A 112,965-nucleotide genomic window follows, 5' to 3' on the forward strand; every position below is an offset into this window, starting at 1 on the left:
GGACGTTCTTCGTTACTGTGCCTCCTTGGGTGCGGCACACCGGGCGCGGAGCCGCGCGGATCCAGAGCGTTGTGACTGAACGGAGTCGGGGCAGTGGCTACTCCTCCCGGAGGCGGCGGCGAGGTACCGCAGGCGGGGTACTACCCGGACCCGTCGATTCCCGGATACATCCGGTACTGGAACGGCGGCTCCTGGGTGCCCGGCACGAGCCGGCCCGCCCCGCAGGACGGCGAGGCCGCACCGGCCCCGCCCGCCTCGGCGATGCCGGCCGGGCCGGTCCTCGCCCCCAGCCCCGCGCCGGCCCCCGGGCCGGCGCCCGTCCCCGAACCCGCCCCGGTCGCGGCCCCCGTGCCCGCCGCCGTGGAGGAGACCGGGCCCGTCTTCTTCGACGAGGAACCCCTCGTCCGCGAACCGGCCACCGCCTGGCGGGCCGACGCCTCCCGGCAGCACGGCCCCGCCGTGGAGCAGGACCGCCCGGCCGCCTGGGGCACGCCCCAGCCCGCCGCGCCCGCGCCCGCTCCGGCCGCCGAGCCGTCGCCCGCGCCCGCCGTGCCCGACCCGAGGTCTCCGGTCGAGTGGCCGGCCGCCCCCGCGCAGGCCGAGGCGCCCGCCGCCGACCCCCGGATCGCGAGCGCCCCCGCCCGCCTCGGCGGCCTGCCCGTCACCCCGGCCCCGACCCCCGCGCCGGCCCCGGCGCCCGCCCCGGCTCCGGCGCCCGTCCGCGAGACCCCGGCCCCGGCGCCCGCGCCCGTACAACCGCAGCCCCACCCTCAGCCTCAGCCCCATCCCCACCCTCAGCCCCACTCCCAGCCCACCCCGGCCCCGGCAGCCCCGGCTCCGGCCCCCGCGCCCGCCGCCCCCTCCTGGGCCCACCAGCCGCCCCAGCAGGCCCAGCCGCAGCCGCAGCTCCAGCCCCAGGCCCAACCCCAGCCCCAGCCGCACGCACAGGCGCAGGCACAGGCGCAGCCGCAGCAGCCGGTCGTGCCGTGGAAGCCGCCGGTCGAGGACCCCTTCCTCCAGGCCGTCCGCGAGCAGTCCTCCGCGCCCCCGGCCGGGCTCGGGCGCCGGCTCCTGGCCCGGGTGGTCGACACCCTCCTCCTCGGCGCGATGGCGGCCGGCGCGGCCTTCCCCTTCGTCACCGCCGCCCTGGAGCACATCGAGGCCAAGATCGAGGCGGCCAAGCGCTCCGGCGTCACCGTGCAGGTGTGGCTCGTGGACGGCACCACCTCGGTCCAGTTCGGCATCGCGCTCGGCCTGCTGCTCGTCCTCGGCGTGCTGTACGAGGCGCTGCCCACGGCCAAGTGGGGCCGGACGCTCGGCAAGAAGCTGTGCGGCATCCAGGTCAGGGACCTCGAGGCGCACGAGCCGCCGACCTTCGGCAGGTCGCTGCGCCGCTGGTTCCTGTACACCTTCCTGGGCCTGCTGGTGATCGGCGTCCTCAACGTGCTCTGGTGCGTCTTCGACCGCCCGTGGCGCCAGTGCTGGCACGACAAGGCGGCCGGCACCTTCGTCGCCAAGGTCTGACCCGGGGGCCTGCCGGGGGGTCAGGTCCCCCGAACGGACGTCCATCCGTTGCGGGCCTCCGGGAGCCGGGATGCGATGCCCCCATGAGCACCGACCAGCCGCCGCCCGGCCCGCCCCCCGACGACGACCCCTTCCGCAAGCGGCCCGAGGGCCCGCGGGAGGGCCCGCCGCCGGGCTCGCCGCCACCCACCGGGCCCCCGCCGCCGGGGAGCCCGTACGACTCCCCGTACCCTCCGCCGCCCCCGCAGGGCGGCTACGGCGGCGGTTACGGCGGCACCGACCCGCTCTCCGGGATGCCGCCGCTCGCCGAGTCCGGGCGCCGCATCCTGGCGCGGCTCGTCGACTGGCTGATCGTCGCCGTGCCGCTCGCCGTCATCGGCATCCCGTTCGACGTCTACGACCGGGTGACCGAGGACGACGCCGACTTCCAGGACGCGTTCACCGGGGGCACGTCGATCGTCTTCCAGCTGCTCACGATCGTCGCCTTCGTCGCGTACGACACCGTGCTCACGGCGAAGAACGGGCAGACCCTCGGCAAGCGGCTGATGAAGCTGCGCGTCGCCATGCTCAACGACGGCTCCACGCCCCCGATGAGCCAGTCGCTGCTGCGGGCCGTCGTGCTCTGGCTGCCCGCGCTGATCTGCTGCGCCTGCCTCTGGCCGCTGCTGCTGCTCATCCTCATCCTGGTCGACAAGCCCTACAAGCAGGGCCTGCACGACAAGGCGGCGAAGACGGTGGTCGTCACCGTGCCGCAGTAGCCCCCGGCGGAACGGACGGCCTCACGGACCGGTCCGGGTATCGGCTCCCGCGCCCACCTGCGCGGCCGGTACCCGGACCGCGTCGTTCCCGGACCTGACGGGGGTGGCGCCGGGGGTCTTGACGGGCCGCGCCCCCGAGGGCATCGTCACCGCCACGAGAACGCCGAGCAGCAGTCCGGCGAGACAGGCCGCCGCGACGCCGGGCGGCCCGGTGGCGCCGGTCAGGAGCAGGAGCGCGGCGGTCGCGAGGACCACGACGGCCGAACCGTAGGCGTACTGCGCTGCGTTCGGACGCTGCATGACGGATACCGCCCCTCCGGACTACCGGTCGACTCTACGACGCTCGATGCCCGGCGGGAACGACGGGTAAGCGTGACCTGACCCACGGTGCCGGAGCACGGGGGGCGCACGGACGGCACGCGGGTGGCACGGGGGCCAACTTTCCCTTTCTTTAACCTCCTTGACCGTCCGCATACCGGATTTCGACTCCCGCATAGTGCACTTGGTGTGTGCAAGTCAAGATCTGTCTTTTCTTCCCTCTCTCCGGTCGAATGTCGTCACTTGTGACGCGCGACCCCCGCCGGACGGACTCCCCACCTCCTGGTCCGAGGGCGCGGGCGCCGGGGAGGAACGACATCAAGTGACCAACAGACGACGGGCGATTCGGGCGTCCGCGGTCGTTGTGGCGCTCGCGGCCACCGCCGCCACCGCTTCGACCTTCAGCACCGCCTGGGCCGACGACAACGGACGGATCACGGCGGCGGACGTCCGCCAGGACCCCGCGCCGGACGGCCAGGTCGACAAGACCACGGTCGACCACGACCTCGAGGGCCCCTTCAGCAAGCAGCAGGAGCAGCAGCGCAAGGCCGCCCTGGAGCAGGTGCTGAAGGGCGAGGCCAAGGTCGAGAACCGCGGCGGCTCCAAGGTCGTCAAGCTCGACGCGAAGAAGTACGTCGAGCTCGGCCGCGAGAAGACCGACAAGATCTTCACGATCCTCGTCGAGTTCGGCGACCAGGTCGACAACACCACCCTCGTCGACCGCAAGGACGACGACACGGACGAGCTGAAGCCGAAGTTCGGCGGCCAGCCCGGCCCGCTGCACAACGCGATAGCCGAGCCCGACCGGTCGAAGGACAACTCGACCGAGTGGCAGGCCGACTACAACCAGCAGCACTTCCAGGACCTGTACTTCGGCACCGGCAAGGACAAGAAGACCGGTCAGCAGAAGCACTCCCTGAAGACCTACTACGAGCGCACCTCGTCCGGCCGCTACTCGGTCGACGGCACGGTCTCCGACTGGGTCAAGGTCCCCTACAACGAGGCCCGCTACGGCTCCAACTACTGCGGCCAGACCAACTGCGCCAACGTGTGGGACACCGTCCGCGACGGCGTGAACGCCTGGGTCGCCGACCAGAAGGCCAAGGGCCAGACGGACGCCCAGATCAAGGCCGCGCTGGCGACCTACGACCAGTGGGACCGCTACGACTTCGACGCCGACGGCAACTTCAACGAGTCCGACGGCTACATCGACCACTTCCAGATCGTCCACGCGGGCGAGGACGAGTCGGCCGGCGGCGGCGCCCAGGCGACCGACGCCCTGTGGGCGCACCGCTGGTACGCCTACGGCACCAGCGCGGGCAAGACCGGCCCGGCGAACAACAAGGCCGGCGGCACCCCGATCGGCGACACCGGCATCTGGGTCGGCGACTACACGATGCAGCCCGAGAACGGCGGCCTCGGCGTCTTCGCCCACGAGTACGGCCACGACCTCGGCCTGCCGGACCTGTACGACACCGCGGGCGGCGAGAACTCGACCGGCTACTGGTCGCTGATGTCCTCCGGCTCCTGGCTGGGCCTGGGCAAGGACGCCATCGGCGACATGCCCGGCGACATGAACGCCTGGGACAAGCTCCAGCTCGGCTGGCTCAACTACACCAAGGTGAGCGACGAGCAGCGCGCGTCGAAGTCCACCCACAAGCTGGGCGTGGCGGAGTACAACACCAAGAACCCGCAGGCGCTCCTCGTCGAGCTGCCGAAGAAGGCCGTCACCACCGACATCGTCGCCCCCGCCGAGGGTGCGGCCCAGTGGTGGAGCGGCATGGGTGACGACCTCAAGAACACCCTCACCCGCCCGGTCGACCTGACCGGCAAGTCGTCCGCCACCCTGTCCCTCAAGGGCTGGTACGACATCGAGGCCGAGTACGACTACCTCTACACCGAGGTGTCGACGGACGGCGGCGCCAACTGGACCGCCCTGGACGGCACGGCCGACGGCAAGCCGATCGACCGCGACGCGGCCGGCACCCCGGCCCTGTCCAGCGTCTCCGGCGGCTACAAGTCGCTCGCCTTCGACCTCGGGGCCTACGCGGGCAAGAAGTTCGACCTCCGCTTCCGCTACCAGACGGACGGCGGCCTGGCGCTCAAGGGCTTCGCGGCCGACGCCATCACCCTGACCGCCGACGGCGCCACCGTCTTCTCCGACAACGCGGAGAGCGGCGACAACGGCTGGACGGCCAAGGGCTTCACGCGGATGGGCAAGGGCTTCACGAAGGAGTACGAGCAGTACTACATCGCGGAGAACCGCCAGTACGTCTCGTACGACGCCACCCTCAAGGTCGGCCCGTACAACTTCGGCTTCACCGGTGACAAGGCGAGCTGGGTCGAGCACTACCCGTACCAGAACGGCCTGCTCATCTGGAAGTGGGACCTGTCCCAGAAGGACAACAACACCTCCGCCCACCCGGGCCAGGGCCTGATCCTCCCGATCGACGCCCACCCGACCCCGCTGAAGTTCAACGACGGCACGCTGATGCGCAACCGCGTCCAGGCGTACGACTCGACCTTCGGAACGTACCGGACGGACGCTTTCCGGCTGCACAAGGCGGACGCCCCGACCTGGGTCCGCTCGCTTCCGGGCAACCCGGTCTTCGACGACCGCAAGGGCACGTACTGGTTCCAGGAGACCGAGCGCGCCGGCGTCAAGGTCACTGACACCAACACCAAGATCGAGGTCGTCAAGGAGCCGCGCAACGGCCAGACGATCACGGTCCGGGTGGGTCCCTCGACCCGTTGATCCACTAGCGTTTCGGTAAACCAGCAGGTCAGAGCGTGATCGGCCGTCGCCCCCTAGCGGGCGACGGCCGATCGTGTTTAGGTGCAGCTGACCGAGTTCTCATGGACTCCTTATTGACAGTCGGCTCACGGGGGAGTGGTTCCGCATGCCTGGTGGAGGGTTCTGCAAGTTGCCGGGAGGCAGCGTGGTGGTCGCGATAGGGCTGCCCAGCCCGGCCGGGGACGGCGCGCACGTCCGCTTCCTCGTCCACGCCGCGAACCGCGCCCGGGCCCTGACCAGGCTCCGAAACCTGGGCCTGCGGTCGGTTTATCTGCGGGGGAACGCGGAGCCGCCCACTCCGGACGAGATCACGGCCGTCCTCCACCACCCGGACGGGCTGCTGTGGAGATCGGCGCCGGGTGCCGCCCAGGAGCTGTGGCACCCGGCCGGCACCCTGCCGAAGGCCCCGGCGGCCTGAGTCCCGGGTCCCTGAGACTTACGCGACGACCGGTACGCCGGAGAGGACCACTCCGGCCTCGTGGAGCTCCACGAGGGCCCGCTCGGTCGTCTCGCGGGCGACACCGGCCGTCAGGTCGAGCAGGACGTGGGTGCGGAAGCCCTCGCGGACCGCGTCCAGGGCGGTGGCCCGGACGCAGTGGTCGGTGGCGATGCCGACCACGTCGACCTCGGTCACCTCCCGCTCGCGCAGCCACCCCGCCAGCGTCCCGCCGTTCTCGTCGCGCCCCTCGAAGCCGCTGTACGCGGCCTCGTAGGCGCCCTTGTCGAAGACGGCCTGCACCGCGCCGCCGGCGACGGCGGGGGCGAAGTTCGGGTGGAAGCCGACGCCCTCGGTGCCGGCGACGCAGTGCCGCGGCCAGGAGCTGACGTAGTCCGGGGCCTCGCCGTCCGGGGCGAAGTGGGCCCCCGGGTCGATGTGGTGGTCCCGGGTCGCGACGACGTGCCGGTACGCGGCGCCCGCCGCCTCGCCCACGAGCTCGGTGATGGCGGCGGCGACGTCGGCGCCGCCCGTCACCGCGAGGCTGCCGCCCTCGCAGAAGTCGTTCTGTACGTCCACGACGATCAGTGCGCGGTGCATGGCGGGTGTCCTCGGGTGGTCGGATGGGATGGGACGAGCCTAGAGACTTCCCCTCCGGATGGGGAGGGGGCCGCCGCCACGCTCTGCCGGGTCTCTCCCGGGCTCTCTCTAGATGTACTCCGTCGGCAGCACCGGCTCGCCGCGGGAGAGCTGGATGGCCGACATCGGCAGTCCGGCGCGGGCCTGGATGTGCCGGGCGCGGGCCGCCTCCAGCGGCTCCCTGGCCACCACCTCGCCGCCCTTGACCAGCTCGACGAGGAGCTGGTCGGCGGCGAGCGCGTCGGGGACCGGTCCGGTGCCGATGACCTCGGCCGCGGCGGTGCCGTCGGCGTCCTTGCGGCGCGCGGCCCACTTGCGGCCGCCGACGGACGCCTTGCCGCCCAGCGACTTCTTCGCCACCGGGACGAGGGGTGCCTTGGGGTCGGCGGAGGCGGCGCGGGCGACCAGCTTGTAGACCATCGAGCAGGTGGGGTGGCCGCTGCCGGTGACCAGCTGGGTGCCGACGCCGTACGCGTCGACCGGCGCGGCGGCCAGCGAGGCGATGGCGTACTCGTCCAGGTCGGAGGTGACCACGATCTTGGTGTCGCGGGCGCCGAGCTCGTCGAGCTGGGCCCGGACCCGGTGGGCGACGAGCAGCAGGTCGCCGGAGTCGATGCGTACGGCTCCGAGCTCGGGCCCGGCGATCTCGACGGCGGTGCGGACGGCCTCGGTCACGTCGTAGGTGTCGACGAGGAGGGTGGTGCCCCGGCCGAGGCTGTCGACCTGGGCGCGGAAGGCGTCCCGCTCGCTGTCGTGGAGCAGGGTGAAGGCGTGGGCGGAGGTGCCGACGGTGGGGATGCCGTAGCGGAAGCCGGCGGCGAGGTCCGAGGTGGAGTCGAAGCCGCCGACGTAGGCGGCGCGGGAGGAGGCGACGGCGGCCAGCTCGTGGGTGCGGCGGGCGCCCATCTCGATCAGCCGGCGCCCGCCGGCCGCGGCCGACATGCGGGAGGCGGCCGCGGCGATGGCCGAGTCGTGGTTGAGGATCGAGAGGATCACCGTCTCCAGGAGCACGCACTCGGCGAAGGAGCCCTCGACGCGCAGCACGGGGGAGCCGGGGAAGTACACCTCCCCCTCGGGGTAGCCCCAGATGTCGCCGGAGAAGCGGTATCCGGCCAGCCACTGGAGGGTCGGCTCGTCGACGATGCCCCGCTCGCGCAGGAAGCCGAGGACGGCCGGGTCGAAGCGGAAGTTCTCGACGGCGTCCAGGACCCGGCCGACGCCCGCGAGGACGCCGTACCGCCGCCCCTCGGGCAGCCGCCGGGTGAAGACCTCGAAGACGGACCGCCGGTCGGCGGTGCCGGCCCGGAGGGCCGCCTGGAGCATGGTGAGCTCGTACTGGTCGGTGAAGAGCGCGGTCGACGGCACGCCCACCCGTCGCCCACCACCGCCCTTCTGGGGATGCGCTTCGCGCGCTTCTTCCTTCGGGAGCCCAAGGTCCGCAGCGTTCATGCCGACGATGCTAGCGCACTATTCGTCAATCTGACGAATACTCCGCGGTGGCGTCGGCGGGGCGGGCCCGTTTGTGCGACGGGGGGGTCCGGGTGGCAGCATTAGGTAAGTGAGCATCGCGCCTATCGAGATCGAACGGACCGAGTCGGCCGAGGAGGTCTCCGCGGCCGTCGAGCCCGACGTCCCCTGGGTCACCCTCGTGCACAACGACCCGGTGAACCTGATGAGCTATGTCACCTACGTCTTCCAGGCGTACTTCGGCTACTCCAAGGACAAGGCGCACAAGCTGATGCTCGACGTGCACAACAAGGGCCGCGCGGTGGTCTCCAGCGGCACCCGCGAGGAGATGGAACGGGACGTGCAGGCGATGCACGGCTACGGACTGTGGGCGACCCTCACCCAGGACCGCGGCTGATGGCCGGCCACTTCGAGGCGGTGCCCGGCGGCGGAGCGGCCGTCGCGCTCGACGAGGTCGAGATCTCCATCCTGCGCTCCCTCGCCGTCCAGCTCCTGGAGCTGATCGGCCCGGGCGACGAGCCCGGGGCGGACGCCGACCCGCTCGCCGCCCTCTTCGCCGAGGGCCCCAGCGAGCCCCCCTCCGACCCCGCCCTGCGCCGGCTCTTCCCCGACGCGTACGGGGACGACACCGAGGAGCTGCGCGCCGCCGCGGCCGACTTCCGCCGCTACACCGAGAACGACCTGCGCGCCCGCAAGCGCGAGGACGCCCTCGCGGTGGTGCGCGCCCTGGACGGGCTGGCCTCCGTGGAGCCCGAGGAGTCCGTGGTCCTGAAGCTGACCCCGGACGAGTCCCGGGCCTGGCTCGGCACCCTGAACGACCTGCGGCTGACCATCGCCACCCGCCTGGACATCACCGAGGACGAGGAGAGCGAGCGGCTCTACCGGCTCCCCGACAGCGATCCGCGCAAGCCGATGGTGATGGCGTACCTCTGGCTCGGAGCGCTCCAGGAGTCACTGGTGGAGACGCTGCTGTCCTGACGGACGGGCGGGGCGGGGAGTTCGCTCAGCGGACGCTCAAATCCGGATAACGAACTCGTTATCAGAGCGAACACCTTGCCGTCTTGAATCCCTTTTGTCCTGATTTTTTTGTGGTGCGCGCCACACCCAACTCCGTCGATCACCCCCTGCCCCGTGATAAATCTTCACGACCGCTCGGGGACGCCACCCCTGTTCCCGAGGGCGCTTTGGCCGGCTGACCGCCGGTGGCACTCCATCCACATCCGGGGGGATCAGGACCTGATCCGCGGCAGACGCACTCGCAGTCGCGCGGATCAGCATGGAGAAAGGCGCACCACCATGACCTCAGTGCAGGTCGACAAGCAGCACGACGGCACCGACGGGGCCGTGGACGGCGGCGAGGGCTACCAGCGTGGCCTCGGCGCCCGCCAGATCCAGATGATCGCCATCGGCGGCGCCATCGGCACCGGCCTCTTCCTCGGCGCCGGCAAGGCCATCCACAAGGCCGGACCCAGCCTCATCCTGGCGTACGCGATCGCCGGTCTGGTCATCTTCTTCATCATGCGGGCCCTGGGCGAGCTGCTCATGTACCGCCCGGTGTCGGGCTCCTTCGCGGAGTACGCCCGCGAGTTCATCGGCCCCTTCGCGGGCTTCGTGACCGGATGGACGTACTGGCTCTTCTGGGTCGTCACCGGCATCACCGAGGTCACCGCCGCGGCCACCTATATGACGTACTGGTGGGACATCCCGCAGTGGATCTCCGCCCTCGTCTTCACCGTGATCCTCTACGGCGCCAACCTGATCTCCGTGAAGCTCTTCGGCGAGCTGGAGTTCTGGTTCTCCATGGTCAAGGTCACCGCCATCATCGGCATGATCCTGATCTGCGCCGGCATCCTCACCGTCGGCTTCTCCGACGCCGGCGACACCGCCACCGTGGCCCACCTCTGGAACCAGGGCGGCTTCTTCCCCAACGGCGTCGGCTCCACGCTGATGACCCTCCAGATCGTGATGTTCGCCTTCCTCGCCGTCGAGCTCGTCGGCGTCACCGCGGGCGAGTCCAAGGACCCGAAGACCGTCCTGCCCAAGGCCATCAACACCGTGCCGTGGCGCATCGCCGTCTTCTACGTCGGCGCCCTGATCATGATCCTCTCGGTCGTCCCGTGGACCGAGTTCCAGCCCGGCGTCTCCCCGTTCGTCGCCGCCTTCGAGAAGATGGGCCTCGGCGTCGGCGCCGCCATCGTCAACTTCGTCGTGCTGACCGCCGCGCTCTCCTCCTGCAACTCCGGCATGTACTCCACCGGCCGCATGCTGCGCGACCTCGCGCTCAACGGCCAGGGCCCGAAGGTCTTCACCAAGCTCACCAAGGGCGGCACCCCGCTCATCGGCCTGACCTTCTCCGCCGCCCTCATGCTCGTCGGCGTCTGGATCAACTACGTCGCCCCGGGCAAGGCGTTCGAGTACGTCGTCTCCTTCGCCACCATCTCCGGAATGTGGGCCTGGATCATGATCCTGGTCAGCCAGATCCGCTACCGCCGCAAGTGCGACCGCGGCGAGCTGCCCGAGTCCACCTTCAAGGCCCCCGGCGCCCCCTGGACGAGCTGGTTCGCGCTCCTCTTCATCGGCATGGTCATCGTCATGATGGGCGTCGACGAGGGCGCCCGCGTCTCGCTCTACTGCGCCCCGGTGTGGGGACTCATCCTCACCGTCGCCTACCTGGTGCTCAAGGCCCGCAACCCCGAGGGCGCCGCCTTCGCCAAGCGCTCCTGACCCACCCCGTCCCAGCATCCGGGCCGCCCCGTACCACTCCTCGGTACGCGGCGGCCCGTCGGCTTATCCTGTCGCCATGCTGACCCTCACCCGAGACCTGTACGACCGCATCGTGGACCACGCGCGGGCGGACCACCCCGACGAGGCATGCGGCGTCGTCGCGGGACCGGTCGGCTCGGGCCGCCCCGAGCGCTTCATCCCGATGCTCAACGCCGCCCGCTCGCCCACCTTCTACGAGTTCGACTCCGCCGACCTCCTCAAGCTCTACCGCGACATGGACGACCGGGACGAGGAGCCCGTGATCATCTACCACTCGCACACGGCGACCGAGGCGTACCCCTCCCGCACCGACATCACCTACGCCAACGAGCCCGGCGCCCACTACGTCCTCGTCTCCACCGCGGACACCGACGCCGCCGGACCCTTCCAGTTCCGCTCGTACACGATCGTCGACGGAATCGTGACCGAGGAGGACGTCAAGGTCGTCGAGGCGTACGAGTAGTCTGACCCCGACCTTCAGGGCGGCAGGAGCCAGGAAGCCGGTGCGAGTCCGGCGCGGTCCCGCCACTGTGACCACACCCCCCGTGTGGGAGCCAGGAACTGACCTGCCGCCTTCTCACCACCGATCGGGGACGTGGAAATCCCCGGAGGAGGCCCTCCGCCATGACCCGGCGCCCCCGGCTGCTCGCCGCCACCGCCCTGCTGCCCCTGCTCGCCGCCTGCGCCGGCCCCGCGAGCGACCAGGACGCCGCGAAGCCCGCCCCCGGCTTCCCGTACACCGTCACCAACTGCGGCGAGACCACCACGTTCAAGGCCCCGCCGAAGCGCGCGGTCACCATGAACCAGCACGTCACCGAGATCCTCCTCGCCCTCGGCCTGGAGAAGTCCCTCGCCGGCACCGCCTACCTCGACGACGCGATCCTGCCCGCCTACCAGAAGGCGTACGACTCGGTCCCCGTCCTCTCCAAGGAGTACCCCTCCAAGGAGGCGCTGCTCGCCGCGAACCCCGACTTCGTCTATGGCGGCTACGCCTCCGCCTTCGACGCCAAGGACGGCCGCGCCCGCGACGACCTGGGCAAGGCCGGCATCACCACCCGCCTCAACAGCGAGTCCTGCCCCGCCGGCACCCCCACGGTCGACGACCTCTACCGCGAGGTCACCGAGGTCGGCCGCACCTTCGGCGTCCCCGACCGGGCCGAGAAGTGGAACAAGGAGGCCCGCGCCACCGTCGCCGCCACCGAGAAGCGCCTCGGCGGCCTCGACCCCGTCTCCGTCTTCGTCTACGACAGCGGCGACAAGACCGCCTTCACCGCCGGCGGCAAGGGCATCGGCAACGAGCTCATCAGCCGGGCCGGCGGCCGCAACGTCTTCGCCGACCTCCCCAAGGCGTTCGGCGACGCCACCTGGGAGCAGGTCGTCGCCCGCAAGCCCGAGGTCATCGTCATCTACGACTACGGCTCCACCACCGTCGAGCAGAAGAAGAAGCGCCTCCTCGACGACCCCGCCCTCAAGGACGTCCCCGCGGTCAAGAACCGCCGCTTCGCCGTCCTCCCGCTCTCCGACACCGTCCTCGGCGTCCGCGTCCCCGCCGCCGTCGACAAGCTCGCCGCCCAGCTCCACCCGGCCACCGGCCGATGACCGCCGTCGCCGCCGCCCCCACCCGTCCGGCGGCGGCGACGCCCGGCCGGGGCCGGTTCGCCCTCGTCGTCGCCGGGCTGCTCGCCGCCCTCGCCCTCGCCGTGGTCGGCTCCCTCGCGCTCGGCTCCGTACGGATCCCGCCCGGCCAGGTGCTCGACGCCCTCACCGGGCGGGCCGCCCCCTCCCCGTACCGCACGATCGTGCTCGACGTCCGGCTGCCCCGGGTGCTCCTCGGGGTCGTCGTCGGCGCCGGGCTCGCCGTCGTCGGGACCGTCCTCCAGGCCCTCGTACGCAACCGGCTCGCCGACCCCTTCCTGCTCGGGATCTCCTCCGGAGCCTCCACCGGCGCCGTCCTCGTCCTGGTCCTCGGCATCGGCGGCGGGCTCACCACCACCCTCGCCCTGCCCGCCGGCGCCTTCGCCGGCTCCCTCGTCGCCCTCGTCCTCGTCTACGCGCTGGCCCGCCGCGGCTCCACCATGACCGGCCCCCGGCTCGTCCTCGCCGGCGTCGCCGTCTCGTACATCCTCACCGCCCTCACCACCCTCATCCTGGTCGCCGCCGCCCGCCCCGAGCACTTCCAGGAAGCCCTCTACTGGTCCTTCGGCGGCCTCGGCTCCGCCCGCTGGGACACCCTCGTGCTGCCCGCCGCCGTCCTGGTCCTCGGCACCGGCGTCCTGCTCGCCCTCGCCCGCCCGCTCGACCTGCTCCTCACCGGCGACGAGGGCGCCACCGTCCTCGGCCTCGACACCGCCCGCTTCCGCGCCGCCGTCTTCCTCCTCGCCTCCCTCGTCACCGCCGTGATGGTCGCCGCCAGCGGCGCCGTCGGCTTCATCGGCCTGATGGTCCCGCACGCCGCCCGCCTCCTCGTCGGAGCCCCGCACCGCCGGCTGCTGCCCGTCGCCGCGCTCGGCGGCGCCGTCGCCCTCGTCGTCGCCGACCTCGCCGCCCGCACCGTCGCCGCCCCCCAGGACATCCCCGTCGGCGTCCTCACCGCCCTCACCGGCGGCCCCCTCTTCCTCTGGCTGATGCGCCGCCGCCCCGAAGGAGTCGCCCTGTGACCGGACCGCGCGTCGAGGGGCTGCGCATCGAGGGACTGTCGTACGAGCACCGGCTCCGCGACGCCCACCTCACCGCCCGCCCCGGCGAGACCGTCGGCCTCATCGGCCCCAACGGCAGCGGCAAGACCACCCTCCTGCGCTGCGTCTACGGCACCCTCGCCCCCACCGCGGGCCGCGCCCTGCTCGACGGCGCCGACCTGCGCGCCCTCGGCCCCAAGGCCCGCGCCCGCCGGGTGGCCACCGTCCCGCAGGACTCCGCCCTCGAGTTCGAGGTCACCGTCCGCGAGCTCGTCACCCTCGGCCGCTCCCCGCACAAGCGGTTCTGGGAGGGCGACACCGCCGACGACGCCGCCCGCACCGACGCCGCCCTCGCCCGCGTCGGCCTCACCGCCCTCGCCGACCGCGCCTACCCGACGCTCTCCGGCGGCGAGCGCCAGCGCGCCCTGGTCGCCCGCGCCCTCGTCCAGGAACCCGAGCTCCTCGTCCTCGACGAACCGACGAACCACCTGGACATCCGCCACCAGATGGACGTGCTCGCCCTGGTCCGCACCCTGGGCACCACCAACCTCCTGGCCCTCCACGACCTCAACCTCGCCGCCGCCCACTGCGACCGGCTCTACGTCCTCGAAGCGGGCCGCGTGGTCACCGGCGGCACCCCCGAAGAGGTCCTCACCCCCGAACTGCTCGCGGCCGTCTACGGCGTGGAAGCCGAGGTCGTCCCGCACCCCAGGACCGGCACTCCGACCGTTCTCTACATGCCGAGCCAGGTGGCCGGTCCGTCCCTCGGTCGGAAAACATCCAGTATCTGAGATCACATTCCGGAACCCGGACCGGGAATCGATACGATGAGCCCATGGTTTCCCACGACGTGAGCGAAGAGACTCCGGGCACTGTGCTGCTCGTGGCACGCCTGCACGTCGACCTGTGCCGCCTCGCCAGCGCGATCTGTTCGTCCCGCGCTGCGCTCTGAGCGACCGGCCGAGCGCACGTACGTACGACCCCCTCCGCGCGGGGCCCCAGCAGCGCGCCCACCACGTCACTTCCGACAGGAGCCCACCCCATGGCCATCGAGGTCCGCATCCCGACCATCCTCCGCACCTACACCGACGGCGAGAAGGCCGTCGCGGGCAGCGGCGCGACCCTCGCCGAGCTCTTCGCCGACCTGGAGACCCGCCACACGGGCATCGAGGCCCGCATCGTGGACGACGGCAAGCTCCGCCGCTTCGTCAACGTCTACCTGAACGACGAGGACGTCCGCTTCCTGGACGGCATCGAGACCAAGCTGGCCGACGGCGACAGCGTCACGATCCTGCCGGCCGTCGCCGGCGGCATGGTCTGATCCACATGCGCTACGACTCCTCGCTGGCGGCGGTCGGCAACACGCCGCTCGTCCGCCTCCCCCGGCTCTCGCCCTCGGACGACGTCCGCATCTGGGCGAAGCTGGAGGACCGCAACCCGACCGGCTCGGTCAAGGACCGCCCCGCGCTCCACATGATCGAGCAGGCGGAGAAGGACGGCCGCCTCACCCCCGGCTGCACCATCCTGGAGCCGACCAGCGGCAACACCGGCATCTCGCTGGCCATGGCCGCCAAGCTCAAGGGCTACCGCATCGTCTGCGTCATGCCCGAGAACACCAGCGAGGAGCGGCGGCAGCTGCTCGCCATGTGGGGCGCGGAGATCATCTCGTCCCCCGCGGCGGGCGGCTCCAACACGGCGGTACGCGTCGCCAAGGAGCTCGCCGCGGAGAACCCGAGCTGGGTGATGCTCTACCAGTACGGCAACCCGCACAACGCGGGCGCCCACTACGCCACCACGGGCCCGGAGATCCTGGCGGACCTCCCCTCGATCACCCACTTCGTGGCGGGCCTCGGCACGACCGGCACCCTCATGGGCGTCGGCCGCTACCTCCGCGAGCACAAGCCCGACGTCAAGATCGTCGCCGCCGAGCCCCGCTACGACGACCTCGTCTACGGGCTCCGCAACCTCGACGAGGGCTTCGTCCCCGAGCTCTACGACGCCTCCGTCCTCACCACCCGCTTCTCCGTGGGCTCCGCCGACGCCGTCACCCGCACCCGCGAACTCCTCCAGCAGGAGGGCATCTTCGCGGGCGTCTCCACCGGCGCGGCCCTCCACGCCGCCATAGGCGTAGGCAACAAGGCCCTCAAAGCAGGCGAAACCGCCGACATCGCCTTCGTAGTAGCCGACGGCGGCTGGAAATACCTCTCAACGGGCCTCTACACGGCCGCCACCACAGAAGAGGCCATCGCAGCGGTACAGGGCCAGCTCTGGGCGTAGGGGTCGGTGTGGGCAATCGTTCCGCAGGGCGGAACGGGTGGGCACACCGGAACGGCGCGCTAAGCCGCGCCCAGGCGTAAAGCCCGCACCCGCACCCGGGCTAGCGCGCGAGATGGCGGACCTGGTCCCACACGACCGGGTCCGCCGCCCCGACCCGCCGCCGAAAGTCCCCCACCCCCACCTCCCGCAACTCATCCGTCTCCAGAAAACTCGCCCGCCCCCGCGCATCCCCCACCGCCCCCGGCGGCAGCGCGATCACCCCGGGCCGCTCGTCGTGGTACTTGCTGGTGATCTTTGCGACCAGCACGCTGTCCCCCCGCACCGACAGCACCAGACAGGGCCGGTCCTTCGCGCCGGGCCCGTCCTCGAAGGGCACCTCGGCCCACCAGATCTCCCCGGCCCGCGGCACCCGCGCACCCGGCACCCGCGCACCCGGCTTCCGTACCGCCGGCCGCCCCGGAGGACGTACCGACGGCCGTCCCGGCGGACGGGTCCGTCCCGACGGCCGCGTCCGCCCCGACGCCCGGGTCCACCGACCCGCGACCGCCGCCACCAGCGCGATCACCACGACCGCGACCAGCGCGGGCCACCACGACGTGTCCATACCCCATGACGTTACCGGCGCCGACCTCACCGCGCCGCCGCGCCCCGCCGTCCATCCGAACCGGTGACAGAGCCCGTGAGTTCGCCCACAACGGGACGCCACGAAGGAGCGACGGGCCCCCGTGCGCCTTACGCTCGTCTGACCGCACGGCCTCCCCCCTCCCCTCTGCGTGCCTGACGGCACCCGTCCACGGAGGTTCACGCTCCTATGAAGCTCACCGTCGTCGGCTGCTCGGGGTCGTTCCCTTCCGCGGAATCGGCCTGTTCGAGCTACCTCGTCGAGGCCGACGGCTTCCGGCTGCTCCTCGACATGGGCAACGGCGCCCTGGGCGAGTTGCAGCGCCACATCGGCCTGTACGACCTGGACGCGATCTTCCTCAGCCATCTCCACGCGGACCACTGCATCGACATGTGCGGCTACTTCGTCGCCCGCTACTACCGGCACGAGGGCGGCCGCTGCGGCGCGATCCCCGTGTACGCCCCCGAGGGCGCCGAGCAGCGCCTGACCACGGCCTACGCGGACACGCCCTCGCCGTCCTCGATGAGCGAGGTCTTCGACTTCCGCACCCTGTCCTCCGGCACCTTCGAGCTCGGCCCCTTCACGATCCGCACCGAGAAGGTGTGCCACCCGGTGGAGGCGTACGGCATCCGCGTCGAGCACGGCGGCCGGTCCCTCGCGTACTCCGGCGACACCGGCGTCTGCGACGCCCTGCACACGCTCGCGGACGGCGTGGACCTCTTCCTCTGCGAAGCCTCCTTCACCCACGGCAAGGAGGACATCCCCGAGCTCCACCTCAACGGCCGCGAGGCCGGAGCCCAGGCGTCCCGCGCCGACGTCGGCCGCCTCGTCCTCACCCACATCCCCCCGTGGACCGACGGCGAGCGCAACCTAGCCGACGCCCGCGCGGTCTACGGCGGCCCGGCGGAACTGGCGAAGGCGGGCGCGGTCTACGAGGTGTGAACGCACCGGAGATATGAACGCACCGGAAGGGCCCCGGAACCAGTCGGTTCCGGGGCCCTTCGGTCGTACGGGGGAGGAGGACTCACGCCTTGGTGAGGTCCTCGACCTCCTCCTCGGGCTCGCGGCCCGGGGTGGTGAGGTTGAACTTGGTGATCGCGAAGCGGAAGACCACGTAGTAGATCGCCGCGAAGACCAGACCGATCGGGATGATCAGCCAGGGCTTGGTCGCCAGGTTCCAGTTCAGCAGGTAGTCGATGCCGCCCGCGGAGAAGGTGAAGCCGGCGTGGACCCCGAAGGCCCAGGTGACGGCCATCGAGACGGCGGTCAGGACCGCGTGCACCGCGTACAGGACCGGCGCGATGAACATGAAGGTGAACTCGATCGGCTCGGTGATACCCGTGACGAAGGAGGTCAGCGCGAGGGAGACCATCATGCCCATCACGGCCTTGCGGCGCTCGGGGCGGGCGGCGTGGGCGATCGCGATCGCGGCGGCCGGGAGGCCGAACATCATGATCGGGAAGAAGCCCGACATGAAGATTCCGGCGCTCGGGTCACCGGCGAAGAAGCGGTTGAGGTCACCGTGGACGACCTCGCCGGCGGCGTTGGTGAAGTCACCGATCTGGAACCAGGAGACGGTGTTCACGAACTGGTGCATGCCGACCGGGATCAGCGCGCGGTTGATGAGGCCGAAGAGGCCGGCGCCACCGGCACCGAGGCCGGTCATCCACTCGCCGAAGTTGGAGATGCCGTTGCCGATGGGCTCCCACACCAGGCCGAAGATGACGCCGAAGAGGGTGCCGACGAAGGCCATGATGATCGGGACGAGACGGCGGCCGTTGAAGAAGCCGAGCCAGTCGACCAGCTTGGTGCGGTGGTACTTCTGCCAGATCACCGCGGAGACCAGACCCATGAGGATGCCGCCGAGGACACCCGGGTTGTTGTACTTCGCCGCGATGTCGGCGCCGTCCTGGATGACGGCCTCGGAGACCGGGAAAGCCTGCAGCACCGTGCTGTAGACCAGGAAGCCGACCAGGGCGGCCAGCGCGGTGGAGCCGTCGGCCTTCTTGGCGAAGCCGATGGCGACGCCGATGCAGAAGAGCAGGGGCAGGTTGTCGAAGACCGCGCTGCCGGCCGCGTCGAAGACCGAGGCGACCTTGCCCCAGTCGAGGCCGTCCTTGCCGAAGACATCGTCCTGGCCGAGACGGAGCAAGATACCCGCGGCCGGCAGGACGGCGATCGGCAGCTGCAGGCTGCGACCGACCTTCTGCAGGCCCTGGAACAGGCCGGATCCGCGCTTCTTCGCGGGAGCGGCGGCCTGGGCGGTGGCCGTACTCATCAACTTCCTCCAGTAGGCAAGGCGCCGCCAGAGGACAGTGAAAGGGGGTGACGGCGGCGTCTCGTGGAACGCGGTGGTCTGGACCGCGTGGTCTACACCAATGAGTGGTGTAGACCAGTTGTAGCACGTGAGACTTAGATAAGGAACCTTCGAATTTTTGGCGCGGGGGCATAGTGATGAAGGCGTGACAAAAGGCCCCCGGACCATCAGGTCCAGGGGCCTTTCCGCGTTCCCGCCGGGGGTTCGAAAGCCCCGAAACGGACAGGGCCTACTTGGTGTTGTCCCGCTCCAGCTGCTCCTGGAGCTCCTCGGGCTCGCGGCCCGGGGTGGGGAGGTTGAACTTGGTGATCGCGAACCGGAAGATCACGTAGTACACGACCGCGAAGCAGAGGCCGATCGGGATGATCATCCACGGCTTGGTCGCCAGGTTCCAGTTGATGACGTAGTCGATCAGGCCCGCCGAGAAGCTGAAACCGTCCTTCACGCCCAGCGCCCACGTGATCGCCATCGACGCGCCCGTCAGCAGCGCGTGGATGCCGTACAGCACCGGGGCGATGAAGAGGAACGAGTACTCCAGCGGCTCCGTGATGCCCGTGACGAACGACGTCAGCGCCACCGACAGCATCAGACCGCCGACCTCCTTGCGGCGGTTCGGACGCGCGCAGTGGGTGATCGCGAGGGCCGCCGCCGGCAGGGCGAACATCATGATCGGGAAGAAGCCCGACTGGAACTGTCCGGCGGTCGGGTCGCCCGCCAGGAACATGCTGATGTCACCGTGGACGGTGGTGCCGTCCGGCTTCGTGTACGTGCCGAACTGGAACCAGATGGGCACGTTCAGGAACTGGTGCAGACCGATCACCAGCAGCGCGCGGTTCGCGACACCGAAGATGCCCGAACCCCAGGCGCCCAGTCCGACCAGCCAGTCGCTGAAGCTCTCCAGGGCGTCACCGATCGGCGGCCAGATCCACAGGCAGAGCGCGGCGAACGCGATGCCGACGAAGGCCATGATGATCGGGACGAGCCGGCGCCCGTTGAAGAAGCCCAGCCAGTCGACCAGCTTCGTGCGGTGGAACCGCTGCCACAGGTACGCGGCCAGCAGACCCATCACGATGCCGCCGAAGACCCCCGGATTCTGGTACGTGTACCCCGCGAAGGAGTCGTCCGTGCCGAGGCAGCCGCCGCCCACGTCCGTCGTCCCCGTCGGGCAGTCCTTCGGGAACTGCCGGAGCACCGTGTAATAGACGAGGAAGCCGACCACCGCGGCCAGCGCGGTCGAACCGTCCGACTTCTTCGCCATGCCGATCGCGACACCGATGCAGAACAGCAGCGGCAGGCCCAGGCTGCCGTCGAGCAGCGCGCCTCCCGCGCCGGACATCACCTTGGCGACGTTGTCCCACCCGAGGCCGTCGGCCCCGAACACGTCCGGCTGGCCGAGCCGGTTGATGATGCCCGCGGCGGGAAGAACGGCAATGGGAAGCTGCAGGCTGCGGCCCATCTTCTGTAGACCCTGGAAGAAGCCTCCCCACGAGACCTTCTTCGAGCCGGCTGCTGCGCTGTCAGTACTCATCGGCGACCTCCCTGTCCCGGAATGACCCGGGGCCGCGTCTCGTTGCAGACTGGTGTAGACCACTTGCGGTAGGCTCCGGGAGCCCGCTGAGGGCAGGCCGCCGGTGATCGTCATCATTCGGCAGAACGGCGGCAGTCGCTCGCATAGTTGGGCCAACCGTGGGTTACCGTGACAAAGCGGACCGTCGGTGCGCCGAGATTCGCGTGTTCCGCGAACAGAACGGACAGGGAGAAAGACATGGCCAGCAAGGCTGAGAAGATCGTCGCCGGGCTCGGCGGCATCGACAACATCGAAGAGGTCGAGGGCTGCATCACCCGCCTGCGCACCGAGGTCGCCGACGCCAGCCTCGTCGACGACGCCGCGCTCAAGGCCGCCGGCGCCCACGGCGTCGTGAAGATGGGCACCGCCATCCAGGTCGTCATCGGCACCGACGCGGACCCGATCGCCGCCGAGATCGAAGACATGATGTGAGCAGCTGACACCAGCTGACGAGGGCCCGTTCCGGCAGGGGAACGGGCCCTCGTGCGTACCCGGCGACGGGGCCTCGCGCGTACCGGCCACGAGCCCTCGCGCGTACCCGGCGGCCGGACCGGGATCCCGTACGGATGGGGCTAGGCTCGTCCCATGTCTCGCATCGACGGCCGTACCCCCGAACAGCTCCGCCCCGTCACCATCGAACGCGGCTGGAGCAAGCACGCCGAGGGCTCCGTCCTCATCTCCTTCGGCGACACCAAGGTCTTCTGCACCGCCTCCGTCACCGAGGGCGTCCCCCGCTGGCGCAAGGGCAGCGGCGAGGGCTGGGTCACCGGCGAGTACTCCATGCTCCCCCGCTCGACCAACACCCGCGGCGACCGCGAGTCCGTCCGCGGCAAGATCGGCGGCCGCACCCACGAGATCTCCCGCCTCATCGGCCGCTCGCTGCGCGCGGTCATCGACTACAAGGCGCTCGGGGAGAACACGATCGTCCTCGACTGCGACGTCCTTCAGGCCGACGGCGGCACCCGGACCGCCGCCATCACCGGCGCGTACGTCGCCCTCGCCGACGCGGTCGCCTGGGCGCAGGGCAAGAAGCTGATCAAGGCCGGCCGGCAGCCGCTCACGAGCACGGTCTCCGCCGTCTCCGTCGGCATCGTCGGCGGCGTCCCGCTCCTCGACCTCTGTTACGAGGAGGACGTCCGCGCCGACACCGACATGAACGTCGTCTGCACCGGCGACGGCCGCTTCGTCGAGGTCCAGGGCACCGCCGAGGCCGAGCCCTTCGACCGCGCCGAGCTCAACGCCCTCCTCGACCTGGCCGCCGCGGGCTGCGCCGACCTGACGGACCTCCAGCGCAAGGCGCTCGACGCCACGCTCTGAGTCCCCGGGCCCCGAGGAACTCTTCCGCCCCTGGCTGCGTCCTTTACGGCAAGGGGCGCGCGGTCGTACCGTGCGCCCCGTCCATATGTACGCAGTCAGGGGAGGACCCGAAAAGTGAAGCGCCGCCGCACCCTATCCCTCGCCGTCGCCACGGCGGCCGCACTGACCACCTTCGCCCTGACCGGCTGCGGAGCCCTCGACAAGGCGATGGACTGCGTCAAGACGGCCGACGCCATCGCGACCTCGGTGGGCAAGCTCCAGCAGGCGGTCTCCAACGCGTCCAACGACGTGACGCAGATCGAGGAGTCCCTGAACTCCATCTCCACGGAGCTCGGCAACCTCAAGAACACCACGGACAACGCGGACCTCGCGAAGGCGGTCGACGACCTGACGAAGGGCGTCGAGTCGGTCCGTACGGCCGTGAACGACGGGGACACCACCCCCGACATCACGCCGGTCACCGACGCGGCCACCGAGATCGGGAAGGTCTGCACCCCGGGATAATCGGGGCATGACCCGACAGCGCCTGATCCTCGCCACCCGCAACGCGGGCAAGATCACCGAACTCCACGCGATCCTCGCCGACGCGGGCCTCGACCTCGAACTCGTCGGCGCGGACGCGTATCCCGAGATCCCCGATGTGAAGGAGACGGGCGTCACCTTCGCGGAGAACGCCCTTCTCAAGGCCCACGCCCTGGCCCAGGCGACGGGCCTGCCGGCCGTGGCCGACGACTCGGGCCTCTGCGTCGACGTCCTGAACGGCGCGCCCGGCATCTTCTCCGCCCGCTGGGCCGGCACCCACGGCGACGACAAGGCGAACCTGGACCTGCTCCTGGCCCAACTGTCGGACATCGCCGAGGAACACCGCGCCGCCCACTTCGCCTGCGCCGCCGCCCTGGCCCTCCCCGACGGCACGGAACGCGTAGTGGAAGGCCGCATGGAAGGCACCCTCCGCCCCACCCCCCAGGGCACCAACGGCTTCGGCTATGACCCCATCCTCCAGCCCACCGGCTACGACGTCACCTGCGCCGAACTCACCCCACCGCAGAAAAACGCCATCAGCCACCGAGGCAAGGCATTCCGAGCCCTGGCCCCGGTGGTCCAGGAACTGCTGGGCTGAGCGACACGACGAAGGCCCACTCGGAGAAACTTGAGTGGGGCCTTCGATGTGAAGGTTTGTGCGGCCTGAGGGATTCGAACCCTCATAGGATTGCTCCCGTCGCGACCTAAACGCGAAGCGTATGCCAGTTCCGCCAAGGCCGCTGGTCAGTTGCCATGGTAGCGGGCCGACAGCGGCCCAGGGCGGTCGTATTCAGACTGGCTGAGGGCGTTTGCCTCCTCGGCACCATGTTTCGGTCATCGAGTGGCAGTTGGGGCAGAGGTAGCGCAGATTCTCCTGGCGATTGTCGAGCCAGTTCCCGTTGATGTGGTCGATTTGCAGGACGATGGTTCCGCCCTGCCACTCGCCCTCGTTCCCGCACCTGGCGCAGCGGTACGGGACCCCCACCTCGATGAGCGCGCGGTGGAGCCGGTCGCGGTTCTCGCGCGACGAGCCCTCCGGGCGTACCCGGAAGACCGTGTCCGCGATGGCCTTGGGGGCTGTGACGCGCACGGTGCCCCACGTGCGTCGCTTGAAGTGCGCCGTGTCGAGGTCCAACTCCGCCACCCGTCGCCGCACTCGGCGGTGGTTCTGGTCGCTCACGGGAAGGCCGAGTGCGCGCATCACGTCGGCGAAACTGGTGGCATCGGCCACCGCCGCCCGTAGGTGTTCCTCCGAGATGTCGATCCGACGGTGAGTGAAGTGGGCGAGGCTGATTCCCCACCCCTGGAGCATGTGCCGGAGCGCAGCTCGCGACCTGCTGTCCTCGCCCACGCCCAGCAGGCGGGCCATCTCCCTGACGCTGTGCGTGGCTGCCGCAGCGGCTCGCAACTCGTCCTCGGTGAACGGCAGGTCCGTGGTCGAACGGTTCAGGCCGGGAATGTGGCTCACGTCGATCCCGGCTGCCATGATGCGACGCCGGATGTGCGAGAGCGTCCCCGTTGCCGGTGGTGCTCCGAGCTTCAGCACGACTTCGCGCAGTGTCGTCGACGAGGCGACGGCCTCGGCGATTGCGCCGTCCGTGTACTTGCGCCATGGGCTCCGTTGCTTGAAGTGGCTGGTGTCGATTCCGTATGCGGCGACCTTCGCTTGCAGAGTGCGACGTCGGCCCCCGCTCTCCCCGACCTCGAGCCGGCGCATCAGATCGGCCCACCCTTTCGACTCGGCCACGACGGCGCTGAGCCTGTCCTTCGTGTATGGGCTCGTGCTCATCGGATCCCCTCCCCAGTGCGGATCTCGTACGGGTTAACGAGCCGAATATCGGACGGTCACGTCGTATCGCGTACGAAAAGCGGACGGGCCCGCGCCCTCGGGGTGAGGGGGCGGGCCCGTTGCAGGGGCCAGGGGTGGGTCAGACACCCAGGTCTCGGATGATTTTGGCTACGTGGCCGGTGGCCTTGACGTTGTAGAAGGCGTGTTCGATCTTGCCGTTCTCGTCCACGACGACCGTCGAGCGGATGACGCCCGTGACGACCTTGCCGTAGAGCTTCTTCTCGCCGAAGGCGCCGTACGCCTCCAGGGTCTCCTTGGACGGGTCGCCGACCAGGGTGACCTTCAGGTTCTCCTTCTCGCGGAACTTCGCGAGCTTCTCCGGCTTGTCGGGGGAGACCCCGATCACGTCGTAGCCGGCCGCGGCCAGCACGTCGAGGTTGTCGGTGAAGTCGCACGCCTGCTTGGTGCAACCCGGGGTGAGCGCCGCCGGGTAGAAGTAGACGATGACCTTGCGGCCCTTGTGGTCCGCGAGGGAGACCTCGTTGCCGTCCGCGTCGGGCAGGGTGAAGGCGGGGGCGGTGTCGCCGGGCTGCAGTCGCTCGCTCATGGCTTGCTCTCCTCGGGAATGTTCGCGTACGCGATGAGAGCCTAATGGGGGTCGGGGACAGCCTCCCGGCGGCGGAACTGACAGACTGTCCATCAACGACCGGATCACGACTACGGAGGCAGCGCGGTGTCGGACGCCAGGACCCCTGCGCAGATCGAGGCGGACATCGTCCGCCGGCGCGACCAGCTCGCCGTCACGCTCGACGAGATCGGCATTCGGATGCATCCGAAGACGATCATCGGGGACGCGAAGGCGAGGGTCGCCTCGACCGTCGACGAGACCGCGGGGCGGGCGTTCGTCGCCGTCAACCGGGTCGTCTCCGACGTGAAGGCACGTTTCACCGACGAGGACGGCGCCCCGCGCCTGGAGCGCGTCGTCCCCGTCGCCCTGGTGGCCGTCGCCGTCGTCGGGCTGCTGTTCTCCTCCTCCCGGAGGAACAAGGGCTGAGTCCGGCCGGTAGGTTCGTTCCCGTGAGCGAGAACACCCACGACAAGCTGCCCATCCGGATGCTCCACGACCGGGTCCTGGTCCGCACCGACTCCCCGGAGGGGGAGCGGCGCTCCGGGGGCGGGATCCTGATCCCGGCGACCGCCGCGGTCGGCCGCCGCCTGGCCTGGGCCGAGGTGGTCGCGGTCGGGCAGAACGTCCGGACCGTCGAGATCGGCGACCGGGTGCTGTACGACCCCGAGGACCGCGCCGAGGTGGAGGTGCGGGGCGTCGCCTACGTACTGATGCGCGAGCGGGACCTGCACGCCGTGGCGGCGGACCGGTTCCAGAGCGCGGACTCGACCGGCCTGTATCTGTAGCGGTATCCGTAGCGGTCCGCGTACCCGAAGGCCCTGGTGACCGGTGTCACCAGGGCCTTTGCCCGTTCTTTGCTAGGCTGGGGGGACCCCGACGAGACGCGCCGTACCGGGTAGAGCAAAGACGACGCACTCCTGTTGTTCCGTCTCGCGGAGGTGTCGTCGTCATGGCCTGGGTTCTTCTGATCGTCGCTGGTCTGCTCGAAGTCGGCTGGTCGATCGGTATGAAGTACACCGAGGGCTTCACCCGTCTCTGGCCCAGCGTCTTCACCGGCGCCGGGATCGTCGCCTCGATGCTGCTGCTGTCGCACGCGGCCAAGACCCTCCCCATCGGTACCGCCTACGGCGTCTGGGTCGGCATCGGCGCGGCCGGTGCGGCGGTGCTCGGCATGGTGGTGCTGGGTGAGCCGGCGACCGCCGCCCGGATCTTCTTCGTCGTCCTGCTGCTGGTGGCCGTGGTCGGCCTGAAGGCGACCTCCGGGCACTGACCAGGCGACCTCCGGGCACTGACTAACGGCCGGCCCGGCCCCCGCCCGGGCGCCTCGCGGGCCCCGGGCCGGGCCCCGGGCCCGCCTCGCCCGTCTCGTCCCTCTCGTACCAGTCCTCCCCGTCATCGTGTTCGATGTCCTCGCCGTCCTCCGGGCCGTCCGGGACCGGGGGGAACTCGGGGAGGTCCGCGCCCGGCATCAGGCGGAGGTCGAAGTCGCGTACGGGGGCGTCCGCGAGGGCCTCGCGGGTGAAGCGGGCCCAGATCTCGGCCGGCGGGCCGCCGCCGTTGACCCGGGGGAGGCCCAGGGCGCCGTACAGGGGTTCCTGGCCGCCGGACTCGGGGTCCTGGCCCATCAGCGCGACGACGGTCGCGAGCTCGGGGGTGTAGCCGGCGAACCAGGCCGCCTTGTCGTCCTCCGCCGTGCCGGTCTTGCCGGCCGCCGGGCGTCCCGCGGCCTGCGCCGCCCTGCCCGTACCGGACTCGACGACGCTCCGCAGCACCGCCGTGGTGGTGTCGGCGGCCTCGCGGCCGACGGCCTGCCGCGCCTCGCCCGAGGGCAGCGGCAGCGGCTCCCCGTCGCGGGAGAGGGCCGCGACCAGCGTGTGGTCGCCGCGCCTGCCGTGCGCGGCCAGCGTCGCGTACGCCTGCGCCATGTCCAGGACGCTCGCGGTGGCCGGGCCGAGCGCGATGGAGGGGGAGGCGGTGAGGTCGGGGGTGCCGGGCGGGAGGCCGAGCGCGACGGCGGTGCGGCGCACGTGCGCGGGGCCGACGTCGACGGCCATCTGGGCGTAGACGGCGTTCACGGAGAGGTCGGTGGCGGTGCCGACCGGGATCTCGCCGTAACTCTCGCCGTCCTCGTTGGCGGGGTCGTACGGGGTCCCGGGCCAGCCCTCGACGGGGCGCCGGTCGGTGCCGTCGTAGAGGGTGTACGGGGTGATCGGCTCGCCGTACTGGGTCCGCGCGCCGCCCTGCACGGCGGCGGTGAAGACGAAGGGCTTGAAGGTGGAGCCGACCTGGTAGTCGCGGCGGGTGGCGTTGTTGACGTACTGCTCGGTGTAGTCGACGCCGCCGTAGAGGGCGACGACGCGGCCGGTCGCCGGTTCGACGGCGGCGGCCCCGGCCCGTACGTACCGGTCGGCGGGGTTCGCGGCCGGGTCGAGGCGGTGGGTGACGCGGTCCTCGACGGCGCGGACGAGCGCGGCCTGCCGGTCGGGGTCGATCGTGGTGACGATCCGGAAGCCGCCGCCCGCGAGGGTCTTCTCGTCGACGATCCCGCGGCCGGTGAGGTACTCCTCGACGGCCTGCACGAGGTAGCCGCGCTGGCCGGAGAGGCCGGTGGCGGGGCGGGCGGTCTGCGGGTCGGGGAAGCTGAGGGCGGCGCGCTCGCCGGGGGTGAGCCAGCCCTCGCCGACCATGCCGTCGAGGACGTAGCCCCAGCGGGCGAGGACGGCGGCGCGGTTCTCGGGGTGGGTGGTGACGTCGTAGGCGCTGGGGGCCTTGAGGAGGGCGGCGAGGTACGCGCCCTCGGCCGGGCCGAGGCGCTCGACGTCCTTGCCGTAGTAGGCGTGGGCGGCGGCCTGGATGCCGTACGCGTTGCGCCCGAAGTAGCTGGTGTTGAGGTAGCCCTGGAGGATCTCGTCCTTGGTCTTCTCGCGCTCCAGCTTGATCGCGATGAAGAACTCCTTGCCCTTGCGGGTGAGGGTCTGCTCCTGCCCCAGGTAGTAGTTCTTCACGTACTGCTGGGTGATCGTCGAGCCGGACTGGCGGCCCTTGCCGGTGACGGTGTTCCAGGCGGCGCGGACCATCGCCTTGGGGTCGACCGCGCGGGAGGTGTGGAAGTCGCGGTCCTCGGCGGCGAGGACGGCCTGCCGGACGGTGAGCGGGATCCGGTCGAGGCGCACGTTCTCCCGGTTGACCTCGCCGTCGCGGGCGAGGACGGTGCCGTCGCGGTAGAGGTACAGGTTGGACTGGGCGACGGCGGCGGCGTTGGCGGCCGGGATGTCCACCAGGAGGTACCCGGCCACGAAGGCCCCCGCGAGGAGGACACCGCCGAGCAGGAACAGCCCGACGGCGGCGCGCAGCAGGCGGCGAGGGAGGGACGCCCGCGGCCGGCCCGTGGGGCGGCGGCCCGTGGGGAGGGCCGTGGGGAGGGTGGGGTCCCTCGGTTCCCAGCCGGGATCCGCGCCGGGATCCGCGCCGTGGTCCGCGCCGTGGCCCGGGCCTCGGTCCGGGGGTGGCGCGGCGGGGGAGGGGGAGCGCAACGAAGGGGACATGGCACCACATAGTGCACATAAAGCGCGCGAAACTCCCGAAGGCGGCGGTTACCTGACGGGAAATCCGCCGGGACGTACGTGGGGAGGTGGGCGGGGAAGGGTGGCGGGCGTGCGCCGGGAGGGGCGGCAGGCGTGCGCCGGGGGCGCGGTGGGCGCGCCCGGACGTGCGCCGCGAAAACCTGTCGCGGTGGTGTGGCGCGGGCCACTAGGGTCGTGCGCTTCGTCCTCTTCCTCCCCCCCACCCCCACACGCACGCTCCGAAAGGGGAGCTCCATGCTGCGGCTGTACGCGACCGTGGCCGCGGGCGGCTTCCGGCGGTACGCCACCTACCGGGTGGCCACGCTGGCGGGCCTCTTCACCAACACGGTCTTCGGTTTCGTCTTCTCGTACACCTACATCGCCCTGTGGGCCGAACGCCCCCAGCTCGGCGGCTACTCCATGGCCGACGCCCTCGCCTACGTCTGGATCGGCCAGGGCCTCATCACCGTCTGCGGCCTCATGGGCGGCGGCTTCGAGGACGAGCTGATCGAACGGATCAGGACCGGCGACATCGCCGTCGACCTCTACCGCCCCGCCGACCTCCAGGCATGGTGGTGCGCGGCCAACGCGGGCCGCTCCGCCTACCAGTTGCTCGGGCGCGGCGCCGTCCCCCTCGCGATCGGCGCGCTCGCCTTCCGCTTCACCCTTCCGGACGGTCCCGCCGGCTGGGCCGCCTTCCTGCTCGCGGTGGTCTTCGGCTCCCTCGTCGCCTTCGCGATCTGGTACCTCGTCGCCATGAGCGCCTTCTGGCTGCTCGACGGGCAGGGCGTGGTGCAGGTCGCCTGGCTGACCGGCCTCTTCTTCTCCGGGATGCTGCTCCCGCTGAACGTCTTCCCCGGCGCGCTCGGCGAGCTCGCCCGCGCGCTGCCGTGGGCCGCCCTGCTCCAGGTCCCGGCGGACGTCTACCTCGGCCGGTACGGGGACGGCTGGGGCCTCGTCCGCGCGTACGGCTTCCAGCTCGGCTGGCTCGCCGTGCTGCTCGCGGCGGGGCGCGCCGTACAGGCGGCGGCGACCCGGAAGGTGGTGGTGCAGGGTGGCTGAACAGCTTCGCGTACAGGAGGCGTACTCCAAGAAGCCCTACTCCGAGGAGCCGTACCGCCCCGGCGCGGACGCCCTGCGTACGTACCGGCTGGTCGCCGCCATGTGGATCCGCTCCACGATGGCGTACCGCGCCTCCTTCGCCCTGACCCTCGTGACGTCCTTCTGCGTCACCTTCTTCGACTTCGTCGTGATCCTGCTGATGTTCGGGCAGGTCCAGGGCCTCGGCGGCTTCTCCTTCGCCGAGGTCGCCTTCCTGTACGGCACCACCGGCACCGCCTTCGGGATCGCCGACCTGACGCTGGGCTCGCTCCAGCGGATGGGGCGCCGGATCAGGGACGGCTCGCTCGACGTGTTCCTGCTGCGCCCCGCGCCGCTGCTCGCGCAGGTCGCGGCGGACAAGTTCGCGCTGCGCCGGCTCGGCCGGGTCCTCCAGGGGCTGATGGTGCTGGTGTGGAGCCTGGTGCTGCTGCGCGGGGAGGTGGCGTGGAGCTGGGAGAAGGTCCTGCTGGTGCCCGGGATGGTGGTCTGCGGGGCGGTGATCTTCATGGCGGTGATGGTGCTCGGCGGCGCGGCGATCTTCTGGCTCCAGGACGCGGCCGAGGTCACCAACTCCTTCACGTACGGCGGGAACACCCTGCTCCAGTACCCGCCGACGGTCTTCGCGCAGGACCTGGTGAAGGGTGTGGTGTACGTCGTCCCGCTCGCCTTCGTGAACTGGCTCCCGGCCCTGTACGTCCTCGGGCGCCCCGCCCCCGCCGGCGTTCCGTCCTGGGCGGCCTTCGCCTCCCCGCTCGTCGCCCTGGTCTGCTGCGCGGTGGCGGGCCTGGCGTGGCGCGCGGGCATCCGCTCGTACCGATCGACAGGAAGCTGAGAGCACGTGTCTTTCCCTCAACCCTCCACCGAATCAGTCTCCGAGCCCTTCATCGAACTGGACGGGATCGAGAAGACCTTCACGGTCCGCCGCCGCGCGGGCCTGCTGCGCCGCGAGAAGCGGGAGGTCAGGGCCGTCGACGGCCTCTCCTTCACCGTCGGCCGCGGCGAGATGGTCGGCTACATCGGCCCGAACGGCGCCGGGAAGTCCACCACCATCAAGATGCTCACCGGCATCCTCACCCCCAGCGGCGGCCGCCTCCGGGTCGCCGGCATCGACCCGGCGCGCGAGCGCACCCGGCTCGCGCGCCGGATCGGCGTGGTCTTCGGCCAGCGCACCACCCTCTGGTGGGACCTGCCGCTGAAGGACTCGTACCGCCTGATGCACCGCATGTACCGGATCCCCGACGCGCGCTACCGCGAGAACCTCGCCCGCTGCGTCGACCTCCTCGACCTCGGTGCCCTCCTCGACGTGCCCGTACGCCAGCTCTCCCTCGGGCAGCGGATGCGCGGCGACATCGCGGCGGCCCTCCTCCACGACCCGGAGGTGCTGTACCTGGACGAGCCGACGATCGGCCTCGACGTCGTCTCGAAGGCCCGGGTCCGCACCTTCCTCCGCGAGCTGAACGCCGAGCGCGGCACGACTGTCCTCCTCACCACCCACGACCTCACCGACATCGAACAGCTCTGCTCACGGGTGATGGTCATCGACCACGGACGGCTCATGTACGACGGTGATCTCGCCGGCCTGCACGAGGCCGGCGACGGCGAGCGGATGCTCGTCGTGGACCTGGCGCGCGAGCTGCCGCCGATCGACTCCGTGCCCGGCGCCCGCTTCGTACGGGCCGACGGGCCGCGCCAGTACCTCGCCTTCCCGGCGTCCGCGTCGGCCGCCCCCCTGGTCGCCGCGGTGGCGGCGGCGTACCCCCTCGTGGACCTCTCGGTGCGGGAACCGGACATCGAGTCAGTGATCGCGAAGATGTACGGGGGAACTCATGAGGAGCGCCGGGAGTCCCTGATGTGAGGAGGTCTGGCGGATGGTGAGCTTCACGTACACGGCGGCGGACGAGGAACGGAACAGGGGCGTCCGCCGGATGAAGGCCCTGGCGACGGCGCTGCTGGCGTTCGTGGCGGTGATCTACGCCCTGGCGACCTGGGCGGAGAAGTCCGGCGCGGGCGCCTGGGCGGGTTACGTGGCCGCGGCGGCCGAGGCCGGCATGGTCGGCGCGCTCGCGGACTGGTTCGCGGTGACGGCGCTCTTCCGGCACCCGCTGGGCCTGCCGATCCCGCACACGGCGATCATCCCGACGAAGAAGGACCAGCTGGGCGCCTCGCTGGGCTCCTTCGTCGGCGAGAACTTCCTCTCCGCCGACGTCGTACGCGGCCGGCTGCGCGCCCTGGGCGTGGCGCGGCGCCTGGGGGCCTGGCTGGCGGACCCGGCGCACGCGGACCGGGTCACGGAGGAGGCGGCGACCGCCCTGCGGGGCGCGCTCACCGTGCTGCGGGACGCGGACGTGCAGGCGGTGGTCGGCGAGGCGATCACCCGCCGGGCCGAGCAGGCGGAGATCGCACCGGGCGTCGGCAAGACCCTGGAGCGCATGGTGTCGGACGGCGCGCACCGCCGGGCCGTCGACCTGATCTGCACCCGGGCCCACGACTGGCTGGTGACCCACGGCGACTCGGTGATGGACGCGGTGCAGGGCGGCGCCCCCGGCTGGACGCCCCGCTTCGTGGACCGCAAGGTCGGCGAGCGCGTCTACAAGGAGCTGCTCCGCTTCATCACGGAGATGCGCGACATGCCGACGCACCCCGCGCGGGGCGCCATCGACCGTTTCCTGGCCGACTTCGCCGCCGACCTCCAGGCGGACACGGACACCCGCGCCCGCGTCGAGCGACTCAAGTCCGACCTGCTGGCCCGCCCCGAGGTCCAGGACGTCATCGCCTCCGCCTGGGCCTCCGTCCGCGCCCTCATCATCGCCGCGGCCGAGGACGACCAGAGCCAGCTCCGCCTCCGCGCCCGCGCCTCCCTGATCTCCCTGGGCAAGCGCCTGGCCTCGGACCCCCGCCTCCAGGAGAAGGTCGACGGCTGGCTCGAATCGGCCACCACCTACGTAGTCACCACCTACCGCACCGAGATCACCTCCCTGATCACCGACACGGTCGCCGGCTGGGACGCCGACCAGACCTCCAGAAAGATCGAGGCCAACATCGGCCGCGACCTCCAGTTCATCCGCATCAACGGCACGGTGGTAGGAGCCCTGGCGGGCCTCCTGATCTACACCCTCAGCCACGCGGCAGGCGGCTGACCCCGCTCGCGGGTCACGGCCCAGGAGACAGCGGCCATCCCCCCGGCCACACCGAACACCGCAGGCCACGCCCCCACCTTCTTGGCCAGCGGATGCGACCCGGCGAACGCGGCCACGTACGCGCCGGTCAGCCCCACGCAAGCCTTGACCCCACCGATCCGCTGCCACTCCCGAGCCGCCACCCCACCGGCCACAGCCAGCACGACCCCACCGAGCGGCCGCTTCTTCGTCCACCGGGCAACGGCGTATCCGCCTACGAGCCCGGCGGCGGCTATGGCGGAGGCGGGGGTGTGGGGCATGGCGGGGGCCTTCCTAGTGGGTGCGTCCTTCGAGCGTACGGGGTGCGGGCGCGGTGCCACCGGGAGGGTTGACGGTCAGGGGCGATCAGGTGCGCGACGAGGCCACCGGCAGGAAGGCCATCGTGACCGACGTCCGAGGCGGTTCCGTGGATGTCCTGCGCCATCCTCCTCCTGCGCTTCAACGACACCGGCAAGTGAACGCTACCGGGTGGCGCGCAGGACATCGGGGAGATGGCGGCCGAGTGAGCGGTACTCGAATGCGTGGAGGCGGCGGGGACTGTCGCCGAGATCCGGCGACAGTGGGAGCTCACCTACAACGACCGTCCCACTGGCGGCGAGCGCGGGCCAAGTATGCCTCTTGGCTGACTGGAACCAGGTGTCAGCCGCGTAGGAAGGAGTAGATGGCAGACGCTATCGCTCTGCCAAGGGGAATCGGAACTGCGTTTCCGATCTGCATGGCGATTTCCGTCTTGGAGCCGCACCACCGAAATGTGGGAGGGAAGCCCTGAATTCTGGCAGCTTCGTAATGAGTGATGGGGCGATCTTCTTCGGGGTGCAGATACCGACCCTTCTCAGGCTTGAAGAACTCGGTCCTGATCGTGACAGAGGGCTCTCCCAGGCGGAGGCGCCCCATGACATCCCCCGTGCCCGTGTTGTGGTTATCCCAGCTTTCGGTGGACAGGCGTGCCACGGGAGTTCTCACGCCCTGAGGGTGCGGTTCCTCGAAGTACTCGATGGTTCCGGATTCGTTGACGGTGAACCACCAGCCGCGAAGGTCCTTTCGGTTCCCGCCGGCTGGAATCTTGCCGTAGCGGGCGAGTGAAAGAATCTCCGGGTTGCGGCGGATGTGAAGATCCTTTGTTTTGAAGGCCCCTGGTACGACGGTGTCCACCTCGGCAATATGATCCTTGGTGTCGGGAAGTTCCGTTCCCTTGAGCGGGATCTCTTTTGATTCCCTGAAAACACTGTCAACGGTATTCCAGGACTGGATGTCTCCGTCGACTCCGTCGAGAGGCTGGGCGGCCGTTCTGGTCGCCTTCTTGGGAGGTCGGAAATGCGTCTGAGGAGGATAGGTCATCGAACGCTCGCCCTCGATGTCGCGGCGCACGCCGATGACGATCGCGCGACGCCGCGCCTGAACCGCGCCATAGTTTGCGGAGTTGAGAAGGTAGCGTCGGGTCTTATCCTCCGCCGTGTCGGACGGCTGATGTCCTGGAGGATCAACGAGTCGATAGTCGGCCAGTGCCCCCCCTGGTCGCACTTCGTTCAGCAGGTTCTGAAATTCATCCGACTTGAGGAAGCGGTCGACGTTCTCGATGACGAAGACTTTCGGGCGGACTTCCGCGACGATGCGAACGTACTCTTCCCAGAGGCGGTTACGCTCGCTCCCCTTCTTCTTCCGATTCAAAGCAGAGAAACCCTGGCACGGGGGTCCTCCGACGATGACATCAGCGTGAAGGGTCTCCTGCGTAGGCTTCCACTCCTCGATGTCGCCGAAGTAGACCCGAGCCTCAGGAAGGCTCTTGTCGGGTCGACCGCTGCCGAAGTTCATCGCATACGTGGCCGCCGCTGCCTTGTTGTGCTCGACCGCGGCGAGGCTGTGGAAAACGGGCCCATCGCCCCCCATCCCGTCCGGCCTGAACTCGTGGAACCCCTGGGTGAAGCCGCCGCAACCGGCGAAGAGGTCTAGGACGGTGATGGGCTCGGTGGAAGTGGGACGGGGCGCGCGCATGGTGCGATCTTAGCTTCGCAGAGCCGCTGCGATGGCAAGCCCGACCGCCGTCGCCAGAGGAGGAGGCATGGCGTGACCGATCTGCCGGTACGTGGATGTCTTGCCGCCTGCGAAGCTCCAGTCAGAGGGAAACGACTGGATCATCGCGGCCTGCTCGACCGTCAGCTTGGGATGGTCGCCGGCCGGGAAGTCGAGGCCAGGCGGCTCGTCGCCGAGGCTGTTTCCGTTCACTCCCAGGGCGGCCCATGCCTTCTTGCTGCCTGTGGGCCCGAGGTCGGCACCGCCTCGCCGGTCAGATCCGCCTACCAACGCGGGCGCGGTGCGGTCGGCATTCTTGATCCACTGCTCCGCCCCCGGCCACCCGCGTGAGGCCATCGAGGGGCCGAGCGCGGCACCGACCGTCGGTGGAGCAGACTCATGCACCTTTGGCCACTGGAAACGGGAGAAGTATGGCTCTCGCAGCGCGATCAAGAAGCCGCTGCTCCGATTCTGGGGGACACCGAAGTCCGAAGCGTTGAGGATTCGCCAGCTCGAACGGTAGCCCGCGCCGGCCAGCTCCTCCTCGATCCAGGCCCGGTCCGCCTCGAAGGCGGGGCCTTCCACCAGGTCCGGCACGTTCTCCAGAAGCACGGCCTTCGGCTTGATCGAGCATGCCAGCTCGACCGCAGCTCGAAGGACCCGCCGCTCTTCTGTGTCTTCAGCGCGTCCTACAGTGGCCGACGACTTCACACGAGGCAAGCCGCCGCTCAGTAGATCGACGCCGACGACGTCTGGACGCATGTCTGCATGGAACTGCACGACATCCATGCAGACGACGTCCCAGTCGGGGCGGTTGAGGTCGATGGTGAAACAGGCATCGGCCTTGCTGTCGATGAGGAGCGACGGATCGAAGCCCGCCAACTCGAGCCCCAGTGCCTGGGCCCCCGCTCCGGCGCATATCTCCACCGACCGGAACCGTGCCACCGTTGCGGGGGCGGATGCAGGTCGTTGAGCGTCGATGGACTCCTGCGCCACGGCACGAAGCTCGTCGTCCAAGGCGTCGTCTTCGATACCGTCGAAGAGCACGAAGGGGGCAAGCCGAAGCAGACGCTTGAGGAAGTCGCGGAATGTTTCGCGCTCGTTCAGTCCCTGCAGGTCGAGGTCGTTCCAGACCCGGAGAATCGCACGAACCATGTGAGGACTTCCGCCCAGAGCGGCGCGGCGTGCATAGATCTGATCGAACGCCGCCTCGCCGAGGATCTTGAGAGCGCCGTACGGATCCGACGTGTCAGGCGAGCGAACTAGTTGCCCACGCCACCAGAGCCGGCCGAACACGTGCCGGGTGAGGTCCGTCCCCAAAATGCGGTCTCGCGGAGGATGCGGATAACGCCAGTACGCGACATCGGGGAGTACGGCGATTGCAAGGAAGGCCCAGACGTCTCGGGAAGCGGCTTCCGCTGGGACCGCTCCCATCTCCGCGTGCAGGAGCGCGGCCAATCCGAGATCGAATGCGGCGTTTCGAGCGCGGTCGGACGAGTAAGGAAAGCCGGCGCGTTCGGCGAGCTCGACGACGGCCCGGCGCAGCTCTTTGAGCTGCTCTGTCGAGACCCGATCGCCGCCGGTGGCGACGTACACGGCCGACGGATGCGCGTAGGCCACCCGCTCGGCGAGTTCGGGGATCGAGAGATCCCGGTACTCCTCGTAGAGCTGTCTGGCCTGCTGGGGCAGCAGACGCGGATAGAGAAGGCTCATCACGACACCTCGAAGATCTTGACGGCAGCCTGAAGGTCCGAGGCGAAGATCGCCGGTGACTGCAGACGGCGCAGCCGGACGTCGGCGATGGACTGGCCTGGGAAGAGCCGGTCGAACAGGCGCAGAAGGGTGGCGCCGAGGGAGTCCTCGGCGTAGTCGGACTCCTCCGAGAAATCCTCGTAGGAGAGGGCGTATTCGATCATGCTGCGAGCCGCGTCCGCGTATACCGCGGAGAGTACGACCTGGTCGACGGGACGCGGCTTGTGGGCGTTCTCGAAGGCCGCGGTGGTGACCTTGTTCTTTTCGTTGACCAGGAGTAGGAGCGAGCCCATGGTTGCGTTCTCGAGGCTGCCGCTGATCTGCAGATGCCAGGCTGCGCCGTCCGGAAATGAGGTATTGGCGAAGTCGATCACGGCCATGGGGAACTGCGGTGCGTCACCCTGAAGACGAACTGACTCTCGTTCGCTCCACAGGACGGAGCCGGCGCGACGGGGGGATGACGGTCGGCCGTCACTTCGACGCTCTGCCAGAACCAGAGCCGTGTCGAGGACGAGCAGTCCACCGAGATCAGCTCCAGACAGTCGAACCTCCAGATCGACAACGCAGACGCCGTGGCCTGTGAGTCGTTTCCGGTGTCCAGGGCCGCTCAGGTTCGAGCCGCTGGCCGTCCACACGGTGGTCAGCATCAAGGCGGCCTCTTCAGGAAGGCCGCATTGAGCACGGACGCGCTCGAGGTCGACGCGCATCGTTCTCCGCAGAACCAGGTCCATGCGGTAGTCCCAGTGCGGTAGAGCCTCGGGGAGGGGCATCTCTCCGTCGTCGACGACGAGTCGCCACGGTTCAGCAGCGATGACATCTTCAGACGGGCTGCGGTACGGAAGAACACGCCGGCTCATGGTGTGCTCACCGCCTCCACTCTGATGCCGATCTCGGTCATCGTGTCCGGCGCGGGTTGTACGACGGCACGCCAGATGGATTCACCGCCGTCGATCACGCAGGTCTCCGAGGTGTGCAGGCGCCCGTCACTGTCCTCCCAGCCCACGAGTGTGGGCATCTCCGCCCCGATCGGCGGATCCGTCTCACGGCCACCCACTCCGGGCAGCGCCACAGCCAGATCGGCATGGACCCGCTGCGACATGGGCACAGGCAGGCGGAACTCCTGAACGAGCACCGTCGAGTCGCCGCGATCGTCGAAGTAGGGATCGCCGACGTATTGGACCCGCGGTCGCCGGCCGCGTCCAGAGACGCCCCTCGCGGTCGTGTCGGCGAAGTCGATGCCTTCGCCGCTCGCATGCCAGGTGTCGCGTGCGGTTTCGTCGTCGCTGCCTGATGCGGAGCTGTGGAGGCCTCCGCCGGTCGAGGCCGTGGCGACCTTTCTCTTCCTCGCCTCTTCCTGCGCCTTGGCGCGTGTGGCCGTGCTTCCAGGCTTGGCGTAGGCGGTCGCGCCGCCGATGCCCCAGGAGCCACCGACCAGTCCTGAGAAGAATGTGCTTGCCGCCCCCAGCGCCACGCTGCGTGCACCGGAGCGGGCGACTCCGCCGAGCGAGAGCAATTGATCGAGTGCCTCGTCGATACGGCGGAACGTCGTGTGGACGAACGTGCTCTCCGGGCGCTCCAGCGATTGCGGATTCCAGGCGTCATGCGTCGGAGGCTCAGCCTTGGCGTAGACCTCGTCCATGGACTCGTCGGCCCGGAATACTCCGGCGTATGCGATGTTCTCGCTCGGAGGCTTCTGGCCTGGTCGGTACGTGACGACCAGTTCGGCCGGCCGCATCAGACAGACGTGATGAACGAGGCTCTCGATGTTCAGCATGCGCCCCGCACGGCTTGGCTCAAGCGGAGGTCGAATACGCTTCACCACCCCGAAGCGACCGAGATGACGCTTGGGTTTGAGGCACTGCAGGTTGCGTCCGTCGGATCCGTTCAAAGCCTCGTAGGCGGAGACGAACATGTCGAGGGGCGCGGTCTCCCGCGGATCCGGGACCGGGTGATCGACTCCGTCACAACTGACGGAGAACCGCATGGCGGGGGTGTCGGCTTCGGCGGAGATCATCTTTGGCCAGAGGTGCCAGGCAATCGTCTCGGCCAGGTAGTCCGCGGCTTCGGAGGGCTCCAGCTCGTCCAGGTTCGGGTCGATGACGACGACGGTCGTGCCGGTCTCATCGGGGGCGAACGGTCTCAGTCCGAGGCGCCGCGCCGCTGTGTCCGCCTCTGCCCCCATCAGCGGCTCGATCACGTCGCCGGAGGCGTCGCCCCACCAGTGTCGACCTGTGAAACGACGGCTCGCTCCGTTCTGGACGGCCACATGGCTCTTCCAGAGGGTGCACCCGATCAGTCGTGTCTCGAACCCGCCGTGTGGCGTGTGGCAGCGAGTGTGGACGAGAATCGTCCCCGGCTTCGAGAGCAGGTAGAAGATGCCCTTGCCAAAGCCGTAGGTGCCGCCGCCCAGCGCCGTGTCACGGGGCTCCCCGATATTGCGGATGAAGGAGACGAAGTCTCGATCGCTCCCTACGGCGTCGTTGGCCCGGGTCGGGCCTCCCAACCCGCGAGTTCCACGGTCCGACACGGAAAGTAGCCGGACGGGGCCGTGCCTGATCGTGTCGCGCAGCGGGAACTCGTCCGCGTTCGCCGGTGCGCCCGCAAGGAGGAGTTCGCGCCAGGTAACGATGTGGGCGGGGCCGACGGTGGACAGGTCGATGCGGAAGTCGACAGGATCCGCGGAAGTCGCAGAACGGGCGTCCCAGCTGTTCTGAGCCGACTCACGCACAAGGATGGTGAGCAGGTCGAGCTCAGGGCGACCGAGTTGATTGCGGATGCCCTCGGCGGCACTCGCCCCCTCGGGCGGATACGGCTGGGAGAACCAGCGGGGCTCGATCACCGTGCCTCCTGGATGATGTCGTCGATCACTCGCGACTTCTCGTCGTCCGCCAGTGGAACGAGGAGGTCGCCGGAGAGATCTATTGTGTACTCGACGTTCTGGACGGACACCGACAACCCCGCCTTTATCAGGTCTCTGGTTGTGAGGCTGGGGAACCCGGGACCTACCTCGTACCACCTCTCCTCTTCCACAAGGAAACGGACATCGCGGTAGCGGTCGGCGTCCGCGGAGAGGTAACCACAGGTCGCGAGCAGTTCGAGGAGTGAGCCCTCGTCGTCACAGAGCCTGCGGGCCCTATCGACCAGCTCGACCAGGGATGTACCTAGAGAGCCATCGGGTACAGGCTGCAGACGGAACCACACGAGGGTCAGCGACCCGTCGTCGGGTCGATCGAGCTGGTCGAGTCCGTGGATGCGAGGCCTTCGGCCTGTGCCGGTGCCGGCTTTCACCTCGATCGCCGTGGATCCGGACGAGAAGTCGTGCCGATGGCCCTCAGGGCCAAGCCACAGGCGGTGGGCACTCGGGTTCTCCTCCAGCAGGCAGCAGAGAACGGCGAGTTCACCGAAGAGGCCGGCGAGCTGCTCGCCGGTCAGGGGGCTGCCCTGAGTGCGGAAGAGCTCCTTCCAGCGGTCGAGGACATGATGGAGGGCCTTGAGCGGGTTCTCCGGATGTCCCTCGGCCGTGCCCAACACGTCGACACACAGCTCGGTGAAGAGGTCATTGAGGTCGCTGCGCAGGCACGCAAGATCCGCGTACGTCTGGTAGGTCTCGTCATCCTCCAACGGACGCTTGCGCAGCTGAAGTACAGGCCCGTCCAGGCCGAGCCGCACTCGGCGATGTGCCGGTATCGGTACGAGGACGTGGCGATGTCCGTTGTGGTCGACGGCCACCGCCAGCGGGTTGTCGTGCTCGACAACGATCGGGAGGTGAGAGACACGGAGGCGGCGCTCACCTGTGGTCTGTTCGGCCTCTAGCGCGGTCCAGCGCTCTTCGACGAGGCTCCGCAGTATCTCGTCGCTCATGCGTCATCGCTGTCGAGGATGCTGTAGTCCTCGTCCTCGAGACGGATCTTCGACAGATCGGCCGAGATGTACTTCTCGACGGTGCTGTCGTACAGCGGAGCCGGGAAGACCATGCCCACTCCGACGACGTGCTCTTCGGCGTTCAACGCTTCACGCCTCAGCTTCGAGGGGCTAGGCGCCGAGACCTTGTCGATCGGGTACAGGACCAGCAGACCGGTGTCGGGGAGCTCGTGACGGCGCCGATCCATGATGCCCTTCTCGGTGAGACTCGAGACGTCCCCGTCGAGGTCCACCGCAGCGTCTCGGCGGCTCATCAGGGTCTTGATGTCGGCGAGACCCGGGGTCGGATTCGGCGTGGAAAGCCGCGCTCGCAGGTTGCGTCCGACGGAGACACCAGGAGCGAATTCGAAGTCATCGCCGCGAGGGTTGCCGACGATCGCGACATTCCACCGGCGAAGCGATCCCGCAGCGACCCGCTTCCGAATGTATCCCGTCAGGAGGTCCGCATCGTTCTCCGGGGACTGCTCGTGGAACCGGTAGGAGGACAAGAAGTCCACGACCAGGTCGTAGGGGACACCCCGATACACGAACCGCCCCTCCGCGGGCCGCATCTCTGCCGTGACGGCGTTCGCGACGGAGGCGCCCACCAGATCACGGGCGGCAGCGATGTTTCCGCGTAGCCACTCTCCGTCGGTGTGGAAGTAGTGGGTCTGGACACGCTTGCCGCCGTAAGAGGAGGCTGCGGTCACGGCATCGCGCATCTTGGCCGCCGCCGTCACACGGAGGGCGGGGTGCGTCCGCAGGCGCACCGCGAAGGTGAGGGGAGTCTCGTCCTCGGTCATGTAGATGTCGACATCGCGGCGCATCTCGGTCTCGACCGTGGCGAGGTGCCGGAACCACTCGGCAAGCTCGTCCGTCATCCAGATTCGAGGGAGGTCGGCGTAACCGTTCCGGAAACCGAACCAGCGGCCCATCTGGAGCAGGGTGTCGTAAGCGGAGACTGCCCGAACGAAGTAGCTGACCGACAGGCCCTCGAGGGTCAGACCTCGTGAGAGGGTGTTGCCACCGACTGCGATCGCCGTGACCGGCCCGTTCTCATAATCCAGGCGATCCTCGCTGCTCGAGTTGTCCATGATGATGCGGCAACCCTTGAGTACCTCGGGCAACTCAGGCAGCAGGGCATCGAACGGAACCTTGGTCTCTCCGAACTCCTCAGCGGGGACCCGAGCGGTCTCCCTATCCCACAGACCGCGAAGCCGAAGCAGGAAGGTGCCGTCCGACAGAGACGCGGCGGTGTGATCACGCAAGTGCTCGAGCGGCCCACGGAAACTGTTGTGCACGGTGGTGTTGACGCTGGTGTGGATCAACATCGTGTTGTGCTGGTTTCCTGTGCCGCGGACGTGTCGTGCGGCGGTGGCCAGCCAGAAGTACTCGAGCGCCGTCTGCAGTGTGTCGGTGATGACCGGTTCGAAACCGTCGGCGTCCGCCTTCGTCGTGGGGCGCACGCACGGCACGTCGCCCTCGGGCACGGATCGGATCATGTCGTGGCCGTCGTCGACCTGTTCGGGGTCCTCGCCGTCGAGGGCGTAACGACCGAAGAGGACCTCGGTGCCGAAGTGCCCCTGAGGCTTCGGCAGGTTGACGACGAAGTCCTTGGGATAGAGATCTTCTGCAGCCGGGTCGATCAGCAGGTTCGCGAACGGGGAGGCGGTGTACCCGACGTAGGCGGACCTCGGCAGGGTGCTCATGATGCTGAGGATCAGCGGATTGATCGACTTGGTCGCCACCGTGGCTTGGTCGGCCTCGTCATCGATGATCAGCGTCGGACAGTCCTTCAGGTAGTCGGCTGCCTTCTCGAGCCACCGGAAGAGCTTGCGCAGCACCGCTGCGTTCTTCTTGACCACGCACAGCACGCGCGTCCCGTTGCTCTTACCGAAGTAGGAGGCGGGGTTCTCCCCGGGAGTGAAGTCCCGGTCGAGACCCGTCAACTGCGACCACATCGCAGGGTTCGGCTCGATGAGCTGTTGGACCAGGCGTGCCTGAGTCTGCCGTCGCAGTCCGTTGTGGACGCCTGCGAGAACGATGAAGAGTTTGTAGCCTCGGTCGGCGGCTTTGGCGATGACGGAGGTGAAGTTGGTCGTCTTGCCCGACTGCACGTATCCGACGACGAGCCCACGTGTCGAGAAGGACTTCTCCTTGGGGTGGTTCAGCAAGGAGACGATGCGCGTGGAGGAGTCGTCCAGGGACTTGATGGCAGGGTCCTCAGGCCATCCGTCCTTGCGGAGGATGTCGACGATTGCCGGCCAGCACTTGTCCTTGGCGTGCGGCCCGGTGTACCAGGTATCCCGGTTGTCGCGGATGACCGCGTGCGGCTCCTCGAGCTCCTTGATGCGAACGGTCTGCTGCTCGTGACGCTCACGGATCTGCTGGATGATCTCCGGGCTGATGCCGAGCTGCTCCAGCCGCTTGACCGCTTCTGATGGAGGGAACGAGTCCAGAAGAGCCTTGAACGTGTCGTACATGCCGTCGAATGCCTCGGTCATGGGTAGTGACCGCTCCCCTGTCTCGTGCGCTTCAGGTTGGTTGAACCCAGGGGCGCTCCGATGTTGTGGGGGTATCTGCAGAGCAGCGTGCCGGCACGTCACCTTTGTTCAAGGTCACACATTATTGGGTGCGGCGGCCCATGAAAAAGTGCATCAATCTCACATCTCGTACGGATGCGATCGATCTGTGGCTTGAATGAGATGGATCCGCTGACGTTCAGTGCGCATTTCTGTCACGTTGAGTGGCGATGCGGCGATCGTAGAGTTCCCTCAAGCGGGCTGCAGCCTGATGAGCGTCCTCGTGCTCCCACACCCTGAGGACGACCCAGCCGGCTTCCTGTAGAAGCAGGTCTGTCTGCCTATCGCGTGCCCGGTTCTTCTGCGCCTTCTCCGCCCAGTACTCAGGATTGGTCCGTGAGACGGTGAAGTGGTCGGGGCACGCGTGCCAGAAGCAGCCGTCCAGGAACACTGCAATACGTGCCCGAGTGAACACCAGGTCGGCTGTCCTCCGGATGGCCGGAATCGGGCGCTCGGAGACGTGGTACCGGAGGCCGAGGGCGTGGACTGCCCTTCGTAGAGCCAGCTCGGGCTTGGTGTCGCGCCCCTTGTTCGACTGCATGCTCCGGCGAGTCCCCGGGCTCGAGGCCCACGAGTCTTTGGGGAGCTCGGGTACAGAGTCGCCGGTCATCTCATCCCTCATGGTCGAGTATGCCGCCGCACGATACCCGGTGTCGGATCCAACCTCCGGCTGTTGCCGTCGAGGACCTACTCCGGCGCTTCGCCTCCGTGGCACTCCCCATAAGTCCTCTCCGCTCCGCACCAGCAAGCCTCCGTCCTCAGCGGCGGCCAAGGCGTGGCTCGGGAGCGGGCGGCGAGGGTGGTGGTGTATTGGGGGAGGAGGGCGGGGGTGGCGGGGGAGGTGGTTTCGGAGGCGGCGAAGGCTTCGTAGGAGGGGACGGTGGCTCGGACGATGCCCAGGTTGGGGGTGCCGGCTGCTGCCAGTTCGCGGAGGGAGGCTTCGATGTCCGTCAGGTGGGCTCGGTAGGTGGGGTACTCCGTCTCCAGTTCCGGGTACGCCGTCAGGAGTTCTTCCAGCTCTTCGGACGGCCAGTGGAGGACCGCTACCGGGAAGGGGCGGGAGAGGGCCGTGCGGTAGGTGCTCAGTTCCGAGCGGAGGCGGGTGATCTCGGCCTGGAGTTCGGTGGGGTCCGAGGAGCCGAGGGACCAGAGGCGCTTCGGGTCGTGGAGTTCGTCCAGGGGGATCCCGCCCTGGTGGAGGCGGTCCGCCTGGGTGTCCCAGTCGTCGTGGGGGCGGGCCAGCATGCGGCGGATGCGGTGCCGGGTCGTGAGCAGGGAGCGGGTGGCGTGCGGGAGCTCCGCCCCGGGGGTGACCAGGAGGGTGGCCGCCTCGGTGAGCGTGGCCTCCGCCGCCTCCAACTCGTCGTGGACCTCCAGCGTCTCCGCCGCGATCTCCCACGGGGGCGCGTCCGCCGGGCGTGAGCGGCGCAGGCCCTCGATGATGGCCCTCGCCTCGGCCTCGTGCCCGTACTCCCACAGGTTCGACGCCTTCAGCGCGCGGATCAGGTGCGGGTCGGCCGGCTCGCCGGACAGGAGGTCGTCGTAGAGCGCCGACGCGCCCGGCCGGTCGTCCGCCAGTTCCAGGTGGGCGGCGGCCTGGAGCAGCAGCGGCTCCCGGTCGCCGGGGTACTGCTCGGCGGTGCGCAGCAGGCGCTCGGCTTCGGTGGTGTGGGCGGCAGGCGTGTCGGGGCGCATGCCCTTCACCGTACTGCTGTACGGCCCTGGAGAGTTGGCGCCGCAGCGCTTATCGTGCCCGGCGTGCGGGACACGGGAGCCAACACGGGAGGCAGGGGACGCGAGCGGGTGCCGGTCGTCGTCCAGGCGCGCTCGGGGCGCGGTGGACTCGCCCGCGCGCTCTGGTTCGGTGCCGAGACCGTCGTCACCTGCGGTGTTCTCATCCTCCTCCTCGTCGTCCACCAGCTGTGGTGGACCAACCAGCAGGCCCGCGCCGAGGCCGGCGAGCAGGTCGCCGCGCTGGAGCGAGAGTGGGGGATCTCTCCTCCGGCCGAGCAAGACAGCGGAGGGGGCGTTGTTCCTTCCCCCTCTTCCGGGGCTCCCGTCGTGCGGCCTTCCGGCGGGGTGGCTTCGCGGGGCCCTTCGCCCGCCGCCCGGCCGCGACCCTCCGCCGCCCCCGCCTCCCCGGCCCCCGCCCGCACCCCCTCCGGCGAGACCTTCGCCGTGCTCCGGATCCCGCGGATCGGGCTGACCGTGCCCGTCGCGCAGGGGATCTCCAAGCGGAAGGTGCTCGACAAGGGGTACGTGGGGCACTACCCCGGCACCGCGGCGCCCGGGCGGTCCGGGAACGTCGCGCTCGCCGGGCACCGGAACACGCACGGCGAGCCCTTCCGGTACATCAACCGGCTGCGGAAGGGGGACGAGATCACGCTGCGGACCCGGGAGGGGACGTACACCTACCGGGTCGACCAGATCCTGCCGGTGACCTCGCCGCGCGACACCGGCGTCATCCAGCCCGTGCCGCGCTCGATCGTCAAACCGTCGTACGGGTACTCCACCGCCGGCTCCTACCTCACCCTGACCACCTGCACGCCCGAGTTCACCTCCCGCTACCGGCTCATCGTCTGGGCGACCCTGCGACGGTGAGGACGGCGCCGGCCAGGGCCAGGACCGCCGAGGCCACCACGGGCGCGTCCGGGCCCGCCGCCGACAGCGCGAGCATCAGCGCCACGCCCGCCGCCGAACCGATGTACCGGGCCGTGTTGTTCGCGCCCGAGCCCATCGCCGCCCGCTCCGGCGGCACGGAGTCGACGGCGAGCCGGGGCAGCGCCGCGTTCAGCAGACCGCTGCCCGCGCCCGCCACCACCAGGCCGGTGATCAGGCGCGGCCAGGGCAGGTCGGGGGAGTCGAGGGCGCCGAGGAGGGCCAGGACGCCCGCCGCCGACAGCGCGAAACCGAGGGCCAGTTGGTACGGGGCCGAGAGCCGGCCCGCGAGCCGCCGGGCCTGGAGCGCCACCACGAACGACGTCCCCGACCACAGGACGAAGAGCCACGCCGCCACCAGCGGCGCCATGCCCGCCCCGCGCATGATCAGCGCCGGGACCACGCTGAACAGGCCGATCACCGCCAGACCCGTGAACAGCGCCCCCACCACCGACGCCCGGAACGCCGGCCTCCGCAGCAGCCCCAGATCGATCATCGGATCCGCCGCCCTGCGCTCCACCAGCAGGAACAGGGCCGTCAGCGCCACCGCCACCAGCAGCAGGACGCCGATCACCGGGCGCAGCCAGCCGTCCCGGCCCAGCGTCAGGGCCGTGAGCAGCGCGCTCAGCGCCAGCGCCAGGGCCGTCGCGCCCGCCAGGTCCGGGCGGCCGCCGGCCGTGGCGCGCGCCGCCGGGCGGGCGAGGACACGGGTCCCCGCCGCCGCCGTCACCAGGGCCGCCGCGCCCAGCGCCGCGTACGCGAGCCGCCAGTCCAGCAGGCTGAACGCACCCGCGAGCAGCGGGCCCAGCGCGATCCCGCCGCTCACCGACGCACCCCAGACGCCGGTGGCCCGGATCCGGTCCCGGCCCGAGGGGTACGCGACGGCCAGCAGGCCCAGACTGCCGGCGAGGATCGCCGCGCTCGCCGCGCCCTGCGCGATCCGCGCCGCCGTGAACAGCGCCGTGGAGTCCGCGAAGGCCCCGAGCACCGTCGTCACGCCCAGCGCGAGCGTGCCGAGCAGGAAGACCCGCCGCCGGCCGTGCGCGTCGGCCAGCGCGCCCGCGACCAGGAGGAGGGCGGCGAGACCGAGCGGGGTGCCGTTGAGCAGCCACGCCTGCGCCGAGGACGGCGTCCCGAACGCCTCCGCCATCGCCGGGAGCGTCAGCATCGGCGCCGTGTAGTTCATGAGCGCGAGGGTGGTGGCTATGCAGGTCACGGCCAGGGTCGCGGGGCCGGGGGCGGGGGCGCGGCCGGGGGTTCTCTCGCGCGTGATCTTTCGGGACGGGGGGTGGGAGCCGGAGTGGGAGTGAGAGGGGGAGCTTGAGCTTGAGTCTGAGTCTGAGTCTGAGTGGGCTGTACGCACGGGGCCTCCGCCCGATCGCCGGTGCCGGTCGGTTCAGTGAATGAACTCGCACTCTACCCTTTCGGTTCGTTCAATGAACCCTCTTTCGGTACGCTGGTCCCCATGGCCCTCGGCAAGGACTACGCCCAGCAGCAGTGCTCCATCGCCCGCGCCCTCGAGATCGTCGGCGAGCGCTGGACCCTCCTCGTCGTGCGCGACGCCTTCTACGGCGTCCGCCGCTACAGCGACTTCCTCGCCCACCTCGGCGCCCCCCGCGCCGTCCTCGCCGCCCGCCTCCAGGTCCTCGTGGACGCGGGCGTCCTCGACCGCCGCCGCTACCAGGACTCCCCGCCCCGCGACGAGTACGTCCTCACCGCGCGCGGTCTCGCCCTCTGGCCCGTCCTGTGGACCCTCGGCGCCTGGGGGAGGGCCGAGATCCCCGGCACCCTGCCGATGCGTCACTTCCACCACGCCGACTGCGGCGCCGAGCTGGGCGCGTACGGCGAATGCCCCGCCTGCCGCGTCTCCGTGGCGCCCGCCGACATCGAGATGCGGCCCGGCCCGGGGCTCGACCCCGACCCCGCCGACCCCGTCGGCCGCGCGCTCCTCGCGCCGCGCCGGCTGCTCGTCCCGCTGGACCCGACGGGTTCCTGAGGACGCCGGGAACTCTCCCGTAAGGCCGTTCGTCCTACGTGACGGACAGTGAGTTCAGGGAGCGGGGGGCGCGAGGAGCGGGAGTCTGGTCCCGCGTCGATCCGCGCCCCCCGCTCCTCTCGCTTCGCTCGCTCTCCCGGCGGCCGCGCAGTCGCGCCCCCCTTCCTCCCCCTCTTCTCGCCCCCCTCGCCCTCCCCTCCGCCGCTTGCTACTCGCGCGTAGCGGTCCGCAGGCTGAACGGGGTCTTGCGGGCTGACCCGGAGTCTTGGACGATCGAACAATCCTCCGATGGCCGCACTCCATCGGCCGGGGCACCGAAGGGCCTCCCCCCGGGCCCACCTCGACCACAGGGAGAAGACCATGAAGCTGCTGCGAGTCGGCCCGCCGGGCGCCGAGCGTCCCGCCCTCCTCGACGGGGACGGCACCCTCCGTGACCTGTCCTCCTTCACCGACGACGTCGACGGCCGTCTGCTCTCCGACACCGCCACGCTCGACCGGATCCGGGCCGCCGCCGAGGCCGGCGTGCTGCCCGCGTACGGCGATTCCGGCGACCCCACCGGGCTGCGCGTCGGCCCGCCGGTCGGCCGGATCGGCAAGGTCGTGTGCATCGGGCTGAACTACCACGGCCACGCCGCCGAGACCGGCCAGGCCACCCCGGCCGAGCCGGTCGTCTTCCTCAAGGCCGCCGACACCGTCGTCGGCCCCGACGACACCGTGCTCGTACCGCGCGGCTCGGTGAAGACGGACTGGGAGGTCGAGCTGGCGATCGTCATCGGCCGGACCGCCCGCTACCTGGAGACCGACGAGGAGGCGCTGGCGCACGTCGCCGGGTACGCGGTCGCGCACGACGTCTCGGAGCGCGAGTTCCAGATCGAGCGCGGCGGCACCTGGGACAAGGGCAAGAACTGCGAGACCTTCAACCCGCTCGGGCCCTGGCTGGTGACCGCCGACGAGGTGCCCGACCCGCAGGACCTCGCGCTGCGGCTGTGGGTCAACGGCGAGCTGAAGCAGGACGGCCACACCTCGGACCAGATCTTCCCGGTCGCCGAGGTCGTGCGGTACGTGAGCCGGTTCATGACGCTCTACCCGGGCGACATCATCAACACCGGCACGCCCGGCGGTGTCGCCATGGGGCAGCCGGAGCCCAAGCCGTACCTCCGCCCCGGCGACGTCGTCGAGCTGGAGGTCGAGGGCCTGGGCCGCCAGCGCCAGGAGCTCAAGAGCGCCTGATCACACGGGACCCCCGGCCCGATCACCAGCCCGATACGGCCTGATCGCCAGTCCGATCCAGCCGGATCCAGCCCGATCCGGCTGGATCCCCGGTGTGACCCGTGTCCGATTCTGGCGGCGCCCCGCGTGGGGTGCCGCCATTTTCGTACCTTTTTATGCATATTGCGGCGTATGGAACCTGTGAAGAGCGAACGAGTCCCCCGCCGCCGCGCACACCTCGCCCTCTCCGCCGCGACGGCGGTCCTCGCCGCCGGCGCCCTCGTCGGCGGCCTCGCCGTCACCGGCGCCGCCGATCCGCTGCCCGGGGGCCTCGGTCCCTGCAAGCCGGGCAAGTGCCCGCCCACGTACCCGGACATCAACAACGGGCCCGTCGAGTGGCGCGACAACGCCATCAACGTCTACGTCGGCGGCGACTTCCTCGTCCGCGAGGCCGCCGCCGAGGCCGAGGGCAAGGTCGTCGTCCTCGGCGACTTCGACCAGAACAAGCGGGCGGGCGTCTCCGGGGTCTACAACGTCGGCGTCGCGGGCGTCGGTTCGCGCGTCCCGCCCGAGAACGGCACCGACTTCCTCACCGTCGGCAAGGACATCACCGTCGCCCCCGAGCAGCGCCTCCTCACCGAGGAGGGCACGATCACCGGGAAGACGCGGTTCGCGGGCACCGTCACCGGCACCGTGGTCCCGCTGGCCGTCAAGGACACCGCCGCCGCTGCCCCGTACACCCCGCTGCGCGACCAGCTCACCGCCGCCAGCCAGTGCTACGCGTACGTCGACGGTGCCAACCGCCCTCCCACCGGAACGGCCGTCAACCACGACACCGAGACCCTCTTCACCGGCGACGGGACCTCCGCGCTCCAGGTGTTCAACGTCGACTTCGACCTGGAGTCGGCGTCCGGCGGACAGCAGGGCATCCGCTTCGAGGGCATCCCCGCGAACGCGACCGTGCTGGTCAACGTCCTCGGCGCCGACCGGACCATCGACACCTACATCAACGGCCTGCCGGGGCTCCGCGACCGGCTGCTGTGGAACTTCCCCGACGCGACCCGGGTCAAGTTCGAGGGCACCGCGCAGTTCGCGGGCAGCGTCCTCGTCGGCGACCAGGCCAGCAGCACCACCATCACCATGCCGGGCATGAACGGCCGGTTCTTCACCACCGGCAACCTGACCCACGCGTCCGAGCCGGGCGGGGGCGGCGGCCAGGAGATCCACAACTACCCGTTCAACGGCGACCTGCCGTCCTGCGACGAGGACCCGACGCCGACCGAGACGACCCCCACCCCGACCCCGACGGACACCACGCCCACGCCCACGCCGACGGACCCGACGCCGACGGAGACCACCCCCACCCCGACCGAGCCGACGCCGACCGAGACGACCCCCACCCCGACCGAGCCGACCCCCACGGAGACCACTCCCACGCCGACGGAGCCGACCCCGACGGACCCGACCCCGACCGAGACCACCCCCACCCCCAGCCCGAGCGACTCCGCCGACGGCGGAGTCTCGAACGGCGGCAGCACGGACGGGGGCGGTTCCAACGGCGGCAGCTCGAACGGCGGCAGCTCGAACGGCGGTGGATCCGACGGCGGCTACGGTGACGACACCGGCGGCAACCACGGCCCGGACCACGGCGGCGAACTCCCCGAGACCGGCGCCGGCACCGGCAAGGTCGTCATGGCGGTGACCGCCGCCGGCCTCGCCCTCGGCGGCGGTGTCATGGTGGCCGTCAGCCGCCGGCGCCGTCGGTCGAACGGGACAGCCTGACCGTGACGCCCTCGCGGGCCGACCGCCGCGCCGCCTCCAGCACGTCCAGGGCGGACGCCGCCTCGCGCGCGGTGACCGGGTTCGGGCCGGTGCCGCGCACGGCGGCGGCGACGGCCGCGTAGTACGCCGGATAGTCCCCCGGCACCGACTCGACCGGCGTCCCGCCGCCGGTCAGCGGGGACTCCCCGGAACCGATCCGGCCCCACAGCCCCTCGGGCTCCACGCCCCAGGACACGCCGGGGCCGGGCCGCAGCCCCTCGCGCAGCGCCGCCTCCTGCGGATCGAGGCCGTACGTCACGAACCCGGCGCGCTGCCCGAGCACCCGGAAGCGGGGGCCCAACTGGGCGGCGGTGGCGCTCACGTACAGGTGCGAGCGGACGCCGTTCGCGTGCGTGAGCGCCACGAAGGTGTCGTCGTCGGCCTCCGCGCCCGGGCGGCGCACGTCCGACTCGGCGTAGACGGAGACGGCCGGGCCGAAGAGGACCAGCGCCTGGTCGACGACGTGGCTGCCGAGGTCGTACAGCAGACCGCCGATCTCCTCCGGCGCGCCGGACTCGCGCCAGCCGCCCTTCGGCCGCGGCCGCCACCGCTCGAAGCGCGACTCGAAGCGCTGGACCTCGCCCAGCTCGCCCTCGTCCAGGAGGCGGCGGAGGGTGAGGAAGTCGCTGTCCCAGCGCCGGTTCTGGAAGACGGACAGCAGCAGACCGCGCTCCTCGGCCAGCTCCGCGAGGCCGCGCGCCTCGGCGGCGGTCGCGGCGAGCGGCTTGTCGACGACGACCGGCAGCCCGGCCTTCAGGGCGGCCTCGGCGATCGGGACGTGGGTCTTGTTCGGGGAGGCGACGACGACGAGGTCGAGTTCCGGGGCGCCGTCCGCCCAGAGCTCCTCCGGGCGGGCGAGCACCCGCACGCCCGGGTACGCGGCCCGCGCCTCGGCGGCCCGCTCGGGGTTGCCGGTGGTGACGGCGGCGAGCGTGAGGCCGTCGGAGGCGGCGATCAGCGGGGCGTGGAAGACGGAGCCCGCGAGGCCGTAGCCGACGAGGCCGACGCGGAGGGGGCGGGGGGTGGTGAGGGGCGTCATGAACAGCACTTAAGCAACGCTGTTGCCGAAGTGCAAGCAGGGGAGAGAATGGGCCGGTGACGGTGATGACGAGGGACCCTGGCGGCGGCGCGAACCTGTCGGCGCTGCGCGGCCACAACGCGGCGCTCGTGCTCGACCTGCTGCGCACGGCGGGGGAGGACGGCATCAGCCGGCTCGAACTGGCCGAGCGCACCGGCCTCACCCCGCAGGCCGTCAGCAAGATCACCGCCCGGCTGCGCGCCGAGGGCCTGGCCGCCGAGGCCGGCCGCCGCGCCTCGACCGGCGGCAAGCCGCGTACGGTCCTCCGGCTCGTCCCCACCGCCGCGCACGCCGTCGGCGTCCACCTCGACCGCGACGAACTGACCCTCGCCCTCACGGACCTCACCGGCGCACCGGCGGCGGCCGTCCGGCGCCGCCCCCTGACCCTGGCCGACGGCCCGGACCCGGTCCTGGAGGCCGTGACGGAGGAGGTACGCGCGCTGCTGAGCGAGGCGCGACTGCCCGTGCCACCGGCCCCGGCTCCGGAGTCTGCCGTCGGCCCCCGCGTGCTCGGTGTCGGGGTCGCGATGCCCGGTCCGCTGGACCACCGGCTCGGGGTGCCGGGGCGGGTGACGGGCGCTCCGGTGTGGGACGGGTTCCCGGTACGGGACGTGCTGGCGGCGCGGCTCGGGCTGCCCGTCACGCTCGACAAGGACACCAACGCCGCCGCCCTCGGCCTCGCCGTCCGGCCCGGCGCGCCCCGCTCCTTCGCCTACGTCCACCTCGGTACGGGGCTCGGCGCCGGGCTCGTCGTCGGCGGCGCCCCGCTCCGGGGCGAGCGCACCGGGGCGGGCGAGCTCGGCCACCAGACCGTCCAGCTCGACGGGCCCCCGTGCGGCTGCGGGGCGCGCGGCTGCCTGGAGGTGCTGTGCCTCGCGGCGGTGGCCCGGGGGGAGCTGCCCGAGGCGGCGCGGATCCTCGGCACCGGCGCGGCCAACCTGGTCCGGCTCCTCGACATCGACCGCGTCCTGCTCGGCGGCCGGGTGGTGCTGGGCGCGCCCGGGGTCTTCGCGGACGGCGTGTCCGCCGTGCTCGCCGGGCTGCGGCTCCCGGTGCCGGTCGAGGTCGCGGACGCCCCGCACGCCGCCCCGCACGCCGTGGCGCTGGGCGCGGCGCACGCCGTGGCGCTCGGCGCGGCGCAGCTCGTCCTGGCCCCGGTCTTCGGTCTGGAGGCGCGGGCGGAGAGCCTCCCCAGCCGTCCGGTCCCTCCCCTCCTTCCAGTCCGTTCATCGGAAGACCGGACCATACGCTGATCGGGCGGATCCGGCGGGCCGGTCGGGGCCGCGGGCGGTGTCGCCGCCCGTTCCGGGCCGGTGCGTGTGGCAGCGTCGCGGGCGACCCGTCCGTCCGCGAGCAGCAAAGGCACCCGTCCATGGCATCCGCCCCCCGGCCCCCGCGCAGCGTCCGCGCCCTCGCCGCCGCGGCCGTCACGCTGACCGGCACCCTGTTCTCCGCCCCCACGGCCTCGGCAGCCCCCCAAGCCCCCCAAGCCCCCACAGCCCCCACCGCCCCGGCGGCCCCCGCCCCCGCGCCCTCCTGCGGCACCGCCTCCGACATCGGTTTCCCGCTCGACACCCGGATCCACGACGGCCCCGCCGACTACCCGGCCGGAGGGGCGTTCAAGTCCTGGGAGCTGGAGGTGCGGAACGTCACCGGCAGCGCCTGTACCGGGGTGCATCCGGTGCTGGTGCTCGCCGACGAGGAGCGGGTGCTGCGGCCCGAGCAGATCCGGCTGGAGTTCTACGACGCGCTGGCCGAGCGCTGGCGGGAGGTCGCCTTCGAGGCGACCGAGGAGGCCGAGAGCGTCGGCGCGTTCACCGGGTTCGGCGGCTTCGCCGTGCCCGCCCGGCGGACCGTCACCGTCCCGGTCCGGCTGGCCTTCCGGGCGGACGCGGTGCCGGAGGAGGTCGTGGTCAACGCGGCGCTCGTCCAGCGCCGGGGCGCCGACGGCGACTGGGTCGGCCGCTCCGACGACTACCGCCTCACGATCGGACCGCCCGACCCCGAGGACCCGCCCGAGGACCCGCCCGCGCCCGCCACGCCCTCCGCGCCCGCGGACCCGTCCGCCGAACCCCCGGCCGAGCGGCCCGCCACGCCCACGGGTCCCGCGCCCACCCCCGTACCCGAAAAACCGGCCCTTCCGCCGCCGTCCGACGGCCGGATCCCCGCGGTGCCCCCCGCCCGCCCCGAACTCGCCCACACGGGACCGGAGGAGGCCGTCCCCCTGGCCCCCTGGGCGGCGGCCCTCGCCCTCGCCGGCGCCCTCCTCGCCCGCACCGCCCGCCGCCTGAGGCGCGACTGACCAGGCCCCCCGCCCCAGGCCCGACCACGCGAACCGCCCGGTCACCCCGCGTACACCCTCCCGTTCACCCCCGTCTGCGACGATCCCCGGATGAGCCACCACCACACCCCGAGCGCCCCCGGCGCCCCCGTCCGCTCCGGTGTCCCGGAGCACGGCCGGGTGCCCAAGTACTACGCCGTGAAGGCGCGACTCGCCGTGCTCGTCGACGAGTTGGGGGAGGGCGGCGCGCTGCCCACCGAGCGCGACCTCGCCGTCCGCTACGAGGTGTCCCGGGAGACCGTCCGGCAGGCCCTGCGCGAACTCCTCCTGGAGGGCAGGCTGCGCCGCCAGGGGCGGGGCACGGTCGTGGCCGGGCCCAAGCTCGAACAGCCGCTCTCCCTCGCCAGCTACACCGAGGGCGTCCGCCGCCAGGGCCGCCGCCCCGGCCGCAGCCTCATCTCCCTCGACCGCTTCCCCTGCCCCGACGCGCTCGCCCCCGAGGTCGGCGTGGCGCCCGGCGCGCCCGTCTGGCACATGGAGCGGGTGCTGCTCGCCGACGACGAGCGGGTCGGCCTGGAGAGCACGTACGTCTCCGAGGCCCGTGTCCCGCGCCTCGACGCCGACTTCGACCCCGACTCCTCCTTCTACGGCTACCTCCGCGACCGGCTCGGCATCTCCTTCGGCGACGCCGACGAGCGGATCGAGACCGTGCTCGCCACCCCGCGCGAGGCGCTGCTCATCGGCACCCCGCCCGCCCTGCCGATGCTGCTGCTGCACCGGCTCTCGCGCGACGAGGAGGGGCGGCCCCTGGAGCGGGTCCGCACCCTCTACCGGGGCGACCGCTTCAGCTTCACCACCCACCTCGGCCGCCAGGACTGACGCCTCCAGGACTGACCCGGAGAGTCCCGGTATCGCCCCCGTAGAAGGTCACAAACAGATAACGGGTCTAGTCCAACCTTGTCGGTCCGTTCACCGTCCCGTCGCCCGGCCGACCCGCCCGGGTCACCCTCCGCCCCGACCGTGGACGGCATGAAGGTGATCGTCGTAGGAGCCGGCGTGGTGGGCACCATGCACGCCTGGCAGGCAGTGGAACGCGGCCACGAGGTCGTACACATCGAGCGCGAGGCCGAGGCGCGCGGAGCCTCCCTGAGGAACTTCGGCCAGATCTGGGTCAGCGGCCGGGCGGGCGGCGAGGAACTCGACACCGCCCTGCGCGCCCGTGAGCTCTGGGAGGGCATCGGCGCCCGCGTCCCCGGCCTCGGTTTCCGGGCGATCGGCTCCCTCACCCCCGTCCGGGGCGAGCTGGAGCTGGCCGTCGCCGAGGCGGCCGTCGCCCGGGAGGACGCCCCCGCCCGCGGCTACAAGCTGCTCACCCCCGAGGAGGCGCGGGCGGTCAACCCTGCCCTGCGCGGCGCCTTCGACGCCGCCCTCTGGTGCGAGCGGGACGCCGCCGTCGAGCCGCGCACCGCGCAGCTCGCCCTGCGCGAGGCCCTCCTCGCCACCGGCCGCTACACCTTCCTCCCGAACCGCGAGGTCCGCGAGGTCGTCGGCGAGCACGCCGTCCGCGACGACCACGGCGACCTGCACAGCGGCGACGCCGTCGTCCTGTGCACCGGCGCCTGGCTCTCCGGCCTGGTCCGCGAGGTCGCGGGACCGGTCCCGGTCCGCCGCGTCCGCCTCCAGATGATGCAGACCGCCCCGCTCGGGGAGCCGCTGACGACCTCCGTCGCCGACGCCGACTCCTTCCGCTACTACCCGGCCTACGCCTCCGGGGCGCTGGACGCGCTCAACGCCGGCCAGGCGCAGGACCCCACCGCCGCCGCCCACAAGATGCAGCTGCTCATGGTGCAGCGCCTCGACGGCGGACTGACCATCGGCGACACCCACGAGTACGAGCACCCCTTCGCCTTCGACACCGTCGAGGACCCCTACGAGCACCTCGTCCGCGTCGTCGAGTCCCTCCTCGGCCGCCCGCTGCCGGCGATCCGCCGCCGCTGGGCCGGCGTGTACGCGCAGTGCGTGGACACCACCCGGGTCGTCCACCGCCAGCGGGTACGGGACGGGGTCTGGCTCGTGACAGGACCCGGGGGGCGCGGCATGACCTGCTCGCCCGCCATCGCAGAGACGACCGCCGACGAACTGGGCTGGTGACACACATGACCACGCACAACACCCACGACCTGATCGTCCTCGACATGGCCGGCACCACCGTCGCCGACGACGGCCTCGTCGAGGCGGCCTTCAACGCCGCCGCCGAACGCCTCGGCGAGGACCCGGCCGCGATGATCGGCCACGTCCGCGCCACCATGGGCGAGTCCAAGATCACCGTCTTCCGCCACCTCTTCGGCGGCGACGAGGACCGCGCCCGCCAGGCCAACCTCGCCTTCGAGCAGGCGTACGGCGAGCTGGTCGACGGCGGCCGGATCGCCCCCATCCCCGGGGCGGCCGAGACCGTCGCCGCGCTCCGCGAGCAGGGCCGTACCGTCGTCCTCACCACCGGCTTTGCCCGCGTCACCCAGGACGCCATCCTCGACGCGCTCGGCTGGCGGGACCTCGCCGACCTCACCCTCTGCCCGGCCGACGCCGGCGGCCGCGGCCGCCCGTACCCGGACATGGTCCTCGCCGCCCTCCTGCGCACCGCCGCCGTCGACGACGTGCGCCGGATCGCGGTCGCCGGCGACACCTCGTACGACATGCTCAGCGGCTCCCGCTCCGGCGCCGGGATCGTCGCCGGCGTCCTCACCGGCGCCCACGCGGAGCCCGCGCTCAAGGAGCACGGCGCCACGCACGTCCTCGGCTCGATCGCGGAACTCCCGGCAGTGATAAGGGAGTACGAGGGGTACGCGTCGTGACCAGCGGCATCCGCTTCGACGGCGTCTCCGTCGCGTACGGGGACACCACCGTCCTCGACGCGCTCACCCTCACCGTCGAACCCGGCGAGGTCATGGCCCTCCTCGGGCCGTCAGGATCCGGCAAGACGACCGCCCTGCGCACCGTCGCCGGGTTCATCCAGCCCTCCGCCGGGCGCGTGTACATCGGCGACCGCGACGTCACCGACCTCCCGCCGTACCAGCGGGGCATCGGCATGGTCGTCCAGCAGTACGCCCTCTTCCCGCACCTGCGCGTCGACGAGAACGTCGCCTTCGGGCTCAAGGCGCGCAAGCACCCCAAGGCGGAGATCCCCGGGCGGGTCGCCGAGGCGCTGGAGATGACCGGGATGGGGGCGTACGCCCGCCGCCACCCCCGCGAGCTCTCCGGCGGCCAGCAGCAGCGCGTGGCCATCGCCCGCGCCCTCGCCATCCGCCCCGACGTCCTCCTCCTCGACGAGCCGCTCTCCGCGCTCGACGCGCAGCTCCGCTCCGGGATGCTCGCCGAGCTGGCCCGGCTCCACCGCGAACTCCCCGACGTCTCCGTCCTGTACGTCACCCACGACCAGGTCGAGGCGCTCACCCTCGCCGACCGCATCGCCGTCATGGACAAGGCCCGGCTCCAGGACTGCGGCACCCCGCAGGAGCTGTACCGGCGGCCCCGCACCGAGTTCACCGCCTCCTTCGTCGGCAACGCCAACCTGCTGCCGGTCCGGGTCGGGCCCGACGGCGTCGACCTCGCCGGCACCGCCCTGAAGGTCCCGGTCGGCGACGCGGCGCCCGGCGCCGGCGCCACCCTGTGCGTACGCCCCCACCTCATCGGCCTCGGCGAGGGCCCCAACGCCCTGCGCGGCCGGATCGCCGAGGTCCAGTGGCGGGGCGCCACCCACCGGCTGTACGTCGACGTCGCCGGGCACCGCGTCAAGGCGGACGTGCGGGAGCTGCGGGACACGCCGCCGCTGGGCTCGGAGGTCACGCTCCACTTCGCACCCGAGGACGCGGTGCTTCTCGCCGCGGGGGTGAACGATGGCTAGCGCCTCCACCGCCGCGCCGCCCGTCGTCACGGTGGCGCGCCCGGCGCGGAGCCGTACCGTCCCCACCTGGGTCTGGGCCCTGCCCCCCGTCGCCGTTCTCGCGCTCGTCTTCCTCTATCCGCTCGGGCTCGTCGTCCAGGAGTCGCTGGCGCCCGGCGCGTACGCCGAGGTGTTCTCGTCCGCGTCCTTCCGGGACGCGCTCCTCACCACCGTGTGGCTCGCGGTCGGCGCCACCGTCGGCTGTCTCGTCCTCGGGTTCGTCCTCGCGCTGATCGTCGCCTTCGTGCCCTTCCCCGGGGCGAAGGCGGTCTCCCGGTTCATCGACGTCTTCCTCTCCTTCCCGTCCTTCCTCATCACCCTCGCCCTGCTCTTCGTGTACGGCACGGTCGGCATGGCCAACGGGCTGTGGACGGGCGCCACCGGCGCCGCCGAGGGGCCGTTCCACTTCCTCACCACCCCGTGGGGCGTCCTCCTCGCCGAGATCACCTACTTCACGCCCTTCGTGATGCGGCCGCTGCTCGCCGCCTTCTCCCAGCTGGACACCGCCCAGCTGGAGGTGGCGTCCTCGCTCGGCGCCCGGCCCGCGCGGATCGTGCGGAAGGTGATCCTGCCCGAGGCGCTGCCCGCGCTCGCGGCCGGCGGCAGCCTCGTCCTGGTGATGTGCCTCAACGAGTTCGGGATCGTGCTCTTCACCGGCGCCAAGGGCGTCATCACCCTCCCGATGCTCGTCTACTCCAAGGCCATCCTCGAATCCGACTACGCCGCCGCCTGTGTCGTCGCCGTCGTCAACGTCGCGATCTCCGTCGGCCTGTACGCCGTCTACCGGGTGGTGAGCCGCCGTGCTGGTGCATAGCCGGAAGGGCCGGGCCGCGTCCTGGCTCGTCTTCGCGGTCCTCTTCGTGCCGCTCTTCGCCGTCCCCCTCCTCGTCATCGTCGCCGCCTCCTTCTCCACCCACTGGTCCGGCGCCTTCCCCTCGGGCCCGACCGCCGAGCACTACACGGCGGCCGTCCGCGGCGAGTCCCTCCAGGCCCTGACGACCAGCCTCGTCACCGCCGCCGCCGCGAGCCTCCTCGCGCTCACCCTCGGCACCTGGGCCGCGCTCGCCGCCGCCTCGCTGCGCGACCGCGGCCGCCGGATCCTCGACGCGCTGTTCGTCCTGCCGCTCGCCGTGCCGTCGGTGGTCGTCGGCCTCGCCGTCCTGGTGGCCTTCTCCCGGCCGCCGCTGCTCCTCAACGGCACCCGCTGGATCGTGATCCTGGCCCACACGGTGCTGGTCACGGCCTTCGCCCACCAGTCGGTCTCGGCGGCCATCCGCCGCCTCGACCCGATGTACGAGCAGGCGGCGGCCGGACTCGGCGCCCGCCCCTCGTACGTCCTGTTCCGGGTCAAGCTGCCCCTGCTGCTGCCCTCGCTCGGCGCCGCCGCCGGGCTCTGCTTCGCCCTGTCCATGGGGGAGCTGAGCGCCACGATGATGCTCTACCCGCCGGACTGGACGCCGCTGCCGGTGCTGGTCTTCACCGCCACCGACCGCGGCTCCCTCTTCACCGGATCGGCGCTGGCCGTGGTCCTGATGGCCGCGACCCTGCTGATCCTGCTCGCCGTCTCCCGTATCCGCACCAGAGCGTCCTACCGATAACCCTCACGCAGGAGAAGAACGACGTTATGCGCACGTACGCCAAGCCGGTCGCCGCCGTCACCGGCGCCCTCGCCCTCGCCGCCTCCCTCACCGCCTGCGGCGGCTCCTCCGCCGCCTCCGACGCCAAGGTCGTCACCGTCTACAGCGCCGACGGCCTCAAGGGCGAGAAGGGCGACGGCTGGTACGACAAGGTCTTCGCCGACTTCGAGAAGGAGACCGGCATCGAGGTGAAGTACGTGGAGGGCGGCTCGGGCGAGATGGTCCAGCGGGCCCTGCGCGAGAAGTCCAACACGCAGGCCGACGTCATCATCACCCTCCCGCCCTTCATCCAGCAGGCCGGCTCCAAGGGCCTCCTCCAGAAGTACACCCCGAAGGGCGCCGAGCAGGTCGACGGCGGCGACAAGGCCGCCGACGGCTCCTGGACCTCCGTCGTCAACAACTACTTCGGCTTCATCCACAACAAGAAGGAGCTGCCCGCCGCGCCCGGCACCTGGGAGGCGCTCCTCGACGGGAAGTTCAAGGACAAGCTCCAGTACTCCACCCCCGGCGTCGCCGGCGACGGCACCGCCGTCCTCATCAAGGCCATGCACGACTTCGGCGGCCAGGCGCCCGCCATGGAGTACCTGAAGAAGCTCCAGGCCAACAACGTCGGCCCGTCCTCCTCCACCTCCAAGCTCGCCCCCAAGGTCGACAAGGGCGAGCTCCTCGTCGCCAACGGCGACGTGCAGATGAACTTCGCCCAGGCCAAGTCCATGCCGAACCTCGCCATCTGGTTCCCCGCCAAGGGGGGCGGCAAGCCCACCACCTTCGCCCTGCCCTACGCGGCCGGCCTGGTGGACAAGGCCCCGCACACCGAGAACGGCAAGAAGCTCCTCGACTTCATGCTGAGCGAGGGCGCCCAGCGCGAGGTCAGCGCCGTCGGCGGCGGCTTCCCCGCCCGCAAGGACATCAAGGCCACCGACGCCAACGCCATCGAGCTCGCCAAGCTCATCGAGGGCGTCGAGATCTTCGAGCCGGACTGGGCCGACATCGACGAGAACCTGTCCTCCTACGTCGACGCGTGGAAGTCCGCGACCGGCAGCTGAGAGTTCACCGCACAGCCCCTCGACTCCCTCCGTACATCGCGGAAAGATAACGGGTACGGACCAACGCCCCTGAGAGATCAGGGGCGTTGGCGTGCTCGCCGACCCCTTCCGCCCCTTCCACGGAGGACTCCGACATGCCGCTCCACGGCATCCCCCGCCGTACCGTGCTCGCCGCCGCCGGTGCCGGAACCGCCCTCGTCGCCACCGGTCTCGCCACCGCCCCCGCCGCCCACGCGGCCGCCGCCCCGACGCTCCCGAACGGCACCAGCAAGGACAAGGTCCTCGTCGTCGGCATGGACGGCCTGCGCCACGACCGCATCGACGCGGCGAACGCCCCCGCCCTCAAGTCCCTGATGGCGAACGGCACCTACGGCCGCTCCCTGCTCTACGCCAGCCCCATGGCCGTCACCTCCTCCGGCCCCGGCTGGTCGACGATCTCCACCGGCGTCTGGCCCGACAAGCACGGCGTCAAGGACAACTCCTTCACCGGCAAGAACTACGGCCGGTACCCCGGCTTCCTCGCCCGCCTCCACCAGGTCCGGCCCCAGCTCTCCCTCTTCGCCGCCGTCGACTGGCCCGAGCTCGACACCCACGGCACCGTCACCGCCGGCGCCGACGCCAAGCTCGTCTACAACAACGACTACGCCGTCAACGACGCCCTGATCACCGACCTCACCGAGCAGGTGCTCCGCGACCAGAACCCCGACGTCCTCTTCGTCTACTTCGGCGAGACCGACGCGGTCGGCCACAGCCACGGCGCCGCGCACGGCAAGTACCTCGACGCCATAGCCGTCCAGGACGCCTACCTCGGCCGCCTCCTCGCCGCGATCAAGGCCCGCCCCTCCTACGCCTCCGAGCGCTGGACCGTCATCGTCACCACCGACCACGGGCACACCGACGGCGGCGGCCACGGCGGCTCCAGCATCGAGGAGCGCCGCACCTTCGTCCTCGCCCAGGGCCCCGGCATCGCCGCCGGCGCCCGCCCCATCGACACCCGGCTCGTCGACGTCGCCGCCACCGTCTTCCGCCAGCTCGGCATCGTCCCCGACCCGTCCTGGGGCCTCGACGGCAAGCCGGTCCAGGACCGCGCCACCGACCCCTTCGACACCCTCCAGTCCTCCCTCGCCGGCCGCGTCGACGAGACCGGCATCCCGGCCGGCGTCCTCGGCTTCACCCACACCCCGCCCAGCGGCTGGTCCGTCATCGACAACGCCATGGGCACCGGCGGCGTGAGCGAGTGGCGCGGCTGGTCCTTCGCCACCGACGAGTTCTGGTCCCGCTCCCAGCGCGACCAGTGGCGCGAGCTCAACGTCCGCGCCCGGGGCGTCTTCGCCGTCGCCGACTCCGACGAGTGGGCCGACAAGTCCTTCTCGGGGACGTACGACTCCACGCTGGTCACCCCCGCCCACAGCGTCTCCGGCGCCTCCTCCGTCACCCTCGCCCTCACCATGCTCTACCGCCAGGAGGGCTCCCAGACCGCCCAGATCCTGGCCTCCTTCAACGGCGGCACCCCCACCGTCGTGAAGACCTACTCCGCCGACGTCCTCTCGCAGCGCCAGACGGTCACCGTCCCCGTCCCGGCCGGCGCCTCCAGCGTGAGCTTCCGCTTCCGCTACGCCGGGTCCAACAACTGGTACTGGACCATCGACGGGGTCACGGTCACGGCTTCCTGACCTAGGCTGGGGGGCGTCGCCACAGCGCTGTCGCGTCGCCCCCAGCACACCGCACGTCTCACGTCCGTACGGCAGGAGTCCCGCACCCATGGCAGAGCGCAAGCCGATCGAATCCTGGCTCACCGACATGGACGGCGTCCTCATCCACGAGGGCGTCCCGATCCCCGGCGCCGACGCGTTCATCAGGAAGCTGCGGGACACCGGGAAGCCGTTCCTGGTCCTCACCAACAACTCGATCTACACCGCCCGCGACCTGCACGCCCGCCTCCGCCGCATGGGCCTCGACGTGCCCGTGGAGAACATCTGGACCTCGGCGCTCGCCACCGCCAAGTTCCTCGACGACCAGCGCCCCGGCGGCACCGCGTACGTCATCGGCGAGGCCGGACTCACCACCGCCCTCCACGACATCGGCTACGTCCTCACCGACCACGAGCCCGACTACGTGGTCCTCGGCGAGACCCGCACGTACTCCTTCGAGGCGATGACCAAGGCCGTCCGGCTCATCAACAACGGCGCCCGCTTCATCTGCACCAACCCCGACGAGACCGGCCCCTCGCTGGAGGGCCCGCTCCCCGCCACCGGCTCCGTCGCCGCGCTCATCACCAAGGCCACCGGCAAGGAGCCGTACTTCGCGGGCAAGCCCAACCCGCTGATGATGCGCACCGGGCTCAACGCGATCGGCGCCCACTCCGAGTCCAGCGCGATGATCGGCGACCGCATGGACACCGACATCCTGGCCGGTCTGGAGGCGGGCATGCAGACCTTCCTCGTCCTCACCGGCCTGACCTCGCAGGCGGAGATCGACCGCTTCCCGTTCCGCCCCTCCAAGATCGTGAAGTCGATCGCGGACATCGTCGACCGCGTCTAGCCGACGCGGGCCGACCGCCCCTGCGGATGCGAGAACGCCCGATCCGGGTGACCCTGCCAGTACCAGGAGGTCACAATGCGTTCAGGTCCCATCGCTCTCCGTGCCGCAGGGGCGGCCCTGGCCCTGGTGCTCGCGCCCACGGCCGGCACCGCCCTCGCCCACGACGGCGTCCAGGTCACCGTCACCCCGTCCACCGCCGCCCCCGGAGCCGACGTCGACGTCCGCGCCCAGGGGTGCGAGGGCACCACCGGCGCCGCCAAGTCCCCGGCGTTCGTCGCGGACGCCGAGCTCACCGGCCGGGACGGCGGCGACCACGCCGTCTTCGGCGGCGCCACCCTCCGGAAGGGCCTGGAGGACGGCACGTACAAGGTCTCCGTCACCTGCGACGGCCACGACCACCCCGACGTCGGCACGCTCACCGTCCGGCGCCACCACGAGCCCGACCGCCGCCCGGCCCCGGTCGCCCCGGTGGCCCCGGTCCGCGCGGGCGGCGGAGGCACCGCCGCGTTCGCGGCGCCCGCCGCGCCCGGCGTCGCCCAGACGGCCAGCGAGGACGGCCTCGGCACCCCGTACACCCTGCTCGGCCTGGGCATGGCCGGCGCCGCGGCCGTCGCCGTCGCCTTCCGGAGCTCCCGCCGCCGGCGTACGGAATAGGCGTGGCCGCGTCGAGCCGCCCGGTCACCGGTGTGGCCTGGGCGGTCCTGCTCCTCGGGCTCTGGCTGTGGGGCCGGGACTCCGCGTGGGGCCCCGGCGGCAGCTCGGCCCCCACGCACGGCGACATCGCGGCGGTCGGCCGCCCGCTGGGCGTGGACCTGCCGCCGTCCCGCCCGCCGATATCCGGCACGGCGGAGCCCCGCCGCGTCGAGCTCCCCGCGCTCGGCATCGACGCGCCCGTCGTCCCCCGGGGCCTCGACGCCACCGGGGCGGTGGACCCGCCGCCGTACGAGATGCCGCACACCGTCGGCTGGTACGGCCCCGGCACCACGCCCGGCGCCGCGGGCCCCGCGCTCCTCGTCGGCCACGTCGACACCGAGACCCGCCCCGCCGTCTTCTACGGCCTCAGCGCCACCCGCCCCGGCGAGACCGTCCGCGTCACCCGGACGGACGGTTCGGTCGCGGTCTTCACGGTCGACGACGTCACCGTCGTCCCGCGCGACGCGTTCGACCCCCGCAAGGTCTACGGCCCCCACGACCCCGCCCGCGCCGAACTCCGCCTCATCACCTGCGGCGGCACCTTCGACCCCGAGGCGGGCCTCTACACGGCGAACGTGGTCGTCTCGGCGTACCTGACGTCGACGGAGTAGCCCCGGTCGGGATGAGCCTCCGGGAGACCTGGCCGCGGCCGGCGGCCGCGTCCCACGGCCGCCGGCCGGGCCGGTCCTCCACCGCGCGGCTCACGGGCTGCGGGAGGAGCCCGGTGCCGCCGCGGGAGGCGGGAGTTCCGCACACTGTAGAGCGCCGTGCCTCGCACGGCCCAGAGTCCTGCCGTGCCACGATGGTCACGAATCCGCCGTCCCGCACGCACCCCAGGGACCCGCATGCCCCCACCCGTCCCGCCCCCGCCACCCCAGGGCCCGGCACGTGGCCTTGCGTCGGCCACCGGACCCGCGCCGGGCCGAGCCCAGGTGCACGCCCCCGGGGCTACGCCCGGAGCGGCCCCGGGATCGCCGCCCGAGTCCGCCCACGTACGTGGTCCCGGTTCCGCGCACGCGTCCGTCGCCGTGCCTGCCCGCGCGGGTGTCCGGCGAGTGGTGGGGCTGCTCACGCTCGCCGTGGTCGTCGTCGGTTGTGGGGCTGAGGGATCCGGTGGGGAGCCAGGGGCGGCCGGGGCTTCCGCTTCGGGCGTCGGCGCGCCCTACTGGGTGAATCCGGACGGGAAGGCCGCTCGGGCCGTCGCCGCGCATCGGGCGGCGGGGCGGAGCGAGGAGGCCGCGCTGCTGAGCCGGATCTCCACGCGGCCGGTCGCGGAGTGGATCGGGCCCGACCGGCCGGAGGCGGAGGCGCGGGCGCTCACCGAGGCGGCGGCGGAGGCCGGGCAGGCCGCGCTGCTCGTCCTCTACGACATCCCCAACCGCGACTGCGGCCTGCACTCCGCCGGCGGCGCGCCGGACGGGACGGCGTACCTCGCCTGGGTGGACGCCGTCGCCCGTGGCATCGGGGCGCGGCGGGCGACGGTGGTCCTGGAGCCGGACGCGGTCATGCACGTACTCGACGGCTGCACCGCCGAGCAGCACCACGGCGAGCGGTACGCCCTGCTCAAGTCCGCCGTCGAGCGCCTGAAGCGGCAGCCGCACGTCACCGTCCACCTCGACGCGGGCAACGCGGGCTGGTCCGCGCCGGAGCGACTGGCCGAGCCGCTCCGGCAGGCGGGCATCGCCGCCGCCGACGGCTTCGCGGTGAACGTCTCGAACTTCCGCACGACCGAGGAGAGCGTGGCGTACGGGAGGAAGCTCTCCGCCCTGGTCGGCGACAAGCCCTTCGTCGTCGACACCAGCCGGAACGGGAACGGCCCCTACACCGGGGGCGACCCGGCGGAGAACTGGTGCAACCCGCCGGGCCGGGCCCTCGGCGAGCCGCCGACCCTGAGCACGGGCGACCCGCTGGTCCGCGCGTACCTGTGGATCAAGCGGCCCGGCGAGTCGGACGGGGAGTGCCGGGGCGGCCCGAGGGCGGGGGAGTGGTTCGACAGCTACGCCCTGGAACTGGCCCGCAACGCACGGTAGTTGGGGTGCGGCAACAAGAAGGCCCCTCACTCGCGTGAGGGGCCTTCTCTGTCGGTGCGCCGCCAGGGACTCGAACCCCGGACCCGCTGATTAAGAGTCAGCTGCTCTAACCAACTGAGCTAGCGGCGCCTGCTGACAGAGAGAACTCTACCCGACGTCCTGGGGTGCTCCTGACCAACCGCGATCGCCTCCGGCCTGTCGGATGGTCGTATCAGGCCGTTGATCCGTCAAAATGCGATTTGTCCAGACAGTTGAGAAACTGGCGCCCGAAACGAGGCCCAAAAGATCTTGACGAGTGTGGAGGGGAATCGCATGAGCGTGCCGGTCTTCGAGGAATTCGAACCCGCGCCCGACTGCGGCTGCCCGGGCTGTGCCCGGCAGCGCCGCGACCTCGCGCTGGGCCTGCCGGTCCGCGCGGGCGGCCACCCGGCGGCGCACGGCGCCCGCAGGGCCCTGGTCCTGGTGACGGCGGCGGGCGCGGTGCTGGGCGGGGGAGGGGCGAGCGGCATCGCGACGGCTCTCACCCCCACCGCCCCGGCGACCCCGGTGGACGCGTCCGACGCCGCCCAGGGCTCCGACACCCCGCAGGGCGGCCGCGCCCCGCTGCACGGCCCGCCGGCCGGACAGTCCGACGGCGGGCCCACCCCCGGCGCGGTCCCGACGACCAGTCAGATCTCGACCGAGACGCTGCGGAGGACGACCCGTACGGAGATCATCAACCGGGCCAAGACGTGGGTCACGGCCCAGGTGCCGTACTCGATGGAGAAGTACTGGTCGGACGGGTACCGCCAGGACTGCTCGGGCTACATCTCGATGGCCTGGAACCTGAGCAGCAACGAGTGGACCGGCAGCCTCGACCGCTTCGCCGTCCGCATCGACCGGACCGAGCTCCAGCCCGGCGACATCCTCCTCTTCCACAACCCGGCCAACCCGACCCGCGGCTCGCACGTGACGATCTTCGGCGGCTGGACGGACTACACCCACACCTCGTACATCGCGTACGAGCAGACCAAGCCGCGCACGCGGAAGCAGGCCACGCCGATGGCGTACTGGGAGAACTCCGGCCGGTACGTCGCCTACCGCTACAAGGGGCTGGCGGGCGGCAGCACCGGCGCGGGCGGCGGCACGACGACGACACCGCCGGGCGGTACGGCGTACCCGGGCGGGGCGATGTTCGGCCCCGGCGCGGACAACTCCTCCGTGACGAAGCTCGGCCGGATGCTGGTCGAGCGCGGCGGCAAGGGCTACTACGCACAGGGGCCCGGTCCGAAGTGGGGCGAGGCCGACCGCAAGGCCACCCAGGCGTTCCAGCGCGCGCAGGGCTGGAAGGGCAAGCAGGCGGACGGTCTGCCGGGTCCGCACACGTGGAGGCTCCTCGTGTCGGGCGGGGGTCGGGACATCGGCGGTTCGAGTGGTTCGAGCGGTCCGAGCACAGATGCGAAGGGGTTCCCCGGGCGTGGCTCCTTCCGTCCGGGCCAATCCAACGCATATGTGGAGAAGCTGGGCAAACAACTGGTGAAGCGGGGCTTCGGCAAGCACTACCTGTCGGGACCCGGTCCGCGCTGGACGGAGGCGGACCGCCGCAACGTCGAGGCGTTCCAGCGGGCACAGGGCTGGCGCGGCGCGGCGGCCGACGGCTACCCGGGCCCGGAGACCTGGCGGCGATTGTTCCGATGACCCCGAGACAAGAGGTGCACCCCGAATGACGGCAGCGACCCCGAACGACTCCGGCGCGGCAGCCTCGCGCGACGCCGCCAGAACCGCCCGCCGCCTAACCAACGGCACCCTCCCCCGCAGACCCCCCACCCCCGAGACCTCTCATCCCAGAGAGACCCCTCAGCCCGGAGAGACCCCTCAGCCCGGAGAGACCCTTGCGGGGCAGGGGAGCCCGTCAGGTCCGGGGAACCTGTCCGGTCAGGGGTCCCTGTCAGGTCCGGGGACCCCGTCTGGTTCGGAAAGCCTGTCCGGTTCGGGGACCCCTGCGGGGCCGGGAACCTCTTCGGGCCCGGGGACCTTGTCAGCCCCGGGGATCCCTGCGGGTCCGGGGTCCCCTGTGGGGCCGGGGGCGCCCGTGGCTCCGGGGAGTCCGTCGGGTCCGGGGACCCCTTCGGACCAGGGGGTCATGCCAGGCCCGGGGACCCCTCCGGGCCGGGGGGCCTTGTCAGGCCCAGGGATCCCTGCGGGGCTGGGGACGCCCGCGGCTCCGGGGAGTCCGTCGGGTCGGGGAACCCCTCCGGGCCAGGGGGCCTTGTCCGGTCCGGGGACCCCAGCGGTGCCGGGGACCCCTTTGGGTTCGGGTGCCCCGTCAGGTCCGGGGAGCCTGTCCGGTCCGGGGACCCTTGCGGGTTCGGGGACGCCCGCGGCTCCGGGGGCCCCGTCAGGTCCAGGGACCCCATCCGGTCAGGGGACGTCCGTGACTCCGGGGACCTTGTCGGCTCCGGGAGGCCCGTCGGGTCCGGGAGCGGCTTCGGCTCCGGCGACCCTGTCGGGTTCGGGGAGCTCGTCGGGTTCGGGGACGGCTCCGGCTCCGGGGGTAGCCCGGACTCCGGGGAGCCCCTCGGCATCTGGGACGCCCTCGGCTCCGGGAACTCCCTCGGCCCTGGGGACAGCCCCGTCCTCCGGGGCGTCTCTGACCTCGGAGACGCCACCGACCCCGGAAGCGTCACCTCCACCGGTACCGTCCGCGACGGCGTCGGCCGCGCCACCGGGCGCTCCGAGCGGCGAGCCGCTGACCGCCGCCGGAGGGCCCGCCGCCCCGGCCTCGGCAGCGCCTTCGCGGCCGGGCGGCACCGGCCCGGTCACGGCGACCTCTCCGCAGGGAGCTGCCACTGCGGCGCCTTCCCAATCGGGCGGTACCAGCCCCGCCTCGGCGGCCTCTCCGCAGCGGGCAGCCACTGCCCAGGCCCCGGCGGCCTCTCCGCAGTCGGCCGTCACCGGCCCACCCTGGGTGGCACCGTCGCAGTCGGCCACCGGCCAGGGCCTGTCGACCTCTCCTCGGTCGGCCGTCACCGGCCAGGCCCCGGCGGCAGCTCGGCAGTCGGGCGCGCTCGACGACCCGGCCACCCACTGCCGCCCGGCGCCCGCCGCCGTCGCGCCCCCCGGCGCGAGCCGGTCGCCTGCCGCCGCGCCTCGTGGCACGAGCCCGGCCCCGGCGGCCGCGGCTGCCGCCGGGACCTCCGGGGGTTCGAACCCGGCCGCCCGCCCAGCGGGCGGTACGCCGGCTCCCGCCCAGGCGGGTTCCGCGCCAGGTGGGCCGTCGGCGGCGCGCCCCGCGTCCGGTGCTGCCGGGGCGCCCTCGGGTTCGAGCCCGCTCCAGGCCGGTTCGGACCCGGCGGCCCGCCCTGCGGGCGCGGCGCCTGCGGGTTCGACGCCGGTCCGGTCCGGGGCCGACCCGGCGCGGCGGGCCCCGACGCCGGTGGGTGCCGGGGGCCCGGCTTCCGCCCGGGAGGGTTCCGCGCCCGGCGCCGCCGCTCGTACGCCGGTTCGTTCGGTTTCGGCCGCTCGGGCCGGGGGGCGGGCGGGGGACGGGAACGGCGCACCCGGCAGCTCCGATCTGCCGGGGGTGTCGGGGGTCGGGGTCGGGGTGTTCAAGGAGGAGTGGGACGTGCTCGACTTCGGGCGGATCACGGGGATGCGGGTGGGGTCGGTCGCCGTGCCGGTCGCCGCCGTGGGGCGGTTGCCGCGGCGGAAGAACCTCATCGGGGCGGAGACGACCGGGTCGATTCCCGTCCATCTGCTGTTCCGGGACGGGGATGGAGCAGCCGACCTGGCGGGCGGCGGCGGAAGTGACGACGGCGGGCCCGACACCGTCTCGATGGCGCCGCCCACCCGCCGCGCCGCCGGCAGGGCGGCCGTCATCCCGAGGCCCGCCGCCAAGCCCGCCCGCAACGGCTCCGCCCGGCCCGCGCCGACCGCCGACCCGGGCCTCGTGGAGCGGCCCGCGGCCGTGCTGCCGGGATGGGTCGGCGTGGCCGGCGGGCTGCTCGCGCTCGCGGGGTGCGCGGCCGTCGTGTGGTGGGCGGGCGCCGTGCCCGCCGAGGCCGCGCGGATGCTGCGCCTGCCCCCGCGCCCGTACCACGGCATCCATCTCGCGCAGTGGGCCCTGCTTGCCCTCGGCGTGCTGGTCCTGCTCTTCGCGGTGGGCGGTCTCGGCCGCGGCCGGGTCGGGTACGCCTGGGTGCTGACGCTCTTCGGCGAGTACCGCGGCACCGTCCGCCGTACCGGCCTGGTCTGGGCGAGCCCGCTGCTGCTGCGCCGCCGCGTGGACGTCCGCCTCCGCCACTGGCGCAGCGAGCCGCTGCCCGCGGTGGACGCGAAGGGGACCGCGCTCGACGTGACCGTCCTCGTGGTGTGGCGGGTCCGCGACACCGTCCGCGCGGCGCTCGGCGTCGACGGGCACGAGGACTACCTGCGCGAGCAGGTGGAGGCGGCGATGGCCCGCGTCCTCTCGCAGCTTCCGGCGGACGCGTTCCACGAGGACGCGCCGACGCTCCGGGACGCGGAGGCGGTCGGCGAGGCGCTGACCCGGATGCTGTCGGCGGAGTGCGAGCCGGTCGGCCTGGACGTCTTCTCGGCGCAGCCGACGAGGATCGAGTACGCCCCCGAGGTCGCGGAGGCGATGCGCCGCCGCCGGATCGCGGCGATCGACGCGAAGCACCGGGACAGCGTCCTGACGTCGGTGGTGGACGCGGTGGACGACGTGGTCCACCGGCTGACCAGTCGTGGTCTGGTCGAGCTGGACGACTACGAGCGCAAGGCGCTGGTGAAGGACCTGACGGTGGCGTTCTACACGGGCCGTGGGGGCCCGGGCGAGGGCGCCTGAGTCCGGTTCCGGTTCGGGGGTACGAGGGCGGTCGGGGTCTCCCGACCGCCCTCGCCGTTGGTATGGACATGTTCAACTTCCGTCCCTACCTTGGTACTTGGTCTAGACCTAGAACAGTTCCTTCCGCGCGACCCGCACCACCCCGTACGACCGCACCACCCCGCACCACCACGCACGCGTGCAGCACGGCCCACGGACATCACAGAACTCCCCCACGTTCTCCCTGGAGCGACAGCATGCGCAACAAAAAGACAGGGCTGGCCGCCGTGGCGCTCGGCGTCACGGCCGCCTCCCTCTTCGCCACCAGCACCGCGAACAGCCACGGCTACACCGACTCACCGATCAGCCGCCAGAAGCTCTGTGCCAACGGCACCGTGACGAACTGCGGCAACATCCAGTGGGAGCCGCAGTCCGTCGAGGGGCTCAAGGGCTTCCCGGGCGCCGGACCCGCCGACGGCACCATCTGCGCCGGCGGCAACTCCCAGTTCGCCCAGCTGGACGACCCGCGCGGCGGCGCCTGGCCGGCGACCAAGGTCACGGCGGGCCAGAGCTACACCTTCCGCTGGCAGTTCACCGCCCGCCACCGCACCACGGACTTCCGGTACTACATCACCAAGAACGGCTGGAACCCGAACACCAAGCTCACCCGGGCCCAGCTCGACCCGCAGCCCTTCCTCACCGTCCCGTACAACAGCCAGCAGCCGCCGTCGACCCTCTCGCACTCCGGGACCATCCCGGCGGGCAAGACGGGCAAGCACCTGATCCTGGCGGTGTGGACGGTCGCGGACACGGCGAACGCCTTCTACGCCTGCTCGGACGTTCAGTTCTGACGCACCGTCAGTTACAGTCCGGGCCATGACGGCCACGACACGGGCAGGCGCGGACACCGTCGCGGAGCTGATACGGCGCCGCTGGGGCGACCACCGGACCGGGCTGAGGGACGAGCACCACACCCTCAGCCACCACCGGGCCGCCGCGGGCGCCGCCGCCCGGGCCGCCCTGCTCGTGGACCTGATGCCACCCCGGCCGGGGGGCGAGCCGCACCTCGGCCTGCTGCTCGACAACACGCCGGAGTACCCGCTCTGGCTCGGCGCGGCGGCCCTCGCGGGGGCCGCCGTCGCCGGCGTCAACCCCACCCGCCGCGGCGCCGAACTCGCCCGGGACATCACCCACACCGCCTGCCGGGTCCTCATCACCCAGCGCGCCCACCTGCCGCTCCTCGACGGTCTGCCGCTGCCCGGGGTACGCGTCCTGGTCACCGACACCGAGGCGTACGAGGAACTCCTCGCGCCCTACGCGGACGCCCGCCCCGGCGACGCCGTCCTCGGTCCCGTCGGCCCCGGCACCCGCTACCTCCTCACCTTCACCTCCGGCTCCACCGGCGCCCCCAAGGCCGCGCTCCGCAGCCAGGGCGCGGTCGCGTCGGCCGGCGCCTCCCTCGCCCGCGCCTTCTCCGTCGGGCCGGACGACACCCACTACATCTGCATGCCGATGTTCCACGGCAACGCCGTCATCGCCGACTGGGCGCCCGCCCTCGCCGCCGGCGCAGGGATCGCGCTGCGGGCCCGGTTCTCCGCCTCGCGCTTCCTGCCGGACGTCCGCCGCTTCGACGCCACCTACTTCACGTACGTCGGCCGCGCCGTCCAGTACCTCCTCGCGACCCCGCCCGGCCCCCACGACCGCGACCACCGGCTCCGCCTCGGCTTCGGCACGGAGGCGGGCGCGGTCGACGCGGCGCGCTTCCGGGAGCGCTTCGGGGTGCCGCTGGTCGAGGGGTACGGCTCCTCCGAGGGCGGCGCGTCGGTCCAGCGCACCCCCGACACCCCGCCCGGCGCGATCGGCCGCGCGGCCCCCGCCGACGACCTGGCCGTCGTCGACGCGGACACCCTGCGCGAGTGCCCGCCCGCCCGCTTCTCGCCCGCCGGCCGTCTCCTCAACGCCGACGAGGCCATCGGCGAACTCGTCAACCGCGGCGGCACCGGAACCTTCGAGGGCTACTGGCGCAACCCGGCCGCGGAGGCGGCGCGGCGGCGCGGCGGCTGGTACTGGACCGGCGACCTCTTCTACCGGGACGAGGCCGGCTTCCTCTACTTCGCGGGCCGCACCGACGACCGGCTCCGCGTCGACAGCGAGAACCTCGCCGCGGCGATGATCGAGGCGATCCTGTCCCGCTGGGACCGGGCGGCGGGCGTGGCGGTCTACGCGATCCCGGATCCGGTGGCGGGCGACCAGGTGATGGCGGCCCTGACGCTCCACCCAGGGGAGTCCTTCGACCCGGCAGCCTTCGCGGCCTTCCTGGAGTCCCAACCGGACCTGGGCACGAAAATGCCCCCGCGCTTCGTCCGCGTCATGCCCGCCCTCCCCCTCACCGCCACCAACAAGATCCACCGGCTGGCCCTCCGCCGCGCCTCCTACCTCTGCGAAGACCCCGTCTGGTGGCGCCCCACCCCCACCTCCCCCTACGAACCCCTAACCCCCCACTCCCGACCCACCCTCCACTCCCAACACCCCCACCCCGAACCACCCTGACCGCGCCGTTTCGTTGCGGGCATCCGTCCCGCCGGGGCGCCGCCGTTCCGTTGCGGGCACCCGTTCCGCCGGGGCGGCGCCCACCCCCGCGCCCGGGCCGGCGCGGCCGCCGCCGCCGTTGCGTTGTGGGCAATCGTTCCGCTGGGGCGGAACGGGTGGGCACAACGGAACGGCACCCTTCGCGGGTGCCTCCGCTCCCGTTGCCTGGACCCGCACCAGTACCGCGCCGTACACGGGGTGCGGGTTCAGGCGCGGAAAGCCTAGGCCCGGCAAGGGGCGCCGTCCCGTGTGCCCACCCGTCCCGCCCCTAGCGGGACGCATGCCCACACGGGGGTGGGTGCGGCGGAAGGGCGCCGCCCCGCAGGCGCGGGCCCACACGGGGGTGCGGCGGAAGGGTGCCGTCCCGCGGGCGCGGGCGCACACGGGGGTGCGGCGGAAGGGCGCCGTCCCGCAGGCGCGGGCGCACACGGGGGTGCAGCGAAGGGCGCCGTCCCGCAGGCGCGGGGGTGCGGCGGAGGGCGTCGCGGGACGGGCGCCTACGGTGGGCTTCATGGGAGTGCGTGAGGGCTGGTGGTATCCGTTCGGGGGCGGGCCTTGGCGGAGTGGGGCCTATGTGGTGACGGGGATCGTCGGCGGGGGGATCGCCTTCGTCGTGCTGCTCATCCTCCTCCTCGCCTCGCTGCTGCTCGTGGGGATCCCGTTGCTCCTGCTCGGCGGCGTAGCGCTCGGCGGCGCCGAGCGGGCCCGGCTGCGGCTGGTGGACCGGGCCCCCGTCGCCGACCCGCACCGGGTCCCCGCCGCGCCGGGCCTCGGCGCCTGGGTGCGGGTGCGGGCGGCGGAGCGCGCGACGTGGCGGGAGCTCGCGTACGGGCTGCTCTACGCCACCGTCCTCTGGCCCCTCGACGCCGCCGCCCTCGCCCTCCTCGTCCTCGCCCCCGGCACCCTCCTCGCCGCCCCGCTCCTCCTCGCCGCCGACGGGCACGAGACCAAGCTCCTCAAGACCGTCCTGGTCACCACCTACCCCGCCGCCTTCGCCGCCGCCGTCGGCGCGCTCGCCCTCCTCGTCCTCAGCTACCCCCTCGGGCTGTACGCCGTCGGGCGCGGCGCCCTCGCACGCGCCCTGCTCGCACCCGCACCCGGGGAGCGCGACGGGCTCGGCGAGGTCATCGCCTCCCGGGCCCGCCTCGTGGACGCCTTCGAGGCCGAGCGCCGCCGCATCGAGCGGGACCTCCACGACGGGGCCCAGCACCGGCTCGTCGCGCTCACCATGACCCTCGGCCTGGCCCGCCTCGACGCCCCGCCGGGCGGCCCGCTGGCCGAGCGGCTCGCGCAGGCGCAGGAGGAGGCCGGGCAGGTCCTCGCGGAGCTGCGCGAGCTGATCCACGGCATCCATCCGCAGGTCCTCGCCGACTACGGCCTCGGCCCGGCCCTCGCCGACGCCGCCGACCGTACCGCCGTCCCCGTCGACACCGCCCTCGACGGCCTGCCCCGGCTGCCCGGCCCCGTCGAGAGCGCCGCCTACTTCACCGGCCGCGAGGCGCTCGCCAACGTCGACCGGCACAGCGGCGCCGGCCGCGCCCGCCTCGGCGCCCGCCACGACGGCCGCGTCCTCGTCCTCACCGTCGAGGACGACGGGCGCGGCGGCGCCGACCCGGCCCGGGGCTCCGGGCTCACCGGACTCGCCGACCGGCTCGCCGTCCTCGATGGCACACTGACGATCACCAGCCCGCCGGGCGGGCCGACCGTCCTACGAGTGGAGATCCCGTGCCGCGTTCCCTCCGCGTCGTCCTCGCCGAGGACGGGGTCCTCCTCCGCGAGGGACTGATCGGCCTGCTGTCGCGTTTCGGCCACGAGGTGGTGGCCGCGGTCGGCGACGCGGAGGCGCTGCGCGCGGCGGTCGCCGCCCACGACCCGGACGTGGTCCTCACCGACGTGCGGATGCCGCCCGGTTTCCAGGACGAGGGACTGCGGGCCGCCGTCGCCCTGCGCGCCGAGCGCCCCGGCCTGCCGGTCCTCGTCCTCAGCCAGTACGTGCAGCGGGACTACGCCGCCGACCTCCTGGACTCGGGCGACGGCACCGGCGTCGGCTATCTGCTCAAGGACCGGATCGGGCAGGTGGAGGAGTTCGTGGACGCCCTGGACCGGGTCGCCGCCGGCGGCACGGTCGTCGACCCGGAGGTCGTACGGCAGCTGCTGCGCCGCCGCCGGGACCCGCTCGCCGCGCTGACCCCGCGCGAGCGGGAGGTCCTGGCGCTGGTCGCGGAGGGGCACTCCAACGGGGAGGTGGCCCGCCGGCTCGTCGTCACCGAGGCCGCCGTCGGCAAGCACATCGGCAACATCCTGGCCAAGCTGGACCTGCCCCCGGCCGAGGACACCCACCGCCGCGTCCTCGCCGTCCTCACCTACCTCCAGGCATGACAGGCGCGGCAGGCATGACAGGCATGACAGAAGAGGCCCCTCGCTTCCGCGAGGGGCCTCTTCCCGTCTGTGCGCCGCCAGGGACTCGAACCCCGGACCCGCTGATTAAGAGTCAGCTGCTCTAACCAACTGAGCTAGCGGCGCCTGCTGACAGAGAAAATACTACCTGGTCCCGGCGGGTGCTCGTGACCACGCCGCCGGGATACCCCCGTACGCCTCAGGCGTGCGCCTCGGACGTACGCCTCAGATCGCCAGCGACAGCACCACCGGCGCCGCCCGCCGGTTCAGCGTGTCGGCGGCCGAGCGCAGCCGGTGCGCGTGCTCGATCGGGAGCGAGAGCGCCAGGCAGCCCACGGCGGAGCCGGCCGTCAGGGGCACCGCCGCGCAGACCGTGCCGACGGCGTACTCCTGGAGGTCGAGGACCGGGACGGTGGGCGGCTGGCTGTCCAGCTTGGAGAAGAGCACCTTCTCGTTGGTGATCGTGCGCGAGGTCAGCCGGGCGATCTTGTGCCGGGAGAGGTGGTCGCGCCGCCCGTTGAGGTCGAGCTGGGTGAGCAGGCACTTGCCGACCGCGCTGGCGTGGGCGGCGGAGCGGAAGTCCACCCACTCGTTGACCTTGGGCGTGCGCGGCCCGTCGGCGAACTGGGTGATCCGCACCTCGCCGTCGATGTACCGGCTGATGTAGACCGCCGCCCCGACGGAGTCGCGCAGCTCGGAGAGGGTCTCCTGGAGCTTGGCCTCCAGGGCCTCCCGCCGGGTCGATCCGGAGCCGAGGAGGACCAGCGAGTCCCCGATGACATACGCGCCGTCGGAGACCTGTTCGACGTACCCCTCGCGCCGGAGCATGAGGAGCAGCGGCGACAGGTGGTGGACGGGCAGTCCGGTCTCCCGGGCGATCTGGACGTCCGACACCCCGCCGCCGTGGCGCGAGACCGTCTCGAAGACGCGCAGGGCGTACTGCACCGAGTGGAACGGCGCGGTGGGCTCGGGCTTCAGCGCCACGGTTTCCCCCTACCAGGTTGTGACCGCAAGCTTCGTTACCACGATAGCCGCCAAGGGCCCTCCACGGGGCGGCTGTTGGCGAGAAACATGCGGAGGAGCGGGGCCCTGTACTGGGACGCGCCACCCTGGCATATGCCAGGGGCAGGAATGGCGCGAAGAGTCTCAGGTCAGGGGCGTGCGGACCCCCGTTCGCGCAGGTGTTTGGTTCGGGGCGAAAGGAAGATTTTCTGTGGGGAAGCGGACCCGGACGCCGATCCTCCCCTGGCCGGAATGTGGCACCGCTCACCCCACGCGCCCCGTTCGCCCCGGAATAAGCGCCCCCGCACCCCTGTTGCGGATCCGATGGACGTACTCCCACGGAGGAAGGACCGGACGGTGAGCGAGACCGGCAGGCAGGCGGACGCGGGCACGGCGGGCGCGGGCACGGCGGACGCGGGCACGGCGGGCGACCCCGTACGCGGAGAGGCGCGGGGCGCCTCCCCCGTACCCCTCTCCGTGCTCGACCTGGTGACGGTGGGCAGCGGCTCCACCGCGAGCCGGTCGCTCGCCACCAGCGTGGAGCTGAGCCGGCTCGCCGAGCGGCGCGGCTACCACCGCCACTGGGTGGCCGAGCACCACTCGATGCCCGGGGTGGCCTCCTCCTCCCCGGCCGTGATCCTCGCCCACCTCGCCGCCCACACCAGCCGCATCCGCCTCGGCTCCGGCGGCGTGATGCTCCCCAACCACGCCCCGCTGGTGATCGCCGAGCAGTTCGGCACCCTGGAGGCGCTCGCCCCGGGCCGGATCGACCTCGGTCTCGGCCGCGCCCCCGGCACCGACGGCGCCACCGCCGCCGCCCTGCGCCGCGGCGACACGCTCAACGAGGGCGCCGACGACTTCCCGGAGCAGCTCTCGGAGCTGACCCGGTTCCTGGACGACGACTTCCCGGACGGGCACCCGTACGCCCGGATCCACGCCGTCCCCGGCCCCGTGCAGGGCCCGAAGGGCCGGCCGCCGGTCTGGCTGCTCGGCTCCTCCGGCTTCAGTGCGCGGCTCGCCGGACTCCTCGGGCTGCCCTTCGCCTTCGCCCACCACTTCTCGGCGCGCAACACGATCCCCGCGCTCGACCTCTACCGGCAGTCCTTCCGCCCCTCCGCGGTCCTCGACGAGCCCTACGCCCTGATCGGCGTCGGCGCGCTCGCCGCGGACGACGAGAAGGAGGCGTACCGCCAGGTGCTCACCGGCGCGCTGTCGATGCTCCGGCTGCGCACCGGCCGGCCGGGGCTCATCCCGACGCCGGAGGAGGCGGAGGCGTACGGATTCTCCCCGGCGGAGCGGGAGTTCGCCGACGGCTGGCTGGCGAACGTCGTGTACGGGACCCCGGACGCGGTCCGCTCGGGCCTCGACGAGCTGCGGAAGCGGACCGGCGCGGACGAGCTGATGCTCACGGCCAACGCGCACGGCGGGGAGGCCCGGCTGCGGAGCTACGAACTGATCGCGGACGCCTACGGGTTGCCCTTCCTCGATCCGGCGCGGGGCTGAATCCGGGATTCCGTATGACGGTTTGGTTCATGACCGAACCAACCCTCCGGCTTCCCTAAGCGAACCTTAAACCGCTCGTCACCGATGGTGGCGGGCGGTTTCGTTTTGTGCTGCACGCCTCTGACAAGGGTTTTCACCCTCAAATTGGTCTAGTCCTCAATCTGGTTCAGACCATTGACGCACCCTTCACACGGGGGCTATCACTGCTCCAACTCCTGTACGGCACCACCAGTACCCCCCATCGGAGGACGCTCGTGCACCCCCGTAAGTCATTGATCGCCGCGCTGCTCAGCTCGGCCCTCGCCGCCGGCGCTCTCGCCGCGACCGCGGGCCTCGGCTCCGCCCAGGCCGCCGACGCCTCGACCACCGCTTCCGCCGGCGGCGTGCGCATCGCGTACTACGACCAGTGGAGCGTGTACGGCAACGCGTTCTACCCCAAGCACCTCGACACGCGGGGCATCGCGAGCCAGCTGGACATCATCAACTACTCGTTCGGCAACATCCACCCGACGAACCTCACGTGTTTCCAGGCCAACAAGGCCGCGGGTGACGACAACAACCCGAACGCGGGCGACGGCGCGGGCGACTCCTACGCCGACTACCAGAAGTCCTTCTCCGCGGCCGACTCCGTCGACGGCGTCGCCGACAAGTGGGACCAGCCGATCGTGGGCGTCTTCAACCAGTTCAAGGAGCTGAAGGCGAAGTACCCCCACCTGAAGATCAACATCTCGCTGGGCGGCTGGACCTACTCCAAGTACTTCCACGACGCGGCGAAGACGGACGCGAGCCGCAAGAAGCTCGTCGCCTCCTGCATCAACCAGTACATCAAGGGCGACCTGCCCGTCGAGGGCGGCTTCGGCGGCGCGGGCACGGCGGCCGGCATCTTCGACGGCATCGACATCGACTGGGAGTACCCGGGCTCCTCCGGCGGCCACCTGGGCAACCACTACGGCCCCGAGGACAAGCAGAACTTCACGCTGCTCCTCGCCGAGTTCCGCAAGCAGCTCGACGCGTACGGCACGGCCAACGGCGGCAAGAAGTACATGCTGACCGCGGCCCTCCCGGCCGGCCAGGACAAGATCAAGTACATCGAGACGGACAAGATCGGCGCGTACCTCGACTACGCGAACATCATGACGTACGACATGCACGGCGCCTGGGACGGCGACGGGCCGACGTACCACCAGTCCCCGCTGTACTCCGGCTCCAACGACCCGACCGACGTGATCGCGCCGGGCCAGGAGAAGTACTCGATCGACGCCGCCATCGACTCCTGGATCGACGGCAACCCCACCTACGGCATCACCGGCGGCTTCCCCGCCGCCAAGCTGACGCTGGGCTACGAGTTCTACTACCGCGGCTGGAAGGGCGTGCCCGCCGGCGCCTCCAACGGTCTCGCGCAGTCCGCCACCGGCGGCTCGGGCGCCCGCCCGCTCTCGCAGCAGGCCGGCATCGCCCACTACAAGGAGCTCGGCGGCATCGTCGACAACGCGGCGACCACCTTCTGGGACGACCAGGCCAAGTCCGCGTACTTCTACAAGGACGGCGAGTTCTTCACCGGCCTGAACCAGAAGGCCATCCAGGAGCGCGTGAACTACGGCAAGCAGCGCGGTCTCGGCGGCGCGATGATGTACTCGCTCCTCGGCCTGGACAACAACGCCACCCTGCTGACCCAGATCAACACCGCGCTCGGCGGCACCACCGTCCCGCCGACCACCCCGCCCACCACGCCTCCGACCACCCCGCCCACGACCCCGCCGACCACCCCGCCCACCACGCCCCCGACCACGCCGCCCACCTCGGGCTGCGGCACGGTCCCGGCGTACGTGGCCGGCACGGTCTACAACGCGGGCAACGAGGTCGCCCACAACGGCCGCAAGTACAAGGCCAAGTGGTGGACCCAGAACGAGGCCCCCGGCACCACCGGTGAGTGGGGCGTCTGGCAGGACCTCGGCGCCTGCTGAGCCCTGACCGCCCGTAACACCGCATGAACCACTGCCCCCGCCCGGAATGTCCCTCCGGCCGGGGGCAGTTCCATGCCCGCAGGCCGCCCGGCGGGGCTCAGACCCGCAGCGTCGTCGTGCCCTCGATCATCTCGGCGATACGGTCCGGGGCCACCGCCCGCGAGTAGAGCCAGCCCTGCCCGGTGTCGCAGCCGATCCGCCGCAGCCGCGCCGCCTGCCCGGCGGTCTCCACGCACTCGGCGGTCACCGTGAGGCCCAGCCGGTGGGCGAGCTGCACCAGCGCCTCCACGATCAGCTCGTCCGCCGGGTTGGCGTGCTCCTCGTCCTGGAAGCCGCGCACGAAGGAGCCGTCCAGCTTGAGGACGGAGACCGGCAGCCGGCTCAGATAGGCCAGGTTCGAGTAGCCGGTGCCGAAGTCGTCGATGGCGATCCGCACGCCCATGTCGCTGAGCGCCTGGAGGGCCTGGAGCGGGCGGCCCGCCGAGCCCATCACCGCGGACTCGGTCAGCTCCAGCTGGAGCAGGTGCGGGGCGAGCCCGGTCTCGGCGAGGATCCCCGCCACGTCCGCGACCAGGTCAGAGTCCCAGACCTGGCGGACCGCCACGTTCACCGAGACGAACAGCGGGCGCTCGCGCGGATGGTCCTTCTGCCACTGCCGGGCCTGCTCGCAGGCGGCGCGCAGCACCCACCGCCCGAGCTCGACGATCGAGCCGTCCTCCTCGGCGATCCCGACGAACCGATTCGGCGGCAGCATGCCGAACTGCGGATGGTTCCACCGCACCAGCGCCTCCACCCCGCGCACCGCCCCGCCCGCCAGGTCGACCAGCGGCTGGTACTCCAGGGCGAACTCCCCGCGCTCCACCGCCGGGCGGAGCGTGGAGGAGAGCGACTGGCGCGTCATCCGGTGCGCGTTGCGCTCGGGGTCGAAGAGCGTCCACCGGGCCTTGCCGTCGGCCTTGGCCCAGTACAGCGTGGTGTCGGCGGCCTGCATCAGCCCGGTGGCGGTGGTGCCGACGGCGGTGCGCTCGACGACGCCGATCGAGGCGGAGACCGAGAGCCGCTGCCCGCCGAGGTCGAAGGGCCGCTCCAGCGCGTCGAGCACCGAGCGGGCCAGGTCGGCGAGTTGTTCCGTCCCGGTGGACTCCTCGACGAGGAGGGCGAACTCGTCGCCGCCGAGCCGGGCCACCAGATGGCCCCCGCTGCGGGTGTAGCCGGCGGTGTCGGCGCACTCGGTGAGCCGCCCGGCGACGGCGGCGAGCAGCCGGTCGCCGACCCGGTGCCCGAGCGTGTCGTTGACCGCCTTGAAGCCGTCGAGGTCGAGGTAGCAGAGCCCGATCCGCCCTGTTCTGCCATGGCGGTGCGATTGATACGACAGATACGCGTGGTGCGCGCGGTACGGCCCCGGCGCGCCGGCCGGCTCGATCGGGCCGCCCGCGCCGGTGGCCGCCTCGGCGCTCTCGGCGGCCGCGGTCTCCAGGGCGGAGGAGAGGCGCTCGAAGAAGAGCGCCCGGTTGGGCAGCCGGGTCACCGGGTCGTGCATCTGGAGGTGGCGCAGCCGGGCCTGGAGCTCGCGCCGGTCGCTGATGTCCGAGACGGAGAGGAGGACCCGGCCGGTGTCGGGGACCGGGGCGACGGTGACCTCGGCCCACAGCTTGCGCCCGTCGGGGTGCTTGAGGCGGCGGGTGCAGCGGAAGCGGGAGCGGCGGCCGCGCAGCACCTCGCGGTAGGCGTGCCAGGTGCGTCCGTCGGAGGCGAGGTCCACGAGGTCGGCGGCGGCCTGTTCGCGCAGGGCGGCGCTGTCGGTGCCGAGGAGGGCGCCGAGGGAGTCGTTGGCGGCGACGACCAGGCCGTCGCGGTCCACGAGGGCCATGGCGAGCCGGGAGGCGCTGAAGGCTGCCCGGTAGTCGCGGAGTTCACGCTCCGTGAGTGCGGGACGGGCCGGCGGGATGCCGGGCGGATCTGGGTGTACCGGTCCTTCGGGGGTTCCGCTCACCGCTCGCTCCCGTGGTGCAGGGGGGCCGTTCACATGTGGTCGGGATGGTCGGCCTGGGACAAGTCTGCCGATCATAGAGCCAGGCCGGGGGGCCGTTCCAGCTCCGGGGCGGGTGGCCGGGGGCCCGGCCGGTGTGAGGCCGGCCACCGGGCGCCGCCTCCTCGACCGTTTCCGGCCGGGTCTGACGCACGGCGTCGCGGGGATGACCGAATGTGACTTTCCGTGAGCTGAAGCCTGCCCGTCTCGCGTCCACCTCGCGCCACCCTCTCACCCGACCGGGGCAGCGGAAACATGCGAAACGCCGCGAAACATCACAAGGTGGTGGAGGTGTCCCGCACTCGCGAACCGGAGGTCCACGTGGAGGGTCAGCAGCCACCCGGGGGAGTGGAGCGCTCCAGGCTGCGCGCCGGAGCCGCCTCCTTCACCGCACTCGCCGCGCTCGCGGCCACCGGCCTGGTCGCCGGGCCCGCCGTGGCCGCGCCCTCGGCCGGTCCCTGCGCCCTGCCCCGTACCGCCGCCCACCACTCGCTCGGCCTCTCCAGTTGGAACGGCTCCTATCCGCGCCCCGAGCGCGCGCTCGACGCGGTCATGATCTTCCTGTCGTTCCCGGACGCCACCCCGCTGACCACGCCGGAGGAGCTGACCGCCGACCACTTCCCGGCCACCACCGAGTTCTTCCAGCGGGCCTCCTACGGGCGGTTCACCCTGCGCCCGCACCCCCGCACCACCTGGACGCCGATGCCCCGCCCGTCGACGGACTACGACATACGGCGTGACTGGGACTCCGGGAAGCGGGCCGCGTACCTGCGGGACGCGATCGCCGCGGTCGACGACTCCGTGGACTTCTCCCGGTACGACGTCGTCTACCTGGTCGCGGACCCGGACGCGCCCGGCGTGGACTCGGACGCCACCAAGGTGGTCAACCTGGACCGCCCGCTGGAGGCCGACGGCAAGGGGATCCGGCGGGTCGTCACGGTCTTCGAGCGGCACCCGCCGGACCGGAACGTCCTCGCCCACGAGACCGGGCACGTCTTCGACCTGCCCGACCTCTACCGCCGGCCCGCCGACGGCAAGGGCGACTGGGACACCCACGTGGGCGACTGGGACGTCATGGGCAGCCAGTTCGGGCTCGCCCCCGACCCCTTCGGCTGGCACAAGTGGAAGCTGGGCTGGCTCGACCGCACCCAGGTGACCTGCGTCCAGGGCGGCGAGCCGCGGGTGGTCGGCCTGGAGGCCGTCTCCGCCGCCCCGGCGACGCCCACCGCGCGCGGGACCCGGCTGGCCGTCGTCCGCACCGGCCCGGACAGCGTCCTCGCGATCGAGGCGCGCGCCGCGACCGGCAACGACGCCGACACCTGCACCGAGGGCGTCCTCCTCTACCGGGTGCGGGCCGGCGCGGCCTCCGGCGACGGCCCGGTCCAGGTCGTCGACGCCCACCCGTCCACCGAGGCGTGCTGGGAGCGCTCGGTCTACCCGCCGCTGGCGGACGCGCCCATGGAGGTCGGCGAGACGCTCACGGTGCCCGGCACGGGCGTACGCGTCGAGGTCGCCGACCGCAGCGAGGCGGGCGTCTGGACCGTGAAGATCACCCCGCCGGCGCCGCAGTGACGCGGTAGGCAGCAACAACAAGAAGGCCCCTCACTCGCGTGAGGGGCCTTCTCTGTCGGTGCGCCGCCAGGGACTCGAACCCCGGACCCGCTGATTAAGAGTCAGCTGCTCTAACCAACTGAGCTAGCGGCGCCTGCTGACGTCGTAGACATTAGCACCCCGAACGGCGGGAGCGAAAATCGATACCCGCACGTCGGCGGCGGAAACCATCCGGACGGCCCGCACACAGGCCCAGAGCATCACCTCGGGCCCGGGCAGCCACGGGTTCCGCGTGTCGGGGGCGACCAGCCAGCGCGGCCGGGAGGACTCCTCACCCGCCGGGACCAGCGGCGGAACGGTCACCGCGTCGCCCGTCCCGTGACAGAGCGGCCGGGGCACGGACGCGCCCCACTCCTCCCAGTCGAGCAGCGCGGGCAGCCGCTGGGCCGTGCCCGGCGCGGCGAAGAGCAGCATCCGGCCCCGGTGCGCGGCGACCGGCCCCGAGCCGGGGCCCTCCTCCCACAGCCGGTCCAGCATCCGCCGCCCGAAGACCGGGTCCACGTTGACCACGTCGAAGGCCGCCCCGCACGGCAGCACCGCCGGAGACTCCGGCCGCGCCTCCCACCGGGCCAGCGCCGCCCCCGGGACCCCGCCCGCCGCCGAGGCCAGCCAGGCGGCGCCGTCCGCCGTCACCCGGGCGGTCTGGTGCCGGTCCTCGTCACCCGTCCGCAGGAAGCGGAAGACGTCGTACGGGGTCTCGTCGCGCAGCCAGGTCGTCGTCGTCATACGGACAGGTCTACCGCCCGTGACGAAGCGGACGCCGAGAGTTCCGGAAACGCGGACAGGGCCCCGACCGGGGGAGTATCGTGCGCCCCGCATATGCCGAACGCCTGTTCCGCCGACCGGGTCAGTCCTCCGCCGGACGCCCGTCCGTACGGATCAGATCCCGCCCGAACTCGATCATCTTCCGCGCGTAGTCCTCGGTCCACGCGGCCCGCTCGGCCACGTCCGCCGCCGTCAGCCGGTCGAACCGCTTCGGATCCGCGAGCTGCGCCGCCGCCACGGCCTGGAACTCCACCGCCCGGTCCGTCGCCGCCCGGAACGCCAGGGTCAGCTCGGTCGCCCGGGACAGCAGCTCCTTCGGGTCCTCGATCGACTCCAGGTCGAAGAAGTGCTCCGGATCGGCGGTCGCCTCGGCAGGCTCGAAGACCAGCGGCGCCGGCCGCAGCCGCCGCTGCCCACTCCACTCCCCGGATTCCGCCATGCTCTGCTCCTCCTCGCGCACGTGCCGCCCGGATACCCGGACCACCCCCCATTGTCCCGGTTCCCGCAAGACCGCCGGAGCCCGCCGGGGAACGCCTCCGGAGCCGTGCGGTGCGCCGCACGGCTCCGGAGGTGGTCAGGGCTGGTCAGAGGTGCCCAGGGGCGGGGATCAGCACCGCGCGGAGGCGGGGAGGTTCGCGTACTTGTTGCCGGAGAAGTAGATGGCGCTGGAGTAGCCCCAGGTGCCGCCGCCGTTCCTGACGAGGATCCACACGTTGTTGGTGGTGCCCTCGGCGGTCACCGACTCGCCGTACTTCCAGCAGCTCACCGCGTAGGAGGTGTTCGCGTAGAGCATGCCGAGCCGCCGGGAGTCCCCGTCGGCGTAGAGGCGGTGGTTCACGTCCTTCCAGACGTTGCGGTAGCCGTAGACCGGCGGCAGGACCGGGTCCACCGCGGCGGCCCGCGCCGTCCGCTCCGCCCCGGCCGGGGCGGCGGCGGCCGTGCCCGCCGTGCCCAGGACGCCGACGAGGGCCAGCGCGCCGGTGGTGAGAGCGACTGCCGTGGTCTTCTGGAGAGTTCGCATGTTCTTCTTCCTCCCGTTTCGGTGGTCCGACGGCACGGACACGCCCGTCGTCCTGCGCCGTTCGGCAACCATGACGGATTCCGGGGGAACCCCGCGATGCTGTTGCGGCTCACCGAAAAAGCCGAGTTCATCGGGGGGAACGAGTTGCTCCGCATCCACTTCGGGGAGGCCGACCTGGGAGCGGTACGGGTCGCCCCCGCGCCGAACCCGCTCTGGGAGATCGCCACCAGCCTGCACCGCTTCCAGACCCGCGACGGCCGCTGGGCCTACGCGGGCTGGCTCAGGGCCGTACGGGTCAGGCTGCGCGAGAAGGGGCTCGAACGGGCCTTCCGCGCGATCCTCCTGCCGCTCTTCCCCCGCGCCGCCTACTTCCCGGACTTCCTGACCCCGGGCCTGGGCGTCGACGGGCTCGCCGCCGGTCTCGACGCGATCCTGGCGACCCCGCCGCGGCGGGTGTCCGAGGAGATGACGCGGCTCGACCGCACCGTCGGGGCGCCCCCGTGGGCCGGGCGGCTCAGCACGCTGGAGGAGCGCCGGGAGCTCGTCCGGCTGCTGCGCGCGTACCACGACGTCGGCATCGCCCCGTACGCCGACTCCATCCGCTCCCGCTTCGACGCCGAACGGGCCGCGCTCGGGCGGGGGTTCCTCGACGGCGGCGTCGGCGGGATGCTCGCCGGCGCGGGGCCCGCGATCCGCTGGCGGCCGCCGCACTTACAGGTCGACTTCCCGCCCGCCGAACGGGAGTTGCGCCTCGACGGGCGCGGACTGACCCTCCTGCCCACCTACTTCTGCTGGCGCACCCCGACCAGCCTCGCCGACCCGGACCTCCCGCCGGTCGTCTGCTACCCGGTGCGCCGGCCCGCCGCCGCCCTGCCCCCGGACCACCGGCTCGCCGCCGAACCGTCCGTGCCCCTCGCGACCCTCCTCGGGCGGACCAGGGCGGCCGCCCTGTGCGCGGCCGCGACCGGCGCGACGACCGGCGAGATCGCCCGCGCGGCGGGCGTCTCCGCCGCCTCGGCCAGCCGGCACGCCACGGCCCTGCGCGACGCCGGGCTCATCACCAGCAGTCGGCACGCCGCGATCGTCCTGCACACCCTCACCCCCGTCGGCGCCTCCGTCCTCCGCGCGGCCACGCACCGCCCCTGAGACTCAGGGCGTCCAGGCCACCCGGTGTTCCGCCAGGTGCGACAGGACCGCGTGGTTCGCCTCCCAGCCGTCGGGGAACTTCACCGTGACGCCCAACTGGACCGGTTCCGTCGACGGATGCTCGTCGAGAAGCTCCGTGACACCCGCGCGGCAGACGACGACACAGGCGTGGCGGTGCCGGGAGGCCAGGACGCACAGGCGGCCGGTCTCCAGATGGAAGGCGGTGGCGTCCGGGCGGCCCGACAGCGGGTGGAGGACGACCGTGACGTCGTACTCGCGGCCCTGGAGCCGGTTGGCCGTGTCGACCGTCACGCCCGACACGCCCAGCGCCGCCAGCGCCGAGCGGACGGCCGCCGCCTGGTCGCGGTGGGCGGTGCCCACCGCGATCCGCTCGGCGGTCAGCGGCACCGGCGTGTCGGAGCGCTCGCTGACCGCCGCGCCGCCCCGGTCCAGCAGACGGCGGACGACCAGCGCGACCGCGTGCACGGCCTCCGGGTCGGTGCGCGGGGTGTGCCGGGCGGGCAGTTCGAGCAGCCCCCAGCCCGACTCGGCGGCCTCGTCCAGGACCCGGTCCGGCGCGGAGCCGTCCGAGGGCACGCCGAACGCGAGCCGCCGGTCGCCCGGCCCGGTGCCCGAGCGGAACGGCGTGTACGGGTAGAACGCGTCCGACACCAGCGGCGCCGCCGACGCGGGCAGCCGCCAGGACACCGGCAGCCGGTGCTGCGGCAGCTCCGGATTGTGCGCGAGCAGCGTCGACACCGCCGACGCCGACGGGTCGTACGACAGCCCCGCCCACTGGTCGCCCCCGACCACCGAGAACGGATCCAACTGCCCGGGGTCGCCCACGAACAGCGCCCGCTCGAACAGCCCCGCCACGGCCAGCAGCGCGTCCGACCGCATCTGGTACGCCTCGTCCACGATCGCGTGCGCCCACGGCTCCACGTTCTTCACGTGCGCCCACTTGGCGGCCGTCGACACCACCACCGGCAGCCCCGCGAGGTCCCCGGCCTTCGCCGACTTCCGTACGTGTTCCAGCGCGTCGAGCGCCTTGTCGTACGGGTCGCCGTCGCTGGAGTGAAGCCGGCCCACCTCCAGGTCCGGCTCCTTCTCGGCGAGCCGCAGCACCAGATCGTCGACCTGCGCGTTCGTCTGCGCGACCACCATCAGGGGGCGCCCGGCGGCGGCCAGTTCGAGCGCGGCCCGCACCACGAGCGTGGACTTCCCGGCGCCGGGCGGGGAGTCGACGACGACGCCCCGGGCGGAGCCGTACAGGGTGCTCTCCAGGATCTCCGCCGTCGCCTTCGCGGCCGCGGCGCCGGGGTCGAGCACGGCGGGGTCGTACAGGGTCACAGCAGGTCCTCGGGGGTCACGGCGTCGGGCAGCTCGGCGGTGTCGGCGTGGCGCGGCGGGCCGCCGTGGGTCCACGGCGTCTCCTCCGGGTCGGGCAGCTTCGGCCCCACCCGCTGGTCGTGCTCGAAGAGCGTCCAGGCGATCCGCTCGCCCTTCTCCGGCACCGTGCCCTCCGCGGGCTCCTTCGACCGGCCCATCTTGTCCAGCAGCCGCAGCACCAGCGAACCGTCCTCCTCGCGGGACACGAACTGCGCCGACTGCGGCTTCCCGCCGAGCGAGCGGTACACCTTCACGCCCTCGTCCAGATGCGGCCGGTCCTCCGTACGCACGGTCAGCAGAGGACGCGGCGCGGGCCGCTTCGACTCCGTCCACGCCATCACCACCTCGGTGACCTCGCCGGTGAACGCCTCGCCCGCGAGCCTCCGCCCGGCCAGCACCAGCGGATCGTCCAGCGCCTCCTGGGCGTCCAACTGCCCCTGCGCCTGCTCGCGCGCGGCGAGCTTCGCGGCGGCCGTCACCGCGTCGTCGCGGCGCGGCTGCGGCGGCTCCCCGGCGGTGATCCGGTCCCGGTGCGCGGTGAACGACCAGCGGTCCCGGGTCCACCGGTCCACGACCCTGCCCCCCTCGGGCAGCTCCCGCAGCAGGCCCAGCGCCCGCCAGGTCGCGTACCAGGTCGGCTTCAGCTGCGAGCCCACCAGCCGGCGGACCTCCCGCTCGGCCCGGTGCAGGGCGGCGAGGGCCGTGTCGGCCGCCTCGCCGTCCTCGGCGGCGCCGACCGCCTGCCGGGCCCGGTCGTACGCCTCGATCGCCGGCGCCAGGAGCTGGTTGTCGAAGGCCGGGTCGGTCGCGGGCCCGGCCGGCGGACACAGCAACTGCCCGTCCCCGTCCCGCCCCAGCTCGGCCCGGTACGCGGCCTCGGCGCCCGGCTCCCCGTCGTACGGGTCGATCCAGGCGAGCAGCGCCCCCAGGTGCTGGTCCTCCAGGGAGGACTGCCCGGTCGCCCAGTGCCGGTTCAGCAGGTCGGTCGCCGCGAGCAGCAGCGAGGAGCCCGGCACCCGGGCCCGCTCCCCGTAATGGGTCAGCCAGCGCCCGAGCAGCGGCACGCGCGCGGGTGCCGGATACGGCGTGTCCGGGTCCTGCTCGGCGGTCCGCCGGAACCGCGTCGACCGCCCCAGGAGCCGTACGTACTCGATCCCGGCCCGGCTCGGCACGATCAGCTGCGGCGCGTCGGCGCACAGCTCGACCTCGACCTTCGCCTTCTTCCCGGTCTCCGGATCCGTCTCGTTCCGCTCGACCAGCTCCACCGCGTCCGTGAACCCGTCGACGTACGGCAGCACCTCCTCGGCCAGCTCGGCCAGGAACGCGAACCGCAGCTCCCGGTCCCGCGGCTGCGGCACCACGAGCAGCCGCGGCTCCTCCGGGTCGGTGCCGACCAGCGCCCCCAGCGGGGCACCCGCCTCACCGGCGGTGGTCAGCGGCACGAGGACGAGCGGCCGCCCGCCGAGGTGCCGGTGCCGGACGGTCGCCAGGGGCTGCGCCCGGCCCGCCTCCACGGCCTCCATCCGGGCCAGATGCGCGATCAGCGACATGCCGCGGCCCCCGCCTCGCCCAGGGCCTCCTGCCGCAGCGCGCGCGCCCGGCGCAGCGCCGCCACCGCCGGGTCCTCCGGGTCGCCCTGCTCCCCGCGCGCCGCGGCGAGCACCGCCCCGACCGTGGTCAGCCCGCCCAGCTCGCCCCGCACCGAACGGCCCAGGGTCTGCACCGCGTCCGCCTCCCGGGCCCGCGACCGGCAGTGGAAGCCCAGCTCGCACGCGGTCAGGCACTCCGGCGCGTACGCGTGGGGAACCGCCTCCACGGCCGCCGTCAGCTCCTCCGCCGAGCACTCCCGCACATCGAAGCTCAGCCCCTCCGGCAGCGCCCCGGCGATCTCCTCGATCCGGGTCAGCCGCTCCAGCTGCCGCCGGGTGACCGCCCGCTGCCTGCGCACGTCCACCACGGAGGCCGTCGGCAGGTTCGAGAAGTCCTTCGGGCAGACCAGCAGCACCGAGTGGCCGATCTCGGCCCCCTCGGTGAGCGCCGCCACCCGCTCAAGCGCCAGCACGTACACCGCCGCCTGCCGGGCCGCCGCGCCCACCTTCGACGCGTCCGCGGCCCCGTCCACCATCGGGAACGACTTGATCTCCACGACCGTCCACCGCCCGGCCGGATCCACCACCACCGCGTCCGGCTCCAGGTGCACGGGCGAACCGGCCACCTCCAGCGTCAGCAGCGGATGGTCGAGCAGCGTCCACCCGCCCGCCGCGGTCGCCTCGCGCAGCGCGAGCGCCGTCCGCGCGGTCCGCCCCTCGGGCCCGGACGCCGACAGATCCGGTACGGAGACGATCCCCGGGTCCTCGACGCCGAAGAGGCGCAGCAGCTCGCGCCCGCCGTCCGCCTTCACCTTCGCCTCGAAGCTGTTGCCCCGCACGATCGCGAACTGCGACTGCCCGAACGGCGCGGGGGAGCCCAGCCGTGAGGCGAGCGCCCCCTTGTCCACCCCCGCGCCGTCCAGCAGCGCGCGGCGCCTGCACCCCGGGTTCGCCGCGAGCGCGGCCAGCGCCCGCGCGTCCAGCGGGCGCGGCGGGACCGCCGGGCCGCGCAGCTCGGCGAGTCTCTCCCGCGTCCTGCGGCGGCTCGCCGGGGTCGGCACGGGGTCCGTCGTGTGCGGCGGCCGTGACCCGCCGTCGTCCAGGGATGCGCTCACCCGCGGAAGTCTCGCATCCGGCACTGACAACGCGGGCGGGTTCCGGCCCGGTGACACCGGGAGTTCGCGCCCGGGCCACCTGCGCGATGATGGAGGGGACCCTCCGGAGGGGCACCCGACGGAAGGGCACCCGTACCTCCGTATCCGCGCACATCTCTGGAGAGCCCCGCCCATGGCACCGCGCATCCTGCTCGCCCGACACGGCCAGACCGAGTGGTCGCTCCTCGGACGCCACACCGGCAGGACCGACATCCCGCTGCTCGACGAGGGCCGGCGCGGCGCCAAGCTGCTCGGCGAGCGCCTGCACCGCGGCCCCTGGCAGGGCCTGCCCGGCGTCGAGGTCCGCACCAGCCCCCTGATCCGCGCGAGCGAGACCTGCGACCTGGCCGGCTTCGGCGAGCGCGCCGAGCCCTGGGACGCCCTGATGGAGTGGGACTACGGCGCGTACGAGGGCCTCACCCCCGCGCAGATCCAGGAGCTCCGCCCCGGCTGGCTGATCTGGCGCGACGCCGTCCCGGACGGCGAGTCCCTGGCCCAGCTCTCGGCCCGCGCCGACGAGGTCGTGGCGTGGGCCCGCTCGGCCGACCGTGACGTGCTGGTCTTCGCCCACGGCCACATCCTCCGCTCCATCGGCGCCCGCTGGCTCGGCGAGGACGTCTCCTTCGCCGCCCGCATCCGCCTGGATCCGACGAGCCTGTCGGTCCTCGGGTGGGCGTACGGGGAACCGGCGATCGGGCGCTGGAACGACACGGGGCATCTGGAGGGCTGAGCTGGGATTTCGGATCCCGGATATTGGATCCGGGATCCCGGATCCAATATCCAGAAGGCTGGATTTTGGATCCCGTATCCCGCCTCACACCCCCGTGAGAATCAGCCGCGTCTCCGCCAGCAACCCCCGGATCCGCGCCGACGCGATCCCCTCGTCCAGGGAGTCCGCCACGCGCCGCGCCTCGGCCTCGGCCTCGTCGCGGCGGCCGGCGCGGGCGAGGTTGCCGGCCAGTTGGGCGCGGTAGAGGGCGAGGTTGCGGGCGAAGCGGGGGTGTTGGAGGACGGTGGCGCGGTACGAGTGGCGGGCGGCGCGGGTCCAGTCGCCGAGGGCGGCCCAGCAGTGGGCCTCCAGGGCCTCCAGTTCGGGCTCGCCGAAGAAGGACATCCACTCGGGGTCCTGGTCGGCGTGGCCGTGGCCGAAGTGCTCGTGGGCGCGGCCGAGGCACTCTTCCGCGGCGGAGCGGTCGCCGAGTCCGGCCCAGGCGGCGGCCTCGCGCAGGGAGAGCAGGGCGAGCAGCCGGGGGGAGCCGAGCGGTCCCGCGGCGCGGAGTCCGGCCTGGGCGGCGCGGACGGCCTCGCGGTAGCGGCCGGTGTCGCGGGCGAGGAAGGACGTGTTGCAGAAGGCGTGCGCCTCCAGGGCCGCGTTCCCGGAGACCCGGGCGGTGGCGAGGGCCTCGGCGTAGTGGGAGCGGGCGTCCTCGTGGCGGCCCGAGTCGTGGGCGAGCCAGCCGACGGAGAGGGACAGCTCGCCGGCGCCGGCGAGCAGCCGGTCCTCGGTGGAGCGGCGGGCCGCGCTGCCCTGGTCGAGCAGGGCGTAGGCGGTGCGGAGCGGCTGGGCGGCGACCTTGTAGAGCCCGTCGGCGCCGTGCCGGTCGTCGAGCAGGCGGATGCGCCGTACGGCGTCCTCGACGGCGTGGACCTCGGCCTCGCCGATGCGGTGGGTGCCGCGGGGGCTGGGGATCGCCGCGGCGGTGCCGCCGAGTCCCCAGGAGGCGGCCGCCAGGGTGGCGGTGCCGCTCGTCATGAATGCGCGACGCAGCACGTCGCTCTCCTCATCGTTCCGGGTCGGGAGGGCGGGGGGCCCCGAGGCCCCGGCCGGGGCGGCCTGCCGTCGGCCGCGTACCGCCTCCCGCGCAGAGAAACCCAGGTCGGCAAGGTTCAGCCCGGGGAACATGTGCAGGAAGACCCGCTCGTACGCGTAGTTCGGGCAGCGGATCTCGCCCGCCTCCACGCGCCCGATGTAGCGGGCGTCGCACGCGACCTGTTCGCCGATCTCCCGTGCCGCCCGGCGGACCAAGGCGGCGAACTCCGCGGGGGAGTGCTGACCGCGGAGCCGTCGGAAGGCGAGATTGGGAACTGCCCGTGACATGGCCATGGCCGAGCCCTCTCCTGGTGCTGCCGGGTGTTCCGGCGGCATGAACGTACCTGCTGTGACCGGATGCCTACGCAGAGTTTGGCTACAAATCGGATATCTCGCCTGTGATCTGCCATGAACTGCCATCCTTTGCGGCGGCGTGCCGCCGTAGCCGTTGACGCGCACGGGCGTTGAACCGTATGGGAGGGACGGAACGTGTCTCCTCCGGGAAGCGAGGAGGGGTCCATGTCCGAGAACGCCGCGCCTTTCGAGACGACCGTGACGACCGTGACGACCACCGAGGCCACCGGGACCCCGGGCCGCGCCGGGGCCGACGAGCCCTGCGACCTGGTGACCGTGCCCGTCCGGCAGGGCCTGGAGGCCGTCGACATCCTCCGCCGCCGGGGCGCCGGCCCCGCCGTCGGGCCCGTGCTCCACGACGGCACCTGCGACACCCTCGGCTTCCTCGTCCCGCCCGGCACCGCCGCCGCCTGGGACCTCCCCGGCAGCGCCTGTACCCGCACCTCCGGCCGAGGGCTGCGCCTCCCGGAGCTCCCCGAACTGCCCGAGCCCGCCGGCGACGCCCCCCGCCCGGCGGGCTGGCTACTGCCCCCCTGCGACACCGGCCCCGTCACCGACCCCGCCGTCCTGCGCCGCGCCCTCGGCGAGGCGGCCCGCCTCATCGAGGCGGCCGACGGCTGTCACTGACCGGCCCCGCGCCCGTCCGGCCGATAATGGACGGATGGCCAGGAACAAGCAGCGCGAGCGGGCGGCGGCCGGCGCCGTCTCCGAGACCGTCGACGGCGGGCTCGCCGAACTGATACCCGACCGCGACCGCCCCCGTGCCTGGACACTGCTCCTCGACGGCGCCCCCCAGTCCCACGTGGACCTCGACGACCCCGCCGCGCTCACCTTCGAGTACCAGCGGCGGCTCGGCCATGTCGCCGACCTCGCCGCCCCGCCCGGCCGCCCCCTCCAGGCCGTGCACCTCGGCGGCGGCGCCTTCACTCTCGCCCGGTACGTCGCCGCGACCCGGCCCCGCTCCACCCAGCAGGTCGTCGAGATCGACGAGCCCCTGGTCCGCCTCGTCCGCCGCGAGCTGCCGCTCGACCCCGGCGCCCGGATCCGGGTCCGCTCGACCGACGCCCGCGCCGGACTCGCCAAGGTCCCGGACGGCTGGGCCGACCTGATCATCGCGGACGTCTTCCGCGGCGCCCGCACCCCCGCCCACCTCACCAGCACCGAGTTCCTGGACGAGGTACGGCGCGCGCTGCGGCCCGGAGGCACGTACGCCGCCAACCTCGCCGACGGGCCGCCGCTCACCCACCTCCGCGGCCAGATCGCCACCGCCGCCGCCGTCTTCCCCGAACTGGCCCTGATCGCCGACCCGACCGTGCTCCGCGGCCGCCGCTTCGGCAACGCGATCCTCGTCGCCTCCGGCCGCGAACTGCCCGTCGCCGACCTGACCCGCCGGGTCGCCACCGACCCGCACCCCGGACGCGTCGAACACGGGCGCGCCCTCGCCGACTTCACCGGCGGCGCCACCCCGGTCACCGACGCGACCGCGAAGGCGTCGCCCGAGCCGCCGCCCTCCGTCTTCCGCTGAGCCGGACCGGGCAGGGCAGGCCGGACCCGACGGGCGGGCCTCAGACCGCGCGTTCCTCGATCTGCACGCGGGGCGCCGAGTCGTGCCAGAGACAGAACACCGAGATCTCGCGGCCGCCCTGGGTGAAGGTCACCCGGATCCACGTCGGCTGCTTCCACACCTGCATCTGCCAGCCCGAGGCGGGGATCGCCGAGACGAGCTCGGCGGAGGACTCGCCCAGGTCGAAGGTCACCCGGCCGCCGTCCACCGGATAGCTCTGCACCCGCGAGGAACCGGAGGGGGAGGGCGTGGACGTGGTCGGTGCCGGAGTGGCGGACGGCGGGGTGCGGGGCGGGGTCGTGGACGGCGCGGCCCCGGCCGCCGGGCCGGTCGCGGCCGGAGAGGCCGGAGCGGACGGCGAGGACGGGGGAGCGGTGGGCGGGGGAGTGCTCTCCGGGCGGCGCGTCGAGGCCGTCACCGGGTCGCCGATGGACGTCTCGTCCGGGCCAGGACCGGCCTGGGTGCCGACCGGGAGCGGCAGGGCGAGCGGCGGGTCGTAGACCGTGCCGGACAGCACCGTGTGCACTCCCCACCAGGAGAGCGTGACCGCCGCGCCGGTGGCGAGCGACCAGGCCAGGGCGTGAACGAGTCCTCTTCGCATCGGGGCCATACTGCACCACGCCCGCCCGGCGCGGACCGGAAGGTGCGGGGTGCCCGGGGTGTCCCCCGAATGGCGTACGGTGCGGCCCATGGCAAGTGTGCTCGTGGTCGAGGACGACCAGTTCGTACGCTCGGCCCTCATCCGGCAGCTGACGGAAGCCTCCTACACCGTACGGAGCGTCGGCACCGCCCTGGAGGCGCTGCGCGAGGTCGCCCATTTCCGCTTCGACGTGGTCGTCCTGGACCTCGGTCTGCCCGATCTGGACGGGTCCGAGGCGCTGAAGATGCTGCGCGGCATCACCGACGTACCGGTGATCATCGCAACCGCCCGGGACGACGAGGCGGAGATCGTACGGCTCCTGCACGCCGGCGCCGACGACTACCTCGTGAAGCCCTTCTCCGTCGAGCACCTCACCGCCCGGATGGCCGCCGTGCTGCGCCGGGCCAGGGCCGTGTCCGGGGAGCCCGCGCCGACGACCGAGATCCGCGTCGGCGGGCTCGCCATCGACCCGCTGCGCCGCCAGGCCGAACTCGACGGCGTCCCCCTCGACCTGACCCGGCGCGAGTTCGACCTGCTCGCCTTCCTCGCCGGGCGGCCCGGCGTGGTCGTCCCGCGCAAGGAACTGCTCGCCGAGGTGTGGCAGCAGGCGTACGGGGACGACCAGACCATCGACGTCCACCTGTCGTGGCTGCGGCGGAAACTGGGCGAGACGGCCGCCCGGCCCCGCTACCTCCACACCCTGCGCGGCGTCGGCGTGAAGCTGGAACCGCCCCGGGAGTACCAGCAGTGAGATGGGCCCTCGTGAAGGTGTCGCTGGCCGTCACCGCCATGGTCGTCATCGCCTTCGCCGTACCCCTCGGTCTCGTCGTCAAGGAGATGGCCCGCGACCGGGCCTTCTCCAACGCCGAGCGGCGCGGCGCCGGGCTCGCCCCGGTCCTCGCGATCACCACCGACCGGGTCGAGCTGGAGAAGGCCGTCGCCACCACCGAGGACGGCGCCGCCGGACGCCTCGCCGTGCACGTCCCGCCCGCCACGCCCGACGGGCAGCCCCTGGAGATCGGCACCCGCCGGGCCGGGGCCGACGAACTGGCCACCACCCGCACCCTCGGCCGCGCCTCCATCGCCGAAGTCCCCGGCGGCTACGCCCTGCTCCAGCCCACCGCGCTCAGCAGCGGCCAGGTCGCCGTCGTCGAACTCTTCGTCCCCGAGGGCGAGGTCACCAACGGCGTCGCCACCGCCTGGCTCGTCCTCGCGGGCGTCGGCGTCGCCCTCATCGTCGGCTCCCTCGCCGTCGCCGACCGGCTCGGCATCCGCATGGTCCGCCCTGCGCAGCGCCTCGCCCGCGCCGCCCACGAACTCGGCGAGGGCCGCCTCGGCGTCCGCGTCGCCGAGGAGGGCCCGCCCGAACTCAAGTCGGCCGCTGTCGCCTTCAACTCGATGGCCGACCAGGTCGTCCAGCTCCTCGCCAACGAACGCGAACTCGCCGCCGACCTCTCCCACCGGCTGCGCACCCCGCTCACCGTGCTCCGCCTCAACGCCGCCTCGCTCGGCTCGGGACCCGCCGCCGACCAGACCCGGTCCGCCGTCGAGCAGTTGGAGCGGGAGGTGGACACGATCATCCGCACCGCCCGCGACGCCAAGCCGCAGACCACCGCGCCGACCGGCCCCGGCGCGGGCTGCGACGCCGCCGAAGTGGTCCGCGAGCGGATGGAGTTCTGGTCCGCGCTGGCCGAGGACGAGGGGCGGCTGGTCCGCCTCGCCGGGGTGGAGCGGCCGGTACGGATCCCGGTGGCGCGTCCCGAACTCGTCGCCGCGCTCGACGCCCTGCTCGGCAACGTCTTCCGGCACACCCCGGAGGGCACCGCCTTCTCCGTCGACGTCCACAACGGCGAGGACGCGGTCATCGTCCTCGTCTCGGACGCCGGGCCCGGCATCGCCGACCCGGACGCCGCGCTCGCCCGCGGCAACAGCGGCACCCGGGCCGGCTCCACGGGCCTCGGGCTCGACATCGTGCGCCGCATGGCCGAGACCACCGGCGGTGACGTCCGGATCGGCCACTCGGTCCTCGGCGGAACCGAGGTCCGCATCTGGATCGGGCTCGGCGGACACCTCCCCGGCGGCCACGCGGGCCGCGGCTCCCACCGCCCGGCCCGCCGCCGCAAGGCCGGGCGGCGCTGAACCTTTGCCCGCGATGATGGCTTTCTTAAGCGGAGCCTAAGGATCCCGACTGCCGTCCGCCGTACGGCAATTGTCCGATTCCGGGGCGCTAGCGTGCTGCCGCACCCCCACACCGCACCCCCACACCCCCCGCACCACGGAGGCAGCACGCATGGGCACCAACGGGCACCGGCGCAGGACGAGCGGCCGTACGAAGGCGGTGGGCGCGCTCGTCGCGGCCGCGGTCGCCGGCGGCACGGTCTTCGCCCTCACCGGTACCGCCCAGGCAGCCGCCGTCGGCGCCGCCTACACCCGGACCTCCTCCTGGACGGGCGGCTACACCGGCCAGTACGTGATCACCAACGAGACCTCCGCCGCCCAGTCCGACTGGACGCTGGAGTTCGACCTGCCCGCCGGGACCACGCTCGGGTCCCTGTGGAACGGCGACCACACGGTCTCGGGCCGGCACGTCACCGTGAAGCCCGCGAGCTGGAACCGGCAGCTCGCCCCCGGCCAGTCCGTCACCGTCGGTTTCGTGACCTCGGCGGCCGGACAGGCCGGGGACCCGGCCGGCTGCCTCATCAACAAGGCGGCCTGCTCGGCCGGCGGCCCCGCCCCCACCCCCAGCGGCCGCCCCACCGACCAGCCCACCCCCACGGCGACCGCGACCACCACCGCGCCCCCGAAGCCCACCGCGACGGCGACCGCGAGCCCGAAGCCCACCGCGACCGCCACCGCCACCGCGAAGCCGACCCCCACGGCCACCGCGACCACCACCACACCCCCCAAGCCCACGCCCACCCCCACCCCGACCCCCACACCCACCGGAACCCCCGTCACCTCCGCGCGCTTCGCCCCCTACGTCGACACCTCGCTCTACCCCTCGTACGACCTGCTCGCCACCGCCGACGCCACCGGTGTGAAGGAGTTCAACCTCGCCTTCATCACCTCCGGCGGCTCCTGCGCCCCGCTCTGGGGCGGGGTCACCGACCTGGCGCACGACAAGGTGGCCGCCCAGATCGGTGCCCTGCGCGCCAAGGGCGGCGACGTGCGGGTCTCCTTCGGCGGCGCGGCCGGCCACGAGCTGGCGCTGAACTGCGCGAGCGCCGCCGACCTGGCGAAGGCGTACGGCAAGGTCGTCGACCAGTACAAGCTGACCAAGGTCGACTTCGACGTGGAGGGCGCCGCCCTCCCGGACACGGCCGCCAACACCCGCCGCTCCCAGGCCATCGCCCAGCTCCAGAAGAGCCACCCGGGCCTGAACGTCTCCTTCACCCTGCCGGTGATGCCCGAGGGCCTGACCCAGCCCGGCGTGAGCCTGCTCGCCGACGCGAAGAGGAACGGCGTCCGGATCGACGCGGTCAACATCATGGCGATGGACTACGGCCCCGCCTACAGCGCCGACATGGGGACGTACGCGATCCAGGCCGCGACCGCGACCCAGGCCCAGCTCAAGGGGGTCCTCGGACTCTCCGACGCGGCCGCCTGGGAGACCGTGGCCGTCACCCCCATGATCGGTGTGAACGACGTCGTCACCGAGATCTTCAAGGTCGACGACGCCACCCAGCTGGTCGACTTCGCGAAGTCCAAGGGGCTCGGCTGGCTCTCGATGTGGTCCTCGACCCGGGACAAGCAGTGCGCGGCCGGCGCGGTGAACTACGCGGACGCCACCTGCTCCTCGATCCTCCAGCAGCCGCTGGCCTTCACGAAGGCGTTCGCCGCCTACAAGTAAGCCACCCCCGTCCCCCCACACCGCGTGCCCCGGCCGGAGATACCCCACCCCCGGCCGGGGCACGCTTCCGTGTGCGAGTGGATCAGACGCCGCGGGAGGTCTTCCACTCCTCCGCGTAGTCGTCGAAGATCGCCCGCAGGTGGTGGCCGATTTTCAGGTAGTCGAGGTCGTCCAGGTTGGCGAGGGAGACCCGGACCGACCACTCGGGGCCGTCGAAGCCGCCGCCGTTGAGGAGGACGACGCCGGTCTGCTCGGCGAGCCGGAACAGCGGGTCGACGGGCTCGTAGTTCTTCTCCAGGAAGTCGGCGAAGTCCTTGCCGTGGACGCGTTCGGCCTCGGCGAGGAGGTCCAGCTCGATGTAGTAGCCGGCCCGCTTGTCGTCCTCGGCGATCTTCATCTGGGCGCCTTCGAGGAGGAGGTCGAGCCGCTGCTTGACGATGGCCCGCAGCCGCTCCTTGTACGCCTGGCCCTCGGGGAGCATGTCGAAGAGCGAGAACAGCGTCATCATGACCTGCTGCGGCAGCGACAGGCCGGCGGTGTGGTTGAGGGCGACCTGCCGGGAGTCCGCGACCAGCCGGTCGATGAACCTGATCTTCTCGGGCTCCAGGGTGAGCGTCCCGTACCGCTTGTCCAGGCGCTCCTTCTCGGCGGCGGGCAGCTCGGAGATCATCCGGTCGATGACGTTGTCGTCGTTGAGGCCGATGACGCCGAGCCGCCAGCCGGTGGCGCCGTAGTGCTTGGAGTACGAGTAGACGAGCAGGGTGTTCTGCGGGAGGTCGGCGGCGATCGAGCGGAAGCCGGGGACGAAGGTGCCGTAGACGTCGTCGGTGACGATCACCAGGTTCGGGTTCTTCTCGGCGACGATCTCCTTGAGCTGGTTCGCGACCCGCTGACTCAGCGCGAGGGAGGGCGGGTTGGAGGGGTTGACCAGGCAGAGCAGCTTGATCGACGGGTCCTCCAGCTTGGCGACCTCCTCCGTCGGATAGCGCCACTCGCGGACGCCGGTCTCGGTGAAGAGGGAGGCGTTGACGTGGACGACGTCGAACTCGTACGTGTCGAGCTCGGGGATCTCGATGTACGGGGTGAACACCGGCACCATCAGGGCGATCCGGTCGCCCTTCTTCAGGAGCCCGTTCTTCATCAGCGAGTCGAAGACGTAGCACATGGCGGCCGTGCCGCCCTCGGTGGCGAAGTACGAGACGTTCCCGGCGGGCGGCCGCCGGTCGAACATCTCGTCGTCGACGTAGCCGCGGACGACCTGCTCGGTGTGGGTGAGGATCCGGTCCGGCACCGGGTAGTTGTCGCCGATGGAGCTGTCGGTCAGCTCGTGGACGAAGGCGTCCTTGTCGAAGCCGAAGCGCTCGACGGCGTACTCGACCGACTTCTGGAGCAGTTCGATGCCGGGCAGGTCCGGGTGCTGGCGCACGAAGGTGTCGAAGCGGCCGCCGGAGCCCTTGAGCTCGGGCATGCCGCCGAGGTCGTCGGCGGTCCAGACCCGGCGGGACTCGGCGAGCGCGAAGTAGCCGAGCGCGTAGAACGCCTCGCGGGGGCTGGTGGCGGTCCAGTTCGGGTTGCCGCGGCCCGCGTTGAGCATCTGGACCGACGACTTGCCCTTCTGGCCCGGCTGGTCGGCCTGGACCGCCTGGGCGATGGTGATGAACTTGTCCTTCAGCTCGAACGGCGAGAGCTGGGCGAAGGACTTGATCTCCTCGCGGGTGAAGCTGGTCTTGGGCATGGGGTGTCCTTCGCTGGTCAGTGGTTGAGGATGACGATCACGGCGCCCCAGATGGTCAGCAGCACGTTGCCCACCGCGTAGGGGATCGTGTAGCCGAGCGTGGGGATCTGGGATCTGGACTGCTCGTTGATCGCGCCGATCGCCGCGGTCGTGGTCTGGCCGCCGGCCAGCACGCCCATCAGGATCGGGAAGCGGATCTTCTGGACGTAGTGGCCGACGAGGAAGCCGACCAGCAGCGGGATCAGGGTGGCCACCGCGCCCCACAGGAGCAGTCCCCAGCCGGCCGTCGACAGGCCGCTGGTGAAGCTCGGGCCGGCGTTGATGCCGACCACGGCGACGAAGGCGCACAGCCCGAAGGTGTCCATGAACCACTGGGCGCCCGGCGGCACGTTGCCGTACGTCGGGTACTTGCCGCGGATCCAGCCGAAGACCAGACCCATGATCAGCGCGCCGCCGGAGGTCGACAGCGAGATCGGCACGCCGGAGACGGTGAGCGCCGGGATGCCGATGCAGCCGCCGAGGAAGACGCCGAGGCCGATCCAGAGCATGTCGGTGGCGAAGGAGGTCGGCACGGGCTTGCCGATCGCCCTGCCCGCCGGGTCCACGAGCCGCTTCGGGCCGGTCAGGATCACGGTGTCGCCGCGCTCCAGCTGCGTGGAGAGCCGGTAGGGGAACTCGGAGCCGGAGCGGTAGATCTTGTCGATGTAGACGCCGACCATGAAGGGCTCGCGGCGCAGGTCGGCGACGGACTTGCCGAGCTGTTCCTTGTTCGAGGCGACCACGTGGAGGGACTCGGTCTCGTAGCCGAGGAGTTCGACGTCGTCGGTCTCGGGGCCGATGTGGGTGCGGGCGTCGAAGGCGACGAGGGAGCCGCGCAGGGCCGAGATCGCGACGGTGTCGCCCTCGCGGAGCACGGTCCCCTGGTCGTGGGGGAGGACCGCGCCGTCGCGGCGCACCCGCGTGATGTAGACGCGGTGGCCGAGCGTCTTCTGCTGGTTCTCGAAGTCGTCGATCGTGCGGCCGACGAGGTCGGGGCGCTGGATCGTGTACGCGCGCAGCACCACCTCGTAGTAGCCCTCGGCCAGGTCCGGGTTGTCGCCGGGGGCGTCCAGTTCCTTGGCGAGCTGGGCGGACTCGGCGGCCAGGTTCCGCTTGTAGAGGCGGGGGAGGATGTTGGCGAGGAGGATGGCGCAGAGGATCGTGCCGAGCGGGTAGGTGACCGCGTACCCGACGGCGACCAGGTTCTCCTCGGTCTTCATCTGGTCGGCGGACAGGCCCGGGAGGTTGCCGATGGCGTCCTGGGCGACACCGATGACGGCGGACTGGGTCAGCGCGCCGCCGAGCAGGCCGGCGGAGAGCCCGGGGCCGTACCCCAGCATCACGGCGAAGCCCCAGGAGACCAGCAGGCCGGTGACGCAGACGAGGACCGCGTTGAGGACCTGCGGCAGTCCGTCCTTCTTCAGGCCCCGGAAGAACTGGGGGCCGACCTTGTAGCCGAGGGCGAAGAGGAAGAGGGTGAAGAACAGGTTCTTCACCGTCGCGTCGATGGTGATCTTGAACTGGGCGCCGAGCAGCAGCCCCGCCACGAGACAGCCGGTCACGGCGCCGAGGGCGATCGCCCGGTAGCGCAGCTTCCCGAAGAGGAAGCCGAGCGCGACCGTGATGAAGACGAGCAGTTCGGGGTGGGGCTGGAAGATGTTCCGGTTGAGGAAGTCGATCATGTGTGTGGCGCCGCCTCTCAGGCTCCGAGGATGCCGACCAGGAGCGGTCCGGTCAGGGGGAGCAGGAAGTTGGAGAGGGTGTAGGTGATCGTGTAGCCGAGCATCGGGACCGAGCTCTGCGCGACCTGGGTGACCGAGGTGATCGCCGGTGTCGAGCACTGCTGGCCCGCGATGGCGCCGATCAGCAGCGGTTTCTCGATCTTCAGCAGCTTGCGGCCGACGATCAGCGAGAGCGTCGCCGGGACGAGCACCATGGCGATGCCCGCGAACGGCAGCAGCGCCCCGTACTCCTTGAGCAGCGGCCACGCCTGCGGGCCGGAGACCAGTCCGGTGCAGGCGATGAAGATGGCCAGGCCCATGTCCTTGAGGGTGGAGGCGGCCTGCGGGGGGAAGGCGCCGAAGGTCTGGGTCCGGGAGCGGAACCAGCCGAAGAGCAGGCCGGAGATGAGGCAGCCGCCGCCGGTGCCGAGCGACATCGGGACGTCGCCGAACTTCACCACGACCTGCCCGAGGAGCGAGCCGCAGGCGATGCCGAGGCCCAGGTAGATGAAGTCGGTCGCGTCGTTCTTGACGATCGAGCCGACCTTCGAGGCGAGCTTGCCGAGCGAGGAGCGGGCGCCCACCAGGGTGAGCACGTCGCCGCGCTGGACGATGGTCTCCGGGGTGGCGGGCAGATGCGACTCGTTGCGCAGCACGTCCGTCACGTAGACGCCGCCGGAGGCGATCTCCGGGTGCTCGGTGGTCAGCTGGTCCAGAGACTTGCCGACCGCCGTCTTGTCGGTGAGGGAGACCTGCTTGGTGGCGAGCGGGGTGTCGAGGCCGGGCACCGCCGGGGTCTCGGGGCCGATCTCGCGGCCCGCCTCGATGATGTTGGCCCGCCGGCCGACCGCGAGGACGAGGTCGGAGAGGGTCAGCTCGAAGCCGGGCGGGGGAGGGGTGAGGATCCTGCTGCCCCGCTTCACTGCCTCGACGGTGACCCGGTTGCCGAACCGCCGCTCCAGGTCGGAGACCTTGGTGCCGTCGGCGAGGGTGACGAGGAAGGTGCGGCCGACCATGCCGGGCAGCGCCTCGCGCTCGTCGGACTCCAGGCCGCCGCCGGAGCCCCGCATCTTCTCCCACAGCTCGCGGGAGGCGTCGCGGAGGTTGATCCGCATCATCATCGGCATGATCTGGCTGGTGTAGATCACGATGGTGATGAGGCCGAAGAGGTAGCAGACCGTGTACGCGGTGGCCACGTGGCCCTGGTACTGGGTGATCTGTTCCTGGGTCAGGTCGGAGAGCTTGCCGATGGCCTCGGTGGCCGTGCCGACGACCGCGGACTCGGTGGCGGCGCCGGCCAGGATGCCGGCGGCGGTGCCGACGTCCAGGTCGAACGCCTTCGCGAGGCCGAGGGCGATGCCGACGACGCAGACGACCTCGATGAGGCAGAGGGTGAAGAAGCGCAGGCTCTTCTTGTTGAGGTTGGCGAAGAACTGGGGCCCGGCCAGATAGCCGAGCGAGAAGATGAAGAGCGCGAAGAAGATCGTCTTGACGTCGTCGGAGACGGTGACCTTCGCCCAGGCGCCCATGAGCAGCGAGACGATCAGCGTCCCGCAGATGCCGCCGAGCGTGATGGGGCCGACCCGGAGCTTGCCGAGGAGGTATCCCGCGGCGAGGCAGACGAAGAGGGCGAGTTCGGGATGGTCGCGCAGGACTCCCATCCGACCTCACCCCGCCCACATAGGGAGCAAACCGTTTATAGCGGACATAAGGGGACGCTAACAGTGGGGGTAGGGCAGTGGATCACCGCCGCGCCCGTCCGGGTGACCCCCCCAAGACTCCCGGGGGTCCCCTCACCCCTTCACCGCCCCCCGCATCACCCCGCCCACGATCTGCCGCCCGAACACCGTCAGCACCACCAGCAGCGGCAGCGTCCCGAGCAGCGCCCCCGCCATCACCACCGAGGTGTCCGGCACATAGCCCCGGCCAAGCCCCGTCAGCGCCACCTGCACCGTCGGATTGCCCGTCTGGGTCAGCGCGAGCACCGGCCAGAAGAAGTCGTTCCACGCCGCCACGAACGACAGCATCCCCAGCACCGCCATCGCCGGGCGCGCCGCCGGCAGCACCAGGTGCCACACCACCCGCAGCGTCCCCGCCCCGTCCATCCGCGCCGCCTCCAGCAGCTCCGGCGGCAGCGCGCCCAGCAGGTGCTGGCGCATGTAGAAGACGCCGAAGGCGGAGACCAGCGAGGGCAGCACCACCGCCTGGAGCTGGTCCGTCCAGCCCAGCCGGGCGATCAGCAGATAGAGGGGGACGACCCCGAGCTGCGGCGGCACCAGCATCGTCGCGCCCACCAGGAGCAGCAGCGGCCCCCGGAAGCGGAACCGCAGCCGGGCGAAGGCGAAACCGGCCAGCGTCGAGAAGAGCACCGTGCCGAGCGCCACCGCCCCCGCCACCACGGCGGTGTTGGCCAGCGCCTCGCCCATCCCGCCCTCGCCCCAGGCCACCGACAGGTTCCGCCCGAGATTCCGCCCGAACCAGAACGGCGGCGGGCTCTCCGCGAGCCGCCCGCTCGTCCGCGAGGCGGCCACCGCCGTCCACAGCAGCGGGAAGACGGACACCGCCGTGAACAGCAGGAGAAGCAGATACGTCCCCCACCCGCCCCGCTCGTACGACTCCGAGCCCGCGCCCGCGCCGGAGCCCGTCCCCGCGCCCCCGACCCGCTTACGGCTCCGGCTCCGGCCCCGCACCCGCCCCGTCACCGCGCACCCCTTCCCCGGAGGAGGCGGACGGCTCCGAACAGCACCACCAGAAGCACCAGCATCGCCCAGGCGATCGCCGCCGCCCGTCCCAGATGGAGGTTCACCCAGCCCTGCTCGTACAGGTACAGACCCAGCGTCTGGTACTGGTGGTCGGCGCCGCCCGAGGCGCCCGCCCCGCTGCTGAAGAGCAGCGGCTCGCCGAAGAGCTGGACCGCCCCGATCGTGGACACGATCCCGGTGAAGGCCAGCGCCGGCCGCAGCCCCGGCAGCGTCACGTGCCAGAACCGCCGCCACCGCGAGGCCCCGTCCAGCGCGGCGGCCTCGTACAACTCGTGCGGGATCGTCTGCATCGCCGCCAGGTAGATCAGCGCGTTGTATCCCGTCCAGCGCCAGATCACGATCGACGCCACCGCGAACTTCGACGCCCACGGGCCGTTCTGCCAGTCCACCGGCGAGAGCCCCACCACCCCGAGCGCCCAGTTCACCATCCCCTGGTCGCGCCCGTAGAACAGCGCGAAGACCAGCGTCGCCGCCGCCACCGAGGTCGCGTACGGGGCGAGCGCCGCCACCCGGAAGAAGAGCCGCGCGCGCAGCCGGGCGTCCAGCAGGTGCGCCGCGCCGAGCGCGAGCAGCAGCTGCGGGACGGTGGCGAGCAGCCCGATCAGCACCGTGTTGGCCAGCGCGTTCCAGAAGAAGGTGTCGTCGAGCAGCCGGGCGTAGTTGTGCAGCCCCACCCACTCGCGGGCCTCCGGCGCCGTCAGCTCCACCCGGAACAGCGAGGTCCAGGCGGTCGCCACCAGCGGGAAGAGCCCGAAGGCCCCGAACAGCAGGAAGAAGGGGGCGACCAGCACGTACGGCGCCGAGCGCGACCGCAGCCGCCCGAGCCGCCGCCGGCGCTCGGTCCCCGGCCGCCCCGGAGCGCCCGGGACGACCACGGGCAGCGCCCGCTCCACCAGGTCCTCGGTCATTGCGTCCACCTCACCGGTCCAGCGCGTTGTCGATCGCCTTCATCGCCGCCCGCCAGGCCGAGTCCGGTGAGCGGCCCGTCTGGTCGACCTGGAGCATGCCGGTGTCGGACAGGATCTGGTTCACCAGGCCGTCCTTCGGGCCGACCGGCGCCACCGGCACGCCCATGGCCGCCGCCGAGTAGATCCGGCCGACCGGCGCGTCCCCGAAGTACGGGTGCCGGGCGTCCCGCACCTGCGGCAGCCCGAAGGCGGCCTCGGCGCTCGGGAAGCTGCCGCGCCGCTCGAAGAGCACCGCCTGCTGCTCGGGGGCGGTGAGCCAGGCCGCCAGCTCGGCCGCCTCCTCCACGTGCTTCCCGGCGGCCGGGACGACCAGGAAGGACCCGCCCCAGTTCCCGGGCCGGGGGGCCTTCGCGATGTCCCACTTCCCCTTCCCGTCCGGTCCGCCCTTGTCCTGGATGTAGCCGAGCATCCACGCCGGGCAGGCGATCGAGGCGAACCGGCCGTGCGCGAAGCCCTGGTCCCAGTCGGGGGTGAACTGCTGGAGGCGGGCGGTCAGTCCGTACCGGGCGAAGTCCGCGCCGAGGTCCCAGGCGGCCCGCACGGCCGGGTTGGTGGCCACCACCAGCCGCCCCCGCGCGTCGTAGTAGCGCAGCTTCGCGCCCGAGACGACGGCGGCCATCACGCCGGAGGCGGAGTCGGTGAACGCCACGCCGTCCGGCGCCCGTTCGGCGAACCTGCGGCCCGTCTCCAGGTACCGGCGCCAGTCCCCGGCCCACAGCCGCCCGACCTCCTCGCGGTCGGTGGGCAGCCCGGCGGCGGCGAAGTGGTCCTTGCGGTAGCAGACGGCCAGCGGCCCGATGTCGGTGCCGAGGCCCAGCACCCGCCCGTCGTCGGTCCGCGCCTGCGCCCACTTCCACGGCAGGAACGCGCTCTCGTCCACGCCGGGCGCGTGCGCCAGGTCGACCAGCCGGTCGGCCTGGGTGTCGACGACCTCCGCGATGTTCCCGACCTCCACGGCCTGGATGTCGGCGAGCCCGGCGCCGGCGGTGAGGTGGGTGAGCAGCTGCGGGTAGTAGACGTCGGCGCGGGAGAGGGAGGTCTGCCGGATCGCGACGTCCGGGTGGAGCCGCATGTACGTGTCGTAGAGCCCGGCCTCCTTGAGCCCGAAGGTGCCGTAGACCCCGACGGTGAGCGTGACCGGCCGCCCCGAGCCGTCCACGGCCTCCCCGGCGCCCGCCGCCGGCGGCACCGGCGGGTCGGTGGCGCAGCCGCCGAGCAGCGCGGCGGCGAGCAGAAGCGCGAGGGCACGCGCGCGGGTGCGTCCGCGTACGAGGGCACGCGCGCGTGCGCGGGTCCGTCCTCGTACGCGCGCGCGTGCCCCGTCCCGTCGTGGTGTCCCGTTCCTCCGCCCCATGGGCCCGACCGTAGGCGGCGGGGGCGGGGCGGCCGGCGGGGCGGCGCCGGGCCCCCGGCCCGGCTCACCCGTTCGGCGGACCGGACACGAGGCGCGTCGAACGTCTTCGACGCGTCCCGCGTATTGACCGTGTTCTGACAGCAAACGGATAGTGGGAGCGCTCCCATACTTCACTTTCCGACGGGATACCCATGCGCAGACCACGACTCCTCGCCGGGCTCGCGGGGCTGGCCCTCTCGGCCGGGCTCCTCGCGGGCGCCGTGCCGGCCGGCGCCGCCGAACCCGCACCGGCCCAGGCCCGGGCCGGGACCACGGCAGCCTCCTCGTACACCTGGAAGAACGTCCGGATCGACGGCGGCGGCTTCGTCCCCGGCCTGGTCTTCAACCGGACCGAGAAGGACCTCCTCTACGCCCGCACCGACATCGGCGGCGCCTACCGCTGGGACCAGGCGGGCTCCGCCTGGATCCCGCTCCTCGACCACATCGGCTGGGACGACTGGGGCCACACCGGCGTCGTCTCCCTCGCCTCCGACACCGCCGACCCGGACAGGGTGTACGCCGCCGTCGGCACGTACACCAACGACTGGGACCCCGGCGCGGGCGCCGTCCTGCGCTCCGCCGACCGGGGCGCCACCTGGCAGCGCGCCGACCTCCCCTTCAAGCTCGGCGGCAACATGCCGGGCCGGGGCATGGGCGAGCGCCTCGCCGTCGACCCGCACAAGAACAGCGTCCTCTACCTCGGCGCCCCCAGCGGCAACGGCCTGTGGCGCTCCACCGACTCCGGCGCCACCTGGGCGAAGGTCACCTCCTTCACCAACCCCGGCAACTATCAGCAGGACCCCTCCGACACCAGCGGCTACAACTCCGACGAGCAGGGCATCGTCTGGGTCACCTTCGACGAGTCGACCGGCAGCGGAACCGGCGCCGGGGCCACCGCCACCAAGACGATCTACGTCGGCGTCGGCGACAAGGAGAACGCGGTCTACCGCTCCACCGACGCGGGCGCCACCTGGACCCGCCTCGCGGGCCAGCCCACCGGCTACCTCGCCCACAAGGGCGTCCTCGACGCCGAGAACGGCTACCTCTACCTCGCGTACAGCGACACCGCCGGTCCGTACGACGGCGGCAAGGGCCAGGTCTGGCGGTACGCGACGGCCACCGGTACGTGGACGAATATCAGCCCCGTCGCCGAGGCCGACACCTACCACGGCTTCAGCGGCCTGACCGTCGACCGGCAGAACCCCGGCACGGTCATGGTCTCCGCGTACAGCTCCTGGTGGCCCGACACCCAGATCTTCCGCTCCACCGACTCCGGCTCCACCTGGACCAAGGCGTGGGACTACTCGTCCTACCCGAGCCGGACCGACCGCTACACGATGGACGTCTCCTCGGTGCCGTGGCTGACCTGGGGCGGCAACCCCACCCCGCCGGAGCAGACCCCCAAGCTCGGCTGGATGACCGAGGCCCTGGAGATCGACCCCTTCGACCCGGACCGCATGCTGTACGGCACCGGCGCCACGGTCTACGGCACCACCGAGCTCACCAAGTGGGACACGAACACGAACTTCACGATCCGGCCGATGGTGAAGGGCCTGGAGGAGACCGCCGTCCTCGACCTGGTCTCGCCGCCCTCCGGCGCCCCGCTGATCAGCGCCCTCGGCGACGTCGGCGGCTTCCGCCACACCGACCTCGGCGCCGTCCCGCCGATGATGTTCACCTCCCCGAACTTCACCTCCACCACCAGCCTCGACTACGCCGAGACCGACCCGGACACGCTGGTCCGCTCCGGCCACCTGGAGGGCGGGCCCCGGGTCGCCTTCTCCACCGACAACGGCGCGAACTGGTTCGCCGGGCAGGAGCCCGCGGGCGTCACCGGCGGCGGCACGGTCGCCGCGGCGGCCGACGGCGCCCGCTTCGTCTGGAGCCCCGAGGGCACCGCCGGCGTCCACGCCGCCACCGGTCACGGCACCTCCTGGACCGCCGCCACCGGCATCCCGGCCGGCGCGACCGTCGAGTCCGACCGGGTCGACCCGAAGACCTTCTACGGCTTCAAGGGCGGCACCTTCTACGCCTCCGCCGACGGCGGCCTCACCTTCACCGCCAAGGCCACCGGCCTGCCCGCCCAGGGCAACGTCCGCTTCAAGGCCGTCCCCGGCAGGAAGGGCGACATCTGGCTCGCGGGCGGCGCCCCCGACGCCACCTACGGCCTGTGGCACTCCACCGACGGCGGCGCCACCTTCGCCAAGGTCTCCGGCGTCGAGCAGGCCGACGCCATCGGCTTCGGCAAGGCCGCCCCGAACGCCTCCTACCCGGCGCTCTACTCCAGCGCGAAGATCGGCGGCGTCCGCGGCGTCTTCCGCTCCACCGACGCCGGCGCCACCTGGGTCCGGGTCAACGACGACGCCCACCAGTGGGGCTGGACCGGCGCCACCATCACCGGCGACCCGCGCGTCTACGGCCGCGTGTACGTGGCCACCAACGGGCGCGGCATCGTCTACGGCGACACCAGCGAGACCGGAGGCGGCGACGGGGGAGGCGACGGCGGCGGCACCGACCCGGGCACCCCGCCCGCCGGCGCCTGCAAGGTCGCGTACAAGATCACCAACCAGTGGCAGGGCGGCTTCCAGGCCGACGTCACCGTGACCAACACCTCCACCACCGCCTGGAACGGCTGGACCCTCGGTTGGACCTTCCCCGCCGGGCAGACCGTCGGCCAGATGTGGAACGCCACCCCCGCCCGGACCGGCACCGCCGTCACCGCGAAGAACGTGGGCTGGAACGGCACGGTCGCCGCCGGCGGCTCCGCCTCCTTCGGCTTCACCGGCGGCTGGACCGGCACCAACCCCGTACCCGCCGCCTTCACCCTCGGAGGTGCCGCGTGCTCCGCCGCCTGACCGCCGTCACGGCGCTCCTCGCCGCCGCCCTGACCGCCACCGTCACCGGGACGGCGACGGCCGCCGACGCCCCGCTGCGGGACCTCGCCGAGGCCCGGGGGATCTACCTCGGCACCGCCGTCACCGGCGGAAAGCTCACCGGCGCGTACGCGGACACCGCCGCCGCCCAGTTCGACTCGGTCACCCCCGGCAACGAGATGAAGTGGGGCTCCGTCGAACCCGTCCGGGGCCAGTACTCCTGGACCGGCGCCGACCGGATCGTCGACTTCGCCGAGGCCCACGGCCAGGAGGTCCGCGGCCACACCCTGGTCTGGCACAGCCAGCTGCCGTCCTGGGTGAGCGGCGGCACCTGGACCCCCGACACCCTCCGCGCGGTCATGACCGACCACGTCACCACCCAGGTCACCCGGTACAAGGGCCGGATCGACCACTGGGACGTCGTCAACGAGCCGCTGAACGAGGACGGCACCCTGAGGCAGTCCGTCTTCGGCGCCACCCTCGGCGAGTCGTACATCGCGGACGCCTTCCGGGCCGCCCGGGCCGCCGACCCGGCCGCGGAGCTCTACCTCAACGACTACTCGACCGACGGCGTCGGCGCGAAGAGCGACGGCATGTACGCCCTGGTCAAGCGCCTCCTGGCGCAGGGCGTGCCGGTCGACGGGGTCGGCTTCCAGGCCCACCTGATCCTCGGCCAGGTCCCCTCCACCCTGGAGGCCAACCTCCGCCGCTTCGCCGACCTCGGCGTCGACGTGGCGATCACCGAGCTCGACATCCGCATGACCCTGCCGGCCACCGAGGCCAAGCTCGCCCAGCAGAAGGCGGACTACGCGGCCGTGACCCGCGCCTGCCTGGCCGTCACCCGCTGCGCGGGCCTCACCGTCTGGGGCTTCACCGACTCCGACTCCTGGATCCCGGACTTCTTCCCGGGCCAGGGCGCGGCGACCCCGTACGACGAGAACCTCAATCCCAAGCCCGCGTACGCCGGGATCGCCGGGGCCCTGGGCCCGGTCACGCCGCCCGGCCCGGCGGTCTGCTCCGCCACGTACACCGTGCAGAGCCAGTGGGGTGGCGGCTTCACCGGCCAGGTCACGGTCCGCAACACCGGCACCGCCCCGCTGACCGGCTGGAAGGTCGCCTGGGAGTACCCGGCCGGCCAGCGGGTCACCCAGGGGTGGAACGCCATGGTCACCCAGACCGGTACCGCCGTGACGGCGACGCACCTCGCGTACAACGGCACGGTCCCGGCCGGAGGCTCCACGAGCTTCGGCTTCAACGCCTCCTGGACGGGCACCAACCCGCCCCCGGCGGTCCTCACCTGCGCCTAGCGGGGGAACGCGAAAAGACCGAGGCCCCGGTTCTTCCGAACCGGGGCCTCGGCCATCAGGGTGAGTAACGGGACTTGAACCCGCGACATCCTGGACCACAACCAGGTGCTCTGCCAGCTGAGCTATACCCACCATGACCGGAGGTCTTCCCGAAGGTTTCCCCGACCGGCCGAGAAGAAGTCTACAGGGTTCCGAGGGGTGCTCGCGCACACGTTTTCCCCGGGTGCGCGAGCGAGCCCTCGCGGAGGCCGTTACTCCGCGGGGACGACGTGACGGGCCGCGATCTCCTTCGCGGTCTCCGAGTCGGGGCCGGGCTGCGGGACGAAGACCGCCTCGCGGTAGTAGCGCAGCTCGGCGATGGACTCGCGGATGTCGGCGAGCGCCCGGTGGTTGCCGTTCTTCTCCGGACTGTTGAAGTACGCCCTCGGGTACCAGCGGCGCGCCAGTTCCTTGACCGAGGACACATCGACGATCCGGTAGTGCAGGTGGTTCTCCAGGGCGGGCATGTCGCGGGCGAGGAAGCCGCGGTCGGTGGAGACCGAGTTCCCGCACAGCGGCGCCTTGCCGGGCTCCTTCACGTGCTCGCGGATGTACGCGAGGACCTGCGCCTCCGCGTCGGCCAGCGTGGTGCCGCCGGGCAGCGCGTCGAGCAGCCCGGAGGCCGTGTGCATCTGGCGCACGATCTCCGGCATGGTCTCCAGGGCGCGGTCCGGCGGGCGGATCACGATGTCCACACCTTCGCCGAGCACGTTCAGTTCCGAGTCGGTGACCAGCGCGGCCACCTCGATGAGTGCGTCGTCCGTCAGCGAGAGCCCGGTCATCTCGCAGTCGATCCACACCATGCGATCGTTCATGCGTCCTACCTTAGGCGGCCGGGGCGGGGGAGAGGTCCCCGCGGGCACCCTCCGGACACGCCGACGGGCGCCCGGGGGAGGTGGCCCCGGACGCCCGTCGGTACCGCGTCGCGCCGCTTGTGGCGGCGCCGGTCCTCTTCTTCCCTACGGCGCGCTGCGCTGGCCCGGCAGCGCGGCCCGGCCCGGCGCGTAGGCGTCGGCTCCGGGCTTGCCCGGCTCCAGCGGCCCTCCGGGGCGGCGGATTCCCGCCACCACCTGCGCGGGCACCACCGGGTCCAGGACGGCCGTCGGCTGCTCGCCCTGCGGCCGCCGGGCCCGGTACGCCGCCCGGTAGGCCGCCGGCGAGGAGCCGAGCTGCCGCCGGAAGTGGCCGCGCAGCGCCACCGGCGAGCGGAAGCCGCAGCGCCCCGCGACCTCGTCCACCGAGTAGTCCGAGGTCTCCAGGAGCCGCTGCGCCTGGAGCACCCGCTGGGTGATCAGCCACTGGAGCGGCGCGGAGCCGGTCAGCGAGCGGAAGCGGCGGTCGAAGGTCCGCCGTGACATGTACGCGCGGGCCGCCAGGGTCTCCACGTCGAACTGCTCGTGGAGGTGCTCCAGCGCCCAGGCCACGACCTCGGCGAGCGGGTCGGAGCCGATCTCCTCGGGTAAAGACCTGTCGAGGTAGCGCTCCTGACCGCCGCTGCGCCGCGGCGGGACGACCAGCCGGCG

100 protein-coding genes, 5 tRNA genes and 2 riboswitches (1 of these 107 cut by a window edge) are annotated in these 112,965 nt (G+C 72.2%); of the genes, 62 read left to right on the plus strand and 43 right to left on the minus strand.

Annotated elements, in window-relative coordinates:
- Positions 1–93 precede the first annotated feature (93 nt).
- Together ACFXMG_RS31635 and ACFXMG_RS31640 are read left to right on the plus strand one after the other, a co-directional pair.
- On the plus strand, positions 94–1,524 hold the full coding sequence (locus tag ACFXMG_RS31635) for an RDD family protein (protein ID WP_384902864.1): 1,431 nt from the start codon (positions 94–96) through the stop codon (positions 1,522–1,524).
- A gap of 83 nt (positions 1,525–1,607) precedes the next feature.
- Complete coding sequence (locus ACFXMG_RS31640) at positions 1,608–2,282, plus strand: RDD family protein (protein ID WP_383819956.1); 675 nt, start codon at positions 1,608–1,610, stop codon at positions 2,280–2,282.
- 21 nt (positions 2,283–2,303) lie between these two features.
- Here ACFXMG_RS31640 and ACFXMG_RS31645 read toward each other — a convergent pair whose 3' ends face one another.
- Positions 2,304–2,582 carry a hypothetical protein gene (locus tag ACFXMG_RS31645; RefSeq protein WP_383819953.1) on the minus strand — a complete coding sequence of 93 codons (279 nt, stop codon included), beginning with the start codon at positions 2,580–2,582 and terminating at the stop codon, positions 2,304–2,306.
- Between the two features lie 340 nt (positions 2,583–2,922).
- Here ACFXMG_RS31645 and ACFXMG_RS31650 point away from each other — a divergent pair, with 340 nt between their 5' ends.
- Both ACFXMG_RS31650 and ACFXMG_RS31655 read left to right on the plus strand, forming a co-directional pair.
- Entirely contained in the window at positions 2,923–5,355 is a 2,433-nt protein-coding gene (locus tag ACFXMG_RS31650; RefSeq protein WP_383819950.1) for an immune inhibitor A domain-containing protein, read from the plus strand.
- Positions 5,356–5,500: 145 nt separating this feature from the next.
- The gene (locus tag ACFXMG_RS31655; protein ID WP_383819947.1) at positions 5,501–5,812 is read left to right on the plus strand and encodes a hypothetical protein; all 312 of its coding nucleotides are present in this window, start codon (positions 5,501–5,503) and stop codon (positions 5,810–5,812) included.
- 18 nt (positions 5,813–5,830) lie between these two features.
- Here ACFXMG_RS31655 and ACFXMG_RS31660 read toward each other — a convergent pair whose 3' ends face one another.
- Both ACFXMG_RS31660 and ACFXMG_RS31665 read right to left on the minus strand, forming a co-directional pair.
- Positions 5,831–6,430 carry an isochorismatase family protein gene (locus ACFXMG_RS31660; protein WP_383819944.1) on the minus strand — a complete coding sequence of 200 codons (600 nt, stop codon included), beginning with the start codon at positions 6,428–6,430 and terminating at the stop codon, positions 5,831–5,833.
- Positions 6,431–6,538: 108 nt separating this feature from the next.
- Positions 6,539–7,918: a nicotinate phosphoribosyltransferase gene (locus ACFXMG_RS31665; RefSeq protein ID WP_383819941.1), complete on the minus strand. Its 1,380-nt coding sequence runs from the start codon at positions 7,916–7,918 to the stop codon at positions 6,539–6,541.
- Between the two features lie 109 nt (positions 7,919–8,027).
- Here ACFXMG_RS31665 and clpS point away from each other — a divergent pair, with 109 nt between their 5' ends.
- From clpS to ACFXMG_RS31715, 10 genes are all read left to right on the plus strand, one after another.
- Positions 8,028–8,333, plus strand: a complete 306-nt coding sequence (clpS, locus tag ACFXMG_RS31670) for an ATP-dependent Clp protease adapter ClpS (protein WP_383819938.1) — start codon at positions 8,028–8,030, stop codon at positions 8,331–8,333.
- The gene (locus tag ACFXMG_RS31675) at positions 8,333–8,914 is read left to right on the plus strand and encodes a DUF2017 domain-containing protein (RefSeq protein ID WP_383819936.1); all 582 of its coding nucleotides are present in this window, start codon (positions 8,333–8,335) and stop codon (positions 8,912–8,914) included. Before clpS ends, ACFXMG_RS31675 begins: the two co-directional genes overlap by 1 nt.
- A gap of 318 nt (positions 8,915–9,232) precedes the next feature.
- The gene (locus ACFXMG_RS31680; RefSeq protein WP_383819933.1) at positions 9,233–10,660 is read left to right on the plus strand and encodes an amino acid permease; all 1,428 of its coding nucleotides are present in this window, start codon (positions 9,233–9,235) and stop codon (positions 10,658–10,660) included.
- Between the two features lie 76 nt (positions 10,661–10,736).
- On the plus strand, positions 10,737–11,162 hold the full coding sequence (locus ACFXMG_RS31685) for a Mov34/MPN/PAD-1 family protein (protein ID WP_383819931.1): 426 nt from the start codon (positions 10,737–10,739) through the stop codon (positions 11,160–11,162).
- Positions 11,140–11,284, plus strand: a riboswitch (cobalamin riboswitch). (Overlaps the previous gene by 23 nt.)
- A 39-nt stretch (positions 11,285–11,323) precedes the next feature.
- Positions 11,324–12,298 (plus strand): ABC transporter substrate-binding protein, encoded by a 975-nt coding sequence (locus ACFXMG_RS31690; protein ID WP_383819928.1) that lies wholly within the window; start codon positions 11,324–11,326, stop codon positions 12,296–12,298.
- Positions 12,295–13,356: a FecCD family ABC transporter permease gene (locus ACFXMG_RS31695; protein WP_383819925.1), complete on the plus strand. Its 1,062-nt coding sequence runs from the start codon at positions 12,295–12,297 to the stop codon at positions 13,354–13,356. The genes ACFXMG_RS31690 and ACFXMG_RS31695 overlap by 4 nt, the downstream gene beginning before the upstream one ends.
- Positions 13,353–14,165 carry an ABC transporter ATP-binding protein gene (locus tag ACFXMG_RS31700; protein WP_383819922.1) on the plus strand — a complete coding sequence of 271 codons (813 nt, stop codon included), beginning with the start codon at positions 13,353–13,355 and terminating at the stop codon, positions 14,163–14,165. Before ACFXMG_RS31695 ends, ACFXMG_RS31700 begins: the two co-directional genes overlap by 4 nt.
- A 44-nt stretch (positions 14,166–14,209) precedes the next feature.
- Positions 14,210–14,326, plus strand: a complete 117-nt coding sequence (locus ACFXMG_RS31705) for a putative leader peptide (protein ID WP_315986240.1) — start codon at positions 14,210–14,212, stop codon at positions 14,324–14,326.
- 90 nt (positions 14,327–14,416) lie between these two features.
- On the plus strand, positions 14,417–14,695 hold the full coding sequence (locus tag ACFXMG_RS31710) for a MoaD/ThiS family protein (protein WP_383819920.1): 279 nt from the start codon (positions 14,417–14,419) through the stop codon (positions 14,693–14,695).
- Positions 14,696–14,700: 5 nt separating this feature from the next.
- Positions 14,701–15,651, plus strand: coding sequence for a cysteine synthase (locus ACFXMG_RS31715; RefSeq protein ID WP_360312071.1), 951 nt, complete (start codon positions 14,701–14,703; stop codon positions 15,649–15,651).
- A gap of 100 nt (positions 15,652–15,751) precedes the next feature.
- On the opposite strand, the gene ACFXMG_RS31720 is transcribed toward ACFXMG_RS31715, so the two are convergent.
- A complete protein-coding gene (locus tag ACFXMG_RS31720; RefSeq protein WP_383819916.1) occupies positions 15,752–16,255 on the minus strand; it encodes a type II toxin-antitoxin system PemK/MazF family toxin in 504 nt (167 codons plus the stop codon).
- 207 nt (positions 16,256–16,462) lie between these two features.
- On the opposite strand from ACFXMG_RS31720, the gene ACFXMG_RS31725 reads away from it, so the two are divergent.
- Positions 16,463–17,215, plus strand: a complete 753-nt coding sequence (locus tag ACFXMG_RS31725) for an MBL fold metallo-hydrolase (protein ID WP_383819914.1) — start codon at positions 16,463–16,465, stop codon at positions 17,213–17,215.
- Positions 17,216–17,297: 82 nt separating this feature from the next.
- Here ACFXMG_RS31725 and ACFXMG_RS31730 read toward each other — a convergent pair whose 3' ends face one another.
- Together ACFXMG_RS31730 and ACFXMG_RS31735 are read right to left on the minus strand one after the other, a co-directional pair.
- On the minus strand, positions 17,298–18,551 hold the full coding sequence (locus ACFXMG_RS31730) for a PTS transporter subunit EIIC (protein ID WP_383819911.1): 1,254 nt from the start codon (positions 18,549–18,551) through the stop codon (positions 17,298–17,300).
- Between the two features lie 268 nt (positions 18,552–18,819).
- Positions 18,820–20,118 carry a PTS transporter subunit EIIC gene (locus ACFXMG_RS31735; protein ID WP_383819909.1) on the minus strand — a complete coding sequence of 433 codons (1,299 nt, stop codon included), beginning with the start codon at positions 20,116–20,118 and terminating at the stop codon, positions 18,820–18,822.
- Between the two features lie 237 nt (positions 20,119–20,355).
- Here ACFXMG_RS31735 and ACFXMG_RS31740 point away from each other — a divergent pair, with 237 nt between their 5' ends.
- The 4 genes from ACFXMG_RS31740 (at position 20,356) to rdgB (ending at position 22,594) form a co-directional block, all read left to right on the plus strand.
- The gene (locus ACFXMG_RS31740) at positions 20,356–20,589 is read left to right on the plus strand and encodes a glucose PTS transporter subunit EIIB (protein ID WP_030760915.1); all 234 of its coding nucleotides are present in this window, start codon (positions 20,356–20,358) and stop codon (positions 20,587–20,589) included.
- 153 nt (positions 20,590–20,742) lie between these two features.
- Positions 20,743–21,474 (plus strand): ribonuclease PH, encoded by a 732-nt coding sequence (gene rph / locus ACFXMG_RS31745; RefSeq protein ID WP_383819906.1) that lies wholly within the window; start codon positions 20,743–20,745, stop codon positions 21,472–21,474.
- 114 nt (positions 21,475–21,588) lie between these two features.
- Positions 21,589–21,978, plus strand: coding sequence for a hypothetical protein (locus ACFXMG_RS31750; protein WP_383819904.1), 390 nt, complete (start codon positions 21,589–21,591; stop codon positions 21,976–21,978).
- A gap of 7 nt (positions 21,979–21,985) precedes the next feature.
- Positions 21,986–22,594: an RdgB/HAM1 family non-canonical purine NTP pyrophosphatase gene (rdgB, locus tag ACFXMG_RS31755; protein ID WP_383819902.1), complete on the plus strand. Its 609-nt coding sequence runs from the start codon at positions 21,986–21,988 to the stop codon at positions 22,592–22,594.
- A 59-nt stretch (positions 22,595–22,653) separates the two neighbouring features.
- Here the strand turns inward: rdgB and ACFXMG_RS31760 are convergent.
- The 3 genes from ACFXMG_RS31760 to bcp form a co-directional block, all read right to left on the minus strand.
- Positions 22,654–22,737: transfer RNA gene (locus ACFXMG_RS31760), tRNA-Leu, on the minus strand.
- A gap of 49 nt (positions 22,738–22,786) precedes the next feature.
- On the minus strand, positions 22,787–23,785 hold the full coding sequence (locus tag ACFXMG_RS31765; RefSeq protein WP_383819900.1) for an HNH endonuclease signature motif containing protein: 999 nt from the start codon (positions 23,783–23,785) through the stop codon (positions 22,787–22,789).
- 139 nt (positions 23,786–23,924) lie between these two features.
- Positions 23,925–24,392 (minus strand): thioredoxin-dependent thiol peroxidase, encoded by a 468-nt coding sequence (gene bcp, locus ACFXMG_RS31770; protein ID WP_383819897.1) that lies wholly within the window; start codon positions 24,390–24,392, stop codon positions 23,925–23,927.
- Between the two features lie 126 nt (positions 24,393–24,518).
- Between bcp and ACFXMG_RS31775 the strand changes: the two genes are divergently transcribed.
- From ACFXMG_RS31775 to ACFXMG_RS31785, 3 genes are all read left to right on the plus strand, one after another.
- A complete protein-coding gene (locus ACFXMG_RS31775; RefSeq protein WP_383819894.1) occupies positions 24,519–24,839 on the plus strand; it encodes a DUF3618 domain-containing protein in 321 nt (106 codons plus the stop codon).
- A gap of 23 nt (positions 24,840–24,862) precedes the next feature.
- Positions 24,863–25,198 (plus strand): co-chaperone GroES, encoded by a 336-nt coding sequence (locus tag ACFXMG_RS31780; RefSeq protein ID WP_043228158.1) that lies wholly within the window; start codon positions 24,863–24,865, stop codon positions 25,196–25,198.
- Positions 25,199–25,259: 61 nt separating this feature from the next.
- Positions 25,260–25,329: riboswitch (guanidine-III (ykkC-III) riboswitch) on the plus strand.
- Between the two features lie 33 nt (positions 25,330–25,362).
- On the plus strand, positions 25,363–25,683 hold the full coding sequence (locus ACFXMG_RS31785; RefSeq protein WP_383819891.1) for a DMT family transporter: 321 nt from the start codon (positions 25,363–25,365) through the stop codon (positions 25,681–25,683).
- A 22-nt stretch (positions 25,684–25,705) separates the two neighbouring features.
- On the opposite strand, the gene ACFXMG_RS31790 is transcribed toward ACFXMG_RS31785, so the two are convergent.
- Positions 25,706–27,958: a transglycosylase domain-containing protein gene (locus tag ACFXMG_RS31790; RefSeq protein ID WP_383819888.1), complete on the minus strand. Its 2,253-nt coding sequence runs from the start codon at positions 27,956–27,958 to the stop codon at positions 25,706–25,708.
- Positions 27,959–28,234: 276 nt separating this feature from the next.
- Here ACFXMG_RS31790 and ACFXMG_RS31795 point away from each other — a divergent pair, with 276 nt between their 5' ends.
- From ACFXMG_RS31795 to ACFXMG_RS31810, 4 genes are read left to right on the plus strand one after another with little or no spacing between them, the layout of a single operon-like run.
- The gene (locus ACFXMG_RS31795) at positions 28,235–29,038 is read left to right on the plus strand and encodes an ABC transporter permease (protein ID WP_383819979.1); all 804 of its coding nucleotides are present in this window, start codon (positions 28,235–28,237) and stop codon (positions 29,036–29,038) included.
- On the plus strand, positions 29,031–29,909 hold the full coding sequence (locus ACFXMG_RS31800) for an ABC transporter permease (protein WP_383819886.1): 879 nt from the start codon (positions 29,031–29,033) through the stop codon (positions 29,907–29,909). The genes ACFXMG_RS31795 and ACFXMG_RS31800 overlap by 8 nt, the downstream gene beginning before the upstream one ends.
- 6 nt (positions 29,910–29,915) lie before the next feature.
- Positions 29,916–30,932 (plus strand): ATP-binding cassette domain-containing protein, encoded by a 1,017-nt coding sequence (locus tag ACFXMG_RS31805; RefSeq protein ID WP_383819883.1) that lies wholly within the window; start codon positions 29,916–29,918, stop codon positions 30,930–30,932.
- A gap of 13 nt (positions 30,933–30,945) precedes the next feature.
- Positions 30,946–32,214, plus strand: a complete 1,269-nt coding sequence (locus ACFXMG_RS31810) for a DUF445 domain-containing protein (protein WP_383819880.1) — start codon at positions 30,946–30,948, stop codon at positions 32,212–32,214.
- Here ACFXMG_RS31810 and ACFXMG_RS31815 read toward each other — a convergent pair.
- The 9 genes from ACFXMG_RS31815 to ACFXMG_RS31855 all read right to left on the minus strand — a co-directional run bounded on the left by ACFXMG_RS31815 (position 32,184) and on the right by ACFXMG_RS31855 (position 44,192).
- On the minus strand, positions 32,184–32,513 hold the full coding sequence (locus tag ACFXMG_RS31815; protein ID WP_383819878.1) for a hypothetical protein: 330 nt from the start codon (positions 32,511–32,513) through the stop codon (positions 32,184–32,186). The genes ACFXMG_RS31810 and ACFXMG_RS31815 overlap by 31 nt on opposite strands.
- Positions 32,514–32,892: 379 nt before the next feature.
- Positions 32,893–34,245 (minus strand): DNA cytosine methyltransferase, encoded by a 1,353-nt coding sequence (locus ACFXMG_RS31820; protein ID WP_383819876.1) that lies wholly within the window; start codon positions 34,243–34,245, stop codon positions 32,893–32,895.
- 9 nt (positions 34,246–34,254) lie between these two features.
- Complete coding sequence (locus ACFXMG_RS31825; protein ID WP_383819874.1) at positions 34,255–35,976, minus strand: DUF6339 family protein; 1,722 nt, start codon at positions 35,974–35,976, stop codon at positions 34,255–34,257.
- Complete coding sequence (locus tag ACFXMG_RS31830; protein ID WP_383819871.1) at positions 35,976–36,872, minus strand: hypothetical protein; 897 nt, start codon at positions 36,870–36,872, stop codon at positions 35,976–35,978. The genes ACFXMG_RS31825 and ACFXMG_RS31830 overlap by 1 nt, the downstream gene beginning before the upstream one ends.
- Positions 36,869–38,854 carry a hypothetical protein gene (locus ACFXMG_RS31835; protein ID WP_383819869.1) on the minus strand — a complete coding sequence of 662 codons (1,986 nt, stop codon included), beginning with the start codon at positions 38,852–38,854 and terminating at the stop codon, positions 36,869–36,871. The genes ACFXMG_RS31830 and ACFXMG_RS31835 overlap by 4 nt, the downstream gene beginning before the upstream one ends.
- Complete coding sequence (locus ACFXMG_RS31840) at positions 38,851–39,876, minus strand: PD-(D/E)XK motif protein (RefSeq protein ID WP_383819866.1); 1,026 nt, start codon at positions 39,874–39,876, stop codon at positions 38,851–38,853. Before ACFXMG_RS31840 ends, ACFXMG_RS31835 begins: the two co-directional genes overlap by 4 nt.
- On the minus strand, positions 39,873–42,419 hold the full coding sequence (locus ACFXMG_RS31845) for a Z1 domain-containing protein (protein WP_383819864.1): 2,547 nt from the start codon (positions 42,417–42,419) through the stop codon (positions 39,873–39,875). The genes ACFXMG_RS31840 and ACFXMG_RS31845 overlap by 4 nt, the downstream gene beginning before the upstream one ends.
- A gap of 217 nt (positions 42,420–42,636) precedes the next feature.
- Positions 42,637–43,119, minus strand: coding sequence for a very short patch repair endonuclease (locus ACFXMG_RS31850; RefSeq protein WP_384902886.1), 483 nt, complete (start codon positions 43,117–43,119; stop codon positions 42,637–42,639).
- A gap of 65 nt (positions 43,120–43,184) precedes the next feature.
- On the minus strand, positions 43,185–44,192 hold the full coding sequence (locus ACFXMG_RS31855) for an SEC-C metal-binding domain-containing protein (RefSeq protein WP_383819861.1): 1,008 nt from the start codon (positions 44,190–44,192) through the stop codon (positions 43,185–43,187).
- Positions 44,193–44,255: 63 nt separating this feature from the next.
- Here ACFXMG_RS31855 and ACFXMG_RS31860 point away from each other — a divergent pair, with 63 nt between their 5' ends.
- The gene (locus ACFXMG_RS31860) at positions 44,256–45,098 is read left to right on the plus strand and encodes a class E sortase (RefSeq protein WP_383819858.1); all 843 of its coding nucleotides are present in this window, start codon (positions 44,256–44,258) and stop codon (positions 45,096–45,098) included.
- On the opposite strand, the gene ACFXMG_RS31865 is transcribed toward ACFXMG_RS31860, so the two are convergent.
- Complete coding sequence (locus tag ACFXMG_RS31865; protein ID WP_383819973.1) at positions 45,070–46,428, minus strand: MFS transporter; 1,359 nt, start codon at positions 46,426–46,428, stop codon at positions 45,070–45,072. The two genes, ACFXMG_RS31860 and ACFXMG_RS31865, sit on opposite strands and share 29 nt — an antisense overlap.
- A 192-nt stretch (positions 46,429–46,620) precedes the next feature.
- Between ACFXMG_RS31865 and ACFXMG_RS31870 the strand changes: the two genes are divergently transcribed.
- The 3 genes from ACFXMG_RS31870 to ACFXMG_RS31880 all read left to right on the plus strand — a co-directional run bounded on the left by ACFXMG_RS31870 (position 46,621) and on the right by ACFXMG_RS31880 (position 50,142).
- On the plus strand, positions 46,621–47,151 hold the full coding sequence (locus tag ACFXMG_RS31870; RefSeq protein WP_383819855.1) for a winged helix-turn-helix transcriptional regulator: 531 nt from the start codon (positions 46,621–46,623) through the stop codon (positions 47,149–47,151).
- Between the two features lie 360 nt (positions 47,152–47,511).
- Complete coding sequence (locus tag ACFXMG_RS31875; RefSeq protein WP_383819853.1) at positions 47,512–48,381, plus strand: fumarylacetoacetate hydrolase family protein; 870 nt, start codon at positions 47,512–47,514, stop codon at positions 48,379–48,381.
- Positions 48,382–48,552: 171 nt separating this feature from the next.
- A complete protein-coding gene (locus tag ACFXMG_RS31880) occupies positions 48,553–50,142 on the plus strand; it encodes a choice-of-anchor A family protein (protein ID WP_383819850.1) in 1,590 nt (529 codons plus the stop codon).
- On the opposite strand, the gene ACFXMG_RS31885 is transcribed toward ACFXMG_RS31880, so the two are convergent.
- Positions 50,105–51,220, minus strand: a complete 1,116-nt coding sequence (locus tag ACFXMG_RS31885) for a Gfo/Idh/MocA family oxidoreductase (RefSeq protein ID WP_383819847.1) — start codon at positions 51,218–51,220, stop codon at positions 50,105–50,107. The genes ACFXMG_RS31880 and ACFXMG_RS31885 overlap by 38 nt on opposite strands.
- Positions 51,221–51,285: 65 nt before the next feature.
- Here ACFXMG_RS31885 and ACFXMG_RS31890 point away from each other — a divergent pair, with 65 nt between their 5' ends.
- The 14 genes from ACFXMG_RS31890 (at position 51,286) to ACFXMG_RS31955 (ending at position 65,427) form a co-directional block, all read left to right on the plus strand.
- Positions 51,286–52,512 carry an ROK family protein gene (locus ACFXMG_RS31890; protein ID WP_383819844.1) on the plus strand — a complete coding sequence of 409 codons (1,227 nt, stop codon included), beginning with the start codon at positions 51,286–51,288 and terminating at the stop codon, positions 52,510–52,512.
- A 119-nt stretch (positions 52,513–52,631) separates the two neighbouring features.
- Entirely contained in the window at positions 52,632–53,561 is a 930-nt protein-coding gene (locus ACFXMG_RS31895) for a hypothetical protein (RefSeq protein ID WP_383819841.1), read from the plus strand.
- Positions 53,562–53,651: 90 nt separating this feature from the next.
- The gene (locus ACFXMG_RS31900; protein ID WP_383819838.1) at positions 53,652–54,419 is read left to right on the plus strand and encodes a GntR family transcriptional regulator; all 768 of its coding nucleotides are present in this window, start codon (positions 53,652–53,654) and stop codon (positions 54,417–54,419) included.
- A gap of 150 nt (positions 54,420–54,569) precedes the next feature.
- A complete protein-coding gene (locus ACFXMG_RS31905) occupies positions 54,570–55,691 on the plus strand; it encodes a TIGR03364 family FAD-dependent oxidoreductase (RefSeq protein ID WP_383819836.1) in 1,122 nt (373 codons plus the stop codon).
- Between the two features lie 5 nt (positions 55,692–55,696).
- A complete protein-coding gene (locus ACFXMG_RS31910) occupies positions 55,697–56,392 on the plus strand; it encodes a phosphonatase-like hydrolase (protein ID WP_383819833.1) in 696 nt (231 codons plus the stop codon).
- The gene (locus ACFXMG_RS31915) at positions 56,389–57,441 is read left to right on the plus strand and encodes an ABC transporter ATP-binding protein (RefSeq protein ID WP_383819831.1); all 1,053 of its coding nucleotides are present in this window, start codon (positions 56,389–56,391) and stop codon (positions 57,439–57,441) included. The genes ACFXMG_RS31910 and ACFXMG_RS31915 overlap by 4 nt, the downstream gene beginning before the upstream one ends.
- Positions 57,434–58,294 carry a 2-aminoethylphosphonate ABC transporter permease subunit gene (locus tag ACFXMG_RS31920; RefSeq protein ID WP_383819828.1) on the plus strand — a complete coding sequence of 287 codons (861 nt, stop codon included), beginning with the start codon at positions 57,434–57,436 and terminating at the stop codon, positions 58,292–58,294. The genes ACFXMG_RS31915 and ACFXMG_RS31920 overlap by 8 nt, the downstream gene beginning before the upstream one ends.
- Positions 58,281–59,078 carry an ABC transporter permease gene (locus tag ACFXMG_RS31925; RefSeq protein WP_383819825.1) on the plus strand — a complete coding sequence of 266 codons (798 nt, stop codon included), beginning with the start codon at positions 58,281–58,283 and terminating at the stop codon, positions 59,076–59,078. The genes ACFXMG_RS31920 and ACFXMG_RS31925 overlap by 14 nt, the downstream gene beginning before the upstream one ends.
- 26 nt (positions 59,079–59,104) lie before the next feature.
- The gene (locus ACFXMG_RS31930; RefSeq protein ID WP_383819822.1) at positions 59,105–60,163 is read left to right on the plus strand and encodes a 2-aminoethylphosphonate ABC transporter substrate-binding protein; all 1,059 of its coding nucleotides are present in this window, start codon (positions 59,105–59,107) and stop codon (positions 60,161–60,163) included.
- A 134-nt stretch (positions 60,164–60,297) separates the two neighbouring features.
- A complete protein-coding gene (locus tag ACFXMG_RS31935; protein WP_383819819.1) occupies positions 60,298–61,836 on the plus strand; it encodes an alkaline phosphatase family protein in 1,539 nt (512 codons plus the stop codon).
- An 88-nt stretch (positions 61,837–61,924) separates the two neighbouring features.
- Positions 61,925–62,704 (plus strand): HAD-IIA family hydrolase, encoded by a 780-nt coding sequence (locus tag ACFXMG_RS31940; RefSeq protein ID WP_383819816.1) that lies wholly within the window; start codon positions 61,925–61,927, stop codon positions 62,702–62,704.
- Positions 62,705–62,779: 75 nt separating this feature from the next.
- A complete protein-coding gene (locus ACFXMG_RS31945; RefSeq protein ID WP_383819812.1) occupies positions 62,780–63,358 on the plus strand; it encodes a hypothetical protein in 579 nt (192 codons plus the stop codon).
- 2 nt (positions 63,359–63,360) lie between these two features.
- On the plus strand, positions 63,361–64,008 hold the full coding sequence (locus ACFXMG_RS31950; protein WP_383819809.1) for a class F sortase: 648 nt from the start codon (positions 63,361–63,363) through the stop codon (positions 64,006–64,008).
- A 444-nt stretch (positions 64,009–64,452) separates the two neighbouring features.
- Positions 64,453–65,427, plus strand: coding sequence for a glycoside hydrolase family 6 protein (locus ACFXMG_RS31955; RefSeq protein ID WP_383819806.1), 975 nt, complete (start codon positions 64,453–64,455; stop codon positions 65,425–65,427).
- A gap of 55 nt (positions 65,428–65,482) precedes the next feature.
- Here ACFXMG_RS31955 and ACFXMG_RS31960 read toward each other — a convergent pair.
- A tRNA-Lys gene (locus ACFXMG_RS31960) sits at positions 65,483–65,556 on the minus strand.
- A 183-nt stretch (positions 65,557–65,739) separates the two neighbouring features.
- Here ACFXMG_RS31960 and ACFXMG_RS31965 point away from each other — a divergent pair.
- The 6 genes from ACFXMG_RS31965 to ACFXMG_RS31990 all read left to right on the plus strand — a co-directional run bounded on the left by ACFXMG_RS31965 (position 65,740) and on the right by ACFXMG_RS31990 (position 75,196).
- A complete protein-coding gene (locus ACFXMG_RS31965) occupies positions 65,740–67,104 on the plus strand; it encodes a peptidoglycan-binding protein (RefSeq protein WP_383819803.1) in 1,365 nt (454 codons plus the stop codon).
- A 1,270-nt stretch (positions 67,105–68,374) separates the two neighbouring features.
- Positions 68,375–70,249: an SPFH domain-containing protein gene (locus tag ACFXMG_RS31970; protein ID WP_383819800.1), complete on the plus strand. Its 1,875-nt coding sequence runs from the start codon at positions 68,375–68,377 to the stop codon at positions 70,247–70,249.
- A gap of 236 nt (positions 70,250–70,485) precedes the next feature.
- Positions 70,486–71,079 carry a lytic polysaccharide monooxygenase gene (locus ACFXMG_RS31975; protein WP_383819798.1) on the plus strand — a complete coding sequence of 198 codons (594 nt, stop codon included), beginning with the start codon at positions 70,486–70,488 and terminating at the stop codon, positions 71,077–71,079.
- A 25-nt stretch (positions 71,080–71,104) separates the two neighbouring features.
- On the plus strand, positions 71,105–72,778 hold the full coding sequence (locus ACFXMG_RS31980; protein ID WP_383819795.1) for an AMP-binding protein: 1,674 nt from the start codon (positions 71,105–71,107) through the stop codon (positions 72,776–72,778).
- Positions 72,779–73,328: 550 nt separating this feature from the next.
- Positions 73,329–74,603, plus strand: coding sequence for a sensor domain-containing protein (locus tag ACFXMG_RS31985; protein ID WP_383821039.1), 1,275 nt, complete (start codon positions 73,329–73,331; stop codon positions 74,601–74,603).
- Positions 74,543–75,196: a response regulator gene (locus ACFXMG_RS31990; RefSeq protein WP_383821042.1), complete on the plus strand. Its 654-nt coding sequence runs from the start codon at positions 74,543–74,545 to the stop codon at positions 75,194–75,196. The genes ACFXMG_RS31985 and ACFXMG_RS31990 overlap by 61 nt, the downstream gene beginning before the upstream one ends.
- Positions 75,197–75,266: 70 nt before the next feature.
- Here the strand turns inward: ACFXMG_RS31990 and ACFXMG_RS31995 are convergent.
- Both ACFXMG_RS31995 and ACFXMG_RS32000 read right to left on the minus strand, forming a co-directional pair.
- Positions 75,267–75,340, minus strand: a tRNA-Lys gene (locus tag ACFXMG_RS31995).
- Positions 75,341–75,439: 99 nt separating this feature from the next.
- Complete coding sequence (locus ACFXMG_RS32000; protein ID WP_383821044.1) at positions 75,440–76,198, minus strand: IclR family transcriptional regulator; 759 nt, start codon at positions 76,196–76,198, stop codon at positions 75,440–75,442.
- Between the two features lie 342 nt (positions 76,199–76,540).
- Here ACFXMG_RS32000 and ACFXMG_RS32005 point away from each other — a divergent pair, with 342 nt between their 5' ends.
- Complete coding sequence (locus tag ACFXMG_RS32005; protein WP_383821047.1) at positions 76,541–77,719, plus strand: LLM class flavin-dependent oxidoreductase; 1,179 nt, start codon at positions 76,541–76,543, stop codon at positions 77,717–77,719.
- Positions 77,720–77,973: 254 nt separating this feature from the next.
- Positions 77,974–79,683, plus strand: coding sequence for a glycosyl hydrolase family 18 protein (locus ACFXMG_RS32010; RefSeq protein WP_383821050.1), 1,710 nt, complete (start codon positions 77,974–77,976; stop codon positions 79,681–79,683).
- Positions 79,684–79,780: 97 nt separating this feature from the next.
- Here ACFXMG_RS32010 and ACFXMG_RS32015 read toward each other — a convergent pair whose 3' ends face one another.
- Positions 79,781–81,676, minus strand: coding sequence for a putative bifunctional diguanylate cyclase/phosphodiesterase (locus tag ACFXMG_RS32015; RefSeq protein ID WP_384120197.1), 1,896 nt, complete (start codon positions 81,674–81,676; stop codon positions 79,781–79,783).
- Between the two features lie 327 nt (positions 81,677–82,003).
- On the opposite strand from ACFXMG_RS32015, the gene ACFXMG_RS32020 reads away from it, so the two are divergent.
- Positions 82,004–83,284, plus strand: a complete 1,281-nt coding sequence (locus ACFXMG_RS32020; RefSeq protein ID WP_383821055.1) for a M6 family metalloprotease domain-containing protein — start codon at positions 82,004–82,006, stop codon at positions 83,282–83,284.
- Between the two features lie 59 nt (positions 83,285–83,343).
- On the opposite strand, the gene ACFXMG_RS32025 is transcribed toward ACFXMG_RS32020, so the two are convergent.
- The 4 genes from ACFXMG_RS32025 to ACFXMG_RS32040 all read right to left on the minus strand — a co-directional run bounded on the left by ACFXMG_RS32025 (position 83,344) and on the right by ACFXMG_RS32040 (position 85,109).
- Positions 83,344–83,417 (minus strand) — tRNA-Lys (locus ACFXMG_RS32025).
- Positions 83,408–84,049: a hypothetical protein gene (locus ACFXMG_RS32030; protein WP_383821057.1), complete on the minus strand. Its 642-nt coding sequence runs from the start codon at positions 84,047–84,049 to the stop codon at positions 83,408–83,410. Before ACFXMG_RS32030 ends, ACFXMG_RS32025 begins: the two co-directional genes overlap by 10 nt.
- A gap of 121 nt (positions 84,050–84,170) precedes the next feature.
- Entirely contained in the window at positions 84,171–84,527 is a 357-nt protein-coding gene (locus ACFXMG_RS32035) for a hypothetical protein (protein ID WP_383821060.1), read from the minus strand.
- Between the two features lie 168 nt (positions 84,528–84,695).
- Positions 84,696–85,109 carry an SH3 domain-containing protein gene (locus tag ACFXMG_RS32040; RefSeq protein WP_383821063.1) on the minus strand — a complete coding sequence of 138 codons (414 nt, stop codon included), beginning with the start codon at positions 85,107–85,109 and terminating at the stop codon, positions 84,696–84,698.
- Positions 85,110–85,253: 144 nt separating this feature from the next.
- Between ACFXMG_RS32040 and ACFXMG_RS32045 the strand changes: the two genes are divergently transcribed.
- Positions 85,254–86,255 carry an ArsR family transcriptional regulator gene (locus ACFXMG_RS32045; protein ID WP_383821205.1) on the plus strand — a complete coding sequence of 334 codons (1,002 nt, stop codon included), beginning with the start codon at positions 85,254–85,256 and terminating at the stop codon, positions 86,253–86,255.
- Positions 86,256–86,258: 3 nt separating this feature from the next.
- On the opposite strand, the gene ACFXMG_RS32050 is transcribed toward ACFXMG_RS32045, so the two are convergent.
- From ACFXMG_RS32050 to ACFXMG_RS32060, 3 genes are read right to left on the minus strand one after another with little or no spacing between them, the layout of a single operon-like run.
- Positions 86,259–87,605 (minus strand): AAA domain-containing protein, encoded by a 1,347-nt coding sequence (locus tag ACFXMG_RS32050; protein WP_384338901.1) that lies wholly within the window; start codon positions 87,603–87,605, stop codon positions 86,259–86,261.
- Positions 87,602–89,194 (minus strand): hypothetical protein, encoded by a 1,593-nt coding sequence (locus tag ACFXMG_RS32055; protein WP_383821066.1) that lies wholly within the window; start codon positions 89,192–89,194, stop codon positions 87,602–87,604. The genes ACFXMG_RS32050 and ACFXMG_RS32055 overlap by 4 nt, the downstream gene beginning before the upstream one ends.
- Positions 89,185–90,348 carry a hypothetical protein gene (locus ACFXMG_RS32060; RefSeq protein WP_383821068.1) on the minus strand — a complete coding sequence of 388 codons (1,164 nt, stop codon included), beginning with the start codon at positions 90,346–90,348 and terminating at the stop codon, positions 89,185–89,187. Before ACFXMG_RS32060 ends, ACFXMG_RS32055 begins: the two co-directional genes overlap by 10 nt.
- A 172-nt stretch (positions 90,349–90,520) precedes the next feature.
- On the opposite strand from ACFXMG_RS32060, the gene ACFXMG_RS32065 reads away from it, so the two are divergent.
- Positions 90,521–91,117, plus strand: a complete 597-nt coding sequence (locus ACFXMG_RS32065; RefSeq protein WP_383821071.1) for a histidine phosphatase family protein — start codon at positions 90,521–90,523, stop codon at positions 91,115–91,117.
- An 84-nt stretch (positions 91,118–91,201) separates the two neighbouring features.
- On the opposite strand, the gene ACFXMG_RS32070 is transcribed toward ACFXMG_RS32065, so the two are convergent.
- On the minus strand, positions 91,202–92,491 hold the full coding sequence (locus ACFXMG_RS32070; protein ID WP_383821074.1) for a tetratricopeptide repeat protein: 1,290 nt from the start codon (positions 92,489–92,491) through the stop codon (positions 91,202–91,204).
- Between the two features lie 225 nt (positions 92,492–92,716).
- Here ACFXMG_RS32070 and ACFXMG_RS32075 point away from each other — a divergent pair, with 225 nt between their 5' ends.
- Both ACFXMG_RS32075 and ACFXMG_RS32080 read left to right on the plus strand, forming a co-directional pair.
- A complete protein-coding gene (locus ACFXMG_RS32075; protein WP_383821077.1) occupies positions 92,717–93,178 on the plus strand; it encodes a hypothetical protein in 462 nt (153 codons plus the stop codon).
- 34 nt (positions 93,179–93,212) lie between these two features.
- Entirely contained in the window at positions 93,213–94,076 is an 864-nt protein-coding gene (locus tag ACFXMG_RS32080) for a spermidine synthase (RefSeq protein ID WP_383821079.1), read from the plus strand.
- A 40-nt stretch (positions 94,077–94,116) separates the two neighbouring features.
- On the opposite strand, the gene ACFXMG_RS32085 is transcribed toward ACFXMG_RS32080, so the two are convergent.
- The gene (locus ACFXMG_RS32085; protein WP_383821081.1) at positions 94,117–94,725 is read right to left on the minus strand and encodes a hypothetical protein; all 609 of its coding nucleotides are present in this window, start codon (positions 94,723–94,725) and stop codon (positions 94,117–94,119) included.
- A 79-nt stretch (positions 94,726–94,804) separates the two neighbouring features.
- On the opposite strand from ACFXMG_RS32085, the gene ACFXMG_RS32090 reads away from it, so the two are divergent.
- From ACFXMG_RS32090 to ACFXMG_RS32100, 3 genes are all read left to right on the plus strand, one after another.
- Positions 94,805–95,506, plus strand: a complete 702-nt coding sequence (locus tag ACFXMG_RS32090; RefSeq protein ID WP_383821084.1) for a response regulator transcription factor — start codon at positions 94,805–94,807, stop codon at positions 95,504–95,506.
- Positions 95,503–96,894, plus strand: coding sequence for a sensor histidine kinase (locus ACFXMG_RS32095; protein ID WP_383821087.1), 1,392 nt, complete (start codon positions 95,503–95,505; stop codon positions 96,892–96,894). Before ACFXMG_RS32090 ends, ACFXMG_RS32095 begins: the two co-directional genes overlap by 4 nt.
- 151 nt (positions 96,895–97,045) lie before the next feature.
- Entirely contained in the window at positions 97,046–98,605 is a 1,560-nt protein-coding gene (locus ACFXMG_RS32100; RefSeq protein WP_383821090.1) for a cellulose binding domain-containing protein, read from the plus strand.
- 82 nt (positions 98,606–98,687) lie between these two features.
- On the opposite strand, the gene ACFXMG_RS32105 is transcribed toward ACFXMG_RS32100, so the two are convergent.
- The 6 genes from ACFXMG_RS32105 to ACFXMG_RS32130 form a co-directional block, all read right to left on the minus strand.
- Positions 98,688–100,340 carry a bifunctional aspartate transaminase/aspartate 4-decarboxylase gene (locus ACFXMG_RS32105; protein WP_383821093.1) on the minus strand — a complete coding sequence of 551 codons (1,653 nt, stop codon included), beginning with the start codon at positions 100,338–100,340 and terminating at the stop codon, positions 98,688–98,690.
- Between the two features lie 17 nt (positions 100,341–100,357).
- Complete coding sequence (gene aspT / locus ACFXMG_RS32110; protein ID WP_383821096.1) at positions 100,358–102,061, minus strand: aspartate-alanine antiporter; 1,704 nt, start codon at positions 102,059–102,061, stop codon at positions 100,358–100,360.
- Between the two features lie 17 nt (positions 102,062–102,078).
- Complete coding sequence (aspT, locus tag ACFXMG_RS32115) at positions 102,079–103,761, minus strand: aspartate-alanine antiporter (RefSeq protein ID WP_383821099.1); 1,683 nt, start codon at positions 103,759–103,761, stop codon at positions 102,079–102,081.
- 132 nt (positions 103,762–103,893) lie between these two features.
- Positions 103,894–104,802, minus strand: a complete 909-nt coding sequence (locus tag ACFXMG_RS32120) for a carbohydrate ABC transporter permease (protein ID WP_383821102.1) — start codon at positions 104,800–104,802, stop codon at positions 103,894–103,896.
- Positions 104,799–105,770 carry a carbohydrate ABC transporter permease gene (locus ACFXMG_RS32125; RefSeq protein ID WP_383821104.1) on the minus strand — a complete coding sequence of 324 codons (972 nt, stop codon included), beginning with the start codon at positions 105,768–105,770 and terminating at the stop codon, positions 104,799–104,801. Before ACFXMG_RS32125 ends, ACFXMG_RS32120 begins: the two co-directional genes overlap by 4 nt.
- A 10-nt stretch (positions 105,771–105,780) precedes the next feature.
- On the minus strand, positions 105,781–107,184 hold the full coding sequence (locus tag ACFXMG_RS32130; RefSeq protein WP_383821106.1) for an extracellular solute-binding protein: 1,404 nt from the start codon (positions 107,182–107,184) through the stop codon (positions 105,781–105,783).
- Between the two features lie 191 nt (positions 107,185–107,375).
- Here ACFXMG_RS32130 and ACFXMG_RS32135 point away from each other — a divergent pair, with 191 nt between their 5' ends.
- Positions 107,376–110,078 carry a cellulose binding domain-containing protein gene (locus ACFXMG_RS32135; RefSeq protein ID WP_383821109.1) on the plus strand — a complete coding sequence of 901 codons (2,703 nt, stop codon included), beginning with the start codon at positions 107,376–107,378 and terminating at the stop codon, positions 110,076–110,078.
- Complete coding sequence (locus ACFXMG_RS32140; RefSeq protein ID WP_383821113.1) at positions 110,063–111,403, plus strand: endo-1,4-beta-xylanase; 1,341 nt, start codon at positions 110,063–110,065, stop codon at positions 111,401–111,403. The genes ACFXMG_RS32135 and ACFXMG_RS32140 overlap by 16 nt, the downstream gene beginning before the upstream one ends.
- A 59-nt stretch (positions 111,404–111,462) precedes the next feature.
- Here ACFXMG_RS32140 and ACFXMG_RS32145 read toward each other — a convergent pair.
- From ACFXMG_RS32145 to ACFXMG_RS32155, 3 genes are all read right to left on the minus strand, one after another.
- Positions 111,463–111,535, minus strand: a tRNA-His gene (locus ACFXMG_RS32145).
- A gap of 119 nt (positions 111,536–111,654) precedes the next feature.
- Positions 111,655–112,257, minus strand: coding sequence for an oligoribonuclease (gene orn, locus ACFXMG_RS32150; protein WP_360317654.1), 603 nt, complete (start codon positions 112,255–112,257; stop codon positions 111,655–111,657).
- A gap of 144 nt (positions 112,258–112,401) precedes the next feature.
- On the minus strand, positions 112,402–112,965 hold the 3' end of the coding sequence (locus tag ACFXMG_RS32155) for a helix-turn-helix domain-containing protein (protein WP_383821116.1). 606 nt of this gene lie beyond the right edge of the window; only the last 564 of its 1,170 coding nucleotides appear in the window; the start codon falls outside the window, past its right edge — the gene reads right to left on this strand; the stop codon is at positions 112,402–112,404.

The organism is Streptomyces sp. NPDC059201 (genome assembly GCF_042754585.1).
Classification (GTDB): Bacteria; Actinomycetota; Actinomycetes; order Streptomycetales; family Streptomycetaceae; genus Streptomyces.

Excerpts from the sequence above, each read along its gene's own strand:
- ACFXMG_RS31640 (WP_383819956.1), top strand. The coding sequence starts at position 1,608 with ATGAGCACCGACCAGCCGCCGCCCGGCCCGCCCCCCGACGACGACCCC.
- ACFXMG_RS31645 (WP_383819953.1), bottom strand. The coding sequence starts at position 2,582 with ATGCAGCGTCCGAACGCAGCGCAGTACGCCTACGGTTCGGCCGTCGTG.
- ACFXMG_RS31655 (WP_383819947.1), top strand. The coding sequence starts at position 5,501 with ATGCCTGGTGGAGGGTTCTGCAAGTTGCCGGGAGGCAGCGTGGTGGTC.
- ACFXMG_RS31660 (WP_383819944.1), bottom strand. The coding sequence starts at position 6,430 with ATGCACCGCGCACTGATCGTCGTGGACGTACAGAACGACTTCTGCGAG.
- ACFXMG_RS31665 (WP_383819941.1), bottom strand. The coding sequence starts at position 7,918 with ATGAACGCTGCGGACCTTGGGCTCCCGAAGGAAGAAGCGCGCGAAGCG.
- ACFXMG_RS31675 (WP_383819936.1), top strand. The coding sequence starts at position 8,333 with ATGGCCGGCCACTTCGAGGCGGTGCCCGGCGGCGGAGCGGCCGTCGCG.
- ACFXMG_RS31680 (WP_383819933.1), top strand. The coding sequence starts at position 9,233 with ATGACCTCAGTGCAGGTCGACAAGCAGCACGACGGCACCGACGGGGCC.
- ACFXMG_RS31685 (WP_383819931.1), top strand. The coding sequence starts at position 10,737 with ATGCTGACCCTCACCCGAGACCTGTACGACCGCATCGTGGACCACGCG.
- ACFXMG_RS31690 (WP_383819928.1), top strand. The coding sequence starts at position 11,324 with ATGACCCGGCGCCCCCGGCTGCTCGCCGCCACCGCCCTGCTGCCCCTG.
- ACFXMG_RS31695 (WP_383819925.1), top strand. The coding sequence starts at position 12,295 with ATGACCGCCGTCGCCGCCGCCCCCACCCGTCCGGCGGCGGCGACGCCC.
- ACFXMG_RS31705 (WP_315986240.1), top strand. The coding sequence starts at position 14,210 with ATGGTTTCCCACGACGTGAGCGAAGAGACTCCGGGCACTGTGCTGCTC.
- ACFXMG_RS31710 (WP_383819920.1), top strand. The coding sequence starts at position 14,417 with ATGGCCATCGAGGTCCGCATCCCGACCATCCTCCGCACCTACACCGAC.
- ACFXMG_RS31715 (WP_360312071.1), top strand. The coding sequence starts at position 14,701 with ATGCGCTACGACTCCTCGCTGGCGGCGGTCGGCAACACGCCGCTCGTC.
- ACFXMG_RS31720 (WP_383819916.1), bottom strand. The coding sequence starts at position 16,255 with ATGGACACGTCGTGGTGGCCCGCGCTGGTCGCGGTCGTGGTGATCGCG.
- ACFXMG_RS31725 (WP_383819914.1), top strand. The coding sequence starts at position 16,463 with ATGAAGCTCACCGTCGTCGGCTGCTCGGGGTCGTTCCCTTCCGCGGAA.
- ACFXMG_RS31730 (WP_383819911.1), bottom strand. The coding sequence starts at position 18,551 with ATGAGTACGGCCACCGCCCAGGCCGCCGCTCCCGCGAAGAAGCGCGGA.
- ACFXMG_RS31735 (WP_383819909.1), bottom strand. The coding sequence starts at position 20,118 with ATGAGTACTGACAGCGCAGCAGCCGGCTCGAAGAAGGTCTCGTGGGGA.
- ACFXMG_RS31740 (WP_030760915.1), top strand. The coding sequence starts at position 20,356 with ATGGCCAGCAAGGCTGAGAAGATCGTCGCCGGGCTCGGCGGCATCGAC.
- rph (WP_383819906.1), top strand. The coding sequence starts at position 20,743 with ATGTCTCGCATCGACGGCCGTACCCCCGAACAGCTCCGCCCCGTCACC.
- rdgB (WP_383819902.1), top strand. The coding sequence starts at position 21,986 with ATGACCCGACAGCGCCTGATCCTCGCCACCCGCAACGCGGGCAAGATC.
- ACFXMG_RS31765 (WP_383819900.1), bottom strand. The coding sequence starts at position 23,785 with ATGAGCACGAGCCCATACACGAAGGACAGGCTCAGCGCCGTCGTGGCC.
- bcp (WP_383819897.1), bottom strand. The coding sequence starts at position 24,392 with ATGAGCGAGCGACTGCAGCCCGGCGACACCGCCCCCGCCTTCACCCTG.
- ACFXMG_RS31785 (WP_383819891.1), top strand. The coding sequence starts at position 25,363 with ATGGCCTGGGTTCTTCTGATCGTCGCTGGTCTGCTCGAAGTCGGCTGG.
- ACFXMG_RS31790 (WP_383819888.1), bottom strand. The coding sequence starts at position 27,958 with ATGTCCCCTTCGTTGCGCTCCCCCTCCCCCGCCGCGCCACCCCCGGAC.
- ACFXMG_RS31810 (WP_383819880.1), top strand. The coding sequence starts at position 30,946 with ATGGTGAGCTTCACGTACACGGCGGCGGACGAGGAACGGAACAGGGGC.
- ACFXMG_RS31815 (WP_383819878.1), bottom strand. The coding sequence starts at position 32,513 with ATGCCCCACACCCCCGCCTCCGCCATAGCCGCCGCCGGGCTCGTAGGC.
- ACFXMG_RS31820 (WP_383819876.1), bottom strand. The coding sequence starts at position 34,245 with ATGCGCGCGCCCCGTCCCACTTCCACCGAGCCCATCACCGTCCTAGAC.
- ACFXMG_RS31825 (WP_383819874.1), bottom strand. The coding sequence starts at position 35,976 with ATGAGCCTTCTCTATCCGCGTCTGCTGCCCCAGCAGGCCAGACAGCTC.
- ACFXMG_RS31830 (WP_383819871.1), bottom strand. The coding sequence starts at position 36,872 with ATGAGCCGGCGTGTTCTTCCGTACCGCAGCCCGTCTGAAGATGTCATC.
- ACFXMG_RS31840 (WP_383819866.1), bottom strand. The coding sequence starts at position 39,876 with ATGAGCGACGAGATACTGCGGAGCCTCGTCGAAGAGCGCTGGACCGCG.
- ACFXMG_RS31845 (WP_383819864.1), bottom strand. The coding sequence starts at position 42,419 with ATGACCGAGGCATTCGACGGCATGTACGACACGTTCAAGGCTCTTCTG.
- ACFXMG_RS31850 (WP_384902886.1), bottom strand. The coding sequence starts at position 43,119 with ATGAGGGATGAGATGACCGGCGACTCTGTACCCGAGCTCCCCAAAGAC.
- ACFXMG_RS31855 (WP_383819861.1), bottom strand. The coding sequence starts at position 44,192 with ATGCGCCCCGACACGCCTGCCGCCCACACCACCGAAGCCGAGCGCCTG.
- ACFXMG_RS31870 (WP_383819855.1), top strand. The coding sequence starts at position 46,621 with ATGGCCCTCGGCAAGGACTACGCCCAGCAGCAGTGCTCCATCGCCCGC.
- ACFXMG_RS31875 (WP_383819853.1), top strand. The coding sequence starts at position 47,512 with ATGAAGCTGCTGCGAGTCGGCCCGCCGGGCGCCGAGCGTCCCGCCCTC.
- ACFXMG_RS31880 (WP_383819850.1), top strand. The coding sequence starts at position 48,553 with ATGGAACCTGTGAAGAGCGAACGAGTCCCCCGCCGCCGCGCACACCTC.
- ACFXMG_RS31885 (WP_383819847.1), bottom strand. The coding sequence starts at position 51,220 with ATGACGCCCCTCACCACCCCCCGCCCCCTCCGCGTCGGCCTCGTCGGC.
- ACFXMG_RS31890 (WP_383819844.1), top strand. The coding sequence starts at position 51,286 with ATGACGAGGGACCCTGGCGGCGGCGCGAACCTGTCGGCGCTGCGCGGC.
- ACFXMG_RS31895 (WP_383819841.1), top strand. The coding sequence starts at position 52,632 with ATGGCATCCGCCCCCCGGCCCCCGCGCAGCGTCCGCGCCCTCGCCGCC.
- ACFXMG_RS31900 (WP_383819838.1), top strand. The coding sequence starts at position 53,652 with ATGAGCCACCACCACACCCCGAGCGCCCCCGGCGCCCCCGTCCGCTCC.
- ACFXMG_RS31905 (WP_383819836.1), top strand. The coding sequence starts at position 54,570 with ATGAAGGTGATCGTCGTAGGAGCCGGCGTGGTGGGCACCATGCACGCC.
- ACFXMG_RS31910 (WP_383819833.1), top strand. The coding sequence starts at position 55,697 with ATGACCACGCACAACACCCACGACCTGATCGTCCTCGACATGGCCGGC.
- ACFXMG_RS31920 (WP_383819828.1), top strand. The coding sequence starts at position 57,434 with ATGGCTAGCGCCTCCACCGCCGCGCCGCCCGTCGTCACGGTGGCGCGC.
- ACFXMG_RS31930 (WP_383819822.1), top strand. The coding sequence starts at position 59,105 with ATGCGCACGTACGCCAAGCCGGTCGCCGCCGTCACCGGCGCCCTCGCC.
- ACFXMG_RS31935 (WP_383819819.1), top strand. The coding sequence starts at position 60,298 with ATGCCGCTCCACGGCATCCCCCGCCGTACCGTGCTCGCCGCCGCCGGT.
- ACFXMG_RS31940 (WP_383819816.1), top strand. The coding sequence starts at position 61,925 with ATGGCAGAGCGCAAGCCGATCGAATCCTGGCTCACCGACATGGACGGC.
- ACFXMG_RS31945 (WP_383819812.1), top strand. The coding sequence starts at position 62,780 with ATGCGTTCAGGTCCCATCGCTCTCCGTGCCGCAGGGGCGGCCCTGGCC.
- ACFXMG_RS31965 (WP_383819803.1), top strand. The coding sequence starts at position 65,740 with ATGAGCGTGCCGGTCTTCGAGGAATTCGAACCCGCGCCCGACTGCGGC.
- ACFXMG_RS31975 (WP_383819798.1), top strand. The coding sequence starts at position 70,486 with ATGCGCAACAAAAAGACAGGGCTGGCCGCCGTGGCGCTCGGCGTCACG.
- ACFXMG_RS31980 (WP_383819795.1), top strand. The coding sequence starts at position 71,105 with ATGACGGCCACGACACGGGCAGGCGCGGACACCGTCGCGGAGCTGATA.
- ACFXMG_RS31985 (WP_383821039.1), top strand. The coding sequence starts at position 73,329 with ATGGGAGTGCGTGAGGGCTGGTGGTATCCGTTCGGGGGCGGGCCTTGG.
- ACFXMG_RS32005 (WP_383821047.1), top strand. The coding sequence starts at position 76,541 with ATGGACGTACTCCCACGGAGGAAGGACCGGACGGTGAGCGAGACCGGC.
- ACFXMG_RS32030 (WP_383821057.1), bottom strand. The coding sequence starts at position 84,049 with ATGACGACGACGACCTGGCTGCGCGACGAGACCCCGTACGACGTCTTC.
- ACFXMG_RS32035 (WP_383821060.1), bottom strand. The coding sequence starts at position 84,527 with ATGGCGGAATCCGGGGAGTGGAGTGGGCAGCGGCGGCTGCGGCCGGCG.
- ACFXMG_RS32040 (WP_383821063.1), bottom strand. The coding sequence starts at position 85,109 with ATGCGAACTCTCCAGAAGACCACGGCAGTCGCTCTCACCACCGGCGCG.
- ACFXMG_RS32055 (WP_383821066.1), bottom strand. The coding sequence starts at position 89,194 with ATGTCGCTGATCGCGCATCTGGCCCGGATGGAGGCCGTGGAGGCGGGC.
- ACFXMG_RS32065 (WP_383821071.1), top strand. The coding sequence starts at position 90,521 with ATGGCACCGCGCATCCTGCTCGCCCGACACGGCCAGACCGAGTGGTCG.
- ACFXMG_RS32070 (WP_383821074.1), bottom strand. The coding sequence starts at position 92,491 with ATGGCCATGTCACGGGCAGTTCCCAATCTCGCCTTCCGACGGCTCCGC.
- ACFXMG_RS32075 (WP_383821077.1), top strand. The coding sequence starts at position 92,717 with ATGTCCGAGAACGCCGCGCCTTTCGAGACGACCGTGACGACCGTGACG.
- ACFXMG_RS32080 (WP_383821079.1), top strand. The coding sequence starts at position 93,213 with ATGGCCAGGAACAAGCAGCGCGAGCGGGCGGCGGCCGGCGCCGTCTCC.
- ACFXMG_RS32085 (WP_383821081.1), bottom strand. The coding sequence starts at position 94,725 with ATGGCCCCGATGCGAAGAGGACTCGTTCACGCCCTGGCCTGGTCGCTC.
- ACFXMG_RS32090 (WP_383821084.1), top strand. The coding sequence starts at position 94,805 with ATGGCAAGTGTGCTCGTGGTCGAGGACGACCAGTTCGTACGCTCGGCC.
- ACFXMG_RS32100 (WP_383821090.1), top strand. The coding sequence starts at position 97,046 with ATGGGCACCAACGGGCACCGGCGCAGGACGAGCGGCCGTACGAAGGCG.
- ACFXMG_RS32105 (WP_383821093.1), bottom strand. The coding sequence starts at position 100,340 with ATGCCCAAGACCAGCTTCACCCGCGAGGAGATCAAGTCCTTCGCCCAG.
- aspT (WP_383821096.1), bottom strand. The coding sequence starts at position 102,061 with ATGATCGACTTCCTCAACCGGAACATCTTCCAGCCCCACCCCGAACTG.
- aspT (WP_383821099.1), bottom strand. The coding sequence starts at position 103,761 with ATGGGAGTCCTGCGCGACCATCCCGAACTCGCCCTCTTCGTCTGCCTC.
- ACFXMG_RS32125 (WP_383821104.1), bottom strand. The coding sequence starts at position 105,770 with ATGACCGAGGACCTGGTGGAGCGGGCGCTGCCCGTGGTCGTCCCGGGC.
- ACFXMG_RS32130 (WP_383821106.1), bottom strand. The coding sequence starts at position 107,184 with ATGGGGCGGAGGAACGGGACACCACGACGGGACGGGGCACGCGCGCGC.
- ACFXMG_RS32135 (WP_383821109.1), top strand. The coding sequence starts at position 107,376 with ATGCGCAGACCACGACTCCTCGCCGGGCTCGCGGGGCTGGCCCTCTCG.
- orn (WP_360317654.1), bottom strand. The coding sequence starts at position 112,257 with ATGAACGATCGCATGGTGTGGATCGACTGCGAGATGACCGGGCTCTCG.